Below are 111,420 nucleotides of genomic sequence, written 5' to 3' on the forward strand. Positions count from 1 at the left end.
TGTTGCCTCCGCTCGACCACGCCGATGAAGCGCACTGCTACGTGACGGGCACGGGCCTGACCCACCTGGGCAGCGCCGGCGCGCGTGACGCCATGCACAAGAAGATCGGCGGCGATGCCGATTCCCTGAGCGATTCGATGAAAATGTTCCGCCTGGGTGTGGAAGGCGGCAAGCCGGCCGATGACACGGCCGGTGCCCAGCCCGAGTGGTTCTATAAGGGCGACGGCTCCATCGTGCGCGCCAGCGGCCAGCCGCTGCGCATGCCGGACTTTGCCCTCGATGGCGGCGAAGAGCCGGAAATCGCCGGCCTGTACGTGATCGGCGACGATGGCCAGCCGTACCGGGTCGGCTATGCCATCGGCAATGAGTTCTCGGACCACGTCACGGAACGCCAGAACTATCTGTACCTGGCCCATTCGAAGCTGCGCATGTGCAGCGTGGGACCGGCCCTGCTGGTGGGCGAATTGCCCGCGCACATCGATGGCGCCTCGCGCGTGCTCGATGCGGCCGGCAAGGTGCGCTGGGAAAAGGCCTTTGTCAGCGGCGAAGACAATATGTCGCACACGATTGCCAACCTGGAACACCATCATTTCAAGTATCCGCTGTTCAAGCGCCCTGGCGACGTGCACGTGCATTTTTTTGGCACGGCGACGTTAAGCTTTGCCGATGGCGTGAGCGTGGCGCCGGGCGAAACCTTTGAAATCGAAGCGCGGGCCTTTGGCCCCGCCCTGCGCAACCGCCTCGACGTCTTCCCAACCGAATTTGCGAAAGTGAGCACATTATGAGTTTCAATATCACCGGTGATGCATTGATCGGCGGCGTCGCCGTCAAGGGCAATGGCGGCTCCTTCGAAGCCTGGGACCCGGCCGCGCGCGCGCATATCGCGCCTGCCTTCCACATGGTGGACGTAGCGCAAATCGACGAGGCATGCCGCCTGGCACAGGCCGCGTTCGACCCCTTCCGCGCCACCAGCGATGCGCAGCGCGCCGATTTTCTCGACACCATCGCCGCGCAAATCCTGGAATTGGGCGACGACTTGATCGTGCGCGCCATGACGGAAAGCGGCTTGCCGCGCGCGCGCCTGGAAGGCGAACGCGGGCGCACGGTGGGTCAGTTAAAACTGTTCGCCGGCTTGCTGCGCGAAGGCTCGTGGACCGATGCGCGCATTGATTCGGCTTTGCCCGAGCGCGTGCCGCCACGTCCAGACTTGCGCTTGCGCATGATCGGCCTGGGCCCCGTCGCCGTGTTTGCGGCCAGTAACTTCCCGCTGGCCTTCTCGGTCGCCGGCGGCGATACGGCCTCGGCTCTGGCGGCCGGCTGCCCTGTCGTGCTGAAAGCCCACTCGGCCCACCCAGGCACCTCCGAGCTGGTGGCGCGCGCGATTGTCAAAGCCATCGCCATTTGCCAGCTGCCGGCCGGCGTGTTCGCCTTGCTGACGGGCACGGGCAATGGCATCGGCCAAACCCTGGTGGCGCACCCGGCCATCCAGGCTGTCGGCTTTACGGGTTCGCGTTCGGGCGGCATCGCCCTGATGAAGGTGGCGGCGGAGCGTGCGCAGCCGATCCCCGTATATGCGGAAATGAGCAGCATCAACCCCGTGTTCGTGCTGCCGCAAGCCTTGGCTGCCCGTGGTGCGGCCATTGCCAGCGGCTTTGCCGCCTCGCTGACGATGGGCGTGGGCCAGTTCTGCACCAATCCCGGTCTGGTGCTGGGGCTGGAAGGCGCCGACTTTACGGCCTTTGCCGCCGCTGCCGCCGAAGCGCTGGCACCCGCGCCCGCCGCCACCATGTTGACGGCAGGCATCGCCAGCAGCTATGCGAAGGGTGTGGCCGCGCTGGCGCAGCACGCCGACGTGACGCCGCTGGTGCAAAATGCTGGCGAGGAAGGCAAGGGCGCCGCCGCCCTGTTCGTCACCTCGGGCGAGGCTTTCCTGGGCAAGCACGATCTGCGCGACGAAGTCTTCGGTCCCGCCTCGCTGCTGGTGGCGTGCCGCGACATGGATCAATTGCTGGCGATCACGGAAAGCCTGGAAGGCCAGTTGACGGCCACCCTGCAAATGGATGCCGGCGACGTGATTGATGCGCGCCGTTTGCTGCCCGTGCTGGAACGCCGCGTGGGCCGCATCCTGGCCAACGGTTTCCCGACGGGTGTGGAAGTGTCGACGGCCATGGTGCACGGCGGCCCGTTCCCGTCCACGTCGGACGGCCGCAGCACCTCGGTTGGCACGGCGGCCATCAACCGCTTCCTGCGCCCCGTGTCGTACCAGAACCTGCCGCAGGACTTGCTGCCGGAGTCGCTGCGCGATGATAATCCGCTGGGGATCTGGCGCCGTCACGATGGCGTATTAGGCAAACTTTAATCATAAAAAATACACAGGCGGAGACAAGATGAAGCAATTGGCGAAATATGGCAGCTTGCAGGGCAAGCGCGTGTTCATCACGGGTGGCGGCAGCGGCATCGGCGAATCTTTGGTGGCGGAGTTTGCCGCCCAGGGCGCGCTGGTGGCGTTTGTCGACATTGCCGTGGACGCGAGCGAGGCCTTGTGCCGCCGCCTGGCCGAAGCGGGTCTGACGGCGCCCTTGTTCCGCCATTGCGACATCACGGATATTGCGTCGCTGCAAGCCGTCATGGCGGAACTGGCAGGCGAGCTGGGCGACTTCGATATCCTCGTCAACAATGCCGCCAACGACCAGCGCCATCAGGCGCAGGACGTCACCCTGGAATACTGGAACGAGCGCATTGCGATCAATCAGCGTCCCATGTTCTTCACGTGCCAGGCCGTCTTCGAGGGCATGAAGCGCAGGGGCGGCGGTTCCATCATCAACGTCAGCTCGATTTCCTGGCACATGAAGTCGGGCGGCTACCCCGTCTACGCCACCACCAAGGCGGCCGTCGTGGGCCTGACGCGGGGCCTGGCGCGCGATTATGGCGCCCACAATATCCGCGTCAACACGGTCACGCCGGGCTGGGTCATGACGCAGCGCCAGATCGAGCTGTGGGTCGACGAGGCGGCGGAAGCGGAGATCAAGAAAAGCCAATGCTTGCCAAGCAAGCTGATGCCACAGGACATCGCCGCCATGGTGCTGTTCCTTGCCTCCGATGACGGAGCGATGTGCTCCTCCCAGGAATTCATCGTTGATGCCGGCTGGGTGTAAGCGCCGCCGCGCCGTTTATTCGCGCCGGTACTGACCGGCAACTCCGATCCTGAAACACCCCTCTTGCCGCCCCAACCCTGCGGCAGGAGAGGCATCGCCATTCCAGATTGCCGGGAGTGATCCCGGCCCTTGCTTTTCACTCAAAAACAGGAGACAGCATGAAATTCATTCATACCCGCATCGTGGCCCTCAGCCTGGCCATGGCCGTCGGCAGCGCCTTTGCCGCGCCCGTCAAGGTCACCATCGACGTGGCCAGGCCCGGTCCCGTGATCAACAAGAACGTGTATGGCCAGTTCGCCGAGCACCTTGGCACGGGTATCTACGAAGGCATGTGGGTGGGGCCGGACTCGCCGATCCCGAATACCAAGGGCTGGCGCAATGACGTGCTGGGCGCGCTGAAGCAGTTGCACGTGCCGCTGGTGCGCTGGCCGGGCGGCTGCTTTGCCGATGAATACCACTGGAAGGACGGCATCGGCGCGCGCGAGAAGCGTCCGACCAAGGTCAACACCAACTGGGGTGGCGTGGAAGAGTCGAACGCCGTCGGCACGCATGAATTCTTCGACCTGGCCGAGCTGCTGGGCGCGCAAACCTATATCAACGGTAACCTCGGTTCCGGCACGCCGCAGGAAATGTCCGAGTGGCTCGAATACATGACCTCGGACAGCAAGTCGACCCTGGCCGAGCTGCGCCGCAAGAATGGCCGCGCGCAGCCGTATAAAGTCGATTACTTTGGCATCGGTAACGAAGCCTGGGGGTGCGGCGGCAATATGCGCCCGCAATATTACGCCGACCTGTACAAGCACTATCACACCTTCATGAAGACGCCGGAAAGCGCGCGCCCGAAATTCATCGCCAGCGGCGGCAATGACGACGACACCAGCTGGTCCGGTACGCTGAGCCGCGAAATCAAGCCGAACATGATGGATGCCATCAGTTTCCACTACTACACGGTGCCGACCGGTATCTGGGAAAAGAAGGGCGCGGCCACGGGCTTTGGCGAAAATGAATGGATTTCCACGCTGAGCCGCACCCTGCGCATCGACAGCTTGATCAAGAACAATCTCGCTGCTATCGACAAGAACGATCCCTCGAAAAAGACGGGCTTGTACGTCGACGAATGGGGCACCTGGTACGACGTGGAACCGGGCACCAACACGGGCTTCCTGTTCCAGCAAAACAGCTTGCGCGATGCGCTCGTCGCGGCCCTGAATTTCAATATTTTCCACCAACACGCTGACCGCGTGCGCATGACGAATATCGCGCAAATGGTCAACGTGCTGCAGGCCATGATCATCACGGACAAGGACAAATATTTCCTCACGCCCACGTATCACGCGTTTGAAATGTACGTGCCGTTCCAGGACGCCACGGCCCTGCCGGTCGCCATTAGCGGTAATGGCAAGTACAGCCTGGGCAAGGTCAGCATTCCTGAAGTGAGCGCCTCGGCCGCGCGCGCCAAGGATGGCAAGGTGTATCTGTCGCTGGTCAACACGAACCCGCACAAGGCCGTCGACGTCAATGTGGCGCTGGCGGGCAAGCAAGTGGCCAGCGTGACAGGTCGCGTGCTGACCGCCGGCAAGATGGATGCCGTCAACAGCTTTGCGCAACCGCAAGCCGTGCAGCCGGTGGCGTTCAATGCCAAGGCGCAAGGAGGCAAGCTGACGGTGTCGGTGCCGGCCAAGGCCGTGGTGGTGGTGGCGGTCGAATAAACCTGCCGATGTTGATGTATCCAGCCGGCCCGCATGACGGGCCGGCTGGCCATGTGGAGAACACGATGCAATTTTCAACAATGATGGCCTTGGCGGCCATGCTTGCCTTCAGCCCCGTCCAGGCGGCCCAGGTCAGCGTGCACGACCCCGTGATGGCGAAGGAAGGCGACACGTACTATCTGTACAGCACGGGCCCCGGCATCACCTTCTACAGCTCGAAAAACATGCGCGACTGGCAGCCGGAAGGGCGCGTGTTCGCGGGCCAGCCGACCTGGGCCAGGACGGCGGCGCCATCGTTTGACGACCATATCTGGGCGCCCGACGTGCAATTTCATGACGGTAAGTATTACCTGTACTACTCGGTCTCCGGCTTCGGCAAGAACACGTCCGGCATCGGCGTGACTGTCAATACCACCTTGAATCCCCGTTCGCCCGACTACCGCTGGGTCGATCAGGGCATGCTGCTGCAGTCGGTGCCCGAGCGCGACGAGTGGAACGCCATCGACTCGAACATCATCACCGATGCGGCCGGTACGCCGTGGATGTCGTTCGGCTCGTTCTGGAACGGCATCAAGCTGGTGAAACTCAACAAAGACTGGACCCGTATTGCGGAACCGCAAGAGTGGCACTCGCTGGCGCGCCGGGCACCGCTGCCGCCACGCGCGGGCGAATTCAAGCCCGCGCCCGAGGAAATCGAGGCGCCGTTCATCTTCCAGCGCGGTAACGATTACTTCCTGTTCGTCTCGTGGGGCTTGTGTTGCCAGAAGGAAAAAAGCACGTATCACCTGGCAGTGGGGCGTTCGAAAAGTGTGACAGGTCCTTACCTGGACAAGAACGGGCGCGACATGGCGCAGGGCGGCGGCACCGTGGTGCTGCAGGGCGACAAGGACTGGCAAGGCCTGGGCCACAACAGCGCGTACACGTTTGACGGCAAGGATTACCTGGTGCTGCACGCGTATGAGACGGCGGACAATTACTTGCAGAAGCTCAAGATCCTGCCCATGACGTGGGACCAGGATGGCTGGCCGCAAGTCGATGCGCGCGATTTGCACCGCTATCAAAGCCGCGAATTGCCTGCTGCCAAACACTAAGGGGCCAGGAGCGGTGTGCCAGGCGATACGCAAATCGGTATCGCAAGCGAAAAAGAATTGATTGGATGGCTATGTTGCTTTCTCCTACCATGGGTTCATAAAAAACCGCCCATCCGGCATCCGGCTGTGATGGTATTCCAAAAAAACTGGAGACAAGAATGACATTGACACGCCGCACCCTCCTCGCCAGCGCCATGCTGCTGGCCTTTTCCGCCACCACCTTCGCTACCTCGTCCGCCTTCGCCGCCAAGCCCCTCGTCATGGGTTTTTCGCAGGTAGGCGCCGAGAGCGAATGGCGCACCGCCAATACCGTTTCCATCAAGGATGCCGCCAAGAAAGATGGCGTCACCCTGAAATTTGCCGATGCGCAGCAAAAGCAGGAAAACCAGGTCAAGGCCCTGCGCTCGTTCATCGCGCAAAAAGTCGACGTGATCGCCTTTTCGCCGGTTGTCGAATCGGGCTGGGATACCGTTCTGCGCGAAGCCAAGGCCGCCAAGATCCCCGTCATCCTGACGGACCGCGCCGTCAACGTGGCCGACAAATCGCTGTACGTGACCTTCATCGGTTCCGACTTCGTGGAAGAGGGCCGCCGCGCGGGCCAATGGCTGCTCGAGCACGCCAAGAAAACCCCGGACGCCACCTTGAACATCGTCGAGCTGCAAGGCACGGTCGGTTCCGCGCCGGCCATCGACCGCAAGGAAGGCTTCCAGGAAGTCATCGGCAAGAATCCGAAGCTGAAGATCATCCGTTCGCAAACGGGCGACTTTACGCGCGCCAAGGGCAAGGAAGTGATGGAAGCGTTCCTGAAAGCCGAAGGCAAGAAGATCAACGTGCTGTACGCGCACAATGACGACATGGCCATCGGCGCCATCCAGGCCATCGAAGAGGCGGGCATGAAGCCGGGCAAGGACATCATCATCATCTCCATCGATGGCGTGAAAGGCGCGTTCGAGGCCATGATCGCCGGCAAGCTGAACGTCACCGTGGAATGCAGCCCGCTGCTGGGCCCGCAATTGATGTCCATCGCCCGCGATGTGGTGGCCGGTAAACCCGTGCCGGCGCGCATCACGACGGTGGAAGGCGTGTTCCCTGCCGAGGTGGCCGCCAAGGAATTTCCGAACCGTAAGTACTAAGCTTGCCGCATGATGAAGACGCAAGCGCATCACATGGCCGCGCCAGCTCCCTTGCTGGAGTTGCGCGGCATCAGTAAAGCCTTCCCCGGCGTCAAAGCCCTCAGCGACGTTGCCCTGCGCCTGTATCCGGGCGAAGTGCACACGCTGATGGGGCAAAACGGCGCCGGAAAGTCGACCCTGATCAAGGTGCTGACGGGCGTCTACACGCCCGACAGCGGCCAGATTTTGCTTGACGGCAAAGCCATCGCCCCCGCGTCCACGTCGGACGCGCAGGCGCTCGGCATCAGCACCGTGTACCAGGAAGTCAATCTGTGCCCGAACCTGTCGGTGGCGGAAAACATTTTTATCGGCCGCTACCCGCGCCGCTTTGGCATCATCGATTGGCGTGCCATGCAGCAGCAAGCGCGTGCCTTGCTGCTGCAATTGCAGATCGATATCGATGTCACGGCGCAACTGTCCAGCTTTCCATTGGCCATCCAGCAAATGGTGGCCATCTCGCGCGCGCTGAATATTTCGGCCCGCGTGCTGATCCTCGACGAACCCACGTCCAGCCTCGATGAGGCGGAAGTCAATCTGCTGTTTTCCGTACTGCGCCGCCTGCGCGAGCAGGGCATGGCGATCCTGTTCGTCACCCATTTTCTCGACCAGACCTATGCCATCTCCGACCGCATTACGGTCATGCGCAACGGCGAGCGCGAGGGGGAATATGCGTGCAGCGAGCTGTCGCGCCTGGCGCTGGTGAACAAGATGATCGGTGTGGCGGCTGACACCGTTGCGCAAGAGCTTGATCTGGCGCAAGACGCGGACGCCGCCAGCTTTGGTCCGACTGTGCTCGAAGCGCAGGGACTGGGCCGCAAGGGCGCCTTGCTGCCCATGGATTTCCACATCCGCCAGGGTGAATTGCTGGGCCTGGCCGGTTTGCTGGGGTCGGGCCGCACGGAACTGGCGCGCTTGCTGTTCGGCGCCGACAAGGCCGACTCGGGCAGCATCAGCATGCAGGGCCAGCCGCGCCAGTTCCACGTGCCGCGCGACGCGATTGCGCGCGATATCGGCTTCTGCTCGGAAGACCGCAAGCACGAGGGCGCGATCCTGTCGCTGTCCGTGCGCGAAAACATCATCCTGGCCTTGCAGGCCCGCACGGGCTTGCTGCGCGCCATTCCGTTCAAGCGCCAGCAGGCGCTGGCCGACGAGTATGTGAAAGCGCTCGGCATCAAGACGGCCAGCATCGAAACGCCCATCGGCAGCTTGTCGGGCGGCAATCAGCAAAAGGCCTTGCTGGCGCGCTGGCTGGTGACCTCGCCCGCCATGCTGATCCTCGATGAGCCCACGCGCGGCATCGATGTGCGTGCCAAGCAGGAAATCATGAGTTATGTCAGCAAGCTGTGCCGCAAGGGCATGGCCATCCTGTTCATCTCGTCCGAACTGCCGGAAGTGCTGCGCTGCAGCGACCGTATCGTCGTCATGCGCGACCGCAAGGCCTGCGGCGACTATGCGCGCGGCGAGCTGGACGACAGTTCCGTGCTGCAAGTGATCGCCGGAGACGCCACATGAGTTTATCCACGCCATCGGACGCGCCACTGGCGCGTCCGGCTTCCCTTACGAATGCTTCCATGTTGCAGAGTGTCTTGCATCACCCCCTGAGCCGGCCCCTGGCCGCGTTATTGCTGCTGTTGCTGGTCGACTTCTTCGCCATCCCCGGCTTTTTCCATCTGGAAATCCGCGACGGCCACCTGTACGGCAGCGTGATCGACATCGTCAACCGCGCCGCACCGCTGATGCTGGCGGCGCTGGGCATGACCCTGGTGATCGCCACGCGCGGCATCGATATTTCCGTGGGCGCCGTCGTGGCCCTGTCCGGCACCGTGGCCGCCATGCTGATCGGCGGCACCATGGTGATGGACAACGGCGTGCCGACCTACGTGAGCAATATCCCCATGGGCTGGGCCCTGGCGGCCGCCCTGGGCGCGGCCCTGCTGTGCGGCGCCTGGAATGGCGTGCTGGTGGCCGGTCTTGGCTTGCAGCCCATCGTCGCCACCCTGATCCTGATGGTGGCGGGGCGCGGCCTGGCGCAACTGCTGACGGATGGACAGATCGTCACCGTCTACTATCAGCCGTACTTTTTCATCGGCAGCGGCTACCTGTTCGGCTTGCCCTTTTCCCTGTTCCTCGTCGCGGCCGTTTTCCTCATCACGGCCGTGCTGATGCGGAAAACCGCTTTGGGCCTGTTCATCCAGACCGTCGGCATCAACCCCGTCGCCGCGCGCCTGGCCGGCATCAGGACGGCGACATTGATCTTTTTCGTCTACGTGTTTTGCGCCGCCTGCGCGGGCTTGTCGGGGCTGATGATCAGCTCGAACATCAAGAGCGCCGACGCGAACAACGCGGGCCTGATGCTGGAACTGGACGCCATCCTGGCCGTCACTCTGGGCGGCACGTCCCTGGCGGGCGGCAAGTTCAGTCTCGTGGGCAGCATGATAGGCGCGCTCATCATCCAGACCCTGACCTACACGATTTATTCGCTGGGCGTGCCGCCCGAGGTGAACATGGTCGTCAAGTCGGTCGTCGTCTTCCTCGTCTGCCTGTCGCAATCGTCGGAGTTCAAGCAATTGCTGCATCGGAGAAAAGCATGAAGGGCTTGCTGCACACCCCGTATTTCACCTCGCTCGTCACCGTCCTGCTGCTGGTGGCGATGCTGGGCCTGGGTGGCGCCGCCTACCCGGGCCTGCTGTCGACGCAGGTCATTTTTAACCTGTTGATTGATAACGCCTTTTTGCTGGTGATCGCCGTCGGCATGACCTTTGTGATTGTTTCCGGCGGCATCGATTTGTCCGTCGGGTCCGTGCTGGCCCTGTCGACCATGATCGCCGCCTGGCTGCTGAACGTGGCGCACTGGCCGCCGCTGCTGGTGATCGCCAGCGTGCTGGCGCTGGGCACCGTGTTTGGCGCCGGCATGGGCGCGCTGATCCATTATTTCAAATTGCAGCCCTTTATCGTCACCCTGGCCGGCATGTTTCTGGCGCGCGGGCTGTGCTACTTGATCAGCATCAATTCCATCACCATCACCGACCCGCTGTTCGTGGCCATGTCGCAGACGCAACTGCAATTTCTCGGTGGTTTTGTCTCGCCCGGCGTCGTGATCGCCGTGGTCACCTTGCTTTTGGCTATCTGGCTGGCGCATGCCACGCCGTTCGGCCGCGCCGTGTATGCTATCGGCGGCAATGAACAGTCGGCCCTGATGATGGGCTTGCCTGTCGGCCGCACCAAGGTTTTCATTTACGCCTTCAGCGGCTTTTGCGCTTCGCTCGGCGGCGTGCTGTTTTCGTTCTACATGCTGTCCGGCTATGGCTTGCATGCGCAAGGTACGGAACTGGACGCGATCGCCGCCGTCGTCATCGGCGGCACCCTGCTCAGCGGCGGCTATGGCTATGTGGCCGGTGCTTTGTCCGGCGTGCTGGTGCTCGGTACCATCCAGACCCTGATCGCCTTTGACGGCACGCTCAGCTCGTGGTGGACCAAAATCGTCATCGGCGGCTTGCTGTTTGTCTTTTGCGTCGTGCAAAGACTGATGGCCATGGGCCAGAAACATACCAACGGGAGTTAATTGATGTTGAAGCAGAATAAACGTGCCGCAGCCATCGGCATGGCGGCGGTGCTCGCCTGTATTGCAGTCAATGCGCCGGCGGCCAACCCCATCGTCAAGGATATCTACACGGGCGATCCGGCCGCGCTGGTCGACAATGGCAGGGTGTATTTGTACGTCGGCCACGATGAAGCGAGCGCTACCGACACGGATTACCGCATGAATGAGTGGCGCGTGTATTCCTCGTGCGACATGGCCAACTGGACGGACCACGGCTCGCCCGTGCGCTTTTCCACGTTTGCCTGGGCCGGCAAGGATGCGTGGGCCGGCGACATCGTCAAGCGTGGCAGCAAGTATTATTTTTACTCGACCGTCGACCACAAGACCATCCCCGGCAAGGCCATCGGCGTGGCCGTGTCCGACAGCCCGACCGGGCCGTTCGTCGACGCGCGCGGCAGCGCCCTGATCACGAACGACATGACGCAACAGACGGCGATTCCATGGGACGACATCGACCCGGCCGTTTTCATCGATACGGATGGCCAGGCCTACATTTATTGGGGCAACACGGTCCTGAAATACGCCAAGCTGAAAGCCAACATGATGGAGCTCGATGGCCCGATATTGACCTTCGGCATGGATGCGTTCACGGAAGCGGCGTATATGCACCAGCATGCGGGCACGTATTACTTGTCGTACTCGCGCAACTTCCCCGAAGAAACGGCGTACTCGACGGGGCCGACGCCCACGGGGCCGTGGCATTTCCGCGGCGCCATCATGGACAAGAATGCCGTGGTGAAAACCATCCACCAGGCCATCATCGAATTTAACGGCAAGTCCTACATCTTCTATCACAACGACAAGTTGCCCGGCGGCGGAGAATACCGGCGCTCCGTGGCTGTGGAAGAGCTGAAATACAAGCCCGATGGCACGATCGAATTCATCCATCAAACGGCTGGCCCGGCAGCCAACCCCAGCGCTGCCTGCAAGGCATTGTGAACGCAGTTTGACGACGCTCAAAAAGGAGACACACCGATATCTGGAATATCGATATTGAGTTAAAACTGATATCGATCATGATATGATTTATTCATGGATACCCTCAACCCCAACTGGTTCTTGCGAGCCCGCCTGAAGACGCGGCAATTGCTGCTCCTGATCGCCCTTGACGAACAGCGCAACATCCACCGCGCGGCGGAAGAATTGCACATGACGCAGCCGGCCGCGTCCAAGCAAATCAAGGACCTGGAAGAGATGCTCGACGTGCGCCTGTTCGACAGATTGCCGCGCGGCATGGAGCCGACCATCTACGGCGAGACGATGATACGCCACGCGCGCATGGCCCTGACGAGCCTGTCGCTGGCGCATGACGACATCGTCGCGCTCAAATCGGGCTTGACGGGCCAGGTGGAAGTGGGCGTCATCATGACGCCGGCCATGGCCTTGCTGCCGCGTGCGATTGCCCGCATCAAGCAGCAGGCGCCGCTGATGCGCATCGGCGTGCACCTGGAGCACAGCAATACCCTGATGGACATGCTGCAGCATGGCACGCTCGATTTCATGATCGGGCGCATTCTGGAAAAGGAAAGCAGCGCGGGACTCATCTACGAAGAGTTGACGGAAGAGCCAGCCAGCGCCGTGGCGCGCAATGGCCACCCTCTGCTGTCGCGCAAGAATTTGCAATTGAAGGACCTGGCGGGCCAGCCGTGGATCTTGCCGCCGCAAGGCAGCATCCTGCGCCACCGCTTCGACATGATGTTCCGCCGCGCCAGCCTGGAGCCGCCCGTCGACGTCGTCGACACCACCGCCTTGCTGCTGATCACATCCCTGCTGCAGCAAACGGACTCGCTGCACGTGATGCCGACGGAAGTGGCGCATTACTACGAATCGTTGAACGTGCTGAGCATTTTGCCCATCGAATTGCCATGCAAGATGGATGCGTTCGGCATCATCCGCCAGCAGGATCATCTGCTGTCGCCGGGGGCGGATATGCTGTTGAAAGCGGTACGCGCCACGGCGGCGGATATGTATTGAGTGCCGTGCTGGTGTTGTCGGATTACGCGTTCCGCTAATCCGACCTACGCCACATGGTAGGTCGGATTAGCCCGCAGGGCGTCATCCGACAATACCCGCGCAGCATGCTCAATCGGGCACTTCAAAAAAGAACAGCTGTACCAATCTGCCATTCTCCGGCGTGTCGCCAAACACATTGCTGATCGAGTGAAAGTAGTGGCCCTTGTAGACGATCAATCGGTTGTGACGCATCGGCACTTCCAGCAGCGCTTGCCAACTGTCGCGCTGTTCCTGCAAGTCGTTGAATTTCTGTACTTTACTGTTCGGCAGCCAGCGTTTCTGGAAATCCTTGAAGCTGGCATAGCCGCCCGCTTTTACGTCCGCCTCGGGCAAGCGCCGGTACCAGCCGCTGGGCTGGTGGCGCCAGAAGGTGGTGCCGCCCTGGCACTGCTCGGGCGGGTTCAGATACAGCACGCCCGCATAGAAATTGAAATTGTTGCCCGTCTCATTGTCCACGTGGATATCCGTGCGTGCCATGGCATCCGCATAGCTGAGGCGATACGAGCCATTGTCGGGCGAAATGAAACGGATGGGGCGGCCCAGCGCCGTGGCGATGCGTTCCATGATGGCCTGACTGGGCTGGCCCGCTGTCTGGCTGCCCGGATAATTCTGTCCCGCATAGCGCTGCTGCTCGAACGGCAAATTCAGTGCCTGGGCGCGCCAGGCGGCCGGGTCGGGCAGGAAATCGTCGAGGATGTGCAAATCCGTTTCGCGCAAGAAGTCCTGCAGCGATGGCGCGACGTTGATCGGTGTCAGCGTTTCTGTCTGTTCCGCTTGCGGGCTGGCAAAGCCGATACGGCACGTGTGCGCCAGCGCCGGATGCAGCGCCAGGGCTTGCGCGTAACGCTCCAGCGCCAGTGCCTGCTGTCCCGTGCGGTAGTACAGCTCGGCCAGGCCCTGCAGGGTTTGCCAGCGCTGCGGGCGCAGGGCGTGGGCCCGTTCCAGTTCGGCGATGGTCTCCGCCAGCCGCTGTTTTCCCAGCAGCAATTCCGCGTGACTGATGGCGAAATCGTGCTCGTGCGGCGCCAGCCGCGCCGCCGTGGCGTAGCTGGCCAGCGCCGCCTCGTTGTCTGTACCGCGCAGTACATTGCCGAGGTTGTAGTGGAACAGGGCATTGTCGGGCTGTTGTCTGAGCGACAGTTTTAACAGGCCCAGGCCGATGGTGCCCTGGCCCAGCTCCAGCATGGCCAGGCCCTGGAAATGCTGCGCTTCGGCCAGGGCCGGGTCCTGTTTATACGCGGCCTGGTAAGCGTTGATCGCCTCGATCAGCTTGCCTTGCTGCTGCAGTTGCCGGCCCTTGGCCAGCTGTTGTTCCGCCAGTGTCTGTTCGCCCATGTCACTATCCCGATGCAATGTGGCGAACAGTGTAACCGAGCTCGTTCTACAGCGCCTGGCTGACGGGAATTTCCTGACCGTTCAGCTTGATCGCCACCTTGACGATCTGCGCCTTGACCTGGTTGCTGGCCATGTCCGCTTCCTGGGCGTAGGCATACACGACGATGGCGAAGTCCTTGTAGCCGCTGCGCGCCGCCTCGATCTTGCGGGCCGCTTCCTGGTCCACTTTCAGCAGCGAGTAGCCGTCGCCATTCGTGAACGCCAGCTTGTAGTCGCCGTTGTCATACATGTAGTAATACGTGCCCGCGTCGGCGAACTTCGCGGGGAAGGCGGCCTTGTCCATGGCGTACGGCGACAGCGCGCCCTGGCCATTGATCTGGTAGCGCAGGTAGCGTTTCGTTTTGGCTTCAGTGACCTTGGCGTCGATCTGCGGTTTCAGTGCGTCGAGCACTTCCTGCTTGCGGAAGGCATCGTTGCTGCCTGCATATTCGCGCGAGATGCGCTGAGCCACTGCCGCATAGTCGGGCGGCACGCCGGACAGGGCGATGTAGCTGTACATCAACTGGTTGCCGCTGGTGATGTCGACATAGCTGGACGTTGGCGTGGCCGGGTCCGCTTGTGGCAGGCTGGCGGCGGCCGCCTTGACTTGCGCCTTGGCGGCCATGTCGGCGACATTCGCGGCGACGGGGGCGGAGGCGGCCGGCGTGGCGGTGTCGGTCTTGCCGCAGGCGGACAGGATCACGGCGATGGCAAGCAGGGCGGGGAGGGTACGGTTCATGATATTTCCTTTAGTGAATGTGTGAGGTGACTTAGCCGATGGTTTTACGTTTGTATTCGCCGACGCCGTAAGCGGCCAGGACGATGGAAGACGCCAGCACCAGATAAAAGCCGATGCCGAACGACAAGCCTTGCCACACTTGCCCCAGCATTTCGCTGGCCATCTGCTCGGCCATGCGGGCCGCGCGGCTGCCCATGATGCCGCCCATGGCGTTGCCCGCATCGCTGACGGCGCCCTTGATCTTGATGAACAGCAAGCTGCTGTGGATGACGACGAACAGCAGGGGCGCGCACTTGCCCAGCGCCGCTTTCGGGCTATTGCTGGCCATGGTGGCGCAGCATCCGGCAATGGCCAGCAGGAAAAAGAATTGTGCGGAGGTAAAACCGCCGCCGCCATCGCGGGCAAAGCTTTCCAGGCTGTCGGCGGACAGGCCCAGCAGCTGCCAGTAAGTGCGCGAGACGGAGGCGAACAGGCGGATGCCGATGGTGTTGAAGATAAAGGCGCCGGCGATCAGCACGCCAAGAGTCGCCAGCACCTTGATGCCCAGCGCCGAGACGGCCTGGCCCCACAGTTGCTGGCCCTTGTCGCGCGCCAGTTTCGCCGCGATGGCCATGTCTTCCTGTGCCAGTTGCTGCGTCGCCACGGCGCTGACGGTGGCAAGGCTGCCTGCGTCATCGAAGCGCACGTCGACGACGGCGTTGATGGCGGGCGCCACGTCGGAACGCCAGTGCGTGGCCACGTCGAAGGTATGTTGAATACCGGCCACGCTGACGGAACCTTGTCCGCTAGGTTGGTAGGCGAGAATGCGGCCCCGTTGGCCGGTGGTAATGGTTGCTGCTGGGCTGGATGCTTGCATGGGATTTCCCTGGTCACTGTCATGCTGTATTGCATGTACCCACGGATAACGGGGGCAGTTCAGGGAAATCCAAAATTATTTGAAACTATTTTTTCGGCGGCTGTAATACATCCTTGGCGGCGCCCTGGTAATCCTTCATCAAGCCCATGAAGGCATCCTGCAAATGCCGGGCCGCATCCTGCGGCGGCGCGCCCGTACGCCGCGCCAGGTCGAATTTATACGCATGGGCGGGGCTGTAGCCCGCTTGCGAGGCGGCGTCCAGCAGCACGCCGGCGCGTTTTAATGAGGCGGGATCGCCCTTGACCATCAGCAATTCGGCCAGATAGGTCTGGGCAATCGGGAAATCCTTGGCGGCCGCCTTTTCCAGCCACTGCATGCCCGCCTTCGGCTGTTTGACGCCGGCATCGCCGCCGCCGATGCCATAGCCGAGGGCCGTCAGCGCCACCAGATCACCGCCGCGTGCGCGCTTTTCCAGCTGCTGGCGGGGAAACGGGCGCGCCGCGATCTGCATGCGGATTTCATAGTTGATGTCTTGTAAGACATTGCCTGGCCATATTTTCGCGCCAGAGGCGGTGGTGGCGGGCGCTGGCGCTGGTGCTGGGACGGGGGCACGCATGCCGTTGTTGCCGGAAGCCAGCACGCCCGGCGTCGGCTGGCTGACGCCCTTGCCGCTGCCCATGTTCAGCACCAGGCGCGCCGACGTTTCGCCGAACGAGACGCGCGGTTTTTGCACATCGTGTGTCATCGCGGCGACCCGTGCCGCCACTTGCGAGAAGACGTCGCCCATCGGCAAGCCCGGCGCATCGAGCGCGTCGAGCAGGGCGCTCGTGTAGGGGCTGTTGCGCGAATCGGGCGACCAGAAATCACGCGCCAGGGCGCCCGGTCCCGCCGAATAGGCGATCACCACACCGCGTGGCGCTTGCGTGTCGGCAAAGCCGTGGCTGGCCGCATTGCCGCCGCCGGGAACCACCACGGCGCCGCCGCGCGTATATTCCTGGCGACAAGCGTCGAGGATCAGCACGGCGCCGCGCGCACCCGTGCGCTGCAAATCGCCCGCCAGGCTGGAAACGGACACGCCCTGCGCGGCGATGGCGGCAGCACTGAGCGCATTCATGTTGGCGCCCAACGGCAGCACGTAATTGGCTTCGCCCGCCTGCGCGCCGTGGCCCGCGTAAAACACCAGGGCGATATCGGCGCCGCGCGCCTGCGTGGAAAACTCGGCCGACGCCTTTTGCAGCTGCGCCGCAGTGATGTCCGTGCGCAACAGCACTTCAAAGCCCAGGCGGCGCAGGCGCTCGGCCATGGCGCGCGCATCGTTGACGGGATTCAATAGCGGCTGCGGATAGGCCGCGTTGCCGATTACCAGGGCGATGCGCTTGCTGGGAGCCGCTGGCACGGCGGTGTGCGCGACATTGCTGCCCAGTAAAAAGAGCAGACTGAAAAACAGGGGAATCAGGCGATGCATGGGTTTCTCGGGAATTGTCGTGAAAGTAACAAAAGTTAGCGATTTTTACTGTGATATGAGAAAATTGCTTAAATGCATTTTACCTTACTGACAAGTTTCTCTTGTCTGGCCAGCGCACGGTGCACGTCGCCGCCGGCCAGTGGCGCGTGCCGCGCCCCAACACACGATCGGACCGGCTGTGCAATCGGAACAATTTGAACGGATTCATGCTTTCTGGGCGCGCCGCCATCAGCTGACACAAGGCGAACTGGGTGAGTTTTACCAGCGCGTCATCGCCGCGCTGACCCCATGCCGCCCGCGCGAGGCGGCGTCGCTCGGTGATTCCCTGGCGGATTTGCGCCACCAGTTCTTCATCGAAAAAGTCCTGCACAGCGACAGCGATGCGGCGCCCCACCACGTCGGTGCTTTGTTCCTGTACTTCAAGCGCTTCATCATCGACCAGCTGCGCAAGCAGCGTGATGACGACGATGCCGATGCGCAAGAGGGCTGCGACTTGCCGGCGCCCGACGCCTATGCCGAACCGCTGCGCGACTACCAGCTGACGCCACGGCAAGTGCGCGAGGCGGCCGACGTGTTTATCGCCGCCTTGCCGCGTGACTTGATCTTGCTGCTGCGCCATTGCGGCTGCGGCGGCATGCCCGTCAAGGAACTGGCCGAGCAGATCGCCTCCGCGCATTACCACGGCGGCAAGCTGGGCCTCGTGCACCGGCAGAAGGGTGACGCGGACAGCGCGGGGCGCCAGATCGTCGAACCGGCCCACCGCGCGACCTTGCTGGGCAGCTGGGTCTTGAGCCTGCTCAAGCTGCGCGTGGGCGATGCCCTGACCGCGCGCGACATGCAGGCGGCGCAAATAGTTTTGGATATCTTGTGCCTGGCCGCGTTATCCCTGCAGCTGGACCCGATAGCCACCTCCCCGAACCCTGATGAAAGGCCACCGGCATGACTGCATTGACGCCCTCGCTGGCCATCGTTGCCGCGCGCCTGCCATCTGCCCCATCGTCCGCCGACTTGCTGGACGCGGAGGTGAGCGGCGATACCCCCGACTGGCGCGGCATTGCCGTGCCGGAACACTTAATGCAACGCTTTGCGCGCCGCAGCGATGCCGCGCCCTTGGCCGCGCGGCCCATCGCGGGCGGACAGATCCACTTGCTGGCGCGCTGTCCCGGCTTTGGCGCCGTGCTGCTCGATGCCTGGGACAGCTCGCGGCAGCGCTGGCGCGGCTGGCTCGTCACGCCAGATGCTTCGTATGCGGATGCCTGCGGCCTGGTGGTCGAGCAGCGCGACGCGCCCGCCGACCCGCGCGCGGGCCTGGTGCTGTGCGACATGCCCGTGACCCTGGCCGTGACGGACCTGGGCGCCTGCCTGGGCGTGTTCAGCCAGGAGCGCCTGCAGGCGGCGCGCTGGCTGGAAACGCATGGCCGCGCGAATCGGGCCACCGCAGCTCCGGGCGTGATCGCCCGCGTGGCCTTGCCCGGTGACGACTATGCGCTGACGGGCACGCCATTGTCGAGCGAACTGGGCAAGGATGGCCGCGTGGCGTACCGGCAATTGCTGCGCCAGGGACTGCAGCAGTTGCAGATCGCTTCGGCCGATGCTCTGGCACCGCTAGCCACGCCAGTCAGGGCTGCGAATGCGAACCGCTGGCTGAAGCTCGTCACGGCCGTGGCCGCCAGTGTGATGCTGGTGCAATCGGCGTGGCTGTTCCTGCCGAAAGAGAATGCGGTCGTCGGCAATGCCGAATTCCGCAACGGCGGCAGCGGCGTCGAGACGGGCGTGCGCACGCGCGTGCTGTTCCGCGCCGAGGCTACCGAGGCGGAAATCCGCACCTGGCTGCAGCGCGAGCAGCTGGAAATCGTCGCCGGACCGGACACCCTGGGCGCCTTCACCCTGTTATCGCGCGACCGCCAGAAAATCTTGCCGCCACCGGGACCGGGCAATCCCCTGGCCGTGATCCATCCCTGATCCAGAAATAAGAGAAAGTTATCCAGCATGACAACGTATAAGAATTTTGCATCCGCACACTGGCGCACATTGATCGCTGGCGTGGCGGTTGGCGTCCTGTTGACGGGCTGCGCCATGACGCCGAACGGCCGTGGCGGTGTGATGGTGGGCCTGGATACGGCCGAGCTGTTCGGCACGCCGATTTCCACCTTCCGCCTGCGCGACGGCACGGAAGGCACCTTGCGCAAGGACCCGCAAGGCAAGTATTCGATCAAGCTGTCGCAGGCGTTTCGTGTCGTGCCGCTGGCCAACGCGATGACGGCCCGCGTGGCGAGGGTGGAAAACGTGGGCGAGCGCACCGTGGTGATCGTGGAAACGCAGGAGCGCGGCTGCGCCTACCGCTATGAAGTGCTGGCTTTCCAGGGCACGGATGTGCTGCAGTGGACGGTCGGCAATTGCAAGGACCGCCCCCGCGTGGAGCTGGCGGCGGACGCGAAATCGCTGAATATCGACTTTCCCAACTACAACCGCCTGTCGCGCATGATTTACACGGACAACCGCCTGCTGAACGCCAGCGTGGCCGTGCCGCCCGGCGTCGATACGCGCGCCCAGCCGTTTGCCGACGACGCCTTGCGCGCCACCGGCCCTGTCATCGCGACCCTGCCTGGGAGCGGCGGCGACAGCGGCCGCGTGATTCCGGCGCCGCCGGCAGCCGCGCCGGCGCCCGCCACCGCGCCGAAAGCGGGTAGCCGCGCCAGCGCCAAGCCGCGCCGCCAGGAGACCCCGGCCAGGGCGCCCGCCGCCATCAGCCTGCCCGCGCCGCGTGCCGCAGCGGCTGCCCCTGCGGCGCCGATGATCTTCCAGGCCGAAGAGATCAAGCCCGTCGTCATCGATTTGAGGAAATAAGATGGCCGCGAGTTTGCGCAGTCTGCAAATCCGGCAGACCTTGATCCTGATCGTCCTGACGATCATTTATCTGTGCTTCGAGCTGGGCTTCAATGCCCGCCTGCTCGACGTGGTGGGCGGCGACGTCAAGCCGCACGACGTGGAGGGCGTGGAATTCTATGGCCGCAGCCTGTCGGGCATCGCCGCCGCGCTGGTGGTGCTGCAACTGATGTGGCGCCGCCGCCTGAAGAACAATGGCAGCGGCCCCAGCTGGAAAAAGATCATCTTCTGCTGCGTCGCCACGGCGGCGGTCGTCTTCGGCATTTTGAAAACCACGGTCACGGTGCTGGTCGAAACGCGCGATGCGCAGTTTCGCCGCCTGGCTTTCAACACCACCCTGATGCAGCGCTCGCTGGTGGGCGGCAGCCTGCAACTGCAGGGTCTGGTCGATGATCCCACCCTGTTTGCCAAGCCCGAAGGCAAGGCCTTCCTGGCGCTGTTCCCGTTCCTGGCCGTCTCGGTCGGCCACCTCGACGAACGCATGGAGCCCGCCAAGGAACAGTTGATCAATTTCAACGTCCGCAAGATCGCCGGCGGCGCGGCCGGTTACTATGACAAGTACCAGCAGGCGATTGGCGAGGTGCACGAGAAGTGGAAATTGTATTCGGGTATCATTCCCGACGACGATGCGGGCTTGCGCCAGCAGCAGGAATCGGCATGGAGCGATTACCGGCAAAGCCTGTCACGCCATGGTTGGCAACCGGAATCGGTGCCGGCGCGCCGGCGCGCGGCGGTGGTCAATAATGTGCGTAAAAAGGTGCCCGTATCGGCCAACTGGCATCCTGCCGATCAATTGAGTTTCCGCGCCGCCGTCAAGCGCCGCTATGCGTCGGAAGCGGCCAGCAAGGGCTTGAACATCAAGGGCGAGCGCATTCCACCGGGCTTGTCCTTCCCCGCTTTCGTGGCGCGCCCCGGCATCCAGGCCGTGCTGCGCGACGGGCCGGACGGCGGCGACGGCAGCGAAGCGAGCAAGGGCTTGCGGCTGCCGAAAGGCGCCGTGGTGCAGGATGCGTATGCGAGCCCCGCCGAGTTCAGCCGTCTGTTCGACCAGTTCGCCGCGCGCCAGACGGCGGAAAAGCTGGTGGAATACCGCGCCAGCCGCAGCGACTTCGAGGTGGGCGGCAAGTACTATGCAGAGGGCAAGGAAGCGGCGCGCGCGGCCATCGTGCCGCCCGTGGCCCTGTTCTTCTCGCTGCTGGGCGCCATCGGCCACTTTTCGAAACTGCTGTACCTGATCGCCACGGTGGGCTTGCTGGTGCTGGCGGCACGGCGCGGCGAACAGGCGGGCGCCGATGGCCAGCTGAGCCGCCGTTCCGCCTGGATCGCCACGGGCGTGCTGGCCGGCGCCTTCCTGGGAACCTGGGGCATCTTGTCCCTGCTCGACAACAACGTCACGAAGAGCGACTTGTTCCGCCAGATGCTGGACTGGAACCGCCAGGCGGCCGACGACAGCACGCGCTGGCAAATCGCCGGCAAGGGCTTGCTGGCCAATATCACGCACGTCGTGGCGGTGGGGCAGGGCTACAGCTACCCCGTCAACGAAGCGATCCGCATCAATGTTTTGCAGGGACTCGAATATGGTTATCATCCGCAACAAAAATAAGGCGGCCGCACTGGCCTTGCTGCTCTGCATGACCAGCACGGCTGTACAGGCCGACTGCCTGGGCATGAAGGTGCATGCCCACCGTGGCGCCGGCAATGCGCCGGAAAACTCGCTGAGCGCCCTGCGCAACACGTATTTCGGTACCTGGGACGGCGTCGAGACGGATTTGCAACTGCTGGGCGACGGCAGCTGGGTGGTGCACCACGACTTGCTGACGGGCAGAGTCGTCGATACGGGCTCGCCCCGCACCGTGAAACAATTGACGGCCGACGACTGGCGCGCCGCCAGCATGAAGAACCGCGGCGTGGTCACGGCGGAAACGCCGCCCTTCGTCAGCGATGTTGCCAGCCTGGCGACGGCTTTCCCGGCCAAAACCCTGAATGCGGAAATCAAGGATGTCGTGTCGTCGTGCGCGCCCATCGCCACCCTGGTGGGGCAATTGCGTGCAAATATCAAGCATGGCAACTGGTTTTTGACCTCGGGCGTGCCGAACAACCTGGCGTGCGCGCGCCGCGCCGATCCGCAGGGTTATCTGGGCTTGCTGGTGTTTGACGCGCGCAATGCACAGGCGGCCGGTGCGAACCGGGTCAGCCGCTATATCGCGAAAAATGCCCGCCCACCCAAGCTGGACAAACCGTGGCTGCAGCGCGTGCAGCAGCAGATCGGCATGCCCGCCGGCGTGCACGTGGATGCGCGCAGCCTCGACGCCAACCCGAATTTGCTGATGGATGCCGCCAGCCTGAACATGCCCGTCTTCGTCTACGCCGTCGATGGCGACTCGGCCCTGGCCGCGTCCTTGCTGCGCGCCCAGCAGCGCAGCCACCGCTGGCCCAGCGGCGTCATTCTTGATGGCAATCCCGAAACGTTTTGCGCGATGATGAAATAAGTACTCCCTGATCTGCTGCACGGCGGTTTTGCCGTGCAGCAGAGCGCCTTGCCGCCCCAGAAATAGCCGCGTCCAACGGCCCGTGCAGGGCCGCTTTTTGCACACCTTTTGCGCACCGCAGCATCGATAATGTTTGCATCGCGCGCGCGACTGGCCTATAAATGTAATCGATTACATTTATTTGACAAACCCCATGCCGCCAGCCGTTCCATCCTCTTTGCCGACAGAAACCGTCTCCATCAGCGCCGTCGCCGCGCATGCGGGGGTGTCGGTGGCCACCGTCTCGCGCGTGATGAACGAGCAGGCAGGGGTGCGGGCGCCCACGCGCGACAAGGTGCTCGCGTCCGTGGCGGCGCTCGGCTACCGCATGAACCACCTGGCGCGCAGCTTGCGCACGGCCGAGAGCCGCATGCTGCTGACCATGGTGCCCGACGTGGGCAACCCGTTTTATGCGCAAATCGTGCGCGGCATCGATACGGTGGCGCGCGAACACGGCTATTTCGTGCTGCTGTGCGACACGGGCGCCGATGCGGGCCGCGAGCGCTCGTATTTCGATTTGCTGCGCATGCACCGCGCCGATGGCGCCATCTGCCTCGACCCGGACACGGTGCAGCACGCCCTGTCGCATGAATCCGTCAGCCTGCCCTGGGTGGCCTGCTGCGAATTCGACCCCGCCGTGGCCGTGCCCTATGTCGGCATCGACAACCACCGCGCCGCCTCCGACGCCGTCGGGCACCTGCTGGCGCGCGGCCACACGCGCATCGGCCTGATCAATTCGGACGAGCGCTATCTGTACGCGCGGCAACGCCAGCAAGGTTATCTGGACACCCTGGCGGGCGCCGGCCTGCCGGTGCAGCCGCAGTGGGTGCACACGGTGCAAAGCCTCGATTACGAAGCGGGCACGGCCGCCACCCTGCAGATGATGGCCCAGCCCGATGCGCCGACGGCCATCTTTGCCGTCTCCGACACCCTGGCCATCGGCGTCTTGAGCGCGCTGCGCCAGTTGGGAAAACGCGTACCGGAAGACGTGGCCGTCATCGGCTTCGACGATATCGCCATCGCCGCGCAGATAGCTCCCGGCCTCACCACCATCGCCCAGCCGATGCGCGAGCTGGGCGAGACGGCGGCGCGATTATTGCTGCAGCGATTGGCCAACCCGGCGGCCAGCGTGCCTGGCGTGCTGCTGCAACACCGATTAATTCTGCGAGGGAGTGCATAGTGAGCGTTGCCGTCGGTTTCGATGGGGTCTGCAAGGATTTCGGCCCCGTGCGCGTCTTGCATGGCGTCAGTTTTACCTTGTCGCCCGGGCGCGTGTATGGCTTGCTGGGCGAAAACGGCGCCGGCAAGTCGACCCTGATGAAAATCCTTGCCGGCTACGAAGCTGTGAGCGAAGGGCAGCTGCTGATCGATGGCCAGCCCCGGCATTTCAGCAGTTCGCGCGCGGCGGAGTCTGCCGGTATCGTGCTGATCCACCAGGAATTCAACCTGGCAGAACACCTGACGGTGGCGCAGAACATGTTCCTGGGCCATGAGAAAACGCGTGGCTGGCTGCTGGACGAAGCCGCCATGCGCGAAGAAGCCTCGCGCTATTTGAAACAGGTGGGGCTGGAGGTGTCGCCCGAGACGAAAATCCGCGACCTGATCGTCGCCGAGAAACAACTTGTGGAAATCGCCAAGGCCCTGTCGCGCCGCGCCCGCTTCCTGATCATGGATGAACCGACGGCCACCCTGACGTCGTCCGAAACCCAACGCCTGTTCGCCGTCATGGCGCAGCTGAAAGCGGACGGTGTCACCATTTTGTATATCTCGCACAAGCTCGATGAAGTGGAGCGCAACACGGACGAAGTCATCGTCATGCGCGACGGGCGTTTCGTCACGCGCGAGCCGACGGCCAGCCTGAGCCGCCAGCAGATGGCGAACCTGATGGTGGGACGCGAATTGTCCGACATGTTCCCCGCCAAAGTGCCGCTGGCGCCCGATGCCCCGATCCTGCTGAAGGTTGACGGCCTCTGCGTGCCCGGCTGGTCGAAAGACCTGTCGTTCGAGGTGCGCGCCGGTGAAGTGCTGGGCTTTGCTGGCCTGGTGGGCGCGGGGCGCACGGAATCGTTCGAGGCACTGCTGGGCTTGCGCCCGCGCAGCGCGGGCAAGATCTTTCTCAATGGCCAGCCCGTGGACATCCGCACGCCCAGGCAAGCGATGCAGCACGGCATGACCTACCTGAGCGAAGACCGCAAGGGCAAGGGCTTGCACGTGAACCTGGGCTTGCGCGAAAACCTCACCATGATGACGCTGCAGCGCTATGCGCGGCCGTGGCTCGATGTCAAGGCGGAGAAGGCGGCGCTGGCCAAGGCGGTGCTGGACTTCAATATCCGCACGGGCGACCTGGACAGCCGCGCGCGCATGCTGTCGGGCGGCAATCAGCAAAAGCTGGCGCTGGCGAAATATCTGCATTCGGACCCCCGTGTCGTCGTGCTCGATGAGCCGAGCCGTGGCGTGGACGTGGGCGCCAAGCGCGACATTTACTTTCTGATCCACCGCCTGGCCGCCGAAGGGCGCGCCGTGATCGTGATTTCATCGGAACTGATCGAATTGATCGGCCTGTGCCACCGGGTCGCGGTGATGCGCGCCGGTACCTTGCAAGCCACCCTGTCTGCTGACCACCTGACCGAAGAGGAGTTGATTGCCCATGCAACCGGCACGCACTGACACCACCGTATCCCCTATAGCTCGATTCGGCGCGCGCATCAAGGGCTTTGGCCCCGTGCTGGGCTTGCTGGCCCTGTGCATCGCGGGCACCTTGCTCAACGGCGATTTCGCCACGCTGGACAACCTGATGAACGTGCTCACGCGCACGGCCTTCATCGGCATCATCGCCGTGGGCATGACCTTTGTCATCATTTCCGGCGGCATCGATTTATCGGTGGGATCGATGGCGGCGCTGATCGCCGGCTGCATGATCTATTTCATGAATGCGCTGGCGCAAGGCGCGGGCGGCGACCTGGCACCGATCACCATGCTGGTGCTGGGCATCGCCATGGCCCTGGTGCTGGGCGCCGGATTCGGCCTGATGCATGGCCTCCTGATCAGCAAGGGCAATATCGAACCGTTCATCGTCACTCTGGGCACCCTGGGCATCTTCCGCGCCGTGCTCACTTACCTGGCCGATGGCGGCGCCCTGACCCTGGACGCCACCCTGTCCGAGCTGTACAGCCCCGTGTACTACACCAGCGTGCTGGGTGCGCCGATCCCGATCTGGATTTTCCTGTTCGTCGCGGCGGCCGGCGCCGTCATCCTCAACCGCACCACGTTCGGCCGCCACGTGCAGGCGATTGGTTCTAACGAGCAAGTGGCGCGCTATGCGGCCATCAACGTCGACAAGGTGAAAATCGCCACCTACATGCTGCTGGGCGTGTGCGTGGGCATCGCCACGGTGCTGTATGTGCCGCGCCTGGGCTCGGCCACGCCGACCACTGGCTTGCTGTGGGAACTCGAAGCGATCGCTGCCGTCGTCGTGGGCGGCACGGCCCTGAAAGGGGGAGAGGGGCGCATCGTCGGCACCGTGATCGGCGCCATCCTGCTCTCCGTGATCAGCAATATCCTGAATTTGACCAGCATCATCAGTGTCTACCTGAATGCCGCAGTGCAAGGCGTGGTGATCATCGCCGTCGCCTTCCTGCAGCGAGGCCGCAAATAAAAACACAGCGGCGTTCTGAAAGGGCAGCCAACGGGCGCCCAGAACCTTGGAGGAGAGCAGCATGAAGAGCTTTAGACGGGTAGCAGGGGTAGCAGGGATGGCAGTGCTGGTGATGCAGGCGTGGGCGCTGCCGATGGGGCAGGCGCAGGCGGCAGAGAAATTGGTGGTGGGCGTGGCCATCCCCACGGCCACGCACAGTTTTACCTCGGGCATCGTGTGGTGGGCGAACCAGGCCAAGGCGGAGCTGGAAAAAGCCCATCCGGGCGTGAAAATCATCGTCAAGACGGCCGCCACGGCGCCCGAGCAGGCGAACCAGTTGCAGGACATGTTGACGGTGAACAAGATCAACACCCTGGTCATCTTCCCCATCGAATCGGCATCGCTGACGCAGCCCGTGGCGCAAGTCAAAAACAAGGGCGTCTATGTGACGGTGGTGGATCGTGGCTTGACGAACACGCAGTCGCAGGATGCCTACATTGCGGGCGACAACACGGCGTTTGGCAAGCTGCCGGCCGAGTACCTGGCGAAAAGCCTGAACGGCAAGGGCAATATCGTCGTGCTGCGCGGCATGCCGACCACCCTGGACAACGAGCGCTACGATGCATTCAGTGCCGTGATGAAGGGTCATCCCGAGATCAAGGTCCTGGATGCCAAGTACGGCAACTGGAACCGCGACGATGCCTTCAAGGTCATGCAGGATTATCTGACCCGCTTCAAGCACATCGACGCCGTCTGGGCCGCCGATGACGACATGGCCATCGGCGTGCAAAAGGCCATTGCGCAAGCCAAGCGCACGGACATCAAGCAAGTGTTCGGCGGCGCTGGCGCGAAGGGCGCCGTGAAGAAGATCATGGACGGCTCCGACCCGCTGATCGTGGCCGACGTCTCGTACTCGCCGAAGTTCATGTACGACGCCATCAAGCTGACGACGGAAGCGCGCCTGAAAGGTGATAAATTGCCGGCCAACACGATCATCCCCTCGGTGCTGATCACGCGCGAGAATGCCAAGCAGTTTTACTTTCCGAACTCGCCTTTTTAACCGAACCTCCTCCAGGGCCAGCGTCCTGGGGGCTAAAGGATACCCATGAAAACCATCCAGGGCCCGGCCATCTTCCTGGCCCAGTTTCTCGGCGACGAGCCGCCGTTCGACTCGCTCGAGCACCTGGCGCAATGGGCGGCCGGCCTGGGCTACAAGGGCTTGCAGCTGCCCACGGCGCCGCGCCTGTTCGATCTGGAGCAGGCGGCGGCCAGCCAGCAGTATTGTGACAACGTGAAAGCCCTGCTGGCGCGCCACGGCTTGCAGGTGACGGAATTGTCGACGCACTTGCAGGGCCAGCTGATCGCCGTGCATCCGGCCTACGATGCCCTGTTCGACGGTTTTGCACCCGAGCACGTGCGCGGCGACTCGGCGGCCCGTACGGCGTGGGCCACGCAGCAATTGCTGTGGGCGGCCAGCGCCTCGCAGCGCCTGGGTTTGACTGCGCACGTGACGTTTTCCGGCGCGCTGGCCTGGCCCTACCTGTATCCGTGGCCGCAGCGCCCGGCGGGACTGGTGGAGACGGCATTCGCGGAACTGGCCAGGCGCTGGCTGCCCATCCTCGATGCGTTCGATGTGGCCGGCGTGGACCTTTGCTATGAGCTGCATCCGGGCGAGGACTTGCACGACGGCGTGACCTTCGAGCGCTTCCTGGCCGCCGTCAGCGACCACCGGCGCGCGTCCATCTTGTACGACCCCAGCCACTTCGTGCTGCAGCAGCTCGATTACCTCGCTTTCATTGACATTTATCATGCGCGCATCAAGGCCTTCCACGTCAAAGATGCGGAATTCCGGCCCAACGGGCGCCAGGGCGTGTATGGCGGCTATGGCGACTGGCAAGACCGGGCCGGGCGCTTCCGCTCGCTGGGTGATGGGCAGATCGATTTCAAGGCGATTTTTTCGAAGATGGCGCAATACGATTTCCCTGGCTGGGCCGTGCTGGAATGGGAATGCTGTCTGAAGCACCCGGAGGATGGGGCGGCCGAAGGGGCGCGTTTTATAAGTGAACACATCATCCACGTGGCCGAACGCGCGTTCGACGATTTCGCCGGCAGCGCGGTGGATCAGGAGCAAATTCATCACTTGCTTGGCTTGAAATAGGGAGACGACATGCAGCGACGCTTACGGCTGGGCATGGTAGGGGGCGGGCAGGGCGCATTCATCGGCGCCGTGCACCGCATCGCGGCGCGCATCGACGACCAGTACGAACTGGTGGCGGGCGCCCTGTCGTCCGACCCGCAGCGCGCGCGCGACAGTGGCGCCGCGCTGCATCTGGCGCCGGAACGCTGCTATAGCGATTACCGTGCCATGGCACAAGCCGAAAGCCAGCGCGCGGACGGCATCGAGGCCGTGGCCATCGTCACGCCCAACCATTTGCATGCACCGGTCGCCACGGCCTTCATGGAAGCGGGCATCCACGTGATCTGCGACAAGCCGTTGGGTATCTCTCTGGTGGAAGGGCAAAAGCTGGCGGCGCTGGCGCAACAGAAAAATGTGCTGTTTGCGCTCACGCATACCTACAGCGGCTATCCGCTGCTGCGCCACGCGAAGGCCATGGTCGAGGCGGGCGAGATCGGCGAGCTGCGCCTGGTGCAGGTCGAATATTCGCAAGACTGGCTGGCCGATGCGATTGCCGCAGGCGGCATGAACGAGGGCAACTGGCATAACGACCCGCACAAGGCGGGTCCCGGCGGCACTCTGCTCGACGTGGGCTTGCACGCGTATCACCTGGCGCAATTCGTCAGCGGACTCACGCCGCATGCCGTGCTGGCGGAATTGTCGACCTTTGTACCGAACCGCACCCTGGACGACCACGTGCAGGTGATGCTGCGCTACGCCAACGGGGCCAAGGGAACCCTGTGGGCCAGCCAGGTGGCGACCGGTTGCGAAAACACGGTGCGCCTGCGTTTGTTCGGCAGCAAGGCGCAGCTGGACTTTGACCAGGAACAACCAAATGAGCTGTGGTGTACGCCGCAGGGCGGCAACCGCCAGCTGCTGCGCCCGGGCCGGGTCGACAGTGCGGCCGCGCGCCACGCCACGCGCGTGCCGGCCGGCCATCCGGAAGGCTACCTGGAAGCGTTCGCCCAGCTCTACCTGGATGCGGCCCTGGCCATCCGTGCCCTGCAGGCGGGCTTGCCTGTGCCCGAGGCGGCCCGCTGGCTGCCGACGGTGTTTGACGGCGTGGCGGGCCTGGCCTTTGCCGAGGCCGTGCTGCGCAGCCATGCGGCTGGCGCGAGCTGGACCACCTTGGCGGACTGTTAAACTGGGCGCATGAGCGCGCCCTTTACCATCACCATCGTCCCGCAAGGCTGGCAATTCACGGCCGAAGCCGGCACCACCGTGCTGGCCGCCGCCGCGCTGGCCGGCATCCGCTTGCTCAGTTCCTGCCGCAACGGCACCTGCCGTACCTGTCTGTGCCACATGCCCGAAGGAAAGATACGCTACACGGTGGACTGGCCCGGCATCAGCCCCGATGAACGGCTCGACGGCTACATCCTGCCCTGCGTGGCCGTGGCCGAAAGCGATCTCACCTTGCAGGCGCGGGCCGTGCGCCACCCTTGACGTTACCCTGCACTGGTGACAATGTGTGATATTTTTCACATTTTTTCATGTTACAAGATTTGATGGGTTTTGCATCTTGCCATGGTGGCGGATGGGAAAGCCCGAACATGGAAGATACATGACTATAACGATGCAAGGAGCGTATCGCACCGCCGCAATGTCGACCCTGATGCTGGCGTTGCCATTCATCGCCGGTTGTGGCGGCGGGGGCGGACTCTTCGGGCCGGAAGAGCGCCGCGTGCTGTACCTGTCTGAAGTGAGCAGCAACTGCAACATGGCGCCGGGTGAAGCCTGTACCGACGTGAACGTGGTGGTGCGCAGCGATTTGGCCGAGCGTCCGCTGTGGAGCGCCACCGACGCGAACGGCGTGACTGTTTTCCAGCTATCGGATCATCAGAAACTGTCGGACGACAGCTGGCGCATCACCTTCAAGCCCGTGCCTGGCCTGGCACCTGGCACCTACACGGGTCGGATTACGCTGTCTCCCCTGAATTTGTTCGAATTCGAATATAAAAATTTGCCCGAAAGCATCCCGTACAAGGTGGTGGTGGCGCCACTCAACGGTAATATGCCGGCCCTGGCCGCGCTGCCCGGTGCGGGCGACTGGGAGGGCACGAATGGCAATGCGGCGCACACGGGCCTGGTGCCCGTCGATGTCGATGCGGCGAAATTTTCGCGCCGCTGGACGTGGGAATACGCTGGCGGAGAAAAAACTTATCGTATGAGCCCGCCAGTGGCCGCGAATGGTCTCGTGTATTTCTCGCTGGAGCAATCCGCAGCCGATAGCCAGGATGCGAAGAAAATCATCTATACCAATACCTTGATGGCCCTGTCCGAGCACGACGGCAGCGTGCAATGGCGCACGCCGCAGACGCTCGATGGCGCACTGAGCGCACCTGGCGTGTCGGGTACGCGCCTGGCGATGGCGGGCTTGGCCAGCGTCCATACGTTTGACGCCGTGAGCGGCGTCAAGCTGGCCAACGCCACGCAGCCGCAGACGAACGGCATCCTGACGGCGAGCTCGCCGCTGACCGCTCCCACGCTGGCTGGCGCAAGCGTCTATGTCGGCGGCAATAACGACGTCATCAGCGCCGATGCCACGACGGCCGGGAGTCTGTGGTCAAGCAGCCTGGGATTGTCGAGGTTGGGCAATGTCGACGAGTGGACGCCGGCCGTGAGTGCCAGCATGGTGTACAGCAATACGGCGGGTACCTTGCGCGCGTTCAATCGGGCCGATGGCGCGCAGCAATGGAGCGTGGCCGTGCCGGGACAGGTGGTGACTGGATTGAGCCGGTCCAGCCTGTATCAGGCACCCGTGCTGGCCGATGCGCACAGCGTGCTGCTGCTGAACCAGCGTCTTCCTGCTGGTTTTTCCGTTGATAACAGCCTGACCCTGGTCGACACGGATAGCCGCCAGGTGCGCTGGAGCGTCAACGGCCAGTTCACCACGCAGCCCGTGGTGGTGCAGGGCGTGTTGTATGTGGGAAATCACGCCACGGCATCGCTCGAAGCGCGCAGCCTGGCGACGGGCGCCGTGCTGTGGAGCTGGCCCCTGTCGGCAGTCAAGGAAGAGCGCTTTGGCGGCGACCTGATCGCGACCAACAAGCTGCTGTTTGTCGCCGGTCAAAAGGGCACGTATGCGCTGGACCTGGCCAGCCAAAAAGCGGTCTGGAGTTTCCGGATTGCCGGCAAGCTGGCCTTGTCGCGCAATGGCGTGCTCTACATCCGTTCGGTAAGTGACAACGGCAATGCCATGTCGCGCGTGACGGCCATCAACTTGCAGTAAGCGAGGGCGCTGCTGCGGCAGGCTGTCAGGGCTTGCCGCCCTTCAGCCGCTGCAGCAGCGCGTCCACGCTGTCGCTCACGGGCAAGCCGTGGCGGCGCAGCAGTTGCACGTGCAGCACCAGGTTTTCCAGCACCAGCTTGGCCGCCACGGCCAGCAGGGCCAGGTTGCGGTCTTCCGGGCTGAAACTTTCCATCGCATCGGCCATCTCGCACAGGTGGTTGGCGATCAGCCCGCGCAATTCCTGCTCGTCGAAAGGCAGGTCGGCAAAATCGATGGGGTCGGCCACTTCCACTTCCTGCATCAGCACCGCTAGTTCTTCCGGGGTAATCGTCATGCCTGGCCTCCTTGTGTGCTTGGCCCTATTTTAGGGCATGCGCCATTGTATCGTCGGCAAAGCGGACTAGAATGAGTCGAGGCCAATGACGTCGAAGGCAGCATGGCGCACTTGCATTTTACCCGGCAACTGGCACGTTTCCTGGATGCTCCCACCGTGGACGTGGCCGCGCCACGCCTGCGCGCCGCCTTGGATGCCGCGTTTGCGCAGCAGCCGCGTCTGCGTGGCTACGTGCTCGACGAGCAGGGCGCGTTGCGCCCCAACGTGGTGATCTTCATCGATGGCGCGCGCTGCCGCGAGCGGCGCGTGCTGGACGACGTCTTGCGGCCCGACAGCCAGGTGTATATCTTGCAGGCACTTTCCGGAGGTTAATCATGGGATCAGGCAGTGCTCAACGCGCGTATCTCGGCACCCGCAAGGGGCTGTTCCAGTTCGATGTCGATGCGGCCGGCGCCTGGCAGCTGGCGCTGGTGCAGTTTGCCGGCGACCCCGTCTCCATGCTGCTGCACGATGGCCGCGACGGCGCCCTGTACGCGGCCCTGAACCTGGGCCACTTCGGCGCCAAGCTGCACCGCCTGGACAGGGACAGTTCCACATGGCAAGAGGTCGCCGTGCCCGCCTATCCCGCCAAGCCGGAAGACAGCAGCGATACGGTGGACTGGACCTTGCGGCAGATCTGGTCGCTGGCGGCCGGCGGAGCGGACCAGCCTGGCGTGCTGTGGGCGGGCACCCTGCCTGGCGGCCTGTTCCGCTCAAGCGACCGCGGCGACAGCTGGCAGCTGGTCGAGTCCTTGTGGCACGTGCCGCAGCGGGCGCAGTGGTTTGGCGGCGGCTACGACGTGCCCGGCATCCACAGCATTTGCATCGACCCGCGCGACAGCAGCAAGGTGCTGGTCGGCGTGTCCTGCGGCGGCGTCTGGCAAACGCTCGATGGCGGCGCCAGCTGGGCCTTGAGCGCGACGGGCATGCGCGCCGACTATATGCCGCCCGAGCTCGATGAAAATGAAGCCGTGCAAGACCCGCACCGCATCGTGCGCAGCGCCGGCACGCCGGACGCGCTGTGGTGCCAGCACCATAACGGCATTTGGCGTTCGCAGGACGCCGGCTGGCACTGGCAGGAAGTGAGCACGGCGCCGCTGTCGCATTTCGGCTTTGCCGTCGCCGTGCATCCGCGCGATGGCGACACGGCCTGGTTCGTGCCGGCGCAGGCGGACGTGCTGCGCATTCCGCTGGACGGCGCGCTGGCCGTGACGCGCACGCGCGATGGTGGCAAGACGTTTGATGTGTTGCGCGCCGGATTGCCGCAGCAGCATTGCTACGACCTCATCTACCGCCATGGGCTGGCGCTGGCCGACGATGGGCGCAGTTTAGTGATGGCGTCGACGACGGGCGGCGCCTGGTATTCGAGCGATGAGGGCGAGCATTGGCAGACCATCTCTGCCCACTTGCCGCCCGTTTATGCCGTGTGTTTTGCCACGCCGTAGTAGCACAGGAAGATATCGACGGCCAGTTCCGCCACTTCGCGCCGGCGTGCCGGACCCAGCAGAGGCTCACCGAGGGTGATCTGTGGCCAGAATGCAAAGGTTTTTAAAGGCGACATCAGCAGGTGCGCCACTTCCACCGTCTCGCCCGCCTTGATGCGCCCATCTTGCTGCGCCGCGCGGATCCACAGATACAGGCCCGTTTCCTTTTCATTCAGGCGCGCTACCATCGCTTGCGCGCGCGCGGGCGAGTGGATGGTTTCGCCAAAGATCACGCGCGCCAGGTCGATGAATGCCGGGTCGCACAGCAAGCCCATTTTCTGCTCGACCAGGGCAAGCACCTGCGGGCGCAGCGGCTGGTCCGCAAGATAGGGCACGGCGGGCTGGGCCACGCTGCTTTCCCACATGCGCTGCAGGATTTCCGCGAACAGTTCGTCCTTGCTGGGAAAATGGTTGTACACGGTGCGCTTGGAAACGGCAGCCGTGGCGGCGATCCTGTCCATGCTGGTCGCGTCAAAACCGTGCTCGCGGAACTCGGCGATGGCGGCATCGACGATGGCGACACGCTTGCGGTCGGTGAGGCGTTGCGGTGCGGCCATGGCGGGAAATCTCCTTTGAAAACAATATTTTACACCTCCTGGTTTACTTTGCCCGGAATAGGAACTACACTGTGTAGTGTAATTTAATCCTTGTGTTTTATTGACCGGATCGCATATGCACCGCATCTTATTCTTGGGAGTCCTGATCATCATGAGTTCTTGCACCTTGCGCGCCGCGCCTGTGGCGCCTGTTGAATCCTTGCAACACCACGAAGGCAAGTTTCGCAATCCCGTGCAGATGCACAAGCTGGGCACGGCAGCCACGCTCAAGCTGATGTGGACCTTCTTCTTTGACAAGCCCGACAGCACGGTGCCGGCCGCTGCCGTGCCCGTGCAAGCCTTGAGCCAGGCGCAATTGCTGGCCGCGCCGGACAACAGCCTGTTTCGCCTCGGTCACTCGACCCTGCTGCTGAAACTGAACAAGGAATTCTTCCTCACCGATCCCGTGTTTTCCGAGCGTGCCTCACCGGTGCAATGGGCAGGTCCGAAGCGTTTTCACCAGCCGCCCATCAGCATCGCTGACTTGCCGCCGATCAAGGCCGTCATCCTGTCGCACGACCATTACGACCACCTCGACCATGCCGCCGTGCTGCAACTGGCCGCCAAGACCGAGCATTTTGTTGCGCCGCTGGGCGTGGGCGATACCCTGATTCAATGGGGCGTACCGGCCGCCAAGGTGCGGCAGTTCGACTGGTGGCAGGGCACGACAATTGCCGGCGTGAAACTGGTGGCGACACCGTCGCAGCATTTCTCGGGACGCGGCTTGTTTGATGGCAATCAAACCCTGTGGGCGTCGTGGGTCATCGACGCGCCGGACGTGCGCGTGTTTTTCAGTGGCGACTCCGGCTATTTCGACGGTTTCAAGCAGATCGGCGACAAGTACGGCCCGTTTGACGTGACCATGATCGAGACGGGTGCGTATGACAAGTTGTGGCCGGACGTGCACATGCAGCCGGAAGAAACCCTGCAAGCCCACCTGGACTTGCGCGGCAAGTGGCTGATGCCCGTGCATAACGGCACCTTTGACCTGGGGCTGCACGCCTGGCATGAACCGTTCGACCGCATCACGGGGCTGGCGGCCAAGCAGGGTGTGCACCTGGCCACGCCGCAGATGGGCGAGACGGTCGACCTGACGCAACCGCAGAAGGGGAATAAGTGGTGGCTGGCGATGCTGGAAGAGGAAATGGCCCGGTAAAGCTGGTTCAAGCCGTCACGTTGATCAGGCGGCCGAGGGTCTGGCCATAGCTGTTCAGCTGGGGCGTGCTTTTCGGCGTGGCGGGGAGCGCTTGCTGCGGCACGGCCAGCTTGATCGCCTGATCCAGTTGCGGCGCCTTCACGGCGGCAGGGGCATCGGCCTGGGCTTGCTGGCTGCTGCGCTGCGTCTGGCTCAGCGACTCCTGTTCCCGCGCCAGCGACTGGCGGCTTTGCGCCAGTTGCTCCCTGTCGCGCTGTACCTGGTTCTGGCCTTGCTCGACCCGGCGTTGCGCCGTGGCCAGCGAGGCTTGCAGATTGTTGACGGACGTTAGCGTGACCACATTGTTCACCTTTGAAAGTATGTCCAGGCGTGCGCAGAAGAGGAAGAATGCAGGCCGGGGGGGCGCGACATGTCTGCAGGTAATCTTCACCTGAATCAAGAGTAGGACAAATTCTCGCATAGTTCCAGCTAATTATGTTTTCTTGATAATTTTATCGTGCGGCCCCTGTGTGGCCGAGCTGGCATGCCGAAGCCGGCCACGCCATGCTCAAAGTGAGTGCACGCTTCCGCTACTTGCCCTTTCCTCTCTGTCCCGGCCGATGCCGCGTTGCGAAGATGGCGGGACTGGTCATATTTAAAATATTGCTTTTTAAATAGTCAATGTGTTGTTGTTTTTCTACCATGGCGACGCACGGTAATGCGCGGCCTGCTTGGCGCTCTGGGCTATAATTGACGGCCAGAGTTGGTTTTTTTTGCCATACAGACAGGTAGTTAACACATGAATCTCAAGAGCCTCGCAATTGCCCTCGGCATGTCGAAAACGACAGTCAGCAGGGCGTTGAACGGCTATCCGGAAGTCAATTCCCGCACCCGTGAAATCGTCCTGGCCGCCGCCAAGAAAGTCGGCTACCGGCCCAACCCGCTGGCGCGCAGCCTGGCCGTCGGCCGTACCAATGTACTGGGCATGATCTATCCCCTGCTGCCCAGCGACCTGGGCGACAGCGTCTTTCTTTCCGTGGTGAATGGCATGTCGGACGCCGTGGAAGCGTCGAAGATGAGTCTCATCATCGCCCCCGTGTCGCCGCAGAACGAACAGCCCTCGTATGAAACCATGGTGCGCGGGCGCCAGGTCGATGGCCTGGTGGTGGGCCGCACCAAGGTGGTTGATGAACGCATCGCCTACCTGACGAAGGTGGGCTTTCCCTTTGTCGCGAATGGCCGCACGCGCATCGACGCGCCGTACGCGTATTTTGATTACGACAACGACACCGGCATCGACCTGGCCGTGTCCTTCCTGGCGGCGCATGGCCACCAGCGCATCGCCCTGCTGAGCGCACCGCTGGACTTGCATTTCGCCTATGAGCGCAAGGAAAGCTTTATCCGCTGCATGGCGCAGGCGGGCTTGCCGCTGGATCCCCACTATCTGCTCGACAATACTTTTGATCGTCGCAGCGGCTACCAGGCCATGCAGAAATTGCTGGCCTGCTCGCCCCGTCCCACGGCTGTCATTGTCGATAATCACCTGTCCGGCGTCGGCGTGGTGCGCGCGCTGATGGATGCGGGCATCGAGATCGGCAAGGAAATCTCCGTCATCGTCTGGGGCAATGTGGAAGACACCTTGATCGGCATCAATGTCACCACCATCGACCAGCCCGACCTGCGCCGCGCCGGCGCCAAGATGGTGGAAATGCTGCAATCCCTGCTGGCCGGCACGCCGCCGGAACGCTTGCAGGAAATCTGGCAACCGGTGCTGTTGCCAGGGGCGACCGTGGGGCGCTGTCCGGAATAAAAAAACGCAGAGCCGAGGCTCTGCGTTGTCTTTTATGCCGCGTGCTTGCTTCCATCCGCCAGCACGGCCAGCAAGCTCGCCTTGTCCTTGCGGTAAGTATCGACGGCCGCTTCCTTGACGTGGCCGAAGCCGCGGATTTTCTCGGGCAAGGATGCCAGTTCCACGCAGGTGGCCAGGTTCTCCGCCGTCAGGTTGAGCAGCAGTCCCGCCAGCAGTTCGCGGTATTCGACGATCAGCGCGCGCTCCATCTTGCGCTCGGCTGTATAACCGAAGATGTCGAAGCTGCCGCCGCGCAGCCCCTTGGCTTTCGCCAGCAGCTTGAAGGCGCGCCACATCCAGGAACCGAACTCTGCTTTCACGAGGTGACCCTTCGCATCTTTCTTGGCGAACAGCGGTGGCGCCAGGTTGAATTTGACGGAAAAATTGCCTTCAAACTGCTGCTGCAATTGCTCCACGAAACGGCCATCCGTGTACAGGCGCGCCACTTCATACTCGTCCTTGTAGGCCAGCAATTTGAAGTAGTTTTTCGCCACGGCCATCGACAGTTTCTGGCCCAGTCCCAGGGTATTCTCGCGGTCGCGCACCTGTTTCACCAACGTCAAATAGCCATCCGCATACGCGGCATTTTGATACGCGGTGAGGAACTCCACTCTTTTCTTGATGACGCTATCGAGGCTTTGCGGCATTTGCACGAGGATCGCTTGCGACGGCGTGGCGATCTGCGTGACCTTGCGCACGTCGACGGCGGCGCGGCGGCCCCACAAAAAGCTCTTCTTGTTCGACTCGATGCCGACGCCATTGAGTTCGATGGCGCGCAGCAGCGCCGCTTGCGTCAGCGGGATGCGGCCCTTTTGCCAGGCGTAGCCCAGCATGAACAGGTTGGCGGCAATCGAGTCGCCCATCAGCGCGGTAGCCAATTTTGTGGCGTCGATGAAGTCGGCCGCGTCCGCGCCGCCCACGGATTCCTCGATCAGCTGGCGCACTTCCGCCGTCGGATATTGCCAGTCGGCATTTTGCGCAAACGTGCCCGGCGGCTGCTCGTGCAGGTTGACGACGGCCAGGCTGCGGCCCGGGCGCATTTTCGACACGGCATCCTGCGCGCCGGCCGTCAGCATGTCGCAGCCTAAAATCAGGTCCGCTTCGCCCGTGGCGATGCGCTGCGCGCGGATATGCGCGGGTGACTTGGCGATTTTTACGTGCGAGGTGACGGAACCGTTCTTTTGCGACATGCCCGTCATGTCCAGCACGGACGCGCCCTTGCCTTCCAGGTGGGCTGCCATGCCCATCAGCGCGCCCACGGTGATGACGCCCGTGCCGCCGATGCCGTTGATGAGGATGTTGTACGGCGCGTCGCAGGCGGGTAATACAGGTTCTGGCAGGGGGCCGAAGTTGTCCGTCTCGCCCGGCTTGCCCGCGCCCGTCTTGGTTTTCTTCAGGCTGCCGCCCTCGACGGTGACGAAGCTGGGGCAAAAGCCCTTGGCGCACGAATAATCCTTGTTGCATGAGGATTGGTCGATGGTGCGCTTGCGGCCAAATTCCGTTTCCTTCGGCAAGATCGACACGCAGTTCGACTGCACGCCGCAGTCGCCGCAGCCTTCGCAGACGGCATCGTTGATGACCATGCGTTTGGCCACGTCCGGATACTCGCCCTTTTTCCTGCGCCGACGTTTCTCGGCCGCGCAGGTCTGGTCGTAGATCAGCACGGACACGCCTTGCACTTCGCGCAATTCGCGCTGCACGGCATCCATGTCCTTGCGGTCGTGCAAGGTCACGTGGGCGGGCAGGTTGCTGCGGTCGCTGTAGCGGCTCAGGTCTTCCGTGACCAGCGCGATGCGGGCGATGCCTTCGGCCGCCACCTGCTGCGCCATCATCGGTACGGTGATCAAGCCGTCCACGGGCTGGCCGCCCGTCATGGCGACGGCGTCGTTGTAGAGGATTTTGTAGGTGATGTTGACCTTGGCCGCCTGCGCTGCGCGGATGGCCAGGTAGCCGGAATGAAAGTAGGTGCCGTCACCCAGGTTCTGGAACACGTGCGGCAATTCCGAGAATGCGGCTTGGCCGATCCACGGCGCGCCTTCGCCGCCCATGTGCGTGGTCAGCTTGTTCATTTCCGGGTAGATCGAGGTGGCCATCACGTGGCAACCGATGCCGGCCAGCGCCAGGCTGCCGTCCGGCACCTTGGTCGAGGTATTGTGCGGGCAGCCGGAGCAGTAAAAGGCGGGGCGGAACGGCGTGTTGACGGCCTTCTTCAATACCGCATCCTTGGCGTCGAGGAAGCTCAGGCGTGCCTTGATCAGGTCGCAGGTGACGGGGTCGGAAATCAGGCGCGCGATGCGACTGGCGATGACCCGCGCCACTTGCGAGACGGAAAAGTCCGCCTTGGACGTGAGCAGCCATTCGCCGCGCGGCGCCACCCATTCGCCTTTTTCGTCGAACTTGCCGATAACACGCGGACGCACGTCGTCGCGCCAGTTGTACAGCTGTTCCTTGAGCTGGTATTCGACGATTTGCCGCTTTTCTTCGACGACGAGAATTTCATCGAGGCCTTGCGCAAACTCACGCACGCTGTCCGGTTCCAGCGGCCACGGCATGGCCACCTTGAACAAACGCATGCCGACCTCGGCCGCCATCTGCTCGTCGATACCCAGCTCTTCCAGCGCCTCCAGGACGTCCAGGTAGGACTTGCCGGAGGCGATGATGCCCAGCTTGGCGTTCGGGCTGTCGATGGTGGTGTGGTTGAGCTTGTTTTCGCGCGCGTAGGCCAGGGCTGCGTAGATCTTATAGTCCTGCATCAGCGCTTCCTGGTTGCGCGCCTGCTGGCCCAGCGGGATGCTCGACAGGCGCGCGTTCAGGCCGCCTTCGGGCATGATGAAATCCTGCGGGATTTTGACTTCCACGCGGAACGGATCGGCATCGATGGAGGCCGACGATTCGACCGTGTCGGCCAGGGCCTTGAAGGCCACGGTGCAGCCGGAAAAGCGCGACATGGCCCAGCCGTGGATGCCCAGGTCCAGGTATTCCTGCACATTGCACGGATACAAGACGGGGATCATCGAGGCGGAGAACAAATGGTCGGACTGGTGCGGCAGGGTCGACGAATATGCGCCATGGTCGTCGCCGGCCACCAGCAGCACGCCGCCCAATTTGGATGTGCCCGCATGGTTCATGTGCTTGAAGACATCGCCGCAGCGGTCCACGCCCGGGCCCTTGCCGTACCACATGGCGAACACGCCGTCGTACTTGGCCGGGCCGATCAGGTCCACCTGCTGCGAACCCCAGACGGCCGTGGCGGCCAGGTCTTCGTTGACGCCGGGCACGAACTGCACATGGTGTTGTTCCAGCTGCTTCTTGGCTTTCCACAGGTTCTCGTCCAGGCCGCCCAGGGGCGAACCGCGGTAGCCGGAAATGAAGCCGGCCGTGTTGAGGCCAGCGGCCTGGTCGCGCAGGCGCTGCATCATGGGCAGGCGCACGAGGGCCTGGATGCCGGACAGGAAGATGGCGCCGGAAGTGGCCGTGTATTTGTCGTCGAGGCTGACGCTGGTCAAACGGGAAGGTTCAAGCGGTGTAGATGGCGCGGCACCGGCGTTTCTCACGAACGCTGCGGAGCCGTTTTCCGTGGTCACGGACATGGCTGTCTCCAAAAGGGTGTTTCAGATAACGGCTGTACAAGGGGCGCACCCGGTAAGGCGCGCGCTGTGCAGACGGGATGGCCGCGTGTGGGCGGCACATAACTATTTTAAATTTAAAATAGTTAATGTGGTCAGTGTAGAACGACTGTGGGGAAGGGGCAAATACGCTTTGACGATGGGGGTATAAGAAAAAATGATGGCCTGCCTTGCGCCGCAAGACAGGCCATGCATGCAGGGCACGCTTAGGGCTGCGTCCATTGCAGCTTGCGCGCGCGCAAGGGATAGGCGACGGGTGTCAACTCAGGGATCATGAGATTGACGGAGTCCTGTACCAGTGCGAGCGCTTCCGTGGCATTGAGCTCGCTGACGCTGGTTGATCGCAGAAAGCCGTTGCTAAAGCTTAGATAGGTTGGCGGACCATCTGCCTTGATCTCGACAGGAATCGGTGCTTTATTGAAGAAAGACAGCGTATATTTTCCTGGTGCCAGTTCCAGTGCGGTATGGGTTTTGGAATAACTCGTGTAGCGGGTTTCCTTCGCCTTGCCTTCCAGATGCCCTGCATTGATCCAATAGTAAGTATTGCCGTTGTCGAAACCCTCGCTGTTGGCCGTTGCCTGCGGCATGCGGTTGAAAATAATCAGATTGGCTTTTTTATTGAGCTGCATGCCGGTTTGCTGTGGGGTGGCGGCGCTTTCCAAGGCAGTCGTACGCCGCACCCCTGCGCTATCAGCTTCCCCCAGGCCGCGCTGCATTGTGACGTCGGTCAGTGTGCCACTGACGAGCAATGGTCCCAGCATCCGTGATGTTGCCGACGAGTAGACGCCGTCTCGCAGATGGGATGATTTGGTGTCGATCGAATGCCAGACCGCCTTGCCTGCGATGCGGTCATACACGACCACTTCACTTTGCATGAGGAAACTGAAGCTGCAGGAAGAGCAGTTTTTTCGCTGCGACAGATCGGTCAATGTTGCATCGAGCAAAGCGACATAGCGTCGCCCGGTGGGGCTGGGCGGCAGCGCTTGTACGGTGGCCAGGATGGATGGCTGTTTGAGTGCCGTGGGCATTGGGATGAATGCCAATTTTTCAGTGGGGTCCTTGGCAGCATCCACATAGGCACGGCAAGCCCAACTGCGAAAGAGCGAGTCGTTGTCGGAGGAGACGACCGTTCCCCACGTACTGATATGGGTCTTGGGCGTGCAGCTTTCTGGAGCAATAAACACCGCCACGTCGATGTCCGCCTTGTCAATGGCTTGCAAGGTGTCGAGCAACAGGATTTCGCGAATCGGGAATGGGGATTCGGGGCGTGCCGCCCTTGCGCCAGGCAGCAGTGCCAGCAGGGCGGCGCCTGCCGCCAGGCAGCGCAAGGAAGTGGTAAGCAGAGACATGATAATAATGGTGAAATGAATAAGACCATCATTTTATTTCTTTTGAGAAATTATTGCTGGAAAAATAATGCTCGTTACAGCACGTGTGCCCCCACCCAGCGCCCGCTGCCGCACAGCTCGGCTGCCACTTGCAGTACGAGGTTTTTTACGGCGTTGCCCGCGTTCGTCAGGGGAATGTTTTTTGATGCACACAGGGCCACCGTGCGCGACAGCACGGGGCTGTGGATGGCATAGCTGCGCATGGCGCCGCTGTCCAGTTCGGCCAGCAGGGGGGCGGCCGGCAAGATGGTGGCGCCCATGCCGGCCAGGATGGCCGATTTCAGGATGGCGATCGAGTTGATCTCGATCACGTTCGCCGTCTCCAGGCCCAGTTCGCGCGCACGGCTATCGATGCGCGGGCGCACGCCATGCTGCAGACCCGGCAGGATCAGGGTGGCGCTCAACGCTTGCGGGAATGACACGGCATGGCCGGCGGGCGCGAACGGCGAATCGCTGCGGCAGATAAAACGCATTTCTTCTTCCACCAGGGGGCTGCAGGCAAACGGCGTCAGTTGGCCATCGTCGAACAGCACGGCCAGGTTGATGCGGCCCGATCTGAGCTGTTCATTGAGGTTGCCCGTGATTTCTTCCGTCAGTTGCAGGGTGATCTCGGGGTAGCGTTCGCGCGCGGCCAGCAGCAGGGGCAGTGCCAGCGCGCCGGAGATGCTGTGCGGCAAACCCAGGGTGACATTGCCGGACGGGCGCGTGGCGCTTTGCGTGACGGCCGAGCGGGCGTCGGCCACCTGTTTCAGGATCGCTTGCGCGTGCTCGTAAAATACCTTGCCCGCGTCCGTGCTGAGCACGCCCTGGGCCGAGCGGTGTAGCAGCTGTACCCCCAGTTCTTCTTCCAGCTGGCGCAGCTGCTGCGTCAGGGCCGGCTGCGCCACATGCAGGACCAGGGCCGCGCGCGACAGCGAGCCGTGGTCAACGATGGCAACAAAGTAACGTAATTGGCGCAGTTCCATGGGTCCCAAGAGCGGTGCGTTGAGGGTGCGGTGATCGGAAAAAACAGGGTGTTGCGCCGCAGCGCCGAACGCGGCCAGCAGAATAATAGTTTGTTATACTCATTCTAGCGCCTTCGGTGCTCCAGACGCGTACTTGTGGGATGACAGCATGCTCAAGAAAGTTGATTCGTCTCAATTAAAAGTGGGCATGTATGTCCACGACCTCAGCTGTGACTGGATGACCCATCCGTTCGTGCGCAACCGTTTCCTGTTGCGCAGCGACGATGAAATCCGCAAGATCGTGCAAGCCGGCATCCACGACGTGGTGATCGACAGCGGCAAGGGCCTCGATGTGCAGGATGCGCCTACCGTGGCGCAGGCGCGGGCCGAGACGGAACGCGAACTGGTGCAGATCGCCGCAGCGGCGCCGCAGGTGGTCACGCGCGTGTCGCTGGGCATGGAACTGGCGCGCGCCACGCAGGTGCGGCGGCAGGCATCGAGCCTGGTGCGCACGGTGATGGCCGATGTACGCCTGGGCAAGGCCGTCGAGATCGACCGCGTGCAGCACACGGTGCAAGATATTACCGAATCGATTCTGCGCAATCCCGGCGCCCTCGTCGGTTTGTTGCGCATCAAGAACAAGGACGACTACACCTTCCTGCACTCCGTCAGCGTGTGCGCGCTGATGGTGGCGTTTTGCCGCTCGCGGGGCGTCGATGGCGCCACCACGCACCAGGCCGGCCTGGGCGGCTTGCTGCACGACACAGGCAAGGCGCTGGTGCCCGATAGCGTGCTGAACAAACCCGGCCCCCTGACGCCGGAAGAATTTGCCCTGATCAAGCGCCATCCGCGCGATGGCTACGATATCCTGTGCCGCTCGCCCGAGCTGGGCGCCATTCCCCTCGACATCGCCTTGCACCACCATGAGCGGCGCGACGGCAGCGGCTACCCGGACCATCTGGCCGGTGACGCCATCAGCGAGCTGGCGCAGATGGCCGCCATCGTCGACGTGTATGACGCGCTGACGTCCGACCGCAGCTACCACAAGGGCGTCGCCGCCGCCGAAGCCCTGCGCAAGATTTATGAATGGAGCAAATTCCATTTCAACCCCGTGTTCGCGCAGGACTTCATGCGCTGCGTGGGGATCTATCCGGTGGGGACCATGGTCATGCTGGAATCGGGCCGCCTGGCCGTCGTCATCGAAGCGCACGAGAGCAATCTGCTGGCGCCGAAGGTGAATGTGTTTTTCAGCACGAAGAGCAATGCCTACATCAAGCCCGAGACGGTCGACCTGTCGCGCGGCTTCGGCTTCGGCGGCGGCGACAAGATCGTCGGCCATGAGTCGGCTGCCAAGTGGCAGGTCGATCCCATGCGCTTTTTATCGCTGGCGGATGCATGAACGGTGTGCGCCTTTGAAAAAGAGCGCCTGAAAAACGTTCAGGGCAAGGCGCTGGCGCGAAGGCAGTACGATGAGTACGGCGAGCGCCGGCAACGCCGCCATGGACGTTTTCTCAGGTGATCAGAAGAATTCCGCCGTATCGTTCGAGGTGATGGTGGTGAGCAAGCCCTTGGCGACCAGCTCGTCGTAATGGCAAGCCAGGTTGCGGCCATGGCTTTTCGCGTAGTACAGGGCCTGGTCGGCGCGGCCGAGAATGATGACGGGCGCCTCATAGGCGTTGATGCTGACGAAGCCCACGCTGACGGTGACTCTGCCCACTTGCGGGAAGTCGTGCGTTTCGACATTGGTGCGGAAGCGGTCGATGATCTTCTGCGCATTTTCCAGGGTGATCGAGCGCAGCAGCACGACGAATTCCTCGCCGCCGAAGCGGAAGATGCGGTCTTGCGAGCGGAACGACGATTGCAACTGGTTGGCGATCAGGATCAGCACCTCATCGCCATACAGGTGGCCAAACTTATCGTTAACCAATTTGAAATGATCGACATCGATCACGGCCAGCCATTGCCGCTCCGTGTCCGTATGGTGGCGCCGCTCTTCATCGATGGGAAGCGGCTTGTCCGCTTCCGGTTCGCCGCGGCCGTGCAGGATTTTCGCCAGTTGGTCGTCGAAGGTCTTGCGATTCAATAAGCCGGTGAGCGAATCGCGTTCGCTGTAGTCGAGCAGGTTCTGGAAATTGCGGTACACGCTGACGATGCCGCCGATCACCTGGATGGTGGCACCCGTGTAGGGCGTGGGGTTGGTGATTTCCAGGCAGGTGGTGACCTGGTCGCCGATCCAGATGGGCAGCCACAGCAGGTGGCGACCGTCGGCGCACAGGCTGTCGGCGCTCGCTTCATGGCGCTTGATGCAGGCGGCCAGGGCCGGGTAGTCGGACAGCGGTTCGCCTGGCAGGGTAGGGTCGTTATGCTCTTCCATGCGGGCCACGCTGCCTGCCACGATGATGGCCCGCGACCGCACGAACACCTGGCCCCGCACGCTGCTCAGTGCCAGCACACGGGTTTGCGACGCGGCAGCGAGCTCCTGAACCGCCGAGATCACGGAGATGTCGAGCATCGTGTGGTCGCGGTGCCCGGTCATGTCCACCATGTGTTTCAGTAGGGAATCCATTGTCGTTCTCTGGAAAGTAGTCACACAAGTGTCGTCATAGCAGCATTGCATCAAGCAAGAGCATGTTCGCGTCCGTCTACAAGAAGCCAAGATTTATTTGGTGGCATGACGCTCTTTACCGCAGGGCGAGAGGCCGTTCCAAAGAAGAGCTAAGCAGGATAATGTCTTTTTGCCTAATAGGCAATTAACGTATGCAATATTTCATGTAAATACATGAGATTCATGCACTGCGTTGCAAAAAACTTGTCTTGACGAAGACTTTCAATCCTGATCGCAACAATTGTTTGCGTCCGCCGTCATTTCAACAAGGTTTGATAATTTCCATATGGAAACTTGTGGCGCGTCAATTTGCCAAATTATGGACGCTTTATAGTCAATGCAATGGCGGAGAAATTTACGGCAGGAAACATATTAGCAGGAATGGGCAATGTTTCACACCCGATTGCGCCAGGGACTTGTGATTCACTTTTGGGAGCTTGTCATGCATACCTTCCTGTCGGCAGTACAGCAGTTTGTCAAGGATGAGGATGGCATTACTGCAATCGAGTACGGCTTGATTGCGGCCTTGATGGCGACCGCCATCACGGCCGGTTTCTTGCTGATCAAGACCAACTTGCTGGCCGTCCTCACCGACATTTCCTCGAACCTGGTGTTGACGCCCTAAGCGGGTGCCCGCCGCTGGCCGGCCGGTGGCGGGTTTTTTTCAGGAGGTATGCCATGCCTGCAACTGCCTTGTGCGACCTGCTGCTGTTGTGTTTTGTGACGGGGGCCGCCGTCAGTGATTTGATCCGCCGCAAGATACCGAATGGTTTGGTGCTGTCCGGCATGCTCGCCGCGCTGGCTTTGCACCTGTGGCTGTGGCCGCAAAGCGTGCCGTCGTTGTGGCTGGGCGGCATGGCGACGGGTTTCTTCCTGTTCCTGCCTTTATACGTGCTGCGCGGCATGGCCGCCGGCGACGTCAAACTGATCGCCATGGTGGGCGCCTTTGCCGGCCCGTGGCCCGTGCTGCAGATCTGTTTCGCCACCTTTGTGCTGGGCGGCCTGATGGCCGTGCTGATGATCACCTGGCAGGGCAAGTGGCGCGCCTGCCTGGGCAACCTGCGCCAGCTGCTGTGGCCGATGATCGCGCGCATGGCCGGCATACCCCTGGCACCCGCCGCACTGGGCAGTGGCGCCAGCGTGGGCAACATGCCGTACGGACTGGCCATTGCCCTGGGTTGCCTGGCAGTGCAAGGGCGACATTATTTCTGATTGTCATTCATTGCTCTGAATCAATGGGCGCCAGTCCCCGCTGGCTAGAATGAATTCTGTTCAATGCAGTCTTAACCGGCTTGGAGACACAGGATGACCGAGGTCGTTTATTCCATGAGCAGCGAGAGTGCGCCGCGTCCCGCCGACGCGAACCTGATGCCGCCCTTGCCGCCGCAGCCGAAGAGCTTGCGCGAAACGGGCCTGGAGCGGCCGCTGGTGGTTGAACTGATCGCCAAGCTGATGTTTGTGAGCGGCAAGACGCACCTGTCCGCCATGACGACGCGCTTGCGCCTGTCGATCAATGTCTTGCGCGAAGTGCTCGATTTCATGGTGGCCGAGCAGATGGCCGAAGTGGCCTGGCGCGGCGAATCCGAGATCGACGTGCAGTATCAGCTGACGGGCGCCGGCAAGCAGCGCGCCAGCGCCTTCCTTGAGCGCTGTGCGTATATCGGCGCCGCCCCCGTCACCCTGGAAGCTTACCGCGCCATGGTGGCGCGCCAGTCGTGGCTGGTACAGGAGCAGCGCGTCGGCAGCGACGACCTGGCCGCCGTGCTGGGCAGCGCCCATGCGGGGCCGGGCATGCTCGACGTGGTCGGTGCTGCCCTGCATTCGGGGCGCTCGCTGCTGCTGTACGGTCCGCCCGGCAGCGGCAAGTCGACCCTGGCGCTGCAACTGGGACAATTGCTGCACGGTCTCGTCGCCGTGCCCTACGCCATCGTCGTCGGCCAGGACATCATTCAATTGTACGATCCGGCGCAGCACCTGCCGCCCGCGCCGCAGCATGTCAGCCATGCGCGCCAGGCGCTGGAGCGGCGCAGCACGGATATTCGCTGGGTGTTGTGTCAGCGTCCCGTGATTCACGTAGGCGCCGAGCTCGACGCGGGCATGCTGGAGCTGCGCCATGACGCCAGCGGCGGCTGCTACCAGGCGCCAGCGCATGTGCGGGCGAATAACGGCATGCTGATCCTTGACGACCTGGGCTGCCAGCGTCTGGGTGCGCACGAACTGCTGACGCGGCTGATGCAGCCGCTGGCACGGGGCATTGACCAGCTGGGCCTGCCTGGCGGCGTGCAGATCAGCGTGCCGTTCGACAATGCCCTGGTGCTGGCCACGAACGTGCCGCCGGGCGAGCTGTTCGATCCTGCCTTGCTGCGCCGCATCGGCTACAAGGTGCAGGTGGGGCCGCTGGCCGAGAGCGCCTATCGCGCCCTGTTCCGCCAGCAATGCCGTCTGGCTGGCATGGCCATCGACGAGCTGACCCTGAATCACCTGCTGCAGCTGCATGGCGCGCAGGGACGGCCCTTGCTGGCCAGTTATCCTGGTGAATTGCTGGCGCGCATAGGCGACTTTGCCGGTTTTGCCGGCTGTGAAGCGCGCCTGACGGTGGCCGCCCTGGACCAGGCCTGGAGCAGCCTGTTTGCCAGTTGCGACATGCCGGCCGCCAGCCTGTGCGAGCGTATCGCATGAAGAACCGGCGCGCCCTTCTGATGATGGGTCTGGCTGTGGTGCTGGGCCTGCTGGCCGTGTTGCTGGCCTCGCACTGGCTGCTGCGCCAGACGCCTGCCGGCAAGGGCAAGATCGTCGTCGCCGCCAGCGATGTCAACCTGGGCCAGCGCCTGACGCCCGAGATGCTGCGCCTGGCCGAGTGGCCGGCGGAAAGCTTGCCGCAGGGCGCGTTGCAAGACCCGGCGCCACTGGCGGGACGGGTGCTGAAAACCAGCGTGCTGCGCGGCGAACCGCTGAGCGAAGCCAAGCTGGCGCCGGTGGGTACCCTGGGCGGTCTGTCGGCCCTGATCACGGAAGGGCGGCGCGCCATCACCGTGCGCGTCAACGACGTGATCGGCGTGGCCGGCTTCGCCTTGCCGGGCAACTATGTCGACATCATCGTGAGTACCCAGCAAGATGCCGGCGACCGGGCGTTTCCGCAAAGCCGCAACATTTCGAAGATCGTGCTCGAACGCATCCTGGTGCTGGCCGTGGCGCAGGAAGTGGGGCGCGACGAGACCAAGCCGCGCGTGGTCAATGCGGTGACCCTGGAAGTGACGCCGGAACAGGCGGAAAACCTGGACCTGGCGCGCAGCGTGGGCAGCCTGTCGCTGGTGCTGCGCAACCAGGTCGACCCGCAGCCGGGCGTGACGGCGGGCGCCACCAAGCTGACCCTGCTGGGCGGGCCGCTTGAAGCCGAACCCGCTCCTGCCGCTGCCCCCGTGCCTGCTGTTGCACCGCGTGCGGTGCGCGTGGCGAAGGCAGTGCCGGAAGCGGCGCGCCAGTGCAGCGGCGTCATCGACGGGACGCGCCAGTCGCGCGAATGTTTTTAGCTAACCATGGACACGCTCATGAACCGCGCCCTGCTGACACTGTGCTGCCTGCTGTTGCCGCTTGCCGGCGCGGCGGCCGATCCTGGCCCGCGCTGCGGCGGCGAAGCGGCGTCACCCGGCAACCTGCAGCTGCAGGTGGGCAAGTCGAGCATGCTGCGCCTGCCCGAGGCGGTGCTGGCCCGCAGCGTCGGCAATCCGGCCGTGCTGCAAGCCATGCTGGTGGCGCCCGACACTTTATATGTGGTCGGCGTCGAGGTGGGCAGCACCAACATGATCATCCAGGGCAAGAGCGGCGTGTGCAGTGTGGTGAACGTCAGCGTCAGCATGGACCCGGCCGGCTTGCAAGCGACCCTGGCGGCCCTGATGCCGGAAGAGCAAGCCATCCGCGTGACGGCCGTGGCCGATACCCTGGTGCTGTCGGGCACGGTGCAGGATGCGGGCGCCGTGCTGCGCGCCGTCGAGCTGGCGCACGCGTATGTGCGCCGCGCTACGTACCCGCTGGCGCTGCCCAAGCCCGCCGATGGTGCCGCCATGCCGCTCGCCGCCACGGCGCCCGCTGGCGGCACGGGCAGCGCGAACAGCCGCATCATCAACATGCTCGACGTCAGTGCGCCACAGCAAGTGATGCTGGCCGTGCAGATTGCCGAAGTGTCGAAGTCGCTGCTGGAACGGCTGGAAGTGGGTGCCACCCTGCGTTTTGCGTCCGGCAGCTGGGCCACCACCTTGCTGTCGAATTTCCTCAGCGGCACGGCCAATGGCTTGCTCGACGTGCGCAAGTCGAATGGCCAGCAGCTGACCATCGAGGCGCAGAAACAGGATGGCCTGGTGCGCATCCTGGCCGAGCCGACGGTGATGGCGATCAGCGGGCAGGAAGGCAGTTTTTTGGCTGGCGGCAAGATCTTCATTCCCGTCGGCCAGGACAACAACAAGATCACGCTGGAAGAGCGCGAGTATGGCGTCGGCCTGCGTTTTACGCCCACCGTGCTGTCGGGCGGGCGCATCAATTTGAAGGTGGCGCCGGAAGTGTCGGAACTGTCGCGCGAAGGAGTCGGCATTTCCGCCGCCGGCGTCAGCGGGCGCTCGATCCTGCCCGTCATCACGACGCGGCGCGCTTCGACCACGGTGCAGCTGTACGACGGCCAGAGCTACGCCATCGGCGGCTTGATCAAGAACAACCAGGTGAGCAACATCACGGGCGTGCCCTGGCTCAGCGAGGTGCCCATCCTCGGCGTGCTGTTTCGCAGCACGGATTTCCAGCATGACCGCACGGAATTGCTGTTCGTCATTACCGCGCACCTGGTCAAACCCTTGCCGGCGGACGCCGTGCTGCCGACGGCGCAGCTGGCGCCCCCTTCGCGCACGGACTTGATGTTGGGCGGCAAGATGGAAGGCACGCTGGCGCCGCCGTCCGTACCGCCGCCCGTGCCACCACTGCGCGCGGCCAACGGTTTCGAGCTGAAATGAGACGGGGAGAGATGCCATGCCGAACTCGCTTTTGATGTCGCTGCGGCGCCTGGCGGCGCTGCTGCTGGCGCTGCAACTGGCCGCCTGCGCGCACGGCAGCACGCCGCAGCTGGACCGGCGCTTTGGCGATGCCGTGCGCCTGGCCATGGCGCAGCAGGTGCGCGATCCGGCCAGTGCCGGCAATCGCACGCCGGCCGATGGCCTCGATGGCCCCAGCGCGCACGCCGTCATGCAGCGCTACCGCGCCTCGTTTGCCGAACCGAACGGCCAGGCGCCGCAGCCGGTGCAATTCATGCTGGGAGGCGGCAATGGCAAATAGACGCCAGCGCCAGCGCGGGGCGATGCTGATCGCCTTTTCCATCCTGCTCATCGTGGTGCTGGGCTTTATCGGCCTGGCCGTGGATGTGGGCATGGTCATCGGGCGCAAGACGGAATTGCAGAACCTGGCCGACAACGCGGCGCTGGCGGCGGCGCCGGAACTGGTGGGCACGGCCGCCGGCCTGGCCAATGCCGTGGAGAAAGCCAAGCTCAGTGCGGCCGGGCATAGTGCATATCGGCGCCGCACGCAGGGCGCCATCCTGTCCGACGAGAGCATCCGCTTTGCCAGCGCCTTTGACGCGCCGGCCAGTGCGTGGCAGGTGGCGGCGGCGGTGGCCGATCCCGCCACGGCCCTGTTCGTGCGCGTCGATACGCGCGACAACAGGCCGTCGCTGGGCAGGGTGGCGACGGCCTTCCTGGGCGCCTGGTCGCCTGCGCTGCGCACGCTCGACACGGGCGCGCGCGCCGTGGCGGGCCGCGCCAGCCTGCGCCTGACGCCGCTGGCCATCTGCGCATTGTCGTCGGCGCCGGCCGGCCTGCGCACGAATGCGGGGCCGCCCGAGCGCAAGGAAGCGCTGGAATACGGCTTTCGCCGCGGTGTCGCGTATGACCTGTTCCATCTTAATCCGCATGGGGCCGTGCCCGAGCACTTCGTGCTCAACCCGCTCGGTCCGCTGGGCGCGCTCGGCCCGTCGGCGCAGGTGAGCAACGCCGCCGTGGCGCCGTTCATCTGCAGCGGCAGCGTGCTGCACACGGCCATCGGCGGCGCGGCCATCCATGCGCACCGTCCGTTCCCCACCAGCTTGTGGCCGGCATTCAACGCCCGCTTCAACCAGTATGCGGGCAGCGGCTGCCATCCGCTGACGGCGCCGCCCGACGTGAATATCCGCGTCTTTCCCAATGCAGCGGCAAACTGGTGGATGAATATGCCGTCCGCTTCCAGCGCCGCCTCCAGCGGCGGCAATCCCCTGCTGTCGGTGGCCGACCTGCCGCCGGCCGCCGCCGGGGTGCCTGCCTCCATTTCCGCTGCCAGCTATGGTCCCTTGTGGTCGTTCGCCAAGGCGGTGCAATACGCCAGTCCCAAGCCACCCGGCGATTTTGTCGCCTTTCCCAACAGCGCCTGGAGCAGCCTGTATCCAGGCTTGCCCGGCGCGCCTGCCAGCAACAGCTTTTATCCCGCCAGCGGCACGCCCTATCTGGCGCTCGCCTTCCAGACCGCGCCCGTGGGCAACACGGGCGTGGCGCAGCGGCGCGTGCTCAACATCGCCTTGCTGGCGTGCCCCTTGCCGGCCGGCAGCGATGTGCTGGCCAATGTGCTGGCCGTCGGCCGTTTTTTCATGACGGCGCCGGCCAGCAGCGCCATGCTCAGCGCCGAATTTGCCGGCGTGGTGCCGGAGCAGGCGCTGGCCGGCCCGGCGGAGCTGCTGCAATGAAGGCGCCATGCCGCAAGTCGTGCCCACGCCGCCAGGACGGCGTGGCCGCCATCGAGCTGGCGCTGATCCTGCTGTTTTTCATCGGCTTGCTACCCGTGGTACTGCTGTTCGGCCGTGCGCTGCTGGCCTATACGGCCATGCAAAAAAGCGCGCATGATGCGGCGCGCTATATGGCTACCCTGCCGCTGCCGCAGATGACGAATACGGCATCGGCGGTCCAGGGCACGGCGTTTGCGCGGCAAATGGCGCTCGATGCGATGGCGGAAACCTGGCCGCAGCTGGAGCCGGTTCAAGTCAATCTGGAATGCGTGTACAGCGACGACGCTTATTCCTGCGGCACGCTAACGAGCAAGCCGCTGCAGGTGCGCGTCAAGTTCGCCACCGACATGCCCATCGGCATCCTGCCCGACCTGTTGAGCAAGTGGCTGCCGCCGATGGCATCGATACCGTTGCGTGCCAACGCGACCTTGCGCTATGAAAATTGACCTGCACAGGGGGCGCCGGCGCCAGGGCGGCGTGTTCGCCGTCGAATTCGCCATGCTGGCGGTGCTGTTCTTTCTCTTCCTGTTCGCCATGCTGGAAGTGGCGCGCGCCGTGTACGTGTGGAATATGGTGCATGAGATCACCCGGCGCGCCGCGCGCGGCGCGGCCGTGACCGATTTCAGCGACGCCGGCGCGCTGCAGGCCGTGCGCACGCACGCCGTGCTGCGTGCTACGCCGGGCGCGCTGCCGCTCGGTGGCGGCATCAGCGATGCGTATGTACGCATCGATTATCTGTCGCAGGCCGCCAGCGGCGCCGCGCTGGCGGCAGTGCCGGTGACGGTGATGCCAGGCTGTCCGCAACGCAACCGTATCAATTGCCTGGACGATCCGCATGGCGCCAGCTGCATCCGCTTCGTGCGCGCGCGCCTGTGCGTGCCGGGCGATGGCGCGCGCTGCGAGCGCGTGCCATACCGGCCCGTGCTGCCCCTGCTGGGGATGATGTTTCCCTCCGGCGCAGGGGCCGTGCGTTTGCCCAGCGGAACCACCATGGCGGTGGCCGAGTCGCTGGGCTATCCGGACAACCCGAATTTCTGTCCCTGAGCGCCGCCAGACGGTGGCAGCCGACTGTGTTGACCTGAAAGAAGCGAGGAAGTGCGATGAAAGCCTTGATGATTAGCCGCGACGCCAGCTTGCACGAAGAAATTGCCGCGCAAGGCGCGGCCCGCATGCCCGTGCTGCGTCTGCTGGAACGGCGCAGCGGCCTGCGCGACGCCGTCGAGCGCATGCTGCCCGAAGCGCCCGAACTGGTGATCGTCGATGCCAGCGGCCTTGACGCCGAGGAGGCGGACTTGCTGGAGCGGCTGGCGCGCCAGTATCCGCTGGCCGTGCTGATGCTGCTCACGCGCGGCCAGCAGCAGGATGTGCTGATCCGCGCCATGCGCGCCGGCATGCGCGAAGTGCTGCAGCTGCCGCTGGTGCACAAGGCCTTTCACGAGGCGATGGACCGGGTCGATATCCAGGCCGGCGTGACGCAGATGCGCGACGGCAAGGTGCTCGCCTTCATTTCGTGCAAGGGCGGCAGCGGCGCGACCTTTCTGTCGACGAATTTTTCTTACGCGCTGGCCAGCCTGGCCGGCTGCAAGGTGCTGCTGATCGATCTGCACGGCCAGTTCGGCGACGCCACTTTGTACGTGTCGGACCAGAAGCCGGCCATGACGCTGTCCGATATCTGCGCGCAGATCGCGCGCATGGATGGCGCCTTTCTGGCCTCGTGCCTGGTGCACGTGACACCGAACTTCGGCGTGCTGGCGGCGGCCGATGATCCCGCGCACAAGGTCGACATGCAGCCCGAGCACATGGACCGCATCCTGGCCGTGGCGCGCCAGCATTACGACTACATCGTGCTCGACGTGGGGCGCCAGATCGATGCGCTGTCGCTGCGCGCGCTCGACAACGCCGACGCCATCTATCCGGTGCTGCAGCTGGCCCTGCCCGACATCCGCGACGGGCGCCGTCTGCTCGACATCTTCCGCTCGCTCGGCTATCCGGGCGAGCGCCTGCGCCTGATCGTCAACCGCTATGAAAAGGGCGGGCGCCTGCGCCTGGCGGACCTGGAGCAGGCGCTGGGCGCCGAAGTGGTGCACACGGTGCCCAATGATTACCTCGCCGCCACGGACTCCGTCAACCAGGGCATCCCGCTGCTGCAGCTGTCGCGCACCAGCGCCGTGGCGCGCAGCCTGGCCGAGCTGGTGGAGCTGGTGACGGCACGCCGCGTGACGGAAAGCCGCGGCCTGTTCGACCGCCTGTTCAGCCGCAGCGAGGCTTGACAGGGCGGCAGCTGAAATTGTGTCAAGGCTCCCGCCGGGGGCCATCATGGGAGCCGAGATGACTTTACGCGAACGCCTGGCGGCGAATGAAACGGTGCGCCCCGTCACGAATGGACAAGGCGCGCTGGCGCTGCACGCTTACCAGGAACTGAAAAAGACCATGCACCAGACGATACTCGACCGTATCGACCTGGAACGCTTGAAACGCCTGACGGCGGAGCAGTTCAAGCACGAGCTGGCGCTGCTGGTACAGCGCGTCATCGAGGAAGAGCGCATCGTGCTGAATCAGCACGAACGCCACAGCCTGGTGCTCGACATCCAGCACGAGATGCTGGGCTTTGGCCCGCTCGAACCCCTGCTGGCCGACGCCAGCGTGTCCGATATCCTCGTCAATACCTGCGACAAGGTGTATGTCGAGCGGGGCGGGCGGCTGCAGCTGACGGACGTGACGTTCCACGACAATGCGCACCTGATGAAGATCATCGAAAAAATCGTTTCGCGCGTGGGACGGCGCGTCGATGAATCGAGTCCGATGGTCGATGCGCGCCTGCCCGATGGTTCGCGCGTGAACGCCATCATTCCGCCTCTGGCCGTCGATGGCCCGATATTGTCGATCCGGCGCTTTGCCGTGCAGCCGCTGACGATCGCCAACCTGCTCGACTACAAGAGCCTGACACCACCCATGGTGCAGGTGCTGCAGGCGCTGGGCCAGGCCAAGGTCAACATCCTGATCTCGGGCGGCACGGGCAGCGGCAAGACGACCTTGCTCAACGTGTTGTCCGGCTTCATTCCCGGCAGCGAGCGCATCGTCACCATCGAGGATGCGGCCGAACTGGCGCTGCGCCAGCCGCACGTGGTGCGCCTGGAAACGCGGCCGCCGAATATCGAGGGCAAGGGCGAAGTGAGTCAGCGCGCGCTGGTGCGCAATGCGCTGCGCATGCGCCCCGACCGCATCATCCTGGGCGAGGTGCGCGGCGCCGAGGCGCTCGACATGCTGCAGGCGATGAACACGGGCCATGAGGGTTCGCTGGCGACCATTCACTCGAACACGGCGCGCGATGCGCTGGCGCGGCTGGAAAACATGGTCGGCATGGCCAGCGTGAACCTGACGCCGCGCGCCACGCGCCAGCAGATCTGTTCGGCCGTGACGGTGGTGATGCAAGTGTCGCGCCTGACGGACGGCGCGCGCAAGCTGGTCAGCCTGCAGGAGGTGACGGGCATGGAAGGCGACATCATCGCCATGCATGAAATCTTCCGCTTCGAGCAGACGGGCGTCGATGCCGAGGGCAAGGTGCAGGGCCATTTCTGCGCCACGGGCGTGCGGCCCCGTTTCACGGAGCGCCTGCGCATGTTCGGCGCACCCGTGCCGGACAGCGTGTTCGACCCGGATCGCATCTACGAGTAGAGGAGGGATGCATCATGGACCTGGTGTTCTACGGCTTTGCCGTGCTGCTGTTTGCCGCCTGCATCCTGATGGTGGAAGGCGCCTGGCTGTGGTGGTCGGGCACGCATGGCGGCGCGGCGCGGCGCATCAACCGGCGCTTGCGGCTGATGGCGGCGCGCGGCGAGGCGGGTGGGGAGCGGATCTCCATCCTCAAGCAACGCCGCTATGCGCGTGCGCCCGGCCTCGAGCGTTTGCTGCGGCGCGTGCCGCAGGCGGCGCAGCTCGACCACCTGCTGCTGCAATCGGGCTTGTCCTGGTCGGTGGCGCAATTCATCGGCGTCACGGGTGCCTTGTTGCTGACGGCCTTGCTGCTGCTGGCGGCCTGGTCCATGCCCTTGCCTGGTGCCTTGCTGCTGCTGTCTTGCGCCGTGAGCGGACCGTGCCTGTTGGTGCTGCGCGCGCGCGCGGCGCGGCTGAAAAAGATCGAGGCGCAACTGCCGGAAGCGGCCGATTTCCTGGCCCGCGCGCTGCGCGCCGGTCACTCGTTTTCGAATGTGCTGCAGATGGTGGGCGACGAACTCAATGAGCCGATCAGCGGCGAATTCAAGATGGCGCACGAAGAGATCAATTACGGCGTGCCAATGAACGAGGCGCTGCAAAACCTGGCCGCGCGCATTCCGCTGACGGACTTGCGCTACCTCGTCATCGCCGTGCTGGTACAGCGCGAATCGGGGGGGAATCTGGCCGAAGTGCTGGTCAGCATCGCGCGCATCATCCGCGCCCGTTTGAAACTGCTGGGACAGGTGCGCGTGCTGTCGGCCGAGGGGCGTATGTCGGCCTGGGTGCTGGGACTGATGCCGGTGGTGATGATCGGCGTCATGGCGCTGGTCAACCCGCAATACATCCGCCTGCTGTGGACCGATCCCAGCGGCATTAAATTGCTGTGGTACGCGGCCGGCATGGTGGCGCTGGGCGTGGTCTGGATGCGCAATGTGATACGTATCAGGATATAACAACAGGGGGTGGCATGAGCGCTTCGCAACTGCTGTTTCTCGTGATTGTCTTCGTCGTGGTGGTGGCGCTTGCCCTGCTGGCATGGCTGATCTTCCTTCCCGGCGCTTTGCGCCAGCGCCTGTTCGGTGTCACGGCGCCGGCGGCCAGCGATGCGGTGGCCGACTCTGGCTGGGTGGAGCGCGTGGCGCGCGTGGCGCAGCCGTTCAGCAAGCTGTCGCTGCCGGAAGAGGGCTGGGAGCGCTCGCCGCTGCGCACGCGCTTTATGAATGCGGGCTGGCGGCAAGCGAGCGCGCCGGCCCTGTACTTTGCGGCGAAAAGCGTATTGGCCCTGCTGTTTCCCACCGTGCTGGGGCTGTACGCGGCCAGCGCCATGGCGGCGCAGTTGCGCAGCGTGCTGCTGTTGCTGCTATGCGTCAGCGCCACCGTCGGCTATTACCTGCCGAACCTGGTGCTGGCCAGCACGGCCAAGCGGCGCCAGCGCGACATCTTTGAAAATATCCCCGATGCGCTCGACTTGCTGACCGTGTGCGTGGAAGCGGGCCTGAGCCTGGAGCGTGCGCTGGTCAAGGTATCGGGCGAGATCCACATCAAAAGCATGGTGCTGGCGCAGGAATTGCAACTGGTACTGATGGAAATGCGCGCCGGCTTTTCCAAGGAAAAGGCGCTGCGCAACCTGGCCCTGCGCAGCGGCGTGGAAGATGTCGACACCCTCGTCGCCATGCTGATCCAATCGGAACGCTTCGGCACCAGCATGGGCGATTCGCTGCGCGTGCATTCGGAAAACCTGCGCGGCAAGCGCAGTCTGCTGGCCGAGGAGGCGGCGGCGAAGATCGCCCTGAAACTGCTGTTCCCGCTGATATTTTGCGTCTTTCCCACCCTGATGCTGGTGCTCATGGGGCCGGCCGTGATCGAAGTCTATCGCGTGCTCGTGCCGGCCATGGCCAGCCGCTGAAAGGAGTCACCATGCGCTTGACGCTCTCCCGCCTGGCCGCCGCCTGTGCCTGCCTTGGCCTGGCCGCCTGTACCACGCAACTGGCGCATGCGCCGGTGGCGGCGTGGCCTGACGCCGATGCCGCCTATGTGGCGGGGCGCCAGCATTTCGAGCGGGGCGACCTGCCCGCCGCGCAGGCGGCCTATGAACAGGCGCTGCGCCATGCGCCGCGCCACGTGAATGCGCGCAACGGCCTGGCCGTGCTGCATGCGCAGCGGGGCGAGCACGTCGCCGCCATCGCCCAGTGGCAGGCGCTGACGCAGGAAACGGGCACGGCGCGGCCGCAGCAGGCCTATCTGTTCAGCAATCTCGGCCATGCCTATTCTCTGGACGGACGCGATGCGCAAGCGTTGCCTGTGCTGGAACAGGCGTGTCTGCTCGATCCGCTCAATGCGCTGGCCTGGCAGCACCTGGCGCAAGTACTCGAACGGCTGGGACAGCACGAGCGCGCCGCGCTCATGCGGCGCCAGGCGGCCAGCTTGCGGGAACACGACTTGCGGCGCGACAGGGCGGTCTTGCGCGGCGAGGCGGCGCCGCAGCTTGTGCCCGTGCCTGCGCCGGTGCCGGAGGCGCCCGCCATGGCGCGCGTGGAGATCACGCAGAGCGATGGCATGGCCCGCTTGCAGCGCGTACCGGCAGCGGTGCGCAGCGTACCCGCCGCAGTGCCCGAGCGGCCCATGCCGGCGGCGGCAGCGCCGCGCCCGCGCCTGGAAATTGTGAATGGCAACGGCGTGCCGGGCATGGCCGCCGCGCTGGCGCGCAGCCTGGCCGGCGCTCCTGTGCAGGTGGTGCGCCTGGCCAATGAAACCAGCTTCCAGGTGGCGCGCACGCGCGTCGAATACCGGCCCGCGCAAGAGCAGGCGGCGCGCCAGCTGGCCCGCCAGCTGGGGACGCAGGTGCAGACACAGGCCGCCGACTGCCCGGCCAGCGAGCTGCGCCTGGTACTCGGGCGCGACCTGAGCGACCCCGCGACGCTGCACCGCTATTATCTGCAGCAGTTGCAACTGGCGCGCCAGGCACTGGCGCGGCTGGGGTAAAACGCCTCTGCCGGTGTCTATTGCGGCTGGCGCCGGCGCGTGAACGCCAGGGCGGCCAGCCCCAGGCCCAGCAGGAACAGGCTGCCCGGTTCCGGCACGGCCTGGGGATCGATGACGACGATGTCGGTGCGCGTGGATTTGGCAAAGTTCAAGGTATAGCTGCCGGCGGGCAGGGCGAAACTCGAGGTCAGGGAAAACATCGCAAAGCCATTCGTGAAGGCGCGTCCGGTAGCCGGGTCATTCGTGCCGGCCGTCAAGTTCAGGCTGAACGGGTCGAGGCTGCCGGTGCCATGGTTGCCGTTGATATCGCTGCCATTGTTCGGGTTGCCGTCGGGGGCGAACTGGAAGATCACGCCATCGGCATTCGCGTTCGACAGGCAGCCGACGGGGCTGGCGCTGTTGCACGAGATATTGAAGATATCCATGATCGACACGTTCGACTTGTCGCCCATGGTCGTCACGCTGGTGCGCAAGTCGCGCCGTCCCATGAAGCTGAAGGTGATGAAGCCGGCGCTCGACAGGGTCAGGTTGACGGAACCGGTGAGCGTGTCGCCGGCCATGGCCGTGGCGGCGCCGACCGTGTTGCGCTGTGCTTCCGCCACGGCTTGCACGCTGGCGCCGCCATTGAGCATATTGCCGAAGGCGTGCGCATCGCCACGTGCGAATTCCAGGGTGGAACTGGGACTGGGTGCGTAGTGGTTTTGCGGCAAGCCGCTGCAGCCGCCCCCCGAACACACTTGCAGCACGTCGGCGTTGGCAGCCGGCCCCGTATTGACGGCGCGCGGATTGACGGCCACGCCACCTTCGAAGAAGGCGCTGTCGCTGGCATTGCGGTTGGCGCCGGCCAGCGACAAGCTGCCGGCACTGGTGGTGATGCGGAAATTGTTCAACTCATTGACGGCCAGGCCGTAGGCGCCGGCCTGCGCCTGGCCGCTGGCCAGCAGACTTGCCGCCGCCAGTGCACCCAGCCAGCCCAGGGTCTTGCTTCGTGTGTGATCGACGTTCATCGCAGCCTCTTATCGTGGTCAGTCTCGGAAAATCCGGGGGACAAGGAATCCAGAATGACTTGCCTGGATTTATCTCGTAGACACTGATAAGCAGCTTGCATGCCACACAAAAAAAGTAAATTGAATCAACTACTTGCGCAAAGCGGACTGAGCTGGATAGGGCGAAGTGTAAGAAAGGCCGACGCCGCTTGACGGGCGGAGTCGGCCAGCCTCAGGTACCGCGGTGATAGCCCAGGTGGCCACCCGAATTACTTGCGCAACCGCAACCGATGCGCGCCACTTCCTCGCCTTCCGTCAATTTCCAGTTGGTAATGGTCGTGTGCTGCCAGTCGATGTCGCTTTTCTTGACAGGTTTGACCGTCAAAGTGCGTTCTTCCACATCCGTGTATTCCATCAGCTCCTCGTCGTCGGCGATGTCGAAATGGCGGTGGATCAGGGAAATACCGAAGCGGTCGAGTGCGCCATAGCGCTGCAGCACGTCGCGCAATTCGCGAAAGCAGGCCAGATCCGCGGGCAGCAGCGGGTCGACGGCGGAAATATCGGCAACGGGTTGCCATTGCATGGCGTGGATGTTCAGGCTGTGCATGATAGGCTCCTGTGCCCCGTGATGAGTGGCCCAGGCTGCCGGAGGGGCGCCGGCACGCCTGGCGAAATACCCATCGTGGCCGCAAAGCGGGTGCGGCGCTTGCGCCAGATCAAAGGTGCGGCACATCGTATCTCGTCCGATAATTGCCCGGTAAAATAGGCCATGGCAAACAAAACTCCCACCTTCCCCGGCGCACGCACGGGCCGCGGCCAGGTCCTGGCCGTGCTGCTGTCGAACCGCGACCAGTCCGGCGCCGAACCGCTGCAAGGCCGCGTCTCCCTGGCCGCCATCGTCAAAGCGCTGAAACGCAAATACCACTGGCCCATCGAGACGCACAGTTTCCCCGCGAATACGCAGGATGGCCGCGCCAGCTGGGCGACCGTGTACAGCTTGCCGGAAAAGGTGATCGAAGCCGCGCTGGAGGCCGGCGGCCGGGAGTGGCTGGAGAACCGGGCAGTGGTCGGGCGGCGGTGAACGCGCCGCCTTGCCTTACTCGTTCCCTTTACTCGAGCCGGAAGCCGACCTTCAGCGTGACCTGGAAGTGCGCCACCTTGCCATCGACGATATGGCCGCGCGACTCGGTCACTTCATACCAGTCCATATGCTTGACCGTCAGCGCCGCCTTGGCTATGGCATCGCGTATCGCCTGATCGCTGCTCTCGGTCGACGTGCCAACCAGTTCGATCAGCTTGTAAGTGTGTGCGGACATGATGTTTCCCCAGGTAGGCAAGCCAGACATCGGGAGCCTGCTTTGCGCAAGCACGTGCTCATCTTGCGCCTAAACGTGCTGATAGTCATTGCGCGGTGCAGCAATGCGTCACGGCAGTGGTTTGCAGAAGGACGAAAAGAAAAAAGGGTTACCAGCCGAAGCGGGTAACCCTTTGATTTCCTACTGAATTCTGGTGCCGACTGCCGGTTTCGAACTGGCCACCTGATGATTACAAATCAACTGCTCTACCAAATGAGCTAAGTCGGCAAAAACTGTGCGTTGCGAATTATACGCTATTTAATGCGTGTCAGGGTCGGGCGGCCGCCTTTTTTTGGTGGCTCGTCGTCGCCTGGCGTGGCGTTGTCGCGTTGTTCGGGGGAACTGGTCGGCACGGACGACAGGGTCGGGGCGCTGGAGACCGGAGCCAGCGCGGGCGGTGGCAGGTCGGCCGATGCGGGGCTGTCGGTCGGCTGCGCATCGGGGTCATCGTTGCCCAGCACGGGCTCGAAGGCCATGCCCTGGCCGTTTTCGTTGGCGTAGATGGCCATCACGTTGTCGACCGGTACGTAGATTTCGCGCGAGACGCCGCCAAAGCGGGCGTTGAAGCGGACGGCGTCGTTGTCCATCTTCAGGCCGCTGGTGGCGCCGAAGCTGATGTTGAGCACGATTTCGCCCTTTTTCACGTATTCCATCGGTACCGTGGTGCGCGAATCGACTTTGACCGCGAGATAGGGCGTGTAGCCGCTGTCGGTGCACCACTCATAGATGGCGCGCAGCATATAGGGTTTGGTTGAGATTTCAGACATGGTAGGCACTGTGAGGCGGGAGCGCCCCCGTCAAGCAAGAGGCGGGCGCACCGGTAGTTCAAAAGACTGGGGCAGCGCAAAAAACAACTTTAACACATGGCCCAAGATGTCCCGGCAAGCGTGGCTTGCCGGGCCTATCTTTTAGCGGCGCATCACTTTTTCCGAAGGAGTGAGTGCTTCGATGTACGCAGGACGCGAGAAGATGCGTTCGGCGTATTTCATCAGCGGTGCGGCCGTCTTGGACAGTTCGATGCCGTAGTGGTCCAGGCGCCACAGCAGCGGCGCGACAGCCACGTCGAGCATCGAGAATTCGTCGCCCAGCATGTACTTGTTTTTCAGGAACAGCGGCGCCAGGGTCGTCAGGCGGTCGCGGATTTCCGCGCGTGCCTTGTCGTGGGCCTTGTCGTTGCTCTTGGCGCGTTCGCTTTCCAGCACGTGCACGTGCACGAACAGTTCTTTTTCGAAATTGAACAGCATCAGGCGCGCGCGGGCACGCATCAGCGGATCGGCCGGCATCAGTTGCGGATGCGGGAAGCGCTCATCGATGTACTCGTTGATGATGTTCGATTCATACAGGATCAGTTCGCGCTCGACCAGGATAGGCACCTGGCCATACGGATTCATGGTCGAAATATCTTCCGGCTTGTTGAACAGGTCGACGTCGCGCACTTCGAAGTCCATGCCTTTTTCAAACAGGACCAGGCGGCAGCGTTGTGAAAATGGGCAGGTTGTACCCGAATAGAGAACCATCATTTTTTATAGTTCCTTAGAAACAAAGGGGGTGAAGCCGCGAACGGCTCACCCCAGGTCGCTTGTCCACTCATGCGGACAACGCAGAAACAGGCATAAACCGGCCTATGGCCGGCGCCTCACTTATTTGACTTCCTTCCAGAACGACGCGTTAAGGCGCCATGCCAGCAGAGCAAAGACCGACAGGAACAGCAGCACCCACACGCCCAGGCGTTTGCGTGTTTGCTGTGCCGGTTCGGCCATCCACTCCATGTAGCCGACCAGGTCGGCTACCGCATTGTCATACTCGATCTTGTTCAACGTGCCGGGCTTGACCTGCTCGAAGCCGGCAAATTTGTGGATCTTCTTGCCAGCTTCGTGCGGATCATTTTCTTCCACGAACTTGGCAGTCTGGACACCTTGCAATTCCCATAATACATGCGGCATGGCAACATTCGGCAAGACCATGTTGTTCCAGCCGGTCGGCCGAGTGTCGTCTTTATAGAACGTACGCAGGTAAGTATACAGGTAGTCGCCGCCTGTGCCAGCGGAAGATGATTTCGCGCGCGAAATTACCGACAAATCCGGCGGTACGACGCCAAAGAAGGCCTTGGCGTCCTGCGGTGCCAGGCTAGTCGTCATCAAGTCGCCGACTTTATCGCCTGAGAATAACAGATTCTCCTTGATCTGGATTTCCGTCAAGCCCAGGTCGCGCAGGCGGTTGTAGCGCATCGACACGGCGGCGTGGCAATTCAGGCAATAGTTGACGAACAATTTGGCGCCATGCTGCAGCGCTGCCATGTTGGTCTGGCGGTCAGGAGCCTTGTCCAGCGGAAAGCCGCCTTCGCTGGCGAGAGCCATGGCGGGCACGAGTGCCAGGATGGCGAGCAGTTTTTTTGCAATCTTCATATGATGTATGTCCTTTGAGCGTGGCGTGAGAGCGGCTTAATGCGGGTGAAACGTCACACGCGACGGCACGGTCTTGAACTTGCCCATTGCACTCCACCATGGCATCAGCAGGAAAAAGCTGAAGTAAATCAGGGTGCACACTTGCGACACGATGGTTTTCGTATCCGTTGGCGCCTGGGTACCGAGGTAGCCCAGGATCAGGAACGACAGGCCGAAGATGGCGTACACATATTTGTGCCAGCTCGGACGGTAGCGGATCGATTTCACGGGCGAATGGTCGAGCCATGGCAGGAAGGCCAGGATCACGACGGAACCGCCAAAGAACACCACGCCCCAGAATTTCGCATCCAGCACTTGCGGCAGCATGCCGATGATGGCGACGATGGCGATGCCGGCGATGGCCGACTTGACGGTCGTCGACAGGCGCGACTTGAGCCAGATGAACACCACGTAGGCCGCCACGACACCCATCAGCACGTACATGAAGTCGGCCGTGGTGGCACGCAGCACCGAGTAGAACGGCGTGAAGTACCAGGTTGGCGCGATGTGCAGCGGGGTTTTCAGCGAATCGCCGGGCAGGAAGTTGTTGTATTCCAGGAAGTAGCCGCCCATTTCCGGCGCGAAGAACACGACGGCGCTGAAAATGACGAGGAAGATCGATACGCCGAACAGGTCATGCACGGTGTAGTACGGATGCGACGGAATCGAATCGAGCGGGTGGCCATCGGCGCCCAGGTTTTCTTTCACTTCGATGCCGTCCGGGTTGCTGGAGCCGACTTCATGCAGGGCGATCAAGTGCGCTGCAACCAAGCCCAGCAGTACCAGCGGGATGGCGATCACGTGGAAGGCGAAGAAGCGGTTCAGGGTCGCGTCGGACACAACATAGTCGCCGCGGATCCACAACGACAGGTCAGGGCCGATGAACGGGATGGCGCCGAACAGGTTGACGATCACTTGGGCGCCCCAGTACGACATCTGGCCCCATGGCAGCAGGTAGCCGAAGAACGCTTCGGCCATCAGGCACAGGAAGATGGCGAAACCGAACAGCCAGATCAGCTCACGTGGCTTGCGGTAGGAGCCGTACAGCAGGGCGCGCGTCATGTGCAGGTAGACGATGATGAAGAAGGCCGAGGCGCCCGTCGAGTGCATGTAGCGCACCAGCCATCCCCACGGCACTTCGCGCATGATGTACTCGACGGAATTGAAGGCCAGGGCCGCATCCGGTTTGTAATGCATGGTCAGGAAGATGCCGGTGACGATCTGCAAGACCAGCACCAGCATGGCCAGCGAGCCGAAGATGTACCAGAAATTGAAGTTTTTCGGGGCGTAGTACTTGCCCCATTGGTCGTTCCACAGCTTGGTCAGGGGAAAGCGGTCATCGACCCAGCCCAGCGCTTTTTCGGCGACGGGTGCGTCTGCCGGGAATTTCGTTTCTTTAAAAGCTGCCATGATCAAGCCTCGCCTTTCTCGTCTTTACCTATCAGCAATTTGGTGTCGCTCAGGTACATATGGCGCGGCACCTGCAGGTTGTCCGGCGCCGGCTTGTTCTTGAACACGCGGCCTGCCATGTCGAAGGTGGAGCCGTGGCAAGGGCACAGGAAGCCGCCTTCCCAGTCATCAGGCAGCGACGGTTGCGGGCCGGGGGCAAATTTCGAGGAAGGGGAGCAACCCAGATGGGTGCAGATGCCGACGGCGACGAGAATTTCAGGCTTGATCGAGCGCGCCTCGTTCATGCAATACGGTGGCGTGAATTCGGCGGGATTGCGTTGCGAATTGGCATCGGCGACTTTGCCATCGGTCTTTTTCAGGGACGCGATCATTTCCGGCGTGCGCTTCAGGATCCAGACCGGCTTGCCGCGCCATTCGACGGTGCGCATTTCGCCGGGTTGCAAGGTGGTGATGTCTACTTCGACCGGCGCGCCAGCCGCTTTCGCGCGCTCCGACGGCTGGAAGGTGCTTACCAAGGCTCCCGCGGTTGCCAATCCAACTACACTGCCCGCCGCGCACGTGGCGACGAGCAAGCCGCGACGGCCTGAATCGACCTGCTTTTCGTTACTCATGCAAACCCCAATCAGTCAAAATGCGAATCTTTATTATGAGTGGCAGCCGCGAAAAACCCGTCGCCGAAGCTCTTTCCCACTGATTGCCGCAACCCGCGTCTTTGCGCGGTAAAGTGGCAACATCCCTGCGGAACTTCGGCCAATGGCGCAGCCCATGCCAGTTTCTTGTTGATTATCCGGAAGTGAAAAATCCACTTCTGGCAACCGCAAATTATAAGTGAAGCAAACAACGAATAGAACAAAAACGTTGCTTGTACCATAATTTATATACTTTTGCAGGAGGTGGCTAGTTCTTTCGAACTAGATGCGCCCGGCTGTGCACGAATTGGTCTCGCCGACAACCACAAGTTGGTGGCACTGGGAATCAATAGTATGATCGGCATGTTTTTTATACATATCCGAAGGAGAAATTCATGGCAATGATGAAAGAATTTAAAGAATTTGCAATGAAAGGCAACGTTGTCGATCTGGCAGTCGGTGTCATCATCGGCGGCGCCTTCGGCAAGATTGTCGATTCCCTGGTGCAAGACGTGATCATGCCGCCCATCGGCCGCATTTTCGGCGGCCTCGATTTCGCCAATTACTACCTGCCCCTGAACGGCCAAGCCACGACGATGACGCTGGTGGAAGCGAAAAAGGCGGGCGCCGTGCTGGCCTACGGTAATTTTCTGACCATTTTGCTCAACTTTATCATTCTTGCCTTCATCATCTTCCAGATGGTGCGCCTGATGAACAAGGCCCGCCGCAGCGAACCGGTCGCGCCGGCACCGGCGCCGGCCACGCCGGAAGACATCGTGCTGCTGCGTGAAATCCGCGATTCCCTGCAGCAGAACGCACGCAACAGCAACAATCTGGCAAAATAAGTCGTTCCGGCACCGGCCGGCTGACCTGGGCTGAGAACTATGCGACGATTCTGGTTATTGTTTGCGCAAACCGTGACGATCGCGTTGGCGCTGTACTTTGTGTACGGCGCGCTGCGCCCGGCCAGCCGGGTACAGCAGCTGGGCTCTGCGGCGAAACCGGTGCCCGTGGTGGAAACGGCGTCGAGCAGTCTGGCGCCCGGTTCCTACCGCGACGCGGCGGCGCGCGCCATGCCCGCCGTCGTCAACATCCTCACCCTGCAAGTGCCCAAGCGCGGCGCCCATCCGCTGGCGCGCGATCCCTTCTTCAAACGTTTCTTCGGCGAGCGCGACCCGGACGCCGAGGATGGCGAGGACTTGAAAAACAGCCTCGGTTCCGGCGTCATCGTCAGCCATGAAGGCTATGTGCTGACCAACAACCATGTGGTCGAAGGCGCCGACGAAATCGAAGTGGTGCTCACCGATGGCCGCAAGGCGCCTGCCAAGATCGTCGGCCTGGACCCGGAAACAGACCTGGCCGTGATCAAGATCAACCTCGACAAGTTGCCTGTCATCGTGCTGGGCCAGTCGGAACTGGCGCGCGTGGGCGATGTGGTGCTGGCCATCGGCAACCCGTTCGGCGTGGGCCAGACGGTGACCATGGGCATCATCTCCGCGCTGGGCCGCAACAATCTGCACATCAACAGCTTTGAAAACTTCATCCAGACGGATGCGGCCATCAACTTCGGCAACTCGGGCGGCGCCCTGGTCGATACGCGCGGCAACTTGATCGGCATCAATACGGCGATTTACTCGCAAAGCGGCGGTTCCGTCGGCATCGGCTTCGCCATTCCCGTCTCGACGGCCAAGACAGTGATGGAAGCCATCATCAAGGATGGCCACGTGGTGCGCGGCTGGATCGGCGTGGAAACGCAGGACATCACGCCCGAGCTGGCGCAAAGCTTCAACTTGCAGCGCACCAGCGGCGCCATCATCGCCGGCGTGGTGCGCAACGGCCCGGCCGACAAGGCGGGCATCGTGCCCGGCGACATCCTGCTGACGGTGGAAGGCAAGCCCGTGGGCGACACGACGGAAATGCTGAACCTGATCGCCCAACTGCCGCCCGGCGGAAAAGCTAAAATGACGGTGCTGCGCAAGAATCGCGAAGCGGCGCTCGACGTGATGGTGGGCAAGCGCCCCATCCCGAAAGAGCTTTCCAAATAGTTGCTGATCGGAATTTGACACATGCATGTGCGTGATTTGACCCAATTTTTACGTGAACTGAGCGACAACAACAACCGTCCCTGGTTTGTCATGAACAAGCCCCGCTACGACATCCTGCGCGAGGAATTCCTCGCGCTGGTGACGTCACTCATTGCTGAACTCGGCAAGTTCGACCCGGCCGTGAAATACTGCAATCCGAAGAAGGCCATGTTCCGCATCAACCGCGACGTGCGTTTCGCACACGACAAGAGCCCGTATAAAACGCGGTTTTCGGCGGCCATCGCGCCGAACGACATGCGCCGCCCCAGCAAGGCGGGCGGCCCCACGTATTATCTGCAGATCGATGGCCAGGGCAATTTGCTGTTCGGTGCCGGCGAATACATGCCGCCGCCTGGCCGCCTGAAGGCGCTGCGCGAACACATGGTCAACGACGCGCCAGGTTTTTCCAAAGTGCTGAAAAATAAGCGCTTGAAGGCCCGTTTCGGCACCATCCAGAACGAGGGCAAGTTGCAGCGCCCGCCCAAGGGGTTTGACGCGGATGCTGAACATATCGAATTCATCAAGCTCAAAAGCTTTTTTGTCTGGACCGAAGTACCGCTGCCCGTCAACGAACCGGAAAAACTGCTGCCGACCCTGGCGCAAGGCTTGCAGGATGCGTGGCCGCTGGTCGAGTGGATGCGCGGCGCGAAAGAGCCGGAGGAAGTCCCCGAGTAATTGCTGAAGGAGCACATGATGGCGCTGGAGCACGCAAGTTCAGGACAGGTGATCGAGGTACTGCGCAGGGATGGCGGCGACCTGTCGCAGTTTTCCGCCATTGCGCTGGCCAGGACGGACGAACTGGAATTGATCCGCATGTGCATGCCCAAGGGCAAGACCATGCCCGAGCATCATGTGCTCGGTGAAATCACCTTGCTGTGCCTGCAAGGGCAGGTGGCGGTGACGGCGCATGGCGGAGAGCAGGTGCTGGGGCCGGGGCAGATGCTGTATCTGCACGGCGGACAGGCGCATGCGCTGGAAGCGCGCGAAGACAGTCTGGTGCTGCTGACGATATTGATGGCCAAGGCAGGGCGTTAATTTCCCTGTCAGGCCACCTCGGCGCGCGGATCGCGCGACAGCAGTTGCTGCACCATCACGTGCGGCAAATCGCCATCGAACAGCACGCCGGCCACCGCGTTGGTGATCGGCATGTCGACGCCCATGCGGCGCGCCAGTTCGCGCACGGCCTTGGCGCACGGCACGCCTTCGGCCACATGACCGAGTTCGGCCACGATGGTGGCCAGCGCCTTGCCTTGCGCCAGACCCAGGCCGACCCGGCGGTTGCGCGACAGGTCGCCCGTGCAGGTGAGAATCAAGTCGCCCATGCCCGTCAGCCCCATGAACGTTTCCGTCTGGCCACCGAGGGCCGTGCCCAGGCGCGTGATTTCCGCCAGGCCACGCGTGATCAGCGCGGCGCGTGCATTCAGGCCCAGGCCCAGGCCGTCGGCCACGCCGGTGGCAATGGCCAGCACATTCTTGACGGCGCCGCCCACTTCCACGCCCACCAGGTCTTCGCTCGCATACACGCGGATGGTGCCGCCATGTAAAGCCGAGACGACGGCGCCGCGCAAGGCGGCACTGTGCGAGGCGATGGTCAGCGCGCACGGCAGGCCGCGCGCCACTTCCTGTGCGAACGAGGGGCCGGACAGGGCGCCGCCGGGGATCTTGTCACCCAGCACTTCCTGCACGATCTGGTGCGGCAGCAGGCCCGTGCCGCCTTCAAAGCCTTTACACAGCCACACCAGGTTGCCGATGGCCTTGTCTTTCAGTTGCTGCAGCATCGGCCGCAGGCCCGCCACGGGGCAGGCGGCGATCAAGAGGCCGTGTTCGCCGCTGGCATGCGCGACGGCGGCGTCGAAATCGGCGCTGATGCGCAGTTGCGGCGGCAAAGGGAAACCGGGTAGATAGCTGTTTTCGCCGCTGGCGGCTATGGCGGCCATGGCCGCGCCGTTGCGGCCCCACAGCAGCACGTCGTGGCGGCCGGCCAGGGCCATGGCCACGGCCGTGCCCCAGGCGCCGGCGCCCAGGATGGTGATCTTGCGGGCGGCGGGAATCATATCGGGAGTGACTTCAGGAGAAACTTGCATGCAACCTCAACGGGGCAGGGGGAACGGGCGCGGTGCTTACAAGCCCCACACTTCGCTGGTCTTGACGTAGCCGTTCTGGCCATCCTTGTGGCGCACCTTGACCCAGCCGGAACTCGGTTGCTCGCTCATTTCCAGCAGCACGCCCTTGTCGACGAGGATGATGGCGGAGGCGGTGTCATCGGGGCTGGCGCGAACCTTGAGGTTCGCGGCGCGCGCCACGACGTTGCGCTTGGCCGACAGGCCCTTGGCTTCGGTCCAGGCCATTTCGCCGCTGGCGTCGCGTACCTTGACCCATTCGCCGTAGCTGAGCACGACTTCCAGCGGCATGCCGCGTGGCGCCACGTACAGCTTGCCGCCCTTGGCGGACGGCGCGTCGTACAGGATCACGGGGTTTGCTCCCACCGTTTTGAAATCGACGGCGTGGCTGGCGGCGGTGGCCAGCAGCAGCACGGCGCCGGCGATCCAGCGGAACTTGCTCAAGAGCGCACTTTTCAACATGATATTTTGAACCTTAACGAAACACGGCGGCCAGGCCGCCGTTTCTTACCTGCAGTATAGAACACTCACAAAACCGTCGCGAGCGGCAGTGCATTGTGGCCGTGATGCTCGCTGTGCCGGGGCACAGCGAGCATCACGGCTTGCCAGGCGCGCCGCGCAGCAGGTTTGGGAGAGGTTCTTAGTGCGTTTCGCTGGCTGCTGGCGCTGCTGCAGCGGCGTCAGCAATAGCTTGCAGACGTTGTTGGTAGAACACTTCGAAGTTGATCTCGGCCAGGTGCACTGGCGGGAAGCCGGCACGGGTGATCACGTCGGCGATGTTGGCGCGCAGGTAAGGGTAGATGATGTTCGGGCAGCCGATTCCCAGCAGCGGATCGAGTTGATCGGCAGGAATGTTGCGTGCTTCGAAGATACCAGCTTGCTTGCCTTCAACCAGGAAAGCGACTTTATCGCCGACTTTGGCGGTCACGGTGATGGTCACGGTGGCTTCAAAGATGCCGTCGGCCAGAGGCGCCGCGCCCACGTCCAGAGCCACTTCGATCGCTGGTGCTTCTTGTTCCAGGAAAATAGCTGGGGAATTTGGTTGTTCCAGCGACATGTCTTTCAGGTAGACGCGTTGGATTTGGAAGACTGGTTGCAGGTTTTCGTCAGACATGGAACGCTTTCGTTGTAAAGGACAAGAACGGCACACCGTTCAAATATGGTGCTTGCGGTATTCAAACCGCGCCGGGTAGGCGCGGCTAGATCAGGTGCGAGGGCAATTGTATCAAAACAATACGACAAAAAACCAAGCAATTTCTCGAACCCGCTTTATATCAGGCTGCCGTGCCATTTAACAAGGGGTCCAGCTTGCCGGCTTGATCGAGCGCATACAAATCGTCGAATCCGCCCACGTGGGTTTCGCCCACATAGATTTGCGGCACCGTGCGGCGGCCCGTGCGTTCCATCATCTTGATGCGCTCTTCCGGGTCGAGGTCGACGCGGATCTTTTGCACGGTCACGCCCTTGGCTTCCAACAGGCGCTCGGCGCGCACGCAATACGGGCACACGGCGGTGCTATACACAATTACTGGGACAGTCATGATGATTCCTTAGGTTAGTACTGGCAGAGGCTTACTTGGCCAGCGACAAGGTTTTCAATGGCAAACCCTGCTTTTTCCATTCGTCGATGCCGCCTTCCAGGCTCGTTGCCTCGGCGAAACCAGCTTTGCCCAGCAGGCCGACGGCCGTTGCCGAACGCGAACCTTTCTGGCAAACCACTACAATGGGGCGCGTTTTGAATTTTTCCAGCTCGCCCAGGCGTTTTGCCAGTTCCGGCAGCGGCATATTTTTTGCGTCAGGCAAGTGGCCCGTGGCGAATTCTTCCGCGCTGCGCACGTCGACAATGATGGTCTTGCCGCGGTTGATCAGTTGCGTGACTTCCAGCACGGTCGCGCGTTTGCCGCGCATCGACAGCAGTGGCCAGAGGAGGGCGCCGCCGGAAATAATGACGATGGCAAACAGAAAAATGTGGTCGATAATGAATTTCACGTAGGGTCCAATGGTTTAAGTCAATCCGCGCATTATAAAATAGAAGCTGGACGAGGTCTTTTTACGTTTTGCTTTTTTGATTTGAACCCCTTGAGAAGATAGAACTATGTACAAAATCGTTTTCATGCGTCACGGCGAGTCCACCTGGAATCTCGATAACCGCTTCACCGGCTGGACCGACGTCGATCTGACGGAAAAGGGCGTCAACGAAGCCAGGGCCGCCGGCCAGATCCTCAAGCAGGAAGGTTTTACGTTCGACGTGGCCTACACTTCCGTCCTGAAGCGCGCCATTCGCACCCTGTGGCTGGCGCTCGACGAGATGGACATGATGTATCTGCCCATCAAGAACGACTGGCGCTTGAACGAGCGTCACTACGGCGCCCTGCAAGGCCTGGACAAGGGCGAGACAGCCGCCAAGTATGGCGACGAGCAAGTACTGGTGTGGCGCCGCAGCTACGACACGCCGCCGCCGCCGCTGGAAGCGAACGATGACCGCGCCTCGTTCAACGATCCGCGCTACGCCGGTTTGCCGAAAGCGTCGATTCCGCTGACCGAATGCCTGAAAGACACCGTGGCGCGCGTGATGCCGTCCTGGGACGAGGAAATCGCCCCGGCCATTCGTGCCGGCAAGAAAATCATCATCTCGGCCCACGGCAACAGCCTGCGCGCGCTGATCAAGATGCTCGATGGCATCAGCGACAGCGATATCGTCGGCCTGAACATCCCGAACGGCCAGCCGCTCGTGTATGAACTGGACGCCGACCTGAAACCGATCCGTCATTACTACCTGGGCGACCCGGCAGCGATTGCGGCAGCGCAAGCGGCCGTGGCGAACCAAGGGAAGGCCAAGTAACTTGTTGTCTTTCTTCCGCGGCACAGCAATCGCCCCCTCTGCTGAACGATCCCTGCCGGCGTGGCGCGCCGGTGCCATGCTGTGCGCAGCGCTGCTGTTGTCGAGCGGTGCCGCACAGGGTGCCAAGCCCACCGAACGCAGCAAGCAGAAAGCGGCCGCGGAAGCACAACGTGCTGGATTACAACAAAAGCTGACGGCGCTCAAGCGCGACATCAGCCGCACGGAAAGCGCCAAGGATGACGCGGCAGATACCCTGGCCGAGTCGGAAGAGGCCATTTCCAACGCCAACCGCGCCTTGCGCGACCTGGCGCAAGAGCAAAGCGCGACGGGCGTGAAACTCAATGCGCTGGGGCAAGAGCACCAGCAGCTGACGGCCACCGTCGAAAAACAAAAAGCGCAGCTGTCCAAATTGCTGCGTGAACAATATGTTGCCGGCAACGAAGACCGCATCAAGCTGCTCTTGTCGGGCGACAATCCGAACCGCATCAACCGCGACTTGCAATTGATGGCCTATGTGTCGCAGGCGCAGGCGCGCCTGCTCGACGCCTTGCGCGCCAACTTGCTGGCGGTGGAGAAAAACCAGGCTGACGTGCAGAACGCCAAGGATGAACTGGAAGAAATCGCGCAGGAAGAGCGCGACCAGAAGGCCCTGCTGGTGCAAGAGAAGGCGCGCCGCGCCGCCTTGCTGACGAGCCTGTCGCAGCGCCTGGTGGCGCAGCGCAAGGAAGTGGGCAATGTCGAGCGCGACGAACAGCGCATGGGCAACCTGGTCGACAAGCTGGCGAAACTGATCGAAGAGCAGGCTGCCGCCGCCGCGGCTGAAAAGAAACGCCAGCAATTGCTGGCCGAGCAGCGCGCCGCCGCCAAGGCCGCCGCTGATGCCAGGATCGCGGCGGAAAAACGCGAACGCTTGCTGGCCGCGCGCGCCAAGGCCGCCCAGGCGCAGGCCGAACGCGAACGCCTGGCGAAAGAACAACAAAACAAATCGGGCAAGATCAAGCCGCAAACGCCGCCAGCGCCGCCCGTGAAACTGGAACCGATCGACGACGACGAGCCGCCGCAGGTGGCCAAGGTGACACCGAAGCCGGAACCCAAGCCGGAGCCGGAGCCGGAACGCCCAAGCCTGGGCCCGGCCGCGCCGGCCGGCGCCTTTGCCAGCCTGAAAGGGCAGCTGCGCGCCCCCGTGGCGGGCAAGATCGCCGCCCGCTTCGGCAGCAAGCGTGGTGACGGCCCCAGCTGGAAGGGCGTGTTCATCCGCACCGGCGAAGGCAGCGAGGTCCACGCCATCGCCGGCGGCCGGGTCGTGTTTTCCGACTGGCTGCGCGGCTTCGGCAATTTGATCATCGTCGACCATGGCGGCCAGTACATGAGTATTTATGGCAATAACCAATCCTTGCTGAAACGCGTGGGCGATGCCGTCAAGGGCGGCGACGCCATTGCCAGCGCGGGCAACAGCGGCGGCAACGAGGAATCAGGGCTATACTTTGAATTGCGTCATCAGGGCCGCGCCTTCGATCCAGCCACCTGGGTGAAGTTTTAAGTTCCCCAGCGAATTTGTAGAGGCGAAGAATACATGGGTATCAAAGTCAAAAGTATCGGCCTGATCGGTCTGGGCGTGCTGGCCGGCATCGGCATGTCGCTGCAGTTCCCGGCCGTGGCGCAGAAAATCACGAATGCCCCGCTGCCGCTCGACGAGCTGCGCCAGCTGTCCGACGTCTTCGGCCTGATCAAGTCCGATTATGTCGAGAAGGTGGAAGACAAGAAACTCCTGACGGAAGCCATTTCCGGCATGGTCTCGTCGCTGGACCCGCATTCCGTCTACCTCGATAAAAATGCCTTCAAGGAAATGCGCGAAAGCGTGCAAGGCAAGTTTGTCGGCATCGGCATCGAAGTGAGCATGGAAGACGGCTACGTGAAAGTCGTCTCGCCCATCGAGGACAGCCCGGCCGCCAAGGCCGGCATCCTGGCCGGTGACCTGATCACCCGCCTCGACAATATCCCGCTGAAGGGCTTGCAGCTGGAGGACGTCATCAAGAAGATGCGCGGCCAGCCCGGCAGCAAGCTGGTGCTGACCATGTCGCGCAAGGGCGAAAGCCGCCCGCTGGTGTTCCCCATCGTGCGCGAGGAAATCCGCGTGCAAAGCGTGAAGGCCAAGATGGTCGCGCCCGGTTATGCCTGGCTGCGCATCGCCCAGTTTCAGGAACCGACCGTCGATGACATGGTCAAAAAGATCAACGCGCTGTATGCGCAAGACCCCAAGCTCAAGGGCCTGGTGCTGGACTTGCGCAACGATCCCGGTGGCGTCGTGCCGGGCGCTATCGGTGTGGCGACAGCATTTCTTCCGGGTAATTCCGTGATCGTTTCCACCAAGGGCCAGTTGCCGGAGTCGAAGCAAGTGTTTTATGGCCGCCGCGAATTCTATGCGCCGCCGGGCGCCAAGGCTGACCCGCTGGCCAAGCTGCCGGCCGCGCTGAAAACCGTGCCGCTGGTGGTGCTGGTCAATGCCGGTTCCGCTTCCGCCTCGGAAATCGTCGCCGGCGCCTTGCAGGATTACCAGCGCGCCACCGTCATCGGCACGCAAACGTTCGGCAAGGGTTCCGTACAAACCTTGCGCCAGATCACGGCCGATACGGCCGTCAAGCTGACGACGGCCCGCTACTACACGCCAAAAGGCCGGGCCATCCAGGCGCGCGGCATCGTGCCCGACTTGCTGGTCGATGAAACGGCCGAAGGCGATGGCTGGAACAGCCTGCGCATTCGCGAGGCTGACCTGGAAAAACACTTGAGCAGCAACGACGGCAAGCCGGAAGCGGCCAAGCCGACGATGGAAGGCAGACAGGATCAATTGGAAGAAGAGCAGCGCCTGATCGCCACGGCGAAAAAGCGCAAGCCGCTCGAATATGGCGCCAAGGATGATTTCCAGTTGCAGCAAGCCTTGAACCACTTCCAGGGCTTGCCGGTGCAGCTGGCCAAGGTGGACCCGAAGGCGGAGAAGATCGGCGCCAAGCCGGAAATTGCTTCCGACATCAAGGCCGATGACAAAAAGATTCCTGTGCAAAAACCGTAGTCGCCGCCATGAACGACGCCCAACTGCTGCGCTATTCGCGCCATATCCTGCTTGATCAGATCGGCATCGAAGGCCAGCAAGCCTTGCTCGATGCGCATGTGCTGGTGATCGGCGCGGGCGGGCTCGGCTCGCCGGCCGCCATGTATCTGGCCGCCAGCGGCGTCGGCAAGCTGACCCTGGTCGATGACGATACGGTCGATCTGACCAATCTGCAGCGCCAGATCGCCCACACTACACAGCGCGTGGGCCAGCCGAAAGTGCTGTCGGCGCGCGAAACCTTGACCGGCATCAATCCCGAGATAGCCATCGTCGCCTTGCAAGAGCGCCTCGATGGCACGCGCCTGGCTGAACTGGTCTTGTCCGCCACGGCGGTGCTCGACTGCACCGACAACTTCGCCACGCGCCACGCCGTCAACCGCGCCTGCGTGGCGGCCAAGGTGCCGCTGGTGTCGGGCGCCGTCATCCGTTTCGACGGGCAAGTGAGCGTGTTCGACCCGCGCACGGGCACGCAGCCCTGTTATTCCTGCCTGTTTCCGCAAGAACAGCAGTTCACGGACGAGGCGTGCTCGAGCATGGGCGTGTTCGCGCCGCTGGTGGGCGTGGTGGGCGCCATGCAGGCGGCCGAAGCGCTGAAACTCATCATGGGCGTGGGTGTATCCCTGGCGGGACGGCTGCTGCTGCTCGACGGTTTGCACATGGAATGGAGCAGCATGCGCGTCGCGCGCGACCCCGGCTGCGCCGTTTGCGGTGTAGTGGTCTTGCCGCTCTGAATAGCCCCGCACAAATTTTTCCCCATATGACAGGCTTTGTCATATTTCCGCTTTATACTCTGCACTCATTACTCACCTTCTTCTCTCTTTCTTATGCAAAACGCAGCAAACCATCCGATACGCCAGCGCCGCGCGCGCGGCTTCACTTTGATCGAAATCATGGTCGTGGTGGTGATCATGGGCATCCTCGCTTCGCTGGTGGTGCCCAAGCTGATCGCCCGCACGGGCGAGTCGAAAGTGGCGGCGGCGAAAGTCGACATCGCCACCGTGATGCAAGCCTTGAAACTGTATCGCCTGGATAACCAGCGCTACCCGACCACCGAACAGGGCCTGCGTGCTCTGGTCGAGAAGCCGACCACGGGTCCGGCCGCGAATGGCTGGAAGGCGGGCGGCTACCTGGAAAAGATGCCGAAAGATCCGTGGGGCAATCCATACCAGTTCCTGTCACCGGGCGTGAAAGGCGAAGTCGACCTGATTTCGCTGGGGGCCGACGGCCAGCCTGGCGGTAGCGGCGACGATGCCGATATCGGCTCCTGGGAACTGTAAGTTTTTCATTGCATGCCTGCCATGACCACCGGTCTGCGCCAGCGCGGCTTCACGCTGATCGAATTGCTGGTGGTGATGGTCATCATCGGGGTGACCCTGGGCCTGGTGTCGCTGAACGCCATGCCGAATGGCCAGCAAGCGCTGCAAAAGGAAGCCGAGCGCATCGCCCTGCTGCTGCAGCTGGCACGCGATGAAGCCATCGTGCGCAGCCGGCAAGTGGCGTTCGAGGCGGACGACAATCAATACCGTTTCCTGGTCCTCAATGAAAAGCTGTGGCAACCCGTGACGCAGGATGATTTGCTGCGCGAGCGCAGCTTCAGCAATACGCCCATGCTGCTCAGCGTACAGCCGTCGAACAGCGTGGCTCAGCCGCTGCGCATCATCTTCGGCCGCGAACCGGTCGACAAGCCTTTCGTGCTGACCCTGGCCAGCGGCGAGCGCAGCGTGGCCATCCGCGCCGATGGCATCGGCCACTTCACGGTCGAGCAATGATGCGGCTTCCACGTCATGGCCGCCAGCGCGGCTTCACTTTGCTGGAAGTCCTGGTCGCCCTCGTCATCGTCGGCACGGCCCTGGGCGCGTCCTTGCGCGCCGTCGGCAGCCTGACGCAGAACAGCGACGGCTTGCGCAGCGCCATGATGGCAACCTGGTCGGCGGAAAACCATTTGGTGCGCCTGCGCCTGGCGAAAACCTTCCCGCAGACGGGCAAGCGCACGGTCGACTGCCCGCAGGGCGATTTGAAACTGATCTGCGAGGAGGAAGTGGTGGCCACGCCGAATCCCCGCATCCGGCAAGTGCGCGTCAATGTGTACGACGTGCAATACCCGGCCCGGCGCATCGTGCGCCTGGTCTTGCTGGCGTTCAACGACTGATGGCGCGCCGCAATCACTCCGCCGGCGGTTTTACCTTGATCGAGCTGCTCGTGGCGATCGGCATCCTGGCCATGGTCGCTGTGCTGGGCTGGCGCGGCCTGGACAGCATCATGCGCTCGCGTGAAGTGCTGACCGGCCAGCTGGAACAGGCGCGCGGCATGCAACTGGCGTTTGCCCAGATGCAAAGCGATTGCGACCATCTGGCTGGTGCCGGCCAGAGCAATACCCTGCTGAATGGCCGCCTGAACTTGTCGGCGGAAAATGACCGCCTGACCCTGGTGCGCCTGGCCGCATCGGAACAGGAGCCGCAACAGTTGCAAGTGGTCACTTACCGTCTGCGTGGCGGCGTGCTGACGCGGCGCGAGTCGAACGGCACGCGCGACCTGGCCGTGCTCGACACCCTGTGGCAGGCGGCGCGCGACGATACCGATACCTCCAACGCCGACGTGGCCCTGATGCATGGCGTCGACAGCATGGTCATGCGCGGCTGGAGCAATGGCGCCTGGAACGTGCTGACGGCGGGCGCCACCATCTCCACGCAAGTGCCGGGCCTGGAAGTGACCCTGCAAATGCCGGGCCAGGATGCGGGCCTGTCCAAAGTTTTCTTGTTGGGGCCGGGATGAAGCCGTTTATCCGCCCCTCGCGCCAGCGCGGCGTGGCCGTCATCACGGCCTTGCTGCTGACGGCGCTGGCCATCACGGTTGTCGCCAGCCTGTTCTGGCAGCAGCAGGTGCAGGTGCGCTCGATGGAAAACCAGCGTTTGCGCCTGCAGACGCAGTGGGCCATGCGCGGCATGGTCGACTTCGCCCGCTTCTGGTTGCGCCAGGATAATCCCTCGCAGACGGCGCTGGACGGCGTGTGGGCCACGCCCATCGAGGAAGCGCGGCTCGACGATTACGTCGACCGCGAAAAGGTCGACACGGAAAAATTTGACGCCACCGTCTCGGGCCGCGCGCTCGATGCGCAGGCGCGGTTTAATATTAGCAACCTGGTCGCCGCCACGGGCGGCATCAATCCGAAGCAGGTGCTGGCCTATCAGCGCCTGCTGTCGAACCTGCGGCTCGATAGCGGCCTGGCGCAGGCGACGGCCGATGCCGTGCTGCGCGCGAAGCCGAAACCGCGCGCCAAGGACAGCGGCAGCGATGGCAAGACGCCCGCCGCCGCGCCCGCATCGGGCGGCAGCAGCGAGCCGGTGGCGTTCACGCAGGTCGAGGATTTGCTGGCCGTGCCCGGCTACACGCCGCAGATGATCGAGAAGTTGCGCGATTTCGTCATCATCTTGCCGGAACTCACGCCGGTCAACGTGAATACGGCCCCGGCCGAGGTGCTGGCGGCCGTGACGATGATGTCCTTGTCCGAGGCCAGCGCCCTGACCTTGAGCAATCCACGCAAAAAGTTTGTTGATTTGGCAAACTTCAAGAATAATATTAATGCCGAACTGATTGCTACCGTGGAACTCGACGTGAAGAGCCGCTATTTCCTGACTGTCATCCGCGTGCGGCTGGATCGCGCCGCCCTCGATGCCGTGGCGCTCGTCAATCGAAAAACGGATCCGCAGCGCACCACCAGCCTGGTCTGGTTGCGGGAAAATTAACCCCTGAAAGCGAGTCACTTTGACAATATTGTATATCCGTCACCCGGCCAGGGCGTCCATCGACAGCGCGCCAGCCTGCTCCTTCGTGCTGGCCGGCGACGGCGGCGCCCTGCTGCAGCAGGGCAGCGCGCCGCTGGGCAGCCTGGGGCAGCTGATTGCCGGCGCGAAGCAGGTGGTCTTGCTGCTGGCGGCGGCCGACGTGACTCTGCTGCGCCTGAAAACCCCGCCGCTGGCCGGCGCCCGCCTGCGCGCGGCCTTGCCGGGTCTGGTGGAAGAACATATCCTCGGTGATGCTCAGGATTGCCTGCTGGCCGCCGGTGCGCCCGATGCTGCCGGCATGCGCACGGTCGCCGTGGCGCAGCGCGCCTGGGCCGGGGTACTCGTGAAGGCTTTGCTGGCGCAGGGCGCGAGCAAGGTGGTGCTGCTGCCATCGCAGCTGTGCCTGCCCTTGCAGCCTGGCAGCGTGACGGCCTCCTTGCAGGCGGCCGGCGACGGCCTGGAACTGGCCTTGCGCCAGGCGCCGCAAGAGGGGTTGGGCCTGGTCTTGCCGGCTCAGCTGCAGCAGGCGCTGCTGACGACGCGCGCGTTTGCCGGCGACGTGCCCCTGACGGTCTACGTGGCGCAGGCCGAGCTGGCGCAATATCAACAGCTCGCTGCCGGCATGGATGGCGTGACGCTGGAGAGTGACCATTGGGCGCACTGGATCGCCGGCGCCAAGGGGGCGGGGCTGGACCTGGCGCCCGCGCTGGGCACGGCCACGGGATCGGCCACCGAATGGCGCCGCTGGCGCTGGCCGCTGCGCCTGGCGCTGCTGGCCGTGATCGTCAACCTGGCCGGCATGAATATCGAATGGATGCGCTTGAAGCGCGAGGCCGCCACCGTGCGCACCTCGATGCAACAAACCTTCAAGGCCGCGTATCCGAATGAAGCGCCCGTGTATGGCCTGGAAGCGGAGCAGATGCGGCGCAATATCGCCGCCGCCCGCCTGCAAAGCGGGCAGGCCAGCATGGATGACTTCACCAGCATGAGCGCAGCGCTGGGTGAGGCCTTGGGTGGGCTGGCCGGGCGCGGCGTGGTGGCGTCACTGGAATATCGCGAGCGCAGCCTGATCGTCACGCTGAAACCGGACATGGTCGACGCCAGCGTCCAGGCGCAGGTGCGCGATGGCCTGGCCGCGCGCAAGCTGGCCTTGAATGAAACGGCGCCGGGCGTGTGGAAGATCACGCCGGCCACGGGAGCAAAAGCATGAGTGCAGCAGTCAACCAGGCGCGCGCCGCATTGACGCGGCAGCAGCAGGCCGTGCAAGCCTTTTGGGCGGAACGCACGCAGCAGGAGCGCAAGCTGCTGGCCATCGGCGGTGTGGTGGCGGGGCTGGCCCTCGTCTACGCGGTGTTTTTCGAGCCAGCCTGGACGGGCCGCATCGCCTTGCAAAAGAGCTTGCCCGAGCTGCGCCAGAACGCGGCCCAGCTGCAGGCGCTGGCACGCGAGGCGGGCGAACTGGCGCGCCAGGCGCCCGTGCAGGTCGCTCCCATGAGCCGTGACAGCATAGACGCGTCGCTGAAAGCACGCGGCCTGGCGCCGCAATCGCTGTCGCTGACGGGTGAGTACGCGCGCGTGCAGTTGAACGGCGTGCCGTTTGCCAGCGTCATGCTGTGGCTGGACGGCTTGCGCCGCGAAGGCCGCGTGGCGGTGCAGGAAGCGAAGATCACGGCGCAGGGCAAGGCGGGGCTGGTCGATGCCAGCCTGACCCTGCACCAGAGTCCGGGCGCGGCACGATGAGGCGCTTGCTTGGCTGGCTGCTGGCCATCATCGTCAGCGTCTGCGTCACCCTGCTGGTATTTTTTCCGGCCGGCTGGGTTGCCGGCATCGTGGAAAAGCAGACGGGCGGACGTTTGACCTTGGGCGACGCGCAAGGTACCCTGTGGCGCGGCTCGGCCTTTATCGGCGGGGCGGCCAGCGCGAATGGCGCCGTGACGCCGCTGCTGCCGGGGCGCTTCAACTGGCGCATTTCGCCCTCGGTGCTGTGGGGATCGGCGGACGTGGAATTGCAAAACCCGCAGGCGCTGTCGCAGCCGGTGAACCTGCGCGGTTCGTGGTCGCACTGGCAGGTCAGCCCGGCGGCCCTGCTGCTGCCGGCCGATGGCCTCGGCGGCCTCGGCGCACCGTTGAATACCGTGGCGCCAACGGGCAGCATGCGCCTGTCGTGGAGCACCCTGCAGCTGGCCCTGGAGCAGCGGCAGTTTTCCGCCGTCGGCCGCACCACCTTGCAGATGACGGACATGGCGTCGCGCCTGTCGTCCTTGCGTCCGCTGGGCAGCTACGAGCTCGATTTCGATTGGCAGGGGCAGCAGGCGACGTTGACCTTGCGCTCCATCAAGGGACCGCTGCTGCTCGACGGCAGCGGCAGCCTGCAACAGGGGCGCATGCAGTTTTCCGGCCAGGCCCAGGCCGCAGCAGGATATGAAGAGACCTTGGCGAGTTTGTTGAATTTGCTGGGACAGCGCCGTAGCAATAGCGAAAAAAACATCATCGCCTTAGAGTTCAGACAATGAAAAAACCATCCGTGAGCCCCCATACCTTCTCCTTGTCGCTGCGCCGCCTGTCGGCCGCCGCCTTGCTGTGCTGTTCCGTGGCCGGCATGCCGGCACCCGCCTGGGCCGCGCCCGGCGATGAAGCGGCGCTCAATTTCGTCGGCGCCGACATCGAGTCGGTGATCAAGGCCGTGGGCCATTACACCAACATCAATTTCGTCATCGACCCGCGCGTCAAGGGCACGATCACGCTGGTGTCGGAAAAATCGATCAGCAAGACACAGGCCTTCGGGCTGCTGGCCTCCGCGCTGCGCCTGCAGGGCTATGCGGTGGTCTCCGGCGACGGCTACGCGAAAGTGGTGCCGGAAGCGGACGCCAAGCTGCAATCCGTGCCGACCCAGGTGGGCAACGGCGCCAGCCAGGTGAAGGGCGACCAGATCGCCACCCAGGTGTTTTACCTGAACTACGAATCGTCGGCCAACCTGCTGGCCGTGCTGCGCCCCCTGATTTCGCCGAACAACACGATCAACGCCAACCCGGGTAACAACTCGCTGGTGATCACCGATTACGCGGATAACCTCAAGCGCCTGGCGAAGATCATCGCCGCGCTCGACGTGCCCGCCTCGACGGACCTGGACGTGATCCCCGTGCGCTATGCCATCGCGTCCGACCTGGCCTCGATGGTCAATAAACTGATGGAAGGCGGGAATGCGGGGGCCGCCGCAGGGGCTGACGCTGGCAAGGTCTCCGTGCTGGCCGACCCGCGCACCAATTCGCTGGTGCTGCGCGCGCCGTCGGCGGCGCGCGCCAACCTGGCCAAGTCGCTGATCTCGAAGCTGGATCAGCCCACCACGCAGCTGGGCAATGTACACGTGGTGTACCTCAAAAATGCGGACGCCACCAAGCTGGCGCAAACCCTGCGCTCGGTGGTGACGTCGGACGGCACGGCCGCCACGGCGCAGCAGGGCGTCGGCAACCAGAACACGAACAACCAGATCAGCCAGAACAACAGCGGCATGAACAGCACTGGCCTGGGCGGCAATACGCAAAGCGGCAGCACGGGCGGCGCTTCGCTGAACAACGCGCCGCAGCAGCTGTCGTCCGGCGGCGCGGCCGGTTTCATCCAGGCCGATGCGTCGACGAATACGCTGATTTTGACCTGCAACGAAGCCGTCTACCGTAACCTGCGCGCCGTGATCGACCAGCTCGACGTGCGCCGCGCCCAGGTCTACATCGAGGCGCTGATCGTTGAAGTGACGTCGTCCAAGGCGTCCGAATTCGGCGTGCAGTGGCTGGGACTGTCGGGTGACAGCACCAGCAATTACCGCGTGGGGGCGCTGCAGTCGTTCGCTTCGGGCACCAGCAACAACATCGCCTCCATCGCCACGGGCGGCGGCAAGGTTTTGCCGACGGGTGGCCTGACGGTCGGCATCTTCAAGCAGATCAACGGCGCGCTGGGCCTGGGCGCCGTGGCGCATGCGCTGGAGTCGGACGGCAATGCGAATATCCTGTCGACGCCGAACCTGATCACCCTGGACAATGAACTGGCGACCATCAAGGTGGGCCAGAACGTGCCTATCCTGACGGGCCAGTACACCAGCACGGCCGGCACCAATACGAACCCGTTCCAGACCATCGACCGCAAGGAAGTGGGCCTGACCCTGAAGGTGCGCCCGCAGATTTCCGAGGGCGGCACGATCAAGCTGGGTATCTATCACGAGACGTCGAGCGTGGACAAATCCACGTCGACGGCCGTCAGCGGCATCACCATCAACAACCGCGTGATCGAAAACAATGTGCTGGCTGACGATGGCCAGATCATCGTGCTGGGCGGCCTGATCGAGGACAGCACAGGCGACAACGCGGAAAAAGTGCGCGGCCTGGGCGACATTCCCCTGATCGGCAACCTGTTCAAGTACCAGACGCGCGAGCGCAAGAAAACCAACCTGATGATCTTCCTGCGCCCGGTCATCGTGCGCAACAAGGAGCAGAGCGGCAGCCTGGCGGCCGACCGCTACGACTACATGCGCTCGGCCGAGACGGCCGCCGTGCCGGCCACGGGCAACCTGATGCTGAAAGACCTCGGTACGCCTGTGCTGCCGGCCCTGCAGGATGGCCAGCCGGTGGGCGGCAACATGGTGACGCGTCCCGTGCCGCCGGCGCCGACGCCGCCGCCAGGCGCGCCGGCCAACGCGGCCACGCCGCCGCAGCCGCTGCTGCAGCAGTACCAGCAGCAACAGCCACAGAAGTGATGGGACAGCCATGAGCAATCTGCTTCCCTACGCCTACGCGCGCGATTTCGGCCTGCTGGCCCGGCCCGGCGCGGTCGATGGCGCCCCGGTCGACGTGCTGGTGGCCGCATCGACGGCGCCGGCGGCCATTGCCGAAGTGTCGCGCCGTTTCGGCCAGATTCAATTGACGGTGCTGCCGCGCGGCGAACTCGATGCGGCCATTGCCGGCGCCTACGCGGGCGGTGGCGGCGACGCCTCGCAGATGGCCGATGAATTCGACGCCGACCTCGATCTCACCAAGCTGTTGCAGGACGTGCCGGCCATCGAGGACTTGCTCGAATCGTCCGACGACGCGCCCGTCATCCGCATGATCAACGCGCTGCTCACGCAGGCGCTGCGCGAAGGCGCGTCCGATATCCACATCGAGCCGTTCGAGCAGACCTCCGTCGTGCGCTTCCGCATCGATGGCAGCCTGCGCGACGTGGTGCGCCCGCGCAAAGCCATCCACGGTTCGCTCATTTCGCGCATCAAGATCATGGCGCAGCTCGACATCGCCGAAAAGCGCTTGCCGCAGGACGGCCGCATCACCCTGCGCGTGGGCGGCAAGCCCGTCGACGTGCGCGTCTCGACCCTGCCCACCGGGCATGGCGAACGGGCCGTATTGCGCCTGCTTGACAAGGAAGCGGGCCGCCTCGATCTGCAGCACCTGGGCATGAGCGCGCCCATGCTGAAACAGTTCGATGGCCTGATCACGCAGCCGCACGGCATCGTGCTCGTCACCGGTCCCACCGGTTCGGGCAAGACGACGACCCTGTACGCGGCGCTGTCGATGCTCAACGCCACCACCACGAACATCCTGACGGTGGAAGACCCGATCGAGTACGACCTGGCCGGCGTGGGCCAGACGCAGGTCAATCCGCGCATCGACATGACCTTTGCCAAGGCGCTGCGGGCGATTTTGCGGCAAGATCCCGATGTGATCATGATCGGCGAGATCCGCGACCTGGAGACGGCGCAGATCGCGGTGCAGGCATCCTTGACGGGCCATCTGGTGCTGGCGACCCTGCACACGAACGACGCCTCGGCGGCCGTCACGCGCTTGCTGGACATGGGCATCGAGCCGTTCCTGCTGTCGTCCTCCTTGCTCGGTGTGCTGGCGCAGCGGCTGGTGCGCAAATTGTGCGGCTCCTGCAAGACCTTCGATGGTCAGTACTGGCAGGCGGTCGGCTGCGAGCAGTGCGGCCAGACCGGCTACCAGGGCCGCGTGGGCGTGTACGAGCTGCTGCGCACGACGGAGCAGATTCGCGCACAGATCCACAACCGCGCCTCGGAAGCTGAGGTGCGCGCCGTCGCCCTGCAGGACGGCATGACGAGCATGCGCGACGATGGCGAACGCTGGCTGCGCGACGGCACCACCACGCAGGCCGAGTTGCTGCGCGTGACCAAAGACTAGGCCCGCCACCATGCCCGCATTCCGTTATGAAGCCGTCGACGCTCAGGGCGCCACCCGCAAGGGCGTGCTCAATGCCGACAGTCCCCGTTCCGCGCGCGCCGAGCTGCGCGTGCAAGGCCTGGTGCCGCTGGCCGTCGAGCCGATCGCCGCCCAGGTCGACGCCGCCGGCGTCACCAAGCGGCGCGGCTTCGGCGAGCGCCTGTCCAGCACCGAGCTGGCCCTGTTTACGCGCCAGCTGGCCAGCCTGCTGGAAGCGGGCCTGCCGCTGGAGCAGGCGTTTTCCGCGCTGCTGGAACAGGCCGAGCGGCCGTATCTGCGCGACCTGATCGCCTCGATCCGTTCGGAAGTGATCGGCGGCGCCGCGTTTTCCGACGTGCTGGCGCGCCATCCGCGCGATTTCGCGGAAATCTACCGGGCGCTGGTGGCCTCGGGCGAGCAGATCGGCCATTTGTCGCGCGTGCTGTCGCGCCTGGCCGACTACATCGAGCGGCGCAATGCGCTGGTGCAGAAGGTCAAGCTGGCGTTTACCTATCCGGCCATCGTCACGGTGGTGGCGTTTTCCATCGTGATCTTCCTGCTTACCTACGTGGTGCCGCAGATCGTTTCCGTATTCGCCAACACCAAGCAGAAGCTGCCGCTGCTGACGGTGATCATGCTGGCGCTGTCGGACTTCGTGCGCCAGTACGGCATCGTCGTGGCGATTGCCCTCGTCGGCGCCTGGGTGGCCTGGCGCCGCGCGCTGCAGCAGCCGGCCTTGAAACGGCGCTGGCATACCTGGCTGCTGACGGCGCCCTTGTACGGCAAGTTCGAGCGCAGCCTGAATACGGCGCGTTTCGCCAGCACCCTGGCCATCACCACGGGCTCCGGCGTGCCGATCCTGCGCGCGCTCGACACCAGCCGCGATACCTTGACCAATGTGGCGATGCAGGAACTGGTGGCAGAAGCCAGCGGCGCCGTGCGCGAGGGCGTCAGCCTGGCGCGCGCGCTGTCGGCGCAAAAGCATTTTCCGCCCATGCTGATCCACATGATACGCGCGGGCGAAATCACGGGCGAGCTGCCGGCCATGCTGGAACGTGCCGCCAGTGCGCAGGAGCAGGACCTGGAACGCCGCACGCTGACCATCGCGGGCCTGCTGGAACCGGCCCTGATCCTGGCCATGGGCGTGGTGGTGCTGCTGATCGTGCTGGCCGTGCTGATGCCGATTATCGAAATCAATCAGCTCGTCAGATAAGAAACTCAAGGAAGCCATGAAGCGTTTGCCTCAATTTACAAGTTTGCTCGCCGTCGTGGCGCTGTCCGTGTCGCTGGCCTACTGGGCCATGCAGCTGCTCAAGGCGCCGCAGCGCCCCATCAATCCACCCGCCGTACCGGTGGTGCAGGATGCCAGCGTGGAGGCGGGCGCTTCGCTGTTTGGCGGCCAGGTCAGCGTGGCCACGGCCAGCAACTACCAGCTCAAGGGCGTGGTAGCGGCCGGCAATGGCCGTGGCAGCGTGGCCATCATCGCGACTGACGGCAAGCCGTCCGTGGCCTTGCCGGAAGGCGCCGAGGTGGAGCCCGGCGTGACGGTGCTGGAAGTGCATGCGCGCCATGTGCTGCTGCGCGATGGCGGCGTGAGCAAGCGCATCGACCTGGTGGCCGACGACAAGGCGCTGGCCTTGCCGGGGCAAGTGTCAGCCAGCCCGGCGCCTGCCCCTGCGCCGGCAACGAATCTGGTGCCGCCGCCGCTGCCGATGGAGCAGCAGCGTCCGGCGACCATGATGCCGGCGCCGCCGCAGGTGGGCAGCACCGGCACGCCGCCGTCAAATTGAGCTGATTTTCGGAATCACCCCATTACCACCATGCTGATGGCGACGTGCCGCCATCGCGACAGGAGTCCTCATGTTTTCGATTCGTGCCGTCCTGGCAGCAGGCTGCGTGGCGGCGCTGTGCGCCTTGCCGCAAGCCGGCGCCGCCGCTGATGTTCCCGCCGCCACCGTTGCCTCCGCTCCCGCGCTGGTCGCGCCTGCGTCCGTAGCGGCGCGCCCGCGCATTGCACTGGTGCTGTCGGGCGGCGGCGCGCGTGGTCTCGCGCATATCGGCGTATTGAAAGTGCTGCAGGAGCTGCATGTGCCGATCGACATGGTGGTGGGCACCAGCATGGGTGGCGTGGTGGGCGGCGCGTATGCGGCCGGCGCTTCCGTGGCGGACCTGGAAAAGATGGCGCGCGAGACCAATTGGGCGCGCGTGGTGGCCGACCGGCCACCGCGCGACGAACTGGCGTTCCGCCGCCGCGAGGAAGATTTATTGCTGCCGTCGCGCATCGAGTTTGGCATCAGCCGCAACGGCATCTCCACGCCGCCGGCCGCGGCCAGCAATGCGGCGCTGGAAATGGCGCTGAACCGCCTGCTGCCGGCCGGCATGCGCGACCGCCCCGCCAGCCAGCTGCCCTTGCCCTTCCGTTCGGTGGCGTCGGACCTGGTCAATGGCGAGCTGGTGGAACTGGTCGACACGCCGCTGTTCCTGTCGATGCGCGCCTCGCTGGCCGTGCCTGGCGTGTTTGCCCCCGTGCGCGTGAATAACCGCCTGGTAGTGGACGGGGGCCTGGTGCGCAACCTGCCCGTCGACATGGCGCGCGCCATGGGTGCCGACATCATCATCGCTGTCAACGTGGGCACGCCGCTGGCGCCGGAAAAAGACCTGGGCAGCGCCATCGGCGTGGCGCAGCAGATGCTGCAGATTCTCACGGAGCAGAACGTGCAGCGCTCGCTCAAGGAATTGCGTCCGCAGGATATCCTGGTGGCGCCGGATCTGACGGGCGTCAGCTTCCTCGATTTCGAAAACTATGCGCGCGCCATGCGCGCCGGCGAACAGGCGGCGCAGGCGCTGGCCGCCCGCCTGGCACCGCTGGCCCTGCCGCCGGAACAGTATGCGGCGCGCGAGCAGCTGCGCCTGGCGGCGCCGGCCTTGCTGGACGTGGCCCTGCCGCTCACGCGCCTGGCTGTGGAGAGCGAAGGCGACATCAATCCGCGCATCCTGCAGGCGCAATCGGGCCTGGTGGAAGGGCAGGCCGTCAGCCAGGAGGATGTACTCAAGGCGGCGGCCAGGCTGTATGGCCGGGGCGACGTGGCGCGCGTGGAGACGGACGTGGTCGATGCCGGCGACCAGCGCACGGTCAGCGTCAAGGCGGTCGAAGCGCCATGGGCCAGCAACCGCCTGCGCGTGGGCCTGGAGCTGTCCAGCGATTTCAGAGACAGCAACAGCTTCGCGCTGAAGCTGCTGCACGTGCGTTCGAATCTGAACAGCTGGGGTGGCGAATTGCGCAGCATGGCGCAGATCGGCAATGCGCGCGGCTATGGTGTGCAGTTCTGGCAGCCGCTGGGCGCAGGCAACCCGTGGTACATCGCGCCGCAGCTGCAATACACCTCGTCGGCGATGGATGTCTTCGACCAGGGCCGGCGCAGCGCGCGCGTGGCGTATAGCGGCCAGACGGCGGCGCTGGTGCTGGGACGCGAGTTCGGTACCTGGGGCGATTTGCAGTTCGGTGTCACGCGCACGGAGATCAAGGGCAAGCTGGCGATACCGGCCGATCCCACGCAGCCTGAGTCGCGTGGGCTGGGCACCACCCAGTTTGTCGAGTTCCGCGTCGATACGCTCGATTCGCCGGGCTTCCCCACGCGCGGCGCGCTGCTCGATGCGACCTGGACGCGCGCCTCGACCACGGGTTCGGGCGAGGCGGCGCTGGGCCGCTCTTCGCTGACGGCATTGAAGGCTTTCGGTTACGGCAACTGGGCCGGCCACGTGTATGGCGAATGGGCGCGCGCGCAGCGCGGCGAGGCACCACTCAGCCTGGGCGGCTTCCTGCGCCTGTCCGGCACGGATTCTCAATCGGTGAGCGGGCGCAGCATCGCCCTGGCGCGCGTGGTGATGGCGCGCCGCATCGCTTCCCTGCCCAGTACTCTCGGCGGCGCCGTGCGGGCCGGCTTTTCGCTGGAAATGGGCGGCGGCTTTGACCAGAACGAGCGCTGGAAATCCAGCAAGTTCACGCAGGCCAGCAGCGCCTTCATCTCCGTCGATACGCGTTTCGGCCCCGTGTACGTGGCCTCGGGCGCATCGAAGGGCGGCGAGAGCACCTTCTATCTGTTCCTGGGACCCGTTTGGTAGCCGGCGGCGGCCGTGCTGCGGCGCAGAGCCGTGAAGGCGGCAAATTCCCATGAGCGAAACCCCAGCAGCAGGGTAAAGCCATCGCGCTCGGCGGGCGCGAGGCGGCGGTCGTTCTGGTGCAGCCGCGCCAGTTCCTCGGCCAGCTGGCGGATCTTTTGCACCAGTTCCTGCGCGCTCGACAGCGACAGGCGCGCCGGGATGCACATCAGGGTTTCGCCGGCACCGTCAAAATGCCCGCTGAAATAATCGGCTACCACATGTTCGCGGAAGTACTGCTGCACCGGGCCGTCGGCCAGCCAGTGGAAGGCGTTCGAGACGCGCAGGCTGTAGCGGTTCAGCGGCTTGAGTTCGATCAATCCCAGCCGGTCCAGTTCGGCCAGGCAGACTATGCACTCGGCCTGCGTCAGCGCATACGTTTCCACCACCTGCTCCAGGCTCCAGTGGCCGAGGCAGCAGATCGCCACCAGCAGCAGGCGCGGATGCGCCACCAGCGACTTTTCCTGCACCAGGGTGAGCGTGTCGGCATGCGGCGTGATGTCGGCCGCGCCGCGCAGCACGTCTTCCATGGCGATGCCCGAGGCCTTGCAGATCAGGGCCAGGCGCGAGAGCGACATGTCGTGCTGGCCAAACATGCGCTTGACGCTCGATTCGCTCATGGCGATGCGCTCGGCCAATACCTTGTACGTGATGCCGGCGGCGCGCAATTGGGTGCGCAGCACGCGCAAAACCAGTTCAGGTGAACTCACGAGATATCCTTTTTTACAAGTTTGGTGGCGGATGACGGTACCGAATGTAGCCCTTAATGACACTTTGCACAAGATGATAGTACTTTTCGGCAAAAGCGATGACACTCCCGCTTGTGGCTCGCGCAGCGCGCTACAACCAGGCAATCCATCCACTTGTAGAGGTTATCCATGTTCCCATCTTTCCGTTTCCCCGCAGCGCTGCTGGCGCTGGCCAGCATCGCTCCCCTGCATGCCGCCGCTGCCGAGCCTGCACCAGGTCCTTTCTACGCGGGCGCCAGCTATGGCTTTCGCGCCAATAGCGGCCTCGATTGCGTGTCAGGACAAGCCGATTGCGACAAAAGCAGCAAGCGCAGCGGCAAGGCCTACCTGGGTTACAGTTTCGACGCGCTGCCGTTTCAGGGCGGCGTGGCCCTGCCTTCGGTTGAGCTGGTGGGGTATCTGGGGGGAGAGGTCAAGTCCGGCTTCGACACGGGCGCCGGCAAGCGCGCCGGCCGCGGCAAGTTCACGGGCCTCGGCATGCAAGGCGTGCTCGCCTACCAGTTCGATGCCTTCAGCCTGAGCGGACGCGCCGGTGCCGCCTATACGCAGGGCAAGGTCGATTATCTGGGCGGCGGTTCGGACAAGAAGGACAAGATCGGCTTGATCTATGGCGTCGGCGCGGCGTATGCGCTGAACCAGAACTGGTCGCTGCACCTCGATTGGGACCGCGTGCCCGTCAAGTACAACAGCAGGCAAACGACCAAGGTCGACATGTTTTCACTGGGCGCGTCCTACCGCTTCTAAGGGGGGCGTTCAGCAGACGATGGCCTGATGGCGGACGCCCTATAGAAGGGGTGTCCGCGGGCGGCCTGAAATGTCCATAGCGGCGTTGCACGGCCTCGCCGTACTACTCATACTGTCTTCGTCCATGCGCCTTGCCATGGACATTTCCAGATCAGTCTTTGACGTCAACCTTCAGCAGCAGTTTCGCCAGCAGGCGTTTTTCCTGCTGGCGCTGGCCTGACACGGTCTTCACGTGCGCGCCGGCGGCGCGCTGCAGGGCGGCCGTGGCGACCGGGTTGCGCGGCTTTTGCGAGGGTTCGACGCGGAACTGCATTTTCTGCCGCGTCGCCAATGCCTTGTTTGCCATCGGTTTCCCCCTCCCTGATTACAGCACGTAGCGCGACAGGTCCTCGTTGACCGACAGCGCTTCCAGGCGTTCATTCACGTACGCGGCATCGATCACCAGCAGGTTTTCTGTGCTGCTGCTGTTTTCGCTGGCCGTAAACGACACTTCTTCCAGCAGCTTTTCCATCACCGTGTGCAGGCGGCGCGCGCCGATGTTTTCCGTGCGCTCGTTGACTGCATAGGCGATTTCCGCCAGGCGCGTGATGCCTTCCGGGGCGAATTGCAAGGTCAGGTTTTCCGTCGCCAGCAAGGCTTCGTACTGCATCGTCAGGCAGGCGTCGGTGCTCGTCAGAATGCGTTCGAAGTCCGAGATCGACAGCGATTCCAGTTCCACGCGGATGGGGAAACGCCCCTGCAGCTCGGGAATCAGGTCGGACGGTTTCGACAGGTGGAAGGCGCCCGAGGCGATGAACAGGATGTGGTCCGTGCGGATCATGCCGTACTTGGTGTTGACGGTCGTGCCTTCGACCAGCGGCAGCAGGTCGCGTTGCACGCCGGCGCGCGAAACGTCGGCGCCGCCGGATTCCGAGCGCGAGGCGATCTTGTCGATTTCATCGAGGAAGACGATGCCGTTCTGCTCGACGTTCTGGATGGCCTTCTGTTTCAGCTCATCCTCGTTGACCAGCTTGGCCGCTTCTTCCTCGACCAGCAGTTTGAGCGCTTCGCGGATCTTGACCTTGCGCGCCTTCTTGCGCTGCCCGCCCACGCCCGAGAACATGGACTTGATCTGCTCCGTCATTTCTTCCATGCCCGGCGGCGCCATGATTTCCATCTGCGGACCCGCTTCGGCCAGCTCGATCTCGATTTCCTTGTCATCGAGCTCGCCCTGGCGCAAGCGCTTGCGGAAGGTCTGGCGCGTGCTGTCGCCGCTGCCGCTGTCCACGGCCGCTGGCGTATTCGGCGTGAAGCCGAAGTCGCGTGCCGGCGGCACGAGGATGTCGATGACGCGGTCTTCGGCCGCATCTTCGGCGCGTGCGCGCACTTTCTTCATTTCCAGCGCGCGCGTCTGCTTGATGCCGATGTCGATCAGGTCGCGGATGATGGTGTCGACGTCGCGGCCTACATAACCGACTTCGGTGAACTTGGTCGCTTCGATTTTAATGAACGGCGCCTCGGCCAGCTTGGCCAGGCGGCGCGCGATTTCCGTCTTGCCGACGCCCGTGGGGCCGATCATGAGGATGTTCTTGGGCGTGATTTCATGGCGCAGGGGCTCGGCCACCTGCTGGCGGCGCCAGCGGTTGCGCAGGGCGATGGCGACGGCGCGCTTGGCCTTGGCCTGGCCCACCACGTGCTTGTCGAGTTCGGTGACGATTTCCGACGGGGTCATGTTCATGATCATAGTTGGCTTTCTATTCTTTGCTCAGGCGCGCTTAATCGAGCGTTTCGATGATGTGCGACATGTTTGTGTAGATGCAGAGTTCCGCGGCGATGGTCAGCGATTTCTTGACCACTTCGGCCGGCGACAAGTCCGTGTTTTCCTGCAGCGCCTTGGCGGCGGACTGGGCATAGGTGCCGCCCGAGCCGATGGCGCCGATGCCGTCTTCCGGTTCCAGCACGTCGCCATTGCCCGTGATGACCAGGGTCGACTCGCTGTCGGCCACCAGCAGCATCGCTTCCAGGCGGCGCAGCACGCGGTCGGTGCGCCAGTCCTTGGCCAGTTCGACGGAGGCGCGCAGCAGGTTACCCTGGTGCTTTTCCAGCTTGCCTTCAAAACGGTCGAGCAGGGTGAAGGCGTCGGCGGTGCCGCCGGCAAAGCCGACCAGGACTTTGCCCTGATACAACTTACGCACTTTGCGGGCCGTGCCCTTCATGACGATGTTGCCCAGCGTGACCTGGCCGTCGCCGCCCAGGGCGACTTGCTTGCCGCGCCGTACGCAGAGGATGGTGGTGCCGTGAAATTGTTCCATAGTGACCTCAAAAGATTCGTGCCGATGCGTGCAAGGCCATGCGGTTGCGCGCCCATGGCTCAAAAGTGGGGATGGAAAAGACAATTGCAAGCGGCACTTGCCACTGCCGCGTCTGCTTCAGTGTAGTCGGCGCGGGACGAAAAAAAAGCACGCAACCGCAGTTGTGTGCTTTTTTTTCGCCATCGCGGGGCCGCCGGGGCGGCCGCGCGAGGGGAGGGCGATCAGTCGCCGTAGAGTTTTTGCTTCAGTTCGCGCCGTTGCTGGGCTTCCAGCGACAGGGTGGCGGTCGGACGGGCGATCAGGCGCGGGATGCCGATAGGCTCGCCCGTTTCTTCACACCAGCCATAGTCGCCGGCGTCGATGCTGGCGATCGATTGCTGCACTTTTTTCAACAATTTGCGCTCGCGGTCGCGCGTGCGCAGTTCCAGCGCATGCTCTTCCTCGATGGTGGCGCGGTCGGCAGGGTCCGGTACGAGCACGGTTTCACGCAAGTGTTCCGTGGTTTCGCCGGCGTTTTTCAGCAAGTCTTTTTCGAGCTGCTGCAGGCGCGCCTTGAAGAATGCCAGTTGTGCCGGATTCATGTAGTCATCTTCGCTCATGGCGCGAATTTGATCTTCGCTGATGAGGGGGATGTCTTGGCTGGCGGCCGGGGTCGATTTATTAGTTTTGGTCATAACTTCGCTTACCTTCGATACGACAGAGTTTTCAAATTGATCAGTTGATGCGGCGATACCGAGCAACTGTACAGGTTCCGCTTGGCATTGCTGTCCCGCTGTACTGCGTGCGACCTTGGCTTGCCGGCGAAAGCCAGGACTACCGGCAGGCTATGGTGCCATGTTGATAACTTTTTACCGCTCTATGCCAGTCGCGCTATGCGCGCGACAACGGGCGTGTTGGGTGGATCGCTTGCATGCCTGGCATGCGGCCAGCGGCAGTTTGCCAGCATTTTATGACAGGCGAACGACATGGGCCGTTTTCGTCGCTGATTTTGGCATGCTTTGCTTTATATTGCCATCCCGATTTGTTGCCTAGCCGATCAGAGGCGGCCACTTGTTGGTTTATACCAGCAAGACGGGTGTCGGACAGCGGGAAAGCGTGCTTAACTTTCCCTTTTGTTTCTGCTTTGCAACGGGTATTTTGCAAAACCCGGCTAGTTTATACCAAACATTGTTCGAGTCCGCGAATAAAAATGTCTTTTGGTAGATTTTTGCCAATAAACACCATTTTGCTGCCGCGCACTTCGTTTTCACCCCATTTGGCGCCCAGGTCGCTGCCCATCAACTGGTGCACGCCCTGGAAGACCACCTTGCGTTCGGCGCCCTGCATCAGCAGCACGCCCTTGTAGCGCAACATGCGTGGGCCATACACTTGCACCAGGCCGCCGAGGAACTCGTCGAGCTTGGCGCTGTCGAACGGTTGCGTGCTCTTGAAAACAAAGGCGGCGATATCGTCGCTGTGCTGCGCATGATGGTGGTCCGCGTGGCCACAATCGGTGGCGCAGGCGTCGCTGTGCTCGTGCGCATGCTTGTGCTCGTGGCCGTGCTCATCTGCATGGTCGTGCGCTTTGTCGTGATCGTGCACGTGCGCCGTTTCCGTGGCCAGGAAATCCGGGTCCAGTTCCAGCTTTTCGTTCAGGTTGAAACCGCGGATGTCGAGCACTTCGGCCAGTGGCGCGCGGCCGAAATCGACCTTGGCGATGGGGGCGCGCGGATTGATGCGCTTCAAACGGCGTGTCAGCGTGGCCACGTCGTCCTCACTGACGAGGTCGGTTTTCGACAGCAGCAGCTTGTCGGCGAAGCCCACTTGCCGCTGGGCTTCCTCATATTCATCGAGTTGTTTCATCGCATGGCGGGCATCGACCACCGTGATAATGGCGTCGAGCATGTAGTGGCTGCCCACTTCTTCGTCGACAAAGAAGGTTTGCGCCACGGGGCCGGGATTGGCCAGGCCCGTCGTTTCGATGACGACGCGGTCGAATGCCAGCAGGCCGGCGTCGCGCTTGCGCGCCAGTTCCGTCAAGCCCACGATCAGGTCGCCGCGCACGGTGCAGCAGATGCAGCCGTTGTTCATCTCGATGATGTGCTCGTTGCTATCCTGCACCAGGATTTCATTGTCGATGTTTTCCTGCCCAAACTCGTTCTCGATCACGGCGATGCGCATGCCATGGTCTTCCTGCAGTATGCGGTTGAGCAAGGTGGTTTTGCCGGCGCCGAGGAAACCGGTGAGGATGGTGGTTGGAATCAGTGCCATGAGAGATGCCTATGCTGTAATCGATGGTGCCACCGCGCAAGCGGAAGAATGCGGACGATTATGCCGGAATTTTGCAAATGCTTGCAAATGCGCGCCCATCGGCTTGATATGCATCAGGCTGGCCCACGGCTGCGGCTGCCTACTTGAGCTTGGCGCGCGGGTGCGCCTGGTCATACACGTGCGCCAGATGCTGGAAATCGAGGGCTGTGTAGACCTGGGTCGAGGTGATGCTGGAATGGCCCAGCATTTCCTGCACGGCGCGCAAGTCGCCCGATGATTGCAGCACGTGCGAGGCAAATGAGTGGCGCAGCACGTGCGGGTGCACGTTCGCGGGAATCTCGGTGGTCAGCGCGTGCGCCTTCAGGCGCAGCTGCAGCACGCGCGGCGAAATGCGCGTGCCGCGCGTGCTTAAAAACAAGGCAGCGCTGCCATCGGCGGCGGGCGGGCGCACGGCGAGCCAGCTGGCCAGCGCCACGAGGGCTGCCTTGCCAACGGGCACCTTGCGCATCTTGCTGCCCTTGCCCGTGACGATGACTTCGAAGCTGGCCATGTCCAGCCAGCCCAGCGAGGCGGGCTGGCCGCCCTCGGCCTTGCAGTAGTGGGTGTCCAGGCTGGTCAGTTCCGACACGCGCAAGCCGCTCGAATACAGCAGCTCGAACATGGCGCGGTTGCACAGTTGTTCCGGCTCGGCGGCGCCCTGCTGGTATTGCGCGGGCGCCACGAGGCGCACGGCGTCGTCCACCGACAGGGCTTTGGGCAAGGTCTTGGCTCGCTTGGGGGCGCGGATGCCGTCGACGGGATTGGCGTCGAGTGCCGTTTCGCCGCTGAGCCAGTTGAAAAAGCCCCGCCACGACGACAGCTTGCGGGCGATCGAGCGCGGGTCGAGGCCGCCAGCGTGCAGCTTGGCCGTGTAGCGGCGCACTTCATTGTGCGCCAGCGCCGTCCAGGGCGTATTGCCGCTCAGTTCCAGCAAGGCGCGCAGGTCGCGCCCGTAGGCGTCCAGGGTGTGGGGCGAGAGCTTGCGCTGTGTGGCCAGCTGCGCCAGGTAGCTGCTCAGCCATTCGGCCTTGCCGTGCGCTTCGTCCACGGGGTTCTCAGGCGCGCAGCGCGGCCAGGGCGGCGCTGGCCGTGGCGCCGATATGCACGAGGAAGTCCGTGCCCATGCTGGACGTAAAACGTTCGCTGTCGGGCGAGCCGAGCACCAGCAAGCCGAAGGTGCCCGTGGTGTTCGGGGCGCGCAGGGCGATCATGACGGTCGATTCGACTTTATCCGCCTGCAACCAGTGCACGGCTTCGAAATCGCGGTTGCTGCCGCAATACGGCGCTTGCAGGCTGTTGGCGAACATGCGCACGTCGGCCGTGACATCTTCCGTGAACCAGCCATTGGCGTGTTCCGGCAGCACTTGCCACAGGCGCAGGCTGACATAGGGCACGTCGAAATTGCTTTGCAGGGCATCGACCAGCACGCGCGGCATGGCCGCATCGCTGCGCACTTGCAGCATGGCCTGGTTCCAGCCGTGGAACTTGCTGGCGATGTCGCCATTTTCCTCGGCCAGGCGGCTCAGCTTGGACATGCGCAGTTCGAGCGCCTTGTATTTGTCACGCATCACTTCCATCTGCCGCTCCTGCAGCGAGATGGTGCGTCCCGTCAGCGGGCTGCTCAGCTTGACCTCGCCGAGCAGCGCGGTATGCTCTGCGAAGAAAGTCGGATGCTCGCTCAGGTACTGGGCGACGGTGCTGGAATCGAGTGTGGCGGTCATTGATAGTCAGAAGAGAGAAGGATGAACGCTTCATTCTAACCGAGAGTGCGCCGGCATAGGCGCAAAGGGCCGGGCGCCGATGCATTTTCCGCGCGCGCATGAAAAAAGCGGCATGGTTGCCCATGCCGCCTTGCATTTCTTGCTCAGCAATCACCCGTGGCGGGTGAGGTGCGGGGCATTAGAAATTGTGGTGTACGCCCAGACCGATGTAGGTCTTCGAAACGACGTCCTTGCGATTCGAGATGTCCGCGTACAGGTAGGTGCGCTTCGACAGGTTGTAGTCGTAGCCCAGCGATGCCTGCTTGGTCTTGGCCACGCCGTCCGGTGTTTTTTGACCGTAGCCAGCGCGGATCTTGCCTGCGCCGACGTCGTAGTTGGCGCCAATCAGCCATGCCTTGGTATCCGTATTGGTGATCTTGAAGTTGCTGTCATCCTGATGCTGGTACGATGCCATCAGTTTCAGTTCCGTTACCGGATTGAACGATGCGGCAACCGACCACAGCTTGGCTTGCAAGCCATTGCGCTCATACGCGGCCATACCGGCGAACTGGCCGTAGTTGTACGTGGCCGACATCGAGTATGGATTCGACGCTGGCACGGCATTGGCTGGCACCAAGAAGTTGCCTGCCGTCGCAGGAACCACGGCGTTACCGTTTGCTTCCTTGGCGGCGACAGTGGCGTTGAACTGGAAGCCGCTGAAGACTGGCGAGTTGTAGAACAAGGCGTTCGAGAAACGGTTTTTCGAGTTGCCTGGCGCGCTCAGCGGATCGCTGCTGTAGGCGGCTACCGTGATGTCGGTCTGGAAACCGGCGGTCGTAGGCATGCCCGACCATGGTTCGAACGCGGTGCTCGATTCCTGGAAGGCGGTCAGGCCACGGCCCAGGCGCACGGTACCGAAGTTGCCTTGCAGGCCGACGCGGCTCTGACCCTGGAACAGTGGACGCGAATTGGTGCCCGAGGTGTTTTCGATGGTGCCGGTGTCGGATTCATAGCGAATTTCCAGTTGGAAAATAGCTTTCAAGCCATTGCCCAGATCTTCCGTGCCCTTGAAGCCCAGCTTGTTGTTGTCGCGCTTGGTGACTTTGGTGGTTTCACCAGTCAATTTGCCCAGGCCAGCATCGATCGTGCCGTAGATTTGGACGGACGACTGCGCTTGTGCGGTTGCGGCAAAGGCGCCGAAGAGTGCGAGGGCAACGAGTGATTTTTTCATGTCTTATTCCCTATTAAAAGTGAGTTCCGTCCGAGATCCGAGCAGATTGAAATGCGCCAATTACCGCGTTTCGATGAATGAACCTTAATTCGTTGGCGCGCAAGACGTGCGGGATTGGTCAAATATGCGTGAAAAGATTGGTGAAAAGCGTCATAAATCCATGGCCCTGTTGTATTTTTGTAACGCGCGGTTTTTGCCGATCCTGCGCCGATGGCCGGCGTTCTCCCATCGCCACGGTGGCGGCACCTCGCCATATTGGCGTGTCCTGGCCAGGACATTGTTGCGTTGAATCAAGTTCTTAAGCCGGCTGTGACGGATTTATGACACAAGGACGTTACACTAAGGGACGGCCTGCATGGACGGGCCTGGAGACGGCTTACTATTAGAATCATTGACTCAATATCGAGAATCGATGGCAAATCGCGAAACATTAGGATTGATCAAGGGCGCACGCGCGGGCGATGTGGCTTGCCAGCTGGCGTTGGGACGGCTGTATCTGTTCGGACAGGGTGTGCCGCAGAGCTTGCCGACCGCCTTGCATTGGCTGGCGCGGGCGGCCCAGGAGGATAGCCAGGAAGCATGCTTGCTGATCGGTACGCACGTGCCGTTCGAAGTGGCGCAACCGGCAGCCAGGACGCTGATTCCGTATTACGCGCAGGCGTTCGATGCGGGCCTGGTGCAGGCGGGCCTGGTGCTGGCGCAACTGGTGCTGGGCAACGCCGCCAACAGTTGTGAAACCTTGCGCGCCAAGGCCCGCGTGGCACTGGACGCCGCCGTGCGCGCCGGCTTGCCCGATGCGCAATGGTTGTTATCCATGCAAGAAGGAGCATCCGCAGCCTGCGTGCCCGATACCGGCGTCGCTGGCAAGCACGCATTCGATGGCGATGCGCCCCTGTACGCCTGGCTGGAGCAGGCCTGGAGCCAGGACAACCATGCCGGCTTCCTGTCGCAAGGCTTGCCGCTGGCGCGCGAGCTGTTGCAGCGCCAGGCCGCCGCCGGGGCGCGCACGATCGCGCTGGACCCGCAGCAGGTGCAGTTGCTGTCGCGTTGCGCCCAGGCACTGGCGCCTGGCGGCGATGCCGAGGGGTGGCAATGTTGCGAGCTGGCCGCGCATGGCGGCGACCGCACGGCGCAGCTGGAGCTGGGACTCGGCTATGCGCGCATGGATGCGCATGGGCAGCGGCTGGCTACGCGCAACGGCGCGGCCAATTTCAAGCGGGCCGTGCGCTGGCTGACGCAGGCGGGCGAGCAGGGCCTGGCCGAAGCCTGGTTCGTGCTGTCGCGCATCTATACAAAACCGGAATTTTCCCAGCGCAATGTGGTCGAAGCCCATTCCTGCCTGGAGCGGGCCGCCGACCTGGGACATGGCCCGGCCCAGCTCGAGTGCGGCATGCATGCCTGGCGCAATCGCCGCGACGGTGTCAACAACGATGTGCGTGCCGCCTATTGGCTGCTGCAGGCGCAGGCGCAGGGCAGCAATGAAGCGGAGGCGGCGCTGGCGAAGATCGCGCCACACGGCGAATCCGGCGACTGGGGCCAGTTTGCCGCCCTGCATGCCGATGGACAACTGCGCCAGCTGGGCCAGAGCCACCCTTTGCTGGCGGCGCGGCTGGAGCTGGCGCGCCGCTTTCATCTGTCGCGTGCCGAGGCCTTGCTGCTCGATCTGCATGCGGCCGACCAGGGACATTGCCTGCTGATCGATATCAGCGCCACGCATGGGCGCGGCAAGCGGCGCCTGGCATTGATCCGCACGGCGCAGGAGCGCCAGCTGCTCGATCAGGTGGTGCGCCTGTTCGAACGCGTCGATTGCGGCGTGACGGGGCCGGAAGGCAATTACCGGCAACGCCTGTACCGCCTGAAGTGCTACCTGGCCGAACTCGGTGTCGCGCAGGAACAGCAGTTCCTGGCCGCCTGACTTTTACGCCTGTTTTTTACCTGTTTACAGTTCGATCGTGCCTTCGAACACGGTCACGGCCGGGCCCGTCATCAGGACAGGCTGGCCCGGGCCTTGCCAGGCGATCGACAGTTCTCCGCCGCGCGCGCTGATGCGCACCGGGGAATCGAGCCGGCCGCGCAGGATGCCGGCCACGGCGGCGGCGCAGGCGCCCGTGCCGCACGCCAGGGTTTCTCCCGCGCCCCGTTCATACACGCGCAGTTTCACGTGATGGCGGTCGACGATCTGCAGATAGCCGGCGTTGACCCGGCGGGGAAAGCGCGGGTGGTGTTCGATCAGCGGGCCCGATTGTTCCAGGTCTTGCGCGTCGACATCGTCGACCACCTGCACGGCATGCGGGTTGCCCATCGAGACGACGGACACCAGCACGGGGCTACTGTGGCCCGGCAGCGCCAGGTCCAGCGGCCACAAGGTGTCGCTGCCTTCCGCTGCACCGGCGAGGCCAGCCGCATCGAACGGCACCAGTGCCGGTTCCAGCACAGGCGCGCCCATGTCGACCGTGATGCTGCCATCCGCTTCCAGGCGCGGCGCAATGATGCCGGCCATGGTTTCCACGCGGATGCTCGCCTTGTCGGATAAGCCTTTTTCGCTGACGAACTTGACGAAGGCGCGCGCGCCGTTGCCGCATTGCTCGACTTCGCCGCCATCGTTGTTATAGATACGGTAGCGGAAGTCGCAGCCGGGCAGGCGCGGCTTTTCCACCACCAGGATCTGGTCGGCGCCGATACCGAAACGGCGGTCGGCCAGGCGCTGCCACTGGGCCGGCGTGAAGTCGATATCTTGATTGATGGCGTCGATGACGATGAAGTCATTGCCGGCGCCATGCATCTTGGTAAATTGGAGTTTCATGTTTTGCCGTATCACTTGTGCTGGTTATAGAACGACGCTTCGCCTTGCGGACGCGTCTTGAAGCGTTTATGCGTCCAGAAGTATTCGGCCGGCGCTTCGCGCACGCGCTCTTCGATGAATTCGTTCATGCGGCGCGTGGCGGCTGTGATGTCGTCGCCCGGATAATCGTCCCACGCCGGGTAATACGTCACTTGCCAGCCCTGGTAATTGGGCAAAAAGGTGGCGATGACGGGAATCACCTGCGCCTTGGCGGCCAGCGCCAGGCGCGCCGTGGCCGTCAGGGTGGCGGCGGGCACGCCGAAGAAGGGCACGAATTCCGCATCCTTTTCGCCGAAATCCATGTCCGGCAGCATGAAATACGGCAAGCCGTCGCGCAGCGCGCGCAGAATCGTCTTGATGCCATCCTGGCGCGTAAACAGCTTGGGCGGCTTGAAGCGCGAACGGCCGGCGCGCAGGGCCTGGTCGAAGGCGGCGTTCTTTTGCTGCACATACATCGATGAAGCGGAAATTTCCATCGCCGTGGCGGCGCCGGCCACGTCGAGGCAGACGAAGTGCGGGCACAGCAGGATGGTGGGCTTGGCCGCGATCTGCTGGCCCGGAAAGGCGGGCACCTTTTTGATCAGGCGGTTCAGGCGTTCTTCCGACGACCACCACAGGATGCTGCGCTCCCACACGCTGCGCGAATAGGCCTGGAAATGCTGGCGCGCCAGGGCCACGCGTTGCTGTTCCGACAATTGCGGCATGCACAGACGCAAGTTCGTCAGGGCGATCGCGCGCCGCTTGCGCATGACCAGGAACAACACGCTGCCAACGCCGACGCCGAAGCGGCCCAGGATGGGCAGGGGCAGCCAGTGCAGCAGCCACATGAAGGCGATCAGCAGTCTCATGGCTGCTCCTTGGCGGCATCGGGGCTGGCCGCCGTGGGCGGCGGCGCGCCGCGCGGCACCTTGTAGCGGTTGTAGCTCCACAGGTATTGCGCAGGGCTGCGCGCGATCAATTCTTCCATGGCCGCATTGATGGTGCGCGCCTGCTCGGCCGAAGTGCTGTCCAGCGATTCTGTAAACGGCACGAAATGCACGATATAGCCGCGCCCGCCCGGCAGGCGTTCGGCGTAGGTGATGATGACTTCGGCGCCGCCCATCTGCGCCAGCTTGGCCGGCAGGGTCATGGTGTAGGCGGGACGGCCGAAGAAATCGGCCCACACGCCTTCACCCTCTTGTGGCACCTGGTCCGGCAACAGGCCGATGGGCTGGCCTTTTTTGAGGCATTTGGCAAAGATGCGCACGCCCGACATATTGGCCGGCGCCAGCATCAGGTTTTCGCGCGCGCGCGCCCCTTCGATCAGCGGTTTCAGGGCGGCGCGCTTGGGCGGGCGGTACATCACGGTGAGCGGCGTGCGCAGGGCGATTTGCTGGGCGACAATTTCAAAGCAGCCCAAATGCGGCGTCAGGAAGACGATGCCGCGGCCGTGTTGCAAGGCCTTTTCCACCAGTTCCCAGTTTTCCACGGTGGCATGACGCGCCACGCGTTCGGGCGGTGCGCACCAGATGAAGGGCAATTCCAGCACGCTCTTGCCCGCTTCAGCCACGGCCGTGTGCAAGTGTTGCGAAAACCCCGAACCCTGCATGTTCTCGCGCATGCGGCGCCGGTAGGACGGGGAAATGGCGTAAATCACCCAGCCGAGCGCAGCGCCGAGGCCATGCAGGACGGGCAGGGGAAAGAGGGATAAAAAGCGGAAAATTGGGACTAACATGAATAAGCTGTTTCCAGGAATGGCGTGTTGCCGTGCCAAAATTTTTTAAGAAGCGTAAAATACCACGTATGCAGTAACCGCTGAGTTAATAGACAACTTGCGAAGCGGAATATAAATATCGCTAAAGCGTCGCAGGCAAAACCCTCTTTACTGCGACAGAACATTCACATAGTAAACAGGAGCTTGCAATGTCAAACGACTATCTCTTCACTTCCGAATCGGTCTCGGAAGGCCATCCCGACAAGGTTGCCGATCAAATATCCGACGCCATCCTTGACGCCATCCTGACCCAGGATCCGACCGCCCGCGTGGCTGCCGAAACCCTGTGCAACACGGGCCTGGTGGTGCTGGCTGGCGAGATTACCACTTACGCCAATGTGGATTATATTCAAGTTGCGCGTGAAACCATCAAACGTATCGGTTACGACAACACGGAATACGGCATCGACTACAAGGGTTGCGCCGTGCTGGTGGCCTACGACAAGCAGTCGCCCGACATCGCGCAAGGCGTCGATGAAGGTGCTGGGATTGATCTGGATCAAGGCGCTGGCGATCAGGGCCTGATGTTCGGCTATGCCTGCGATGAAACGGCCGAGCTGATGCCTGCCGCCATCCACTACGCACACCGCCTGGTCGAGCGCCAGTCGCAGCTGCGCAAGGATGGCCGCTTGCCATGGCTGCGTCCGGATGCGAAATCGCAAGTGACCCTGCGCTACGTCGATGGCCGCCCCGTCGGCGTGCACACGGTAGTGCTGTCGACCCAGCATGCGCCGGAAATTTCGCACAAGCAGATCGAAGAAGCCGTCATCGAAGAGATCATCAAGCCGATCCTGCCGCGCGAATGGCTGACGGAGACCAAATTCCTCGTCAACCCGACGGGCCGTTTCGTCATCGGCGGTCCGCAAGGCGATTGCGGCTTGACCGGGCGCAAGATCATCGTCGACACCTACGGTGGCGCAGCCCCGCACGGCGGCGGCGCGTTCTCGGGCAAGGACCCATCGAAAGTCGACCGTTCGGCAGCCTACGCGGCCCGTTACGTGGCGAAAAACATCGTCGCGGCCGGCCTGGCGCGCCAATGCCAGGTGCAGGTCAGCTACGCCATCGGCGTGGCCAAGCCGATCAACATCACCGTCTACACGGAAGGCACGGGCGTGATTCCTGACGCGGAAATCGCCAAGCTGGTGCTGGCGCACTTCGATTTGCGTCCAAAAGGCATCGTGCAAATGCTCGACCTGCTGCGCCCGATCTACCAGAAGAGCGCCGCCTACGGCCACTTCGGCCGCGAAGAGCCGGAATTCACGTGGGAACGCACCGACAAGGTCGCCCTGCTGCGCGACGCTGCCGGCCTGAAGTAATCTAGCCCGCTTGCATGAGAAGCGCCCCGGCCAGCAGGCCGCGGGCGCTTTTTTCATGGGCGCACGCGACAGTGCGTACGGAGCGGCGTTGCCATAGGGATACGCTACAATTCATTGCAAATAAACCAATTGGGGAATGGCATGACTTTGTTGCACGTACGCTCGCTGTTTGTTGTTCTGGTGGCGACATTCGGCCTGTCCCTTGCCGTGGCGGCGCCAGCCACGCTGACGGTGGGGCAATGGCTGGACAAGGCAGAAGGGGGCGATGGCCATGCCGTGCTGATCCTGGCGGCGGGCGGCAAATTTATTTTCCCCGATGGCTCGCTGGCAACGCCGGTCCAGATGCGGCCCGAACTCACCGAGTTGATGGGGCAGATGTCGGCACGCCAGGCCTTGCATGTGCTCACCATCTATGCGGACAGTGGTTTTCTCGCCACAGATCCCGATGCCTGGCGCTCGAATATCAAGCCCGATCCCGTGCTCACCTGCAAATGGGCCATGCGTGCCGCGAATTACCCGACCGACGGCAGCAAGGCCGATAAGGACATGATACCCATCCTGCGCGAGCTGGCCGATGAAATGGCGCGGCGCCTCGATGCCGACGCGCGCGCCAGTTGTCTCAGCCAGGGCAAGAACTGGCCGCCGCAGAAACCATAGGGCGCCAGCACGCGTCGCGGACTTGCCAGGCGGCCGGCCCGCTTGACTAATGGTTGCCGCTGGCGCATGGCCAATGTTATGATGCAGTGTCCGAGGAGCGTTGCGACGAAGAAATTCGCCAGGCTCGGAATATCCTGCAACTGCGCTCACGTACCTTTTTCAACTGAAAGGAGGGCGTGATGAACGCCGTACTCAAATCGCAACACGACTACACCATCGCCGATATCACTTTGGCCGCATGGGGCAACAAAGAAATCAAGATTGCTGAAACGGAAATGCCTGGCCTGATGGCCATCCGCGAAGAATTCGCGGCAGCGCAGCCCCTGAAAGGCGCGCGCATCACCGGTTCCATCCACATGACCATCCAGACCGCCGTGCTGATCCAGACCCTGGAAGCACTGGGCGCGCAAGTGCGTTGGGCATCGTGCAACATTTACTCGACGCAAGATCACGCTGCCGCCGCCATCGCTGCCGCCGGCACGCCTGTGTTCGCCATCAAGGGCGAGTCGCTGGACGACTACTGGGAATACACGCACCGCATCTTCGAATGGCCGAACGTGGACGGCAAGGCTGTCTATTCGAACATGATCCTCGACGATGGCGGCGACGCGACCCTGCTGCTGCACCTGGGCGTGCGCGCGGAAACCGACTTGTCGGTGCTGGCCAATCCCGGTTCGGAAGAAGAAATCTGCATGTTCAACTCGATCAAGCAACATTTGCTGACCGATCCGACCTGGTATTCGAAGCGTCTGCCGGAAATCCTCGGCGTGACGGAAGAAACCACCACCGGCGTGCACCGTTTGTATCAAATGCACAAGGAAGGCAAGCTGGCTTTCCCTGCGATCAACGTCAACGATTCCGTCACGAAGTCGAAATTCGACAACTTGTATGGCTGCCGTGAGTCCCTGGTCGATGGCATCAAGCGCGCCACCGACGTGATGATCGCCGGCAAAGTGGCCGTCATCGCCGGTTACGGTGATGTCGGTAAAGGTTCGGCGCAAGCCATGCGCGCCCTGTCGGCGCAAGTGTGGGTGACGGAAGTCGATCCGATCTGCGCACTGCAGGCGGCGATGGAAGGCTACCGCGTGGTGACCATGGATTACGCCTGCGAACACGGCGACATCTTTGTCACCTGCACCGGCAACTATCACATCCTCACGCACGATCACCTGACGCGCATGAAAGACCAGGCCATCGTCTGCAACATTGGTCACTTTGACAATGAAATCGACGTTGCTTCGTTGAAGCAATACGAGTGGGAAAACATCAAGCCGCAAGTCGACCACATCATCTTCCCGTCGGGCCGCCGCATCATCCTGCTGGCCGAAGGCCGCCTGGTCAACCTCGGTTGCGGCACGGGCCACCCGTCGTACGTGATGAGCTCGTCGTTTGCCAACCAGACGATCGCCCAGATCGAGCTGTACGCGAACACGGCCAACTACCCGGTCGGCGTGTACACGCTGCCAAAACACCTGGACGAAAAAGTCGCCCGTTTGCAACTCAAAAAGTTGAATGCGCAGCTGACGGAACTGACGCAAGAGCAAGCCGACTACATCGGCGTGCGTCAAGAAGGCCCTTACAAGCCTGAACACTACCGCTATTAATCGGTAGTCCAGGGCTGTAACTCACCCTCTGAGGGCCGGCGCCCGTCGCCGGCCTGACCCTACTTTTGACAGGCTAGAGAAATGCGCTTGCTACTGATTTGGTTTATCAATGCGGCAGCCCTGTTTGCCGTTCCCTACCTGATGCACTCGGTGACGATGAGCAGCGGCTGGACGGCGCTGCTGGCCGCTGCCGTGCTGGGGCTGGTCAATGCCTTGATCCGCCCATTGCTGATCCTGCTGACCCTGCCCGTGACATTCTTGTCGCTGGGCCTGTTCATTTTGATCATCAACGGCTTCCTGTTCTGGCTGGTGGCGCAGGTGATCGATGGTTTCCATGTCGCCAGTTTCTGGTCTGCCGTGGGTGGTGCCATTCTGTACAGCATCATTTCCTGGGCCTTGTCGACCTTACTTTTGAGTAATGACGATGGAAAAGCATAATTTCAGTATTGAGTTTTTCCCGCCGAAAACCCCGGAAGGGGCGGAAAAGCTGCGCGCCACGCGTATCAAGTTATCTGAATTGCAGCCGAAGTATTTTTCGGTGACCTTCGGCGCCGGTGGCACCACGCAGCAGGGCACGCTCGATACCGTGCGCGAGATCCTGGCGGCCGGCGAACAAGCCGCACCGCATCTGTCTTGCGTGGGCGGTTCGCGTGCATCGATCCGCGCCGTGCTGGCCGACTTCAAGGCGGCCGGCGTGAGCCGCATCGTGGCCTTGCGCGGTGACTTGCCCAGCGGCTACGGTGCCTCGGGCGAATTTCGCTACGCCAACGAGCTGGTGGAATTCATCCGCGCCGAGACGGGCGACCATTTCCATATCGAAGTAGCCGCCTATCCGGAAGTGCATCCGCAAGCCCGTTCGCCGCAGGACGACCTGCAGGCGTTTGCGCGCAAGGTGCAGGCTGGCGCCGATGCGGCCATCACCCAGTACTTCTACAATGCCGACGCGTATTTCCAGTTTGTCGAGCAGACGCAGAAGATGGGCATCAACGTGCCTATCGTGGCCGGCATCATGCCGATCACGAACTACACGCAATTGATGCGCTTTTCGGACATGTGCGGCGCGGAAATTCCACGCTGGGTGCGTCTGAAACTGGCCAGCTTCGGCGACGACAGCGCGTCCATCAAGGCCTTTGGCCTGGACGTGGTGACGGGCTTGTGCGAGCGTCTGCTGGAAGGCGGCGCGCCGGGCTTGCATTTCTATAGCATGAACCAGGCGGCGCCCACTACCGCACTGTGGCAGCGCCTGGTCAAGTAATCCCTCGGGGTTATAGCGCCTAACAGTAAAGATCGCCCTCGGTCATGATGTGATCGAGGGCGATGTCGTATTCGCCGTTGGGAAAGCTTGCCTCCAGGCAGGCATAGGCGATGCCTACCGTGCGCGGACGGGGCGTTTGCGCCAGGGTGCGGTCGTAATAGCCGCCGCCATAGCCGAGCCGGAAACGCTCCGTATTAAAACCCAGGCAGGGCACCAGCAGGGTGGCGGGCGCCGGGCGCAGGCGCAATTGGGCCGGCACGGCCACGCCCATGCCATCCTTGACCATCGCTACACCGGGCGTCCAGTCGGAAAATGCCAGCGGTGCATGCTTTTCCAGCACCACGGGCAAACTCAATTGCACGCCGCGCGCGGCCAGCTGCGCATACGCGCCGTGCAAGTCCGGCTCTCCGTGCAGGGGCCAGTACACGCCCAGTTCCTCGACGTTTTCCTGCACGCACCAGTCCAGCAGGCGCTGCGCGATGGCCGCATCCCACCCCGCGCGCGTAGTCTCGGGCAGGGCGCGGCGGGCCGCCAGCAGGGCCTTGCGCAAGCCGGCTTTGTCCTCTGGCGCAATGGGTGGCCGTGTAGCCGGATCGCATGTTATTCTAGGGTCGCTATTCATATCACCATCAAGTTAAGATTGAGAGTCGTACATTGATTTCCCCACTGAAATGGATTGCCGGCACGATGCTGTGTGTTGCATCGGCCTTGTCTCCTCTGGCCGCCCTGGCCCAGGTGTCCGCCACCGTCTCTCCTGCCGTACCCGACACGCGCAGCGAGGACGATGCCTTCCTGCTGCTGCGCGACGCCGCGCGCAAGGATGACGCCGAAAAAGCCGACTTTTATGCGGGGCGCCTGACGAATTACCAGATTCCATCGTATGTTGACTATTATCGGCTGAAACCGCGCATCAAACAGCTGACTGAGGCGCAATTTCGCGATTACCTGAACCGCTACAAGGGCAGCGCCATCGCCGACCGTTTCCGCAACGACTGGCTGCTGGAGCTGGGCCGCAAGCGCGACTGGGTCGTGTTTGATGAGCAATATCCGCAATTCGCCCTCGACGACGACACCCAGCTCAAGTGCTATGCGCTGATGTCGCGCGCGGCCAAGGGGCAGAACGTGGCGCCCGAAGCGCGCAACCTGCTGGTGTCGCCGCCCGGCTATGGCGAAGCGTGCGGCAGCCTGATCGCGGTCTTGGCGCAAAATGGCCAGTTCGACACGAATGAGCTGTGGGCGCAGATCCGCCTGGCGGGCCAGACCAACGCCACGGGCCCGGCGCGCCGCATCGCGCTGTTGCTGGGCGCGTCCGACGCGAAGATGGCGCAAGCCATCGATTTGCCGGCGCTGATGCTGGCCAAGGGACCGGGACCCAGCCGCGCCGACCACGAGATGTACCTGGTGGCCATCGGCCGCATGGCGAAAAGTACCCTGAAACTGGGCGTGGTGGCACTGCAAAAGGCCAGCACGCAACTGACGCCGCAGGAGCAAGCCATCGGCTGGGCCAACCTGGCCCTGCAGGCATCGTATTCGCTGGCGCCGGAAGCGTTTGAATATTGGCAAAAATCCAATGGCGCACCGTTGACCCAGGAGCAGATGCAGTGGAAAACGCGCATTGCCTTGCGCGAAGGCAACTGGCCTGTGGTGAAGTCGTCCATCCAGGCCATGCCGGCCTCGCTGCGCGCCGATCCCACCTGGGTCTACTGGCTGGCGCGCGCGCAGCAGGCGGAAACGCCGGGCCGCCCGAATGCGCAGGCCGATACCCTGTACCGCACGATTGCCGAGCAGTCGAATTTCTACGGCTTGCTGGCCAACGAAGAGCTGGGCAACCATCTGGTGTTGCCGCCGCCGGGCCAGCCCGTCAGCCCGACAGAAATCGCCGCCATGGCCGCCAATCCGGGCTTGCAGCGGGCGCTGAAATTTTTCAACATGCGCTTGCGCTTCGAAGGCACGCGCGAGTGGAACTGGGAATTGCGTTCGATGACGGATCGCCAGCATCTGGCGGCCGCGGAATTTGCGCGCCAGAACAATGTGCTCGACCGCATGGTCAATACGTCCGACCGCACGCGCCTGGAAGTGGACTATACGCAGCGCTACCCGACGCCGCACGACGACGTCATGCATCCGGCCACGCAAACCCTGGGCCTGGATAAAGCCTGGGTGTATGGCTTGATCCGCCAGGAATCGCGCTTCATCATGGATGCGCAATCGCATGTGGGCGCCTCCGGCCTGATGCAGGTGATGCCGTCGACGGCCCGTTACGTCGCCAAGAAGATCGGTCTCACCGATTTCGTCACGGAAACCTTGAGCGATGTGCGCACCAACGTCTTGCTGGGCACGAATTACCTGAACATGGTGCTCGGTGGCCTCGATGGTTCGCAAGTGCTGGCCAGCGCCGCCTACAACGCGGGGCCGGGACGCTTGCGCATCTGGCGCGCCACCATGACGCGCCCGCTGGAAGGCGCCATCTTTGCCGAGATCATTCCGTACACGGAAACGCGCGGCTACGTGAAAAACGTGATGGCCAACGCCACCTATTACGCGGCCCTGTTCGAGAAGCGCCCGCAGTCGCTGAAAGCGCGCCTGGGTACCGTGGGACCGAAAAACAGCGCCATCGCGGCCGATTTGCCGTAACCCAATGAATTGATACCCGACCATGCAAACGACCATCCTTGATCCCAGCCTGACGCAAACCCTGGCCGCCGCGCGCGAGCCTGGCCTGACCCTCATCATCGGCAACAAGAATTATTCGTCCTGGTCGATGCGCCCGT

The 111,420-nt window shown here is 63.2% G+C and carries 111 protein-coding genes, 1 tRNA gene and 1 riboswitch (2 of these 113 only partly in view); of the genes, 74 read left to right on the forward strand and 38 right to left on the reverse strand.

Annotated elements, in window-relative coordinates; all coding sequences use genetic code 11:
- The 11 genes from araD1 to FJQ89_RS19345 form a co-directional block, all read left to right on the forward strand.
- Positions 1-785 carry the 3' portion of an AraD1 family protein gene (gene araD1 / locus FJQ89_RS19295; RefSeq protein WP_141171342.1) on the forward strand. The gene continues 208 nt to the left of window position 1, outside the view, so the window shows 785 of its 993 coding nt (coding positions 209-993); the start codon falls outside the window, past its left edge; it ends in the stop codon at positions 783-785.
- The gene (locus FJQ89_RS19300) at positions 782-2,359 is read left to right on the forward strand and encodes an aldehyde dehydrogenase (NADP(+)) (protein WP_141171343.1); all 1,578 of its coding nucleotides are present in this window, start codon (positions 782-784) and stop codon (positions 2,357-2,359) included. Before araD1 ends, FJQ89_RS19300 begins: the two co-directional genes overlap by 4 nt.
- Positions 2,360-2,387: 28 nt before the next feature.
- Positions 2,388-3,155, forward strand: a complete 768-nt coding sequence (locus tag FJQ89_RS19305; protein WP_141171344.1) for an SDR family NAD(P)-dependent oxidoreductase — start codon at positions 2,388-2,390, stop codon at positions 3,153-3,155.
- A 158-nt stretch (positions 3,156-3,313) separates the two neighbouring features.
- Positions 3,314-4,864 carry an alpha-N-arabinofuranosidase gene (locus tag FJQ89_RS19310; RefSeq protein ID WP_141171345.1) on the forward strand — a complete coding sequence of 517 codons (1,551 nt, stop codon included), beginning with the start codon at positions 3,314-3,316 and terminating at the stop codon, positions 4,862-4,864.
- 65 nt (positions 4,865-4,929) lie between these two features.
- Positions 4,930-5,955, forward strand: coding sequence for an arabinan endo-1,5-alpha-L-arabinosidase (locus tag FJQ89_RS19315; protein ID WP_141171346.1), 1,026 nt, complete (start codon positions 4,930-4,932; stop codon positions 5,953-5,955).
- A gap of 158 nt (positions 5,956-6,113) precedes the next feature.
- Positions 6,114-7,088 (forward strand): ABC transporter substrate-binding protein, encoded by a 975-nt coding sequence (locus FJQ89_RS19320; RefSeq protein ID WP_071079903.1) that lies wholly within the window; start codon positions 6,114-6,116, stop codon positions 7,086-7,088.
- Between the two features lie 9 nt (positions 7,089-7,097).
- Positions 7,098-8,639: a sugar ABC transporter ATP-binding protein gene (locus FJQ89_RS19325; RefSeq protein WP_243136133.1), complete on the forward strand. Its 1,542-nt coding sequence runs from the start codon at positions 7,098-7,100 to the stop codon at positions 8,637-8,639.
- Positions 8,640-8,698: 59 nt separating this feature from the next.
- The gene (locus FJQ89_RS19330) at positions 8,699-9,718 is read left to right on the forward strand and encodes an ABC transporter permease (RefSeq protein WP_243136582.1); all 1,020 of its coding nucleotides are present in this window, start codon (positions 8,699-8,701) and stop codon (positions 9,716-9,718) included.
- Positions 9,715-10,689 carry a galactofuranose ABC transporter, permease protein YjfF gene (yjfF, locus tag FJQ89_RS19335; RefSeq protein WP_141171348.1) on the forward strand — a complete coding sequence of 325 codons (975 nt, stop codon included), beginning with the start codon at positions 9,715-9,717 and terminating at the stop codon, positions 10,687-10,689. The genes FJQ89_RS19330 and yjfF overlap by 4 nt, the downstream gene beginning before the upstream one ends.
- Positions 10,690-10,692: 3 nt before the next feature.
- Positions 10,693-11,667 (forward strand): glycoside hydrolase family 43 protein, encoded by a 975-nt coding sequence (locus FJQ89_RS19340; protein WP_141171349.1) that lies wholly within the window; start codon positions 10,693-10,695, stop codon positions 11,665-11,667.
- Positions 11,668-11,760: 93 nt separating this feature from the next.
- Complete coding sequence (locus tag FJQ89_RS19345; RefSeq protein ID WP_035823672.1) at positions 11,761-12,702, forward strand: LysR family transcriptional regulator; 942 nt, start codon at positions 11,761-11,763, stop codon at positions 12,700-12,702.
- A 108-nt stretch (positions 12,703-12,810) separates the two neighbouring features.
- Here the strand turns inward: FJQ89_RS19345 and FJQ89_RS19350 are convergent, their stop codons facing one another.
- The 4 genes from FJQ89_RS19350 to FJQ89_RS19365 form a co-directional block, all read right to left on the reverse strand.
- Positions 12,811-14,076, reverse strand: coding sequence for a DUF6445 family protein (locus FJQ89_RS19350; protein WP_141171350.1), 1,266 nt, complete (start codon positions 14,074-14,076; stop codon positions 12,811-12,813).
- A gap of 46 nt (positions 14,077-14,122) precedes the next feature.
- Positions 14,123-14,854: a hypothetical protein gene (locus FJQ89_RS19355; RefSeq protein WP_141171351.1), complete on the reverse strand. Its 732-nt coding sequence runs from the start codon at positions 14,852-14,854 to the stop codon at positions 14,123-14,125.
- A 31-nt stretch (positions 14,855-14,885) separates the two neighbouring features.
- Positions 14,886-15,710 (reverse strand): hypothetical protein, encoded by an 825-nt coding sequence (locus tag FJQ89_RS19360; protein ID WP_141171352.1) that lies wholly within the window; start codon positions 15,708-15,710, stop codon positions 14,886-14,888.
- 85 nt (positions 15,711-15,795) lie between these two features.
- Positions 15,796-17,175 carry a caspase family protein gene (locus FJQ89_RS19365; protein ID WP_141171353.1) on the reverse strand — a complete coding sequence of 460 codons (1,380 nt, stop codon included), beginning with the start codon at positions 17,173-17,175 and terminating at the stop codon, positions 15,796-15,798.
- A 178-nt stretch (positions 17,176-17,353) separates the two neighbouring features.
- Between FJQ89_RS19365 and FJQ89_RS19370 the strand changes: the two genes are divergently transcribed.
- The 13 genes from FJQ89_RS19370 to FJQ89_RS19430 all read left to right on the forward strand — a co-directional run bounded on the left by FJQ89_RS19370 (position 17,354) and on the right by FJQ89_RS19430 (position 31,628).
- A complete protein-coding gene (locus FJQ89_RS19370; protein ID WP_141171354.1) occupies positions 17,354-18,118 on the forward strand; it encodes a hypothetical protein in 765 nt (254 codons plus the stop codon).
- A complete protein-coding gene (locus FJQ89_RS19375; protein ID WP_141171355.1) occupies positions 18,115-19,137 on the forward strand; it encodes a hypothetical protein in 1,023 nt (340 codons plus the stop codon). Before FJQ89_RS19370 ends, FJQ89_RS19375 begins: the two co-directional genes overlap by 4 nt.
- Positions 19,138-19,164: 27 nt before the next feature.
- Positions 19,165-20,022, forward strand: coding sequence for a hypothetical protein (locus tag FJQ89_RS19380; RefSeq protein ID WP_141171356.1), 858 nt, complete (start codon positions 19,165-19,167; stop codon positions 20,020-20,022).
- 1 nt (position 20,023) lies between these two features.
- Positions 20,024-21,664, forward strand: coding sequence for a hypothetical protein (locus FJQ89_RS19385; RefSeq protein WP_243136135.1), 1,641 nt, complete (start codon positions 20,024-20,026; stop codon positions 21,662-21,664).
- Positions 21,639-22,550, forward strand: a complete 912-nt coding sequence (locus FJQ89_RS19390; protein WP_141171357.1) for a glycerophosphodiester phosphodiesterase — start codon at positions 21,639-21,641, stop codon at positions 22,548-22,550. Before FJQ89_RS19385 ends, FJQ89_RS19390 begins: the two co-directional genes overlap by 26 nt.
- A gap of 193 nt (positions 22,551-22,743) precedes the next feature.
- The gene (locus FJQ89_RS19395; RefSeq protein ID WP_141171358.1) at positions 22,744-23,769 is read left to right on the forward strand and encodes a LacI family DNA-binding transcriptional regulator; all 1,026 of its coding nucleotides are present in this window, start codon (positions 22,744-22,746) and stop codon (positions 23,767-23,769) included.
- Entirely contained in the window at positions 23,769-25,256 is a 1,488-nt protein-coding gene (locus FJQ89_RS19400) for a sugar ABC transporter ATP-binding protein (RefSeq protein ID WP_141171359.1), read from the forward strand. Before FJQ89_RS19395 ends, FJQ89_RS19400 begins: the two co-directional genes overlap by 1 nt.
- Positions 25,237-26,244 (forward strand): ABC transporter permease, encoded by a 1,008-nt coding sequence (locus FJQ89_RS19405; protein ID WP_141171360.1) that lies wholly within the window; start codon positions 25,237-25,239, stop codon positions 26,242-26,244. The genes FJQ89_RS19400 and FJQ89_RS19405 overlap by 20 nt, the downstream gene beginning before the upstream one ends.
- A 97-nt stretch (positions 26,245-26,341) precedes the next feature.
- A complete protein-coding gene (locus FJQ89_RS19410; protein WP_141172894.1) occupies positions 26,342-27,283 on the forward strand; it encodes a substrate-binding domain-containing protein in 942 nt (313 codons plus the stop codon).
- A gap of 45 nt (positions 27,284-27,328) precedes the next feature.
- Positions 27,329-28,381, forward strand: coding sequence for a sugar phosphate isomerase/epimerase family protein (locus FJQ89_RS19415; protein WP_141171361.1), 1,053 nt, complete (start codon positions 27,329-27,331; stop codon positions 28,379-28,381).
- 9 nt (positions 28,382-28,390) lie between these two features.
- Positions 28,391-29,542, forward strand: a complete 1,152-nt coding sequence (locus FJQ89_RS19420) for a Gfo/Idh/MocA family protein (RefSeq protein ID WP_243136137.1) — start codon at positions 28,391-28,393, stop codon at positions 29,540-29,542.
- Between the two features lie 9 nt (positions 29,543-29,551).
- The gene (locus FJQ89_RS19425; protein ID WP_141171362.1) at positions 29,552-29,842 is read left to right on the forward strand and encodes a 2Fe-2S iron-sulfur cluster-binding protein; all 291 of its coding nucleotides are present in this window, start codon (positions 29,552-29,554) and stop codon (positions 29,840-29,842) included.
- A 118-nt stretch (positions 29,843-29,960) separates the two neighbouring features.
- A complete protein-coding gene (locus tag FJQ89_RS19430) occupies positions 29,961-31,628 on the forward strand; it encodes an outer membrane protein assembly factor BamB family protein (RefSeq protein ID WP_168208484.1) in 1,668 nt (555 codons plus the stop codon).
- Between the two features lie 25 nt (positions 31,629-31,653).
- Here the strand turns inward: FJQ89_RS19430 and FJQ89_RS19435 are convergent, their stop codons facing one another.
- On the reverse strand, positions 31,654-31,962 hold the full coding sequence (locus FJQ89_RS19435; protein ID WP_141171364.1) for a hypothetical protein: 309 nt from the start codon (positions 31,960-31,962) through the stop codon (positions 31,654-31,656).
- 102 nt (positions 31,963-32,064) lie between these two features.
- Between FJQ89_RS19435 and FJQ89_RS19440 the strand changes: the two genes are divergently transcribed.
- Together FJQ89_RS19440 and FJQ89_RS19445 are read left to right on the forward strand one after the other, a co-directional pair.
- Positions 32,065-32,334 carry a MoaD/ThiS family protein gene (locus FJQ89_RS19440; RefSeq protein ID WP_141171365.1) on the forward strand — a complete coding sequence of 90 codons (270 nt, stop codon included), beginning with the start codon at positions 32,065-32,067 and terminating at the stop codon, positions 32,332-32,334.
- A gap of 2 nt (positions 32,335-32,336) precedes the next feature.
- The gene (locus FJQ89_RS19445) at positions 32,337-33,446 is read left to right on the forward strand and encodes a WD40/YVTN/BNR-like repeat-containing protein (protein WP_141171366.1); all 1,110 of its coding nucleotides are present in this window, start codon (positions 32,337-32,339) and stop codon (positions 33,444-33,446) included.
- Here FJQ89_RS19445 and FJQ89_RS19450 read toward each other — a convergent pair.
- Entirely contained in the window at positions 33,419-34,042 is a 624-nt protein-coding gene (locus FJQ89_RS19450; RefSeq protein WP_141171367.1) for a TetR/AcrR family transcriptional regulator, read from the reverse strand. The genes FJQ89_RS19445 and FJQ89_RS19450 overlap by 28 nt on opposite strands.
- Positions 34,043-34,193: 151 nt before the next feature.
- Here FJQ89_RS19450 and FJQ89_RS19455 point away from each other — a divergent pair, with 151 nt between their 5' ends.
- On the forward strand, positions 34,194-35,237 hold the full coding sequence (locus FJQ89_RS19455) for an MBL fold metallo-hydrolase (protein WP_205704510.1): 1,044 nt from the start codon (positions 34,194-34,196) through the stop codon (positions 35,235-35,237).
- 7 nt (positions 35,238-35,244) lie between these two features.
- On the opposite strand, the gene FJQ89_RS19460 is transcribed toward FJQ89_RS19455, so the two are convergent.
- Positions 35,245-35,577, reverse strand: a complete 333-nt coding sequence (locus FJQ89_RS19460; RefSeq protein WP_096238240.1) for a hypothetical protein — start codon at positions 35,575-35,577, stop codon at positions 35,245-35,247.
- 438 nt (positions 35,578-36,015) lie between these two features.
- On the opposite strand from FJQ89_RS19460, the gene FJQ89_RS19465 reads away from it, so the two are divergent.
- On the forward strand, positions 36,016-37,026 hold the full coding sequence (locus FJQ89_RS19465) for a substrate-binding domain-containing protein (RefSeq protein WP_141171369.1): 1,011 nt from the start codon (positions 36,016-36,018) through the stop codon (positions 37,024-37,026).
- 32 nt (positions 37,027-37,058) lie between these two features.
- Here the strand turns inward: FJQ89_RS19465 and FJQ89_RS19470 are convergent, their stop codons facing one another.
- The 3 genes from FJQ89_RS19470 to FJQ89_RS19480 form a co-directional block, all read right to left on the reverse strand.
- The gene (locus tag FJQ89_RS19470) at positions 37,059-40,655 is read right to left on the reverse strand and encodes an indolepyruvate ferredoxin oxidoreductase family protein (protein WP_243136139.1); all 3,597 of its coding nucleotides are present in this window, start codon (positions 40,653-40,655) and stop codon (positions 37,059-37,061) included.
- A 242-nt stretch (positions 40,656-40,897) separates the two neighbouring features.
- Positions 40,898-42,040 carry a hypothetical protein gene (locus FJQ89_RS19475; RefSeq protein WP_141171370.1) on the reverse strand — a complete coding sequence of 381 codons (1,143 nt, stop codon included), beginning with the start codon at positions 42,038-42,040 and terminating at the stop codon, positions 40,898-40,900.
- A gap of 74 nt (positions 42,041-42,114) precedes the next feature.
- Complete coding sequence (locus tag FJQ89_RS19480; protein ID WP_141171371.1) at positions 42,115-43,044, reverse strand: LysR substrate-binding domain-containing protein; 930 nt, start codon at positions 43,042-43,044, stop codon at positions 42,115-42,117.
- 148 nt (positions 43,045-43,192) lie between these two features.
- On the opposite strand from FJQ89_RS19480, the gene FJQ89_RS19485 reads away from it, so the two are divergent.
- The gene (locus FJQ89_RS19485; protein WP_141171372.1) at positions 43,193-44,422 is read left to right on the forward strand and encodes a cyclic di-GMP phosphodiesterase; all 1,230 of its coding nucleotides are present in this window, start codon (positions 43,193-43,195) and stop codon (positions 44,420-44,422) included.
- A gap of 120 nt (positions 44,423-44,542) precedes the next feature.
- Here FJQ89_RS19485 and FJQ89_RS19490 read toward each other — a convergent pair whose 3' ends face one another.
- Complete coding sequence (locus FJQ89_RS19490; protein WP_141171373.1) at positions 44,543-45,589, reverse strand: GGDEF domain-containing protein; 1,047 nt, start codon at positions 45,587-45,589, stop codon at positions 44,543-44,545.
- Positions 45,590-46,070: 481 nt separating this feature from the next.
- On the opposite strand from FJQ89_RS19490, the gene FJQ89_RS19495 reads away from it, so the two are divergent.
- The 14 genes from FJQ89_RS19495 (at position 46,071) to FJQ89_RS19555 (ending at position 59,108) form a co-directional block, all read left to right on the forward strand.
- Positions 46,071-46,253, forward strand: coding sequence for a Flp family type IVb pilin (locus tag FJQ89_RS19495; protein ID WP_034752975.1), 183 nt, complete (start codon positions 46,071-46,073; stop codon positions 46,251-46,253).
- 53 nt (positions 46,254-46,306) lie between these two features.
- Complete coding sequence (locus tag FJQ89_RS19500) at positions 46,307-46,840, forward strand: A24 family peptidase (protein WP_141171374.1); 534 nt, start codon at positions 46,307-46,309, stop codon at positions 46,838-46,840.
- A 93-nt stretch (positions 46,841-46,933) separates the two neighbouring features.
- A complete protein-coding gene (locus tag FJQ89_RS19505) occupies positions 46,934-48,307 on the forward strand; it encodes an ATP-binding protein (protein WP_141171375.1) in 1,374 nt (457 codons plus the stop codon).
- Positions 48,304-49,158: a Flp pilus assembly protein CpaB gene (gene cpaB / locus FJQ89_RS19510; RefSeq protein ID WP_141171376.1), complete on the forward strand. Its 855-nt coding sequence runs from the start codon at positions 48,304-48,306 to the stop codon at positions 49,156-49,158. The genes FJQ89_RS19505 and cpaB overlap by 4 nt, the downstream gene beginning before the upstream one ends.
- Before the next feature lie 18 nt (positions 49,159-49,176).
- On the forward strand, positions 49,177-50,622 hold the full coding sequence (locus FJQ89_RS19515) for a type II and III secretion system protein family protein (RefSeq protein WP_141171377.1): 1,446 nt from the start codon (positions 49,177-49,179) through the stop codon (positions 50,620-50,622).
- A 16-nt stretch (positions 50,623-50,638) separates the two neighbouring features.
- Positions 50,639-50,941 carry a hypothetical protein gene (locus tag FJQ89_RS28095; protein ID WP_168208485.1) on the forward strand — a complete coding sequence of 101 codons (303 nt, stop codon included), beginning with the start codon at positions 50,639-50,641 and terminating at the stop codon, positions 50,939-50,941.
- Positions 50,931-52,373 carry a pilus assembly protein TadG-related protein gene (locus FJQ89_RS19520; RefSeq protein ID WP_168208486.1) on the forward strand — a complete coding sequence of 481 codons (1,443 nt, stop codon included), beginning with the start codon at positions 50,931-50,933 and terminating at the stop codon, positions 52,371-52,373. The genes FJQ89_RS28095 and FJQ89_RS19520 overlap by 11 nt, the downstream gene beginning before the upstream one ends.
- Positions 52,370-52,858 (forward strand): TadE/TadG family type IV pilus assembly protein, encoded by a 489-nt coding sequence (locus tag FJQ89_RS19525; RefSeq protein ID WP_141171379.1) that lies wholly within the window; start codon positions 52,370-52,372, stop codon positions 52,856-52,858. Before FJQ89_RS19520 ends, FJQ89_RS19525 begins: the two co-directional genes overlap by 4 nt.
- Complete coding sequence (locus FJQ89_RS19530) at positions 52,848-53,456, forward strand: TadE/TadG family type IV pilus assembly protein (RefSeq protein WP_141171380.1); 609 nt, start codon at positions 52,848-52,850, stop codon at positions 53,454-53,456. The genes FJQ89_RS19525 and FJQ89_RS19530 overlap by 11 nt, the downstream gene beginning before the upstream one ends.
- Before the next feature lie 56 nt (positions 53,457-53,512).
- Positions 53,513-54,682: a CpaE/TadZ family protein gene (locus FJQ89_RS19535; RefSeq protein WP_141171381.1), complete on the forward strand. Its 1,170-nt coding sequence runs from the start codon at positions 53,513-53,515 to the stop codon at positions 54,680-54,682.
- Between the two features lie 58 nt (positions 54,683-54,740).
- On the forward strand, positions 54,741-56,087 hold the full coding sequence (locus FJQ89_RS19540; RefSeq protein WP_205704511.1) for a TadA family conjugal transfer-associated ATPase: 1,347 nt from the start codon (positions 54,741-54,743) through the stop codon (positions 56,085-56,087).
- 14 nt (positions 56,088-56,101) lie between these two features.
- Positions 56,102-57,079, forward strand: coding sequence for a type II secretion system F family protein (locus FJQ89_RS19545; RefSeq protein ID WP_141171383.1), 978 nt, complete (start codon positions 56,102-56,104; stop codon positions 57,077-57,079).
- A gap of 14 nt (positions 57,080-57,093) precedes the next feature.
- On the forward strand, positions 57,094-58,032 hold the full coding sequence (locus FJQ89_RS19550) for a type II secretion system F family protein (RefSeq protein ID WP_141171384.1): 939 nt from the start codon (positions 57,094-57,096) through the stop codon (positions 58,030-58,032).
- An 11-nt stretch (positions 58,033-58,043) separates the two neighbouring features.
- Entirely contained in the window at positions 58,044-59,108 is a 1,065-nt protein-coding gene (locus tag FJQ89_RS19555; protein ID WP_141171385.1) for a LytR C-terminal domain-containing protein, read from the forward strand.
- A 17-nt stretch (positions 59,109-59,125) separates the two neighbouring features.
- Here FJQ89_RS19555 and FJQ89_RS28225 read toward each other — a convergent pair whose 3' ends face one another.
- Positions 59,126-60,115 (reverse strand): EDSAP-1 family PEP-CTERM protein, encoded by a 990-nt coding sequence (locus FJQ89_RS28225; protein ID WP_205704512.1) that lies wholly within the window; start codon positions 60,113-60,115, stop codon positions 59,126-59,128.
- 211 nt (positions 60,116-60,326) lie between these two features.
- Positions 60,327-60,701, reverse strand: coding sequence for a hypothetical protein (locus tag FJQ89_RS19565; protein ID WP_141171386.1), 375 nt, complete (start codon positions 60,699-60,701; stop codon positions 60,327-60,329).
- 162 nt (positions 60,702-60,863) lie between these two features.
- Here FJQ89_RS19565 and FJQ89_RS19570 point away from each other — a divergent pair, with 162 nt between their 5' ends.
- A complete protein-coding gene (locus FJQ89_RS19570; protein ID WP_141171387.1) occupies positions 60,864-61,175 on the forward strand; it encodes a hypothetical protein in 312 nt (103 codons plus the stop codon).
- Positions 61,176-61,203: 28 nt separating this feature from the next.
- Here the strand turns inward: FJQ89_RS19570 and FJQ89_RS19575 are convergent, their stop codons facing one another.
- From FJQ89_RS19575 to petA, 7 genes are all read right to left on the reverse strand, one after another.
- Positions 61,204-61,410 carry a dodecin gene (locus FJQ89_RS19575; RefSeq protein WP_034753599.1) on the reverse strand — a complete coding sequence of 69 codons (207 nt, stop codon included), beginning with the start codon at positions 61,408-61,410 and terminating at the stop codon, positions 61,204-61,206.
- Positions 61,411-61,601: 191 nt separating this feature from the next.
- A tRNA-Thr gene (locus tag FJQ89_RS19580) sits at positions 61,602-61,677 on the reverse strand.
- A 26-nt stretch (positions 61,678-61,703) separates the two neighbouring features.
- Positions 61,704-62,216: a ClpXP protease specificity-enhancing factor gene (locus FJQ89_RS19585; protein WP_141171388.1), complete on the reverse strand. Its 513-nt coding sequence runs from the start codon at positions 62,214-62,216 to the stop codon at positions 61,704-61,706.
- A gap of 141 nt (positions 62,217-62,357) precedes the next feature.
- Complete coding sequence (locus FJQ89_RS19590) at positions 62,358-62,969, reverse strand: glutathione S-transferase N-terminal domain-containing protein (protein ID WP_010394154.1); 612 nt, start codon at positions 62,967-62,969, stop codon at positions 62,358-62,360.
- A gap of 120 nt (positions 62,970-63,089) precedes the next feature.
- A complete protein-coding gene (locus FJQ89_RS19595; protein WP_141171389.1) occupies positions 63,090-63,854 on the reverse strand; it encodes a cytochrome c1 in 765 nt (254 codons plus the stop codon).
- A 36-nt stretch (positions 63,855-63,890) separates the two neighbouring features.
- A complete protein-coding gene (locus FJQ89_RS19600; protein WP_141171390.1) occupies positions 63,891-65,303 on the reverse strand; it encodes a cytochrome b in 1,413 nt (470 codons plus the stop codon).
- 2 nt (positions 65,304-65,305) lie between these two features.
- Entirely contained in the window at positions 65,306-65,914 is a 609-nt protein-coding gene (petA, locus tag FJQ89_RS19605; protein ID WP_086139939.1) for a ubiquinol-cytochrome c reductase iron-sulfur subunit, read from the reverse strand.
- Positions 65,915-66,327: 413 nt separating this feature from the next.
- Here petA and mscL point away from each other — a divergent pair, with 413 nt between their 5' ends.
- The 4 genes from mscL to FJQ89_RS19625 are packed head-to-tail and all read left to right on the forward strand — an operon-like array spanning position 66,328 to position 69,051.
- Positions 66,328-66,777 (forward strand): large conductance mechanosensitive channel protein MscL, encoded by a 450-nt coding sequence (mscL, locus tag FJQ89_RS19610; RefSeq protein ID WP_070223752.1) that lies wholly within the window; start codon positions 66,328-66,330, stop codon positions 66,775-66,777.
- Positions 66,778-66,816: 39 nt separating this feature from the next.
- Positions 66,817-67,977: a Do family serine endopeptidase gene (locus tag FJQ89_RS19615; protein WP_165829249.1), complete on the forward strand. Its 1,161-nt coding sequence runs from the start codon at positions 66,817-66,819 to the stop codon at positions 67,975-67,977.
- Positions 67,978-67,998: 21 nt separating this feature from the next.
- Positions 67,999-68,691, forward strand: coding sequence for a DUF2461 domain-containing protein (locus FJQ89_RS19620; protein ID WP_141171391.1), 693 nt, complete (start codon positions 67,999-68,001; stop codon positions 68,689-68,691).
- Positions 68,692-68,706: 15 nt separating this feature from the next.
- Positions 68,707-69,051, forward strand: coding sequence for a cupin domain-containing protein (locus tag FJQ89_RS19625; RefSeq protein WP_243136141.1), 345 nt, complete (start codon positions 68,707-68,709; stop codon positions 69,049-69,051).
- An 8-nt stretch (positions 69,052-69,059) separates the two neighbouring features.
- Here the strand turns inward: FJQ89_RS19625 and FJQ89_RS19630 are convergent, their stop codons facing one another.
- The 5 genes from FJQ89_RS19630 to FJQ89_RS19650 all read right to left on the reverse strand — a co-directional run bounded on the left by FJQ89_RS19630 (position 69,060) and on the right by FJQ89_RS19650 (position 72,125).
- On the reverse strand, positions 69,060-70,100 hold the full coding sequence (locus FJQ89_RS19630; protein WP_141171392.1) for an NAD(P)H-dependent glycerol-3-phosphate dehydrogenase: 1,041 nt from the start codon (positions 70,098-70,100) through the stop codon (positions 69,060-69,062).
- Positions 70,101-70,136: 36 nt separating this feature from the next.
- Positions 70,137-70,598, reverse strand: a complete 462-nt coding sequence (locus FJQ89_RS19635) for an SH3 domain-containing protein (protein ID WP_141171393.1) — start codon at positions 70,596-70,598, stop codon at positions 70,137-70,139.
- A 178-nt stretch (positions 70,599-70,776) separates the two neighbouring features.
- Positions 70,777-71,250 carry a protein-export chaperone SecB gene (gene secB, locus FJQ89_RS19640; RefSeq protein WP_010394167.1) on the reverse strand — a complete coding sequence of 158 codons (474 nt, stop codon included), beginning with the start codon at positions 71,248-71,250 and terminating at the stop codon, positions 70,777-70,779.
- Between the two features lie 160 nt (positions 71,251-71,410).
- The gene (gene grxC / locus FJQ89_RS19645; RefSeq protein ID WP_096233262.1) at positions 71,411-71,677 is read right to left on the reverse strand and encodes a glutaredoxin 3; all 267 of its coding nucleotides are present in this window, start codon (positions 71,675-71,677) and stop codon (positions 71,411-71,413) included.
- Between the two features lie 31 nt (positions 71,678-71,708).
- Positions 71,709-72,125 (reverse strand): rhodanese-like domain-containing protein, encoded by a 417-nt coding sequence (locus FJQ89_RS19650; RefSeq protein ID WP_071079850.1) that lies wholly within the window; start codon positions 72,123-72,125, stop codon positions 71,709-71,711.
- 106 nt (positions 72,126-72,231) lie between these two features.
- On the opposite strand from FJQ89_RS19650, the gene gpmA reads away from it, so the two are divergent.
- From gpmA to FJQ89_RS19735, 17 genes are all read left to right on the forward strand, one after another.
- Entirely contained in the window at positions 72,232-72,978 is a 747-nt protein-coding gene (gene gpmA / locus FJQ89_RS19655; RefSeq protein WP_141171394.1) for a 2,3-diphosphoglycerate-dependent phosphoglycerate mutase, read from the forward strand.
- Positions 72,979-73,054: 76 nt separating this feature from the next.
- Entirely contained in the window at positions 73,055-74,518 is a 1,464-nt protein-coding gene (locus FJQ89_RS19660) for a murein hydrolase activator EnvC family protein (protein WP_141171395.1), read from the forward strand.
- Between the two features lie 33 nt (positions 74,519-74,551).
- The gene (locus tag FJQ89_RS19665; protein WP_141171396.1) at positions 74,552-76,045 is read left to right on the forward strand and encodes a S41 family peptidase; all 1,494 of its coding nucleotides are present in this window, start codon (positions 74,552-74,554) and stop codon (positions 76,043-76,045) included.
- An 8-nt stretch (positions 76,046-76,053) separates the two neighbouring features.
- Positions 76,054-76,815 carry a HesA/MoeB/ThiF family protein gene (locus FJQ89_RS19670; RefSeq protein ID WP_141171397.1) on the forward strand — a complete coding sequence of 254 codons (762 nt, stop codon included), beginning with the start codon at positions 76,054-76,056 and terminating at the stop codon, positions 76,813-76,815.
- Positions 76,816-76,908: 93 nt separating this feature from the next.
- Positions 76,909-77,361, forward strand: a complete 453-nt coding sequence (gene gspG / locus FJQ89_RS19675) for a type II secretion system major pseudopilin GspG (RefSeq protein ID WP_099761000.1) — start codon at positions 76,909-76,911, stop codon at positions 77,359-77,361.
- Positions 77,362-77,373: 12 nt separating this feature from the next.
- Entirely contained in the window at positions 77,374-77,853 is a 480-nt protein-coding gene (gene gspH, locus FJQ89_RS19680; protein ID WP_141171398.1) for a type II secretion system minor pseudopilin GspH, read from the forward strand.
- Positions 77,850-78,233 (forward strand): type II secretion system minor pseudopilin GspI, encoded by a 384-nt coding sequence (gspI, locus tag FJQ89_RS19685; protein WP_141171399.1) that lies wholly within the window; start codon positions 77,850-77,852, stop codon positions 78,231-78,233. Before gspH ends, gspI begins: the two co-directional genes overlap by 4 nt.
- Entirely contained in the window at positions 78,233-78,856 is a 624-nt protein-coding gene (locus FJQ89_RS19690; RefSeq protein WP_141171400.1) for a PulJ/GspJ family protein, read from the forward strand. The genes gspI and FJQ89_RS19690 overlap by 1 nt, the downstream gene beginning before the upstream one ends.
- On the forward strand, positions 78,853-79,827 hold the full coding sequence (gspK, locus tag FJQ89_RS19695; protein WP_141171401.1) for a type II secretion system minor pseudopilin GspK: 975 nt from the start codon (positions 78,853-78,855) through the stop codon (positions 79,825-79,827). Before FJQ89_RS19690 ends, gspK begins: the two co-directional genes overlap by 4 nt.
- Before the next feature lie 19 nt (positions 79,828-79,846).
- Positions 79,847-81,076, forward strand: coding sequence for a type II secretion system protein GspL (gene gspL, locus FJQ89_RS19700; protein ID WP_243136142.1), 1,230 nt, complete (start codon positions 79,847-79,849; stop codon positions 81,074-81,076).
- Complete coding sequence (gene gspM, locus FJQ89_RS19705; RefSeq protein ID WP_141171402.1) at positions 81,073-81,606, forward strand: type II secretion system protein GspM; 534 nt, start codon at positions 81,073-81,075, stop codon at positions 81,604-81,606. The genes gspL and gspM overlap by 4 nt, the downstream gene beginning before the upstream one ends.
- Positions 81,603-82,379, forward strand: a complete 777-nt coding sequence (locus tag FJQ89_RS19710) for a type II secretion system protein N (protein WP_141171403.1) — start codon at positions 81,603-81,605, stop codon at positions 82,377-82,379. Before gspM ends, FJQ89_RS19710 begins: the two co-directional genes overlap by 4 nt.
- The gene (gene gspD, locus FJQ89_RS19715; RefSeq protein ID WP_141171404.1) at positions 82,376-84,610 is read left to right on the forward strand and encodes a type II secretion system secretin GspD; all 2,235 of its coding nucleotides are present in this window, start codon (positions 82,376-82,378) and stop codon (positions 84,608-84,610) included. The genes FJQ89_RS19710 and gspD overlap by 4 nt, the downstream gene beginning before the upstream one ends.
- Before the next feature lie 10 nt (positions 84,611-84,620).
- Positions 84,621-86,042, forward strand: coding sequence for a type II secretion system ATPase GspE (gspE, locus tag FJQ89_RS19720; RefSeq protein WP_141171405.1), 1,422 nt, complete (start codon positions 84,621-84,623; stop codon positions 86,040-86,042).
- A 10-nt stretch (positions 86,043-86,052) separates the two neighbouring features.
- Positions 86,053-87,273, forward strand: a complete 1,221-nt coding sequence (gspF, locus tag FJQ89_RS19725; protein ID WP_141171406.1) for a type II secretion system inner membrane protein GspF — start codon at positions 86,053-86,055, stop codon at positions 87,271-87,273.
- Positions 87,274-87,289: 16 nt separating this feature from the next.
- Complete coding sequence (locus FJQ89_RS19730) at positions 87,290-87,850, forward strand: type II secretion system protein N (protein ID WP_141171407.1); 561 nt, start codon at positions 87,290-87,292, stop codon at positions 87,848-87,850.
- 70 nt (positions 87,851-87,920) lie between these two features.
- Positions 87,921-90,182: a patatin-like phospholipase family protein gene (locus tag FJQ89_RS19735; protein ID WP_141171408.1), complete on the forward strand. Its 2,262-nt coding sequence runs from the start codon at positions 87,921-87,923 to the stop codon at positions 90,180-90,182.
- On the opposite strand, the gene FJQ89_RS19740 is transcribed toward FJQ89_RS19735, so the two are convergent.
- Positions 90,155-90,928 carry a helix-turn-helix domain-containing protein gene (locus FJQ89_RS19740; RefSeq protein ID WP_243136143.1) on the reverse strand — a complete coding sequence of 258 codons (774 nt, stop codon included), beginning with the start codon at positions 90,926-90,928 and terminating at the stop codon, positions 90,155-90,157. The genes FJQ89_RS19735 and FJQ89_RS19740 overlap by 28 nt on opposite strands.
- Positions 90,929-91,096: 168 nt before the next feature.
- Between FJQ89_RS19740 and FJQ89_RS19745 the strand changes: the two genes are divergently transcribed.
- Positions 91,097-91,711 (forward strand): outer membrane protein, encoded by a 615-nt coding sequence (locus FJQ89_RS19745; RefSeq protein ID WP_141171409.1) that lies wholly within the window; start codon positions 91,097-91,099, stop codon positions 91,709-91,711.
- Between the two features lie 151 nt (positions 91,712-91,862).
- On the opposite strand, the gene FJQ89_RS19750 is transcribed toward FJQ89_RS19745, so the two are convergent.
- The 8 genes from FJQ89_RS19750 to FJQ89_RS19785 all read right to left on the reverse strand — a co-directional run bounded on the left by FJQ89_RS19750 (position 91,863) and on the right by FJQ89_RS19785 (position 99,222).
- On the reverse strand, positions 91,863-92,057 hold the full coding sequence (locus FJQ89_RS19750) for a hypothetical protein (RefSeq protein WP_077398720.1): 195 nt from the start codon (positions 92,055-92,057) through the stop codon (positions 91,863-91,865).
- An 18-nt stretch (positions 92,058-92,075) separates the two neighbouring features.
- Entirely contained in the window at positions 92,076-93,428 is a 1,353-nt protein-coding gene (hslU, locus tag FJQ89_RS19755; RefSeq protein WP_141171410.1) for an ATP-dependent protease ATPase subunit HslU, read from the reverse strand.
- Positions 93,429-93,465: 37 nt separating this feature from the next.
- Positions 93,466-94,002, reverse strand: a complete 537-nt coding sequence (gene hslV, locus FJQ89_RS19760; protein ID WP_010394217.1) for an ATP-dependent protease subunit HslV — start codon at positions 94,000-94,002, stop codon at positions 93,466-93,468.
- A 221-nt stretch (positions 94,003-94,223) separates the two neighbouring features.
- Positions 94,224-94,676: an RNA polymerase-binding protein DksA gene (gene dksA / locus FJQ89_RS19765; RefSeq protein ID WP_071079830.1), complete on the reverse strand. Its 453-nt coding sequence runs from the start codon at positions 94,674-94,676 to the stop codon at positions 94,224-94,226.
- 481 nt (positions 94,677-95,157) lie between these two features.
- Entirely contained in the window at positions 95,158-96,252 is a 1,095-nt protein-coding gene (locus FJQ89_RS19770; protein WP_141171411.1) for a CobW family GTP-binding protein, read from the reverse strand.
- 139 nt (positions 96,253-96,391) lie between these two features.
- Positions 96,392-97,339 (reverse strand): tyrosine recombinase XerC, encoded by a 948-nt coding sequence (locus FJQ89_RS19775; protein WP_141171412.1) that lies wholly within the window; start codon positions 97,337-97,339, stop codon positions 96,392-96,394.
- A 7-nt stretch (positions 97,340-97,346) separates the two neighbouring features.
- Entirely contained in the window at positions 97,347-98,012 is a 666-nt protein-coding gene (locus FJQ89_RS19780; RefSeq protein WP_141171413.1) for a DUF484 family protein, read from the reverse strand.
- A gap of 178 nt (positions 98,013-98,190) precedes the next feature.
- Positions 98,191-99,222, reverse strand: coding sequence for a porin (locus FJQ89_RS19785; protein ID WP_141171414.1), 1,032 nt, complete (start codon positions 99,220-99,222; stop codon positions 98,191-98,193).
- 412 nt (positions 99,223-99,634) lie between these two features.
- Here FJQ89_RS19785 and FJQ89_RS19790 point away from each other — a divergent pair, with 412 nt between their 5' ends.
- A complete protein-coding gene (locus FJQ89_RS19790) occupies positions 99,635-101,137 on the forward strand; it encodes a tetratricopeptide repeat protein (RefSeq protein WP_141171415.1) in 1,503 nt (500 codons plus the stop codon).
- A gap of 24 nt (positions 101,138-101,161) precedes the next feature.
- On the opposite strand, the gene dapF is transcribed toward FJQ89_RS19790, so the two are convergent.
- Genes dapF through FJQ89_RS19805 form a run of 3 tightly spaced genes read right to left on the reverse strand, consistent with a single transcriptional unit; the run spans position 101,162 to position 103,778 of the window.
- The gene (gene dapF / locus FJQ89_RS19795) at positions 101,162-102,025 is read right to left on the reverse strand and encodes a diaminopimelate epimerase (protein WP_141171416.1); all 864 of its coding nucleotides are present in this window, start codon (positions 102,023-102,025) and stop codon (positions 101,162-101,164) included.
- 11 nt (positions 102,026-102,036) lie between these two features.
- Entirely contained in the window at positions 102,037-102,912 is an 876-nt protein-coding gene (locus tag FJQ89_RS19800; protein ID WP_141171417.1) for an LpxL/LpxP family acyltransferase, read from the reverse strand.
- A complete protein-coding gene (locus FJQ89_RS19805) occupies positions 102,909-103,778 on the reverse strand; it encodes a lysophospholipid acyltransferase family protein (RefSeq protein ID WP_141171418.1) in 870 nt (289 codons plus the stop codon). The genes FJQ89_RS19800 and FJQ89_RS19805 overlap by 4 nt, the downstream gene beginning before the upstream one ends.
- 188 nt (positions 103,779-103,966) lie before the next feature.
- Between FJQ89_RS19805 and metK the strand changes: the two genes are divergently transcribed.
- From metK to metF, 5 genes are all read left to right on the forward strand, one after another.
- On the forward strand, positions 103,967-105,133 hold the full coding sequence (gene metK / locus FJQ89_RS19810) for a methionine adenosyltransferase (protein ID WP_071079821.1): 1,167 nt from the start codon (positions 103,967-103,969) through the stop codon (positions 105,131-105,133).
- A gap of 141 nt (positions 105,134-105,274) precedes the next feature.
- Positions 105,275-105,790 (forward strand): hypothetical protein, encoded by a 516-nt coding sequence (locus tag FJQ89_RS19815; RefSeq protein WP_141171419.1) that lies wholly within the window; start codon positions 105,275-105,277, stop codon positions 105,788-105,790.
- 86 nt (positions 105,791-105,876) lie between these two features.
- A riboswitch (S-adenosyl-L-homocysteine riboswitch) is annotated at positions 105,877-105,945 on the forward strand.
- A gap of 24 nt (positions 105,946-105,969) precedes the next feature.
- Positions 105,970-107,394: an adenosylhomocysteinase gene (gene ahcY, locus FJQ89_RS19820; protein ID WP_141171420.1), complete on the forward strand. Its 1,425-nt coding sequence runs from the start codon at positions 105,970-105,972 to the stop codon at positions 107,392-107,394.
- Positions 107,395-107,475: 81 nt separating this feature from the next.
- Complete coding sequence (locus tag FJQ89_RS19825; protein ID WP_034783534.1) at positions 107,476-107,832, forward strand: phage holin family protein; 357 nt, start codon at positions 107,476-107,478, stop codon at positions 107,830-107,832.
- Positions 107,819-108,649 (forward strand): methylenetetrahydrofolate reductase [NAD(P)H], encoded by an 831-nt coding sequence (gene metF, locus FJQ89_RS19830; protein WP_099760976.1) that lies wholly within the window; start codon positions 107,819-107,821, stop codon positions 108,647-108,649. Before FJQ89_RS19825 ends, metF begins: the two co-directional genes overlap by 14 nt.
- Positions 108,650-108,668: 19 nt before the next feature.
- Here metF and FJQ89_RS19835 read toward each other — a convergent pair whose 3' ends face one another.
- Positions 108,669-109,199: a 5-formyltetrahydrofolate cyclo-ligase gene (locus tag FJQ89_RS19835; RefSeq protein WP_141171421.1), complete on the reverse strand. Its 531-nt coding sequence runs from the start codon at positions 109,197-109,199 to the stop codon at positions 108,669-108,671.
- Positions 109,200-109,303: 104 nt separating this feature from the next.
- Here FJQ89_RS19835 and FJQ89_RS19840 point away from each other — a divergent pair, with 104 nt between their 5' ends.
- The gene (locus tag FJQ89_RS19840) at positions 109,304-111,283 is read left to right on the forward strand and encodes a lytic transglycosylase domain-containing protein (RefSeq protein ID WP_141171422.1); all 1,980 of its coding nucleotides are present in this window, start codon (positions 109,304-109,306) and stop codon (positions 111,281-111,283) included.
- A 22-nt stretch (positions 111,284-111,305) separates the two neighbouring features.
- Positions 111,306-111,420, forward strand: partial view of a glutathione S-transferase family protein gene (locus FJQ89_RS19845; protein WP_141171423.1) — the start only. It continues 602 nt past the right edge of the window; the window shows 115 of its 717 coding nt (coding positions 1-115); it begins with the start codon at positions 111,306-111,308; the stop codon falls past the right edge of the window.

This window comes from Janthinobacterium tructae (assembly GCF_006517255.1).
Classification (GTDB): Bacteria; Pseudomonadota; Gammaproteobacteria; order Burkholderiales; family Burkholderiaceae_D; genus Janthinobacterium; species Janthinobacterium tructae.

Bases quoted from the DNA above. Each gene is read 5' to 3' on its own strand.
- FJQ89_RS19550 (WP_141171384.1), top strand. From the start codon at position 57,094: ATGAGCGCTTCGCAACTGCTGTTTCTCGTGATTGTCTTCGTCGTGGTG.
- FJQ89_RS19520 (WP_168208486.1), top strand. From the start codon at position 50,931: ATGGCAAATAGACGCCAGCGCCAGCGCGGGGCGATGCTGATCGCCTTT.
- FJQ89_RS19490 (WP_141171373.1), bottom strand. From the start codon at position 45,589: ATGGATTCCCTACTGAAACACATGGTGGACATGACCGGGCACCGCGAC.
- FJQ89_RS19380 (WP_141171356.1), top strand. From the start codon at position 19,165: ATGACAACGTATAAGAATTTTGCATCCGCACACTGGCGCACATTGATC.
- FJQ89_RS19525 (WP_141171379.1), top strand. From the start codon at position 52,370: ATGAAGGCGCCATGCCGCAAGTCGTGCCCACGCCGCCAGGACGGCGTG.
- yjfF (WP_141171348.1), top strand. From the start codon at position 9,715: ATGAAGGGCTTGCTGCACACCCCGTATTTCACCTCGCTCGTCACCGTC.
- FJQ89_RS19620 (WP_141171391.1), top strand. From the start codon at position 67,999: ATGCATGTGCGTGATTTGACCCAATTTTTACGTGAACTGAGCGACAAC.
- FJQ89_RS19435 (WP_141171364.1), bottom strand. From the start codon at position 31,962: ATGACGATTACCCCGGAAGAACTAGCGGTGCTGATGCAGGAAGTGGAA.
- FJQ89_RS19625 (WP_243136141.1), top strand. From the start codon at position 68,707: ATGATGGCGCTGGAGCACGCAAGTTCAGGACAGGTGATCGAGGTACTG.
- FJQ89_RS19440 (WP_141171365.1), top strand. From the start codon at position 32,065: ATGGCGCACTTGCATTTTACCCGGCAACTGGCACGTTTCCTGGATGCT.
- gspD (WP_141171404.1), top strand. From the start codon at position 82,376: ATGAAAAAACCATCCGTGAGCCCCCATACCTTCTCCTTGTCGCTGCGC.
- FJQ89_RS19340 (WP_141171349.1), top strand. From the start codon at position 10,693: ATGTTGAAGCAGAATAAACGTGCCGCAGCCATCGGCATGGCGGCGGTG.
- FJQ89_RS19745 (WP_141171409.1), top strand. From the start codon at position 91,097: ATGTTCCCATCTTTCCGTTTCCCCGCAGCGCTGCTGGCGCTGGCCAGC.
- FJQ89_RS19615 (WP_165829249.1), top strand. From the start codon at position 66,817: ATGCGACGATTCTGGTTATTGTTTGCGCAAACCGTGACGATCGCGTTG.
- FJQ89_RS19330 (WP_243136582.1), top strand. From the start codon at position 8,699: ATGTTGCAGAGTGTCTTGCATCACCCCCTGAGCCGGCCCCTGGCCGCG.
- FJQ89_RS19485 (WP_141171372.1), top strand. From the start codon at position 43,193: ATGCTCAAGAAAGTTGATTCGTCTCAATTAAAAGTGGGCATGTATGTC.
- FJQ89_RS19805 (WP_141171418.1), bottom strand. From the start codon at position 103,778: ATGTTAGTCCCAATTTTCCGCTTTTTATCCCTCTTTCCCCTGCCCGTC.
- FJQ89_RS19500 (WP_141171374.1), top strand. From the start codon at position 46,307: ATGCCTGCAACTGCCTTGTGCGACCTGCTGCTGTTGTGTTTTGTGACG.
- FJQ89_RS19800 (WP_141171417.1), bottom strand. From the start codon at position 102,912: ATGAGACTGCTGATCGCCTTCATGTGGCTGCTGCACTGGCTGCCCCTG.
- FJQ89_RS19785 (WP_141171414.1), bottom strand. From the start codon at position 99,222: ATGAAAAAATCACTCGTTGCCCTCGCACTCTTCGGCGCCTTTGCCGCA.
- cpaB (WP_141171376.1), top strand. From the start codon at position 48,304: ATGAAGAACCGGCGCGCCCTTCTGATGATGGGTCTGGCTGTGGTGCTG.
- ahcY (WP_141171420.1), top strand. From the start codon at position 105,970: ATGAACGCCGTACTCAAATCGCAACACGACTACACCATCGCCGATATC.
- metF (WP_099760976.1), top strand. From the start codon at position 107,819: ATGGAAAAGCATAATTTCAGTATTGAGTTTTTCCCGCCGAAAACCCCG.
- FJQ89_RS19450 (WP_141171367.1), bottom strand. From the start codon at position 34,042: ATGGCCGCACCGCAACGCCTCACCGACCGCAAGCGTGTCGCCATCGTC.
- FJQ89_RS19455 (WP_205704510.1), top strand. From the start codon at position 34,194: ATGAGTTCTTGCACCTTGCGCGCCGCGCCTGTGGCGCCTGTTGAATCC.
- metK (WP_071079821.1), top strand. From the start codon at position 103,967: ATGTCAAACGACTATCTCTTCACTTCCGAATCGGTCTCGGAAGGCCAT.
- FJQ89_RS19585 (WP_141171388.1), bottom strand. From the start codon at position 62,216: ATGTCTGAAATCTCAACCAAACCCTATATGCTGCGCGCCATCTATGAG.
- FJQ89_RS19420 (WP_243136137.1), top strand. From the start codon at position 28,391: ATGCAGCGACGCTTACGGCTGGGCATGGTAGGGGGCGGGCAGGGCGCA.
- FJQ89_RS19575 (WP_034753599.1), bottom strand. From the start codon at position 61,410: ATGTCCGCACACACTTACAAGCTGATCGAACTGGTTGGCACGTCGACC.
- FJQ89_RS19635 (WP_141171393.1), bottom strand. From the start codon at position 70,598: ATGTTGAAAAGTGCGCTCTTGAGCAAGTTCCGCTGGATCGCCGGCGCC.
- gspM (WP_141171402.1), top strand. From the start codon at position 81,073: ATGAGTGCAGCAGTCAACCAGGCGCGCGCCGCATTGACGCGGCAGCAG.
- FJQ89_RS19465 (WP_141171369.1), top strand. From the start codon at position 36,016: ATGAATCTCAAGAGCCTCGCAATTGCCCTCGGCATGTCGAAAACGACA.
- gspG (WP_099761000.1), top strand. From the start codon at position 76,909: ATGCAAAACGCAGCAAACCATCCGATACGCCAGCGCCGCGCGCGCGGC.
- grxC (WP_096233262.1), bottom strand. From the start codon at position 71,677: ATGACTGTCCCAGTAATTGTGTATAGCACCGCCGTGTGCCCGTATTGC.
- FJQ89_RS19735 (WP_141171408.1), top strand. From the start codon at position 87,921: ATGTTTTCGATTCGTGCCGTCCTGGCAGCAGGCTGCGTGGCGGCGCTG.
- FJQ89_RS19505 (WP_141171375.1), top strand. From the start codon at position 46,934: ATGACCGAGGTCGTTTATTCCATGAGCAGCGAGAGTGCGCCGCGTCCC.
- FJQ89_RS19670 (WP_141171397.1), top strand. From the start codon at position 76,054: ATGAACGACGCCCAACTGCTGCGCTATTCGCGCCATATCCTGCTTGAT.
- FJQ89_RS19310 (WP_141171345.1), top strand. From the start codon at position 3,314: ATGAAATTCATTCATACCCGCATCGTGGCCCTCAGCCTGGCCATGGCC.
- gpmA (WP_141171394.1), top strand. From the start codon at position 72,232: ATGTACAAAATCGTTTTCATGCGTCACGGCGAGTCCACCTGGAATCTC.
- FJQ89_RS19390 (WP_141171357.1), top strand. From the start codon at position 21,639: ATGGTTATCATCCGCAACAAAAATAAGGCGGCCGCACTGGCCTTGCTG.
- FJQ89_RS19565 (WP_141171386.1), bottom strand. From the start codon at position 60,701: ATGCACAGCCTGAACATCCACGCCATGCAATGGCAACCCGTTGCCGAT.
- gspE (WP_141171405.1), top strand. From the start codon at position 84,621: ATGAGCAATCTGCTTCCCTACGCCTACGCGCGCGATTTCGGCCTGCTG.
- FJQ89_RS19405 (WP_141171360.1), top strand. From the start codon at position 25,237: ATGCAACCGGCACGCACTGACACCACCGTATCCCCTATAGCTCGATTC.
- FJQ89_RS19325 (WP_243136133.1), top strand. From the start codon at position 7,098: ATGATGAAGACGCAAGCGCATCACATGGCCGCGCCAGCTCCCTTGCTG.
- FJQ89_RS19480 (WP_141171371.1), bottom strand. From the start codon at position 43,044: ATGGAACTGCGCCAATTACGTTACTTTGTTGCCATCGTTGACCACGGC.
- hslV (WP_010394217.1), bottom strand. From the start codon at position 94,002: ATGGAACAATTTCACGGCACCACCATCCTCTGCGTACGGCGCGGCAAG.
- FJQ89_RS19825 (WP_034783534.1), top strand. From the start codon at position 107,476: ATGCGCTTGCTACTGATTTGGTTTATCAATGCGGCAGCCCTGTTTGCC.
- FJQ89_RS19570 (WP_141171387.1), top strand. From the start codon at position 60,864: ATGGCAAACAAAACTCCCACCTTCCCCGGCGCACGCACGGGCCGCGGC.
- FJQ89_RS19475 (WP_141171370.1), bottom strand. From the start codon at position 42,040: ATGTCTCTGCTTACCACTTCCTTGCGCTGCCTGGCGGCAGGCGCCGCC.
- FJQ89_RS19540 (WP_205704511.1), top strand. From the start codon at position 54,741: ATGACTTTACGCGAACGCCTGGCGGCGAATGAAACGGTGCGCCCCGTC.
- FJQ89_RS19470 (WP_243136139.1), bottom strand. From the start codon at position 40,655: ATGTCCGTGACCACGGAAAACGGCTCCGCAGCGTTCGTGAGAAACGCC.
- gspF (WP_141171406.1), top strand. From the start codon at position 86,053: ATGCCCGCATTCCGTTATGAAGCCGTCGACGCTCAGGGCGCCACCCGC.
- hslU (WP_141171410.1), bottom strand. From the start codon at position 93,428: ATGAACATGACCCCGTCGGAAATCGTCACCGAACTCGACAAGCACGTG.
- secB (WP_010394167.1), bottom strand. From the start codon at position 71,250: ATGTCTGACGAAAACCTGCAACCAGTCTTCCAAATCCAACGCGTCTAC.
- gspK (WP_141171401.1), top strand. From the start codon at position 78,853: ATGAAGCCGTTTATCCGCCCCTCGCGCCAGCGCGGCGTGGCCGTCATC.
- FJQ89_RS19395 (WP_141171358.1), top strand. From the start codon at position 22,744: ATGCCGCCAGCCGTTCCATCCTCTTTGCCGACAGAAACCGTCTCCATC.
- FJQ89_RS19545 (WP_141171383.1), top strand. From the start codon at position 56,102: ATGGACCTGGTGTTCTACGGCTTTGCCGTGCTGCTGTTTGCCGCCTGC.
- FJQ89_RS19530 (WP_141171380.1), top strand. From the start codon at position 52,848: ATGAAAATTGACCTGCACAGGGGGCGCCGGCGCCAGGGCGGCGTGTTC.
- FJQ89_RS19315 (WP_141171346.1), top strand. From the start codon at position 4,930: ATGCAATTTTCAACAATGATGGCCTTGGCGGCCATGCTTGCCTTCAGC.
- FJQ89_RS19305 (WP_141171344.1), top strand. From the start codon at position 2,388: ATGAAGCAATTGGCGAAATATGGCAGCTTGCAGGGCAAGCGCGTGTTC.
- FJQ89_RS19710 (WP_141171403.1), top strand. From the start codon at position 81,603: ATGAGGCGCTTGCTTGGCTGGCTGCTGGCCATCATCGTCAGCGTCTGC.
- dapF (WP_141171416.1), bottom strand. From the start codon at position 102,025: ATGAAACTCCAATTTACCAAGATGCATGGCGCCGGCAATGACTTCATC.
- FJQ89_RS19815 (WP_141171419.1), top strand. From the start codon at position 105,275: ATGACTTTGTTGCACGTACGCTCGCTGTTTGTTGTTCTGGTGGCGACA.
- petA (WP_086139939.1), bottom strand. From the start codon at position 65,914: ATGAGTAACGAAAAGCAGGTCGATTCAGGCCGTCGCGGCTTGCTCGTC.
- FJQ89_RS19375 (WP_141171355.1), top strand. From the start codon at position 18,115: ATGACTGCATTGACGCCCTCGCTGGCCATCGTTGCCGCGCGCCTGCCA.
- FJQ89_RS19690 (WP_141171400.1), top strand. From the start codon at position 78,233: ATGGCGCGCCGCAATCACTCCGCCGGCGGTTTTACCTTGATCGAGCTG.
- FJQ89_RS19600 (WP_141171390.1), bottom strand. From the start codon at position 65,303: ATGGCAGCTTTTAAAGAAACGAAATTCCCGGCAGACGCACCCGTCGCC.
- FJQ89_RS19780 (WP_141171413.1), bottom strand. From the start codon at position 98,012: ATGACCGCCACACTCGATTCCAGCACCGTCGCCCAGTACCTGAGCGAG.
- FJQ89_RS19730 (WP_141171407.1), top strand. From the start codon at position 87,290: ATGAAGCGTTTGCCTCAATTTACAAGTTTGCTCGCCGTCGTGGCGCTG.
- mscL (WP_070223752.1), top strand. From the start codon at position 66,328: ATGGCAATGATGAAAGAATTTAAAGAATTTGCAATGAAAGGCAACGTT.
- FJQ89_RS19365 (WP_141171353.1), bottom strand. From the start codon at position 17,175: ATGCATCGCCTGATTCCCCTGTTTTTCAGTCTGCTCTTTTTACTGGGC.
- gspI (WP_141171399.1), top strand. From the start codon at position 77,850: ATGATGCGGCTTCCACGTCATGGCCGCCAGCGCGGCTTCACTTTGCTG.
- FJQ89_RS19320 (WP_071079903.1), top strand. From the start codon at position 6,114: ATGACATTGACACGCCGCACCCTCCTCGCCAGCGCCATGCTGCTGGCC.
- FJQ89_RS19770 (WP_141171411.1), bottom strand. From the start codon at position 96,252: ATGGCACTGATTCCAACCACCATCCTCACCGGTTTCCTCGGCGCCGGC.
- FJQ89_RS19595 (WP_141171389.1), bottom strand. From the start codon at position 63,854: ATGAAGATTGCAAAAAAACTGCTCGCCATCCTGGCACTCGTGCCCGCC.
- FJQ89_RS19590 (WP_010394154.1), bottom strand. From the start codon at position 62,969: ATGATGGTTCTCTATTCGGGTACAACCTGCCCATTTTCACAACGCTGC.
- FJQ89_RS19555 (WP_141171385.1), top strand. From the start codon at position 58,044: ATGCGCTTGACGCTCTCCCGCCTGGCCGCCGCCTGTGCCTGCCTTGGC.
- FJQ89_RS19355 (WP_141171351.1), bottom strand. From the start codon at position 14,854: ATGAACCGTACCCTCCCCGCCCTGCTTGCCATCGCCGTGATCCTGTCC.
- gspH (WP_141171398.1), top strand. From the start codon at position 77,374: ATGCCTGCCATGACCACCGGTCTGCGCCAGCGCGGCTTCACGCTGATC.
- FJQ89_RS19515 (WP_141171377.1), top strand. From the start codon at position 49,177: ATGAACCGCGCCCTGCTGACACTGTGCTGCCTGCTGTTGCCGCTTGCC.
- FJQ89_RS19345 (WP_035823672.1), top strand. From the start codon at position 11,761: ATGGATACCCTCAACCCCAACTGGTTCTTGCGAGCCCGCCTGAAGACG.
- FJQ89_RS28095 (WP_168208485.1), top strand. From the start codon at position 50,639: ATGCCGAACTCGCTTTTGATGTCGCTGCGGCGCCTGGCGGCGCTGCTG.
- FJQ89_RS19790 (WP_141171415.1), top strand. From the start codon at position 99,635: ATGGCAAATCGCGAAACATTAGGATTGATCAAGGGCGCACGCGCGGGC.
- FJQ89_RS19385 (WP_243136135.1), top strand. From the start codon at position 20,024: ATGGCCGCGAGTTTGCGCAGTCTGCAAATCCGGCAGACCTTGATCCTG.
- FJQ89_RS19300 (WP_141171343.1), top strand. From the start codon at position 782: ATGAGTTTCAATATCACCGGTGATGCATTGATCGGCGGCGTCGCCGTC.
- FJQ89_RS19665 (WP_141171396.1), top strand. From the start codon at position 74,552: ATGGGTATCAAAGTCAAAAGTATCGGCCTGATCGGTCTGGGCGTGCTG.
- FJQ89_RS19360 (WP_141171352.1), bottom strand. From the start codon at position 15,710: ATGCAAGCATCCAGCCCAGCAGCAACCATTACCACCGGCCAACGGGGC.
- FJQ89_RS19410 (WP_141172894.1), top strand. From the start codon at position 26,342: ATGGCAGTGCTGGTGATGCAGGCGTGGGCGCTGCCGATGGGGCAGGCG.
- FJQ89_RS19350 (WP_141171350.1), bottom strand. From the start codon at position 14,076: ATGGGCGAACAGACACTGGCGGAACAACAGCTGGCCAAGGGCCGGCAA.
- FJQ89_RS19750 (WP_077398720.1), bottom strand. From the start codon at position 92,057: ATGGCAAACAAGGCATTGGCGACGCGGCAGAAAATGCAGTTCCGCGTC.
- FJQ89_RS19630 (WP_141171392.1), bottom strand. From the start codon at position 70,100: ATGCAAGTTTCTCCTGAAGTCACTCCCGATATGATTCCCGCCGCCCGC.
- FJQ89_RS19415 (WP_141171361.1), top strand. From the start codon at position 27,329: ATGAAAACCATCCAGGGCCCGGCCATCTTCCTGGCCCAGTTTCTCGGC.
- FJQ89_RS19535 (WP_141171381.1), top strand. From the start codon at position 53,513: ATGAAAGCCTTGATGATTAGCCGCGACGCCAGCTTGCACGAAGAAATT.
- FJQ89_RS19445 (WP_141171366.1), top strand. From the start codon at position 32,337: ATGGGATCAGGCAGTGCTCAACGCGCGTATCTCGGCACCCGCAAGGGG.
- FJQ89_RS19425 (WP_141171362.1), top strand. From the start codon at position 29,552: ATGAGCGCGCCCTTTACCATCACCATCGTCCCGCAAGGCTGGCAATTC.
- FJQ89_RS28225 (WP_205704512.1), bottom strand. From the start codon at position 60,115: ATGAACGTCGATCACACACGAAGCAAGACCCTGGGCTGGCTGGGTGCA.
- dksA (WP_071079830.1), bottom strand. From the start codon at position 94,676: ATGACCAAAACTAATAAATCGACCCCGGCCGCCAGCCAAGACATCCCC.
- FJQ89_RS19660 (WP_141171395.1), top strand. From the start codon at position 73,055: ATGCTGTGCGCAGCGCTGCTGTTGTCGAGCGGTGCCGCACAGGGTGCC.
- FJQ89_RS19430 (WP_168208484.1), top strand. From the start codon at position 29,961: ATGACTATAACGATGCAAGGAGCGTATCGCACCGCCGCAATGTCGACC.
- FJQ89_RS19495 (WP_034752975.1), top strand. From the start codon at position 46,071: ATGCATACCTTCCTGTCGGCAGTACAGCAGTTTGTCAAGGATGAGGAT.